96 protein-coding genes and 2 pseudogenes are annotated in these 111393 nt (G+C 74.3%); 29 read left to right on the top strand and 69 right to left on the bottom strand.

Annotated features, from left to right (window positions below; translation table 11 throughout):
- Positions 1-380 precede the first annotated feature (380 nt).
- Positions 381-1889, bottom strand: a complete 1509-nt coding sequence (locus tag JQN83_RS25410; protein ID WP_208569686.1) for a glutamate synthase subunit beta — start codon at positions 1887-1889, stop codon at positions 381-383.
- Positions 1882-6537, bottom strand: coding sequence for a glutamate synthase large subunit (gene gltB / locus JQN83_RS25415; RefSeq protein WP_208569687.1), 4656 nt, complete (start codon positions 6535-6537; stop codon positions 1882-1884). The genes JQN83_RS25410 and gltB overlap by 8 nt, the downstream gene beginning before the upstream one ends.
- Before the next feature lie 146 nt (positions 6538-6683).
- On the opposite strand from gltB, the gene JQN83_RS25420 reads away from it, so the two are divergent.
- On the top strand, positions 6684-7529 hold the full coding sequence (locus JQN83_RS25420) for a GNAT family N-acetyltransferase (protein WP_208569688.1): 846 nt from the start codon (positions 6684-6686) through the stop codon (positions 7527-7529).
- A gap of 182 nt (positions 7530-7711) precedes the next feature.
- Here JQN83_RS25420 and JQN83_RS25425 read toward each other — a convergent pair whose 3' ends face one another.
- From JQN83_RS25425 to trpC, 5 genes are all read right to left on the bottom strand, one after another.
- Positions 7712-8902: an FAD-dependent oxidoreductase gene (locus JQN83_RS25425; protein ID WP_208569689.1), complete on the bottom strand. Its 1191-nt coding sequence runs from the start codon at positions 8900-8902 to the stop codon at positions 7712-7714.
- An 11-nt stretch (positions 8903-8913) separates the two neighbouring features.
- The gene (gene lgt, locus JQN83_RS25430) at positions 8914-10173 is read right to left on the bottom strand and encodes a prolipoprotein diacylglyceryl transferase (protein ID WP_372444128.1); all 1260 of its coding nucleotides are present in this window, start codon (positions 10171-10173) and stop codon (positions 8914-8916) included.
- 235 nt (positions 10174-10408) lie between these two features.
- Positions 10409-11212, bottom strand: coding sequence for a tryptophan synthase subunit alpha (gene trpA, locus JQN83_RS25435; protein WP_208569690.1), 804 nt, complete (start codon positions 11210-11212; stop codon positions 10409-10411).
- A 4-nt stretch (positions 11213-11216) separates the two neighbouring features.
- Entirely contained in the window at positions 11217-12452 is a 1236-nt protein-coding gene (trpB, locus tag JQN83_RS25440; protein ID WP_208569691.1) for a tryptophan synthase subunit beta, read from the bottom strand.
- Positions 12453-12563: 111 nt separating this feature from the next.
- Positions 12564-13367 (bottom strand): indole-3-glycerol phosphate synthase TrpC, encoded by an 804-nt coding sequence (gene trpC / locus JQN83_RS25445; protein WP_176738808.1) that lies wholly within the window; start codon positions 13365-13367, stop codon positions 12564-12566.
- Positions 13368-13844: 477 nt separating this feature from the next.
- Between trpC and JQN83_RS25450 the strand changes: the two genes are divergently transcribed.
- Complete coding sequence (locus tag JQN83_RS25450) at positions 13845-14156, top strand: hypothetical protein (protein ID WP_208569692.1); 312 nt, start codon at positions 13845-13847, stop codon at positions 14154-14156.
- Here the strand turns inward: JQN83_RS25450 and JQN83_RS25455 are convergent.
- The 6 genes and pseudogenes from JQN83_RS25455 to JQN83_RS25485 all read right to left on the bottom strand — a co-directional run bounded on the left by JQN83_RS25455 (position 14149) and on the right by JQN83_RS25485 (position 19486).
- Positions 14149-14778, bottom strand: a complete 630-nt coding sequence (locus JQN83_RS25455) for a Trp biosynthesis-associated membrane protein (RefSeq protein WP_208569693.1) — start codon at positions 14776-14778, stop codon at positions 14149-14151. The two genes, JQN83_RS25450 and JQN83_RS25455, sit on opposite strands and share 8 nt — an antisense overlap.
- The gene (locus tag JQN83_RS25460) at positions 14775-16328 is read right to left on the bottom strand and encodes an anthranilate synthase component I (protein ID WP_208569694.1); all 1554 of its coding nucleotides are present in this window, start codon (positions 16326-16328) and stop codon (positions 14775-14777) included. The genes JQN83_RS25455 and JQN83_RS25460 overlap by 4 nt, the downstream gene beginning before the upstream one ends.
- On the bottom strand, positions 16325-16771 hold the full coding sequence (hisI, locus tag JQN83_RS25465) for a phosphoribosyl-AMP cyclohydrolase (RefSeq protein WP_372444132.1): 447 nt from the start codon (positions 16769-16771) through the stop codon (positions 16325-16327). Before hisI ends, JQN83_RS25460 begins: the two co-directional genes overlap by 4 nt.
- Before the next feature lie 147 nt (positions 16772-16918).
- Positions 16919-17866: pseudogene (locus tag JQN83_RS34230) on the bottom strand (hypothetical protein); the annotation flags it as partial.
- A 250-nt stretch (positions 17867-18116) separates the two neighbouring features.
- A complete protein-coding gene (locus tag JQN83_RS25480; protein WP_208569695.1) occupies positions 18117-19103 on the bottom strand; it encodes an aldo/keto reductase in 987 nt (328 codons plus the stop codon).
- Positions 19100-19486: a MerR family transcriptional regulator gene (locus JQN83_RS25485; protein WP_208569696.1), complete on the bottom strand. Its 387-nt coding sequence runs from the start codon at positions 19484-19486 to the stop codon at positions 19100-19102. Before JQN83_RS25485 ends, JQN83_RS25480 begins: the two co-directional genes overlap by 4 nt.
- A gap of 105 nt (positions 19487-19591) precedes the next feature.
- Here JQN83_RS25485 and JQN83_RS25490 point away from each other — a divergent pair, with 105 nt between their 5' ends.
- From JQN83_RS25490 to JQN83_RS25500, 3 genes are read left to right on the top strand one after another with little or no spacing between them, the layout of a single operon-like run.
- Positions 19592-20332 (top strand): ABC transporter ATP-binding protein, encoded by a 741-nt coding sequence (locus JQN83_RS25490; RefSeq protein WP_208569697.1) that lies wholly within the window; start codon positions 19592-19594, stop codon positions 20330-20332.
- Positions 20329-21084: an ABC transporter permease gene (locus JQN83_RS25495; protein WP_208569698.1), complete on the top strand. Its 756-nt coding sequence runs from the start codon at positions 20329-20331 to the stop codon at positions 21082-21084. Before JQN83_RS25490 ends, JQN83_RS25495 begins: the two co-directional genes overlap by 4 nt.
- Positions 21085-21089: 5 nt before the next feature.
- Complete coding sequence (locus tag JQN83_RS25500; RefSeq protein WP_208569699.1) at positions 21090-21683, top strand: TetR/AcrR family transcriptional regulator; 594 nt, start codon at positions 21090-21092, stop codon at positions 21681-21683.
- A 157-nt stretch (positions 21684-21840) separates the two neighbouring features.
- Here JQN83_RS25500 and JQN83_RS25505 read toward each other — a convergent pair whose 3' ends face one another.
- The 3 genes from JQN83_RS25505 to JQN83_RS25515 all read right to left on the bottom strand — a co-directional run bounded on the left by JQN83_RS25505 (position 21841) and on the right by JQN83_RS25515 (position 26658).
- Complete coding sequence (locus JQN83_RS25505) at positions 21841-22578, bottom strand: DUF2470 domain-containing protein (protein WP_208569700.1); 738 nt, start codon at positions 22576-22578, stop codon at positions 21841-21843.
- 243 nt (positions 22579-22821) lie between these two features.
- Positions 22822-24609 carry an ABC transporter ATP-binding protein gene (locus JQN83_RS25510; RefSeq protein ID WP_307799712.1) on the bottom strand — a complete coding sequence of 596 codons (1788 nt, stop codon included), beginning with the start codon at positions 24607-24609 and terminating at the stop codon, positions 22822-22824.
- Positions 24610-24783: 174 nt separating this feature from the next.
- Positions 24784-26658, bottom strand: a complete 1875-nt coding sequence (locus tag JQN83_RS25515; protein ID WP_208569701.1) for an ABC transporter ATP-binding protein — start codon at positions 26656-26658, stop codon at positions 24784-24786.
- A 217-nt stretch (positions 26659-26875) separates the two neighbouring features.
- Here JQN83_RS25515 and JQN83_RS25520 point away from each other — a divergent pair, with 217 nt between their 5' ends.
- The 3 genes from JQN83_RS25520 to JQN83_RS25530 all read left to right on the top strand — a co-directional run bounded on the left by JQN83_RS25520 (position 26876) and on the right by JQN83_RS25530 (position 30758).
- Positions 26876-27505 (top strand): TIGR03085 family metal-binding protein, encoded by a 630-nt coding sequence (locus JQN83_RS25520; RefSeq protein ID WP_208569702.1) that lies wholly within the window; start codon positions 26876-26878, stop codon positions 27503-27505.
- A 213-nt stretch (positions 27506-27718) separates the two neighbouring features.
- Positions 27719-28756 carry a terpene synthase family protein gene (locus tag JQN83_RS25525; RefSeq protein WP_208569703.1) on the top strand — a complete coding sequence of 346 codons (1038 nt, stop codon included), beginning with the start codon at positions 27719-27721 and terminating at the stop codon, positions 28754-28756.
- A 175-nt stretch (positions 28757-28931) separates the two neighbouring features.
- Positions 28932-30758: an AMP-dependent synthetase/ligase gene (locus JQN83_RS25530; protein ID WP_208569704.1), complete on the top strand. Its 1827-nt coding sequence runs from the start codon at positions 28932-28934 to the stop codon at positions 30756-30758.
- Positions 30759-30816: 58 nt separating this feature from the next.
- On the opposite strand, the gene JQN83_RS25535 is transcribed toward JQN83_RS25530, so the two are convergent.
- The gene (locus tag JQN83_RS25535) at positions 30817-32121 is read right to left on the bottom strand and encodes a low temperature requirement protein A (protein WP_208569705.1); all 1305 of its coding nucleotides are present in this window, start codon (positions 32119-32121) and stop codon (positions 30817-30819) included.
- Between the two features lie 81 nt (positions 32122-32202).
- The gene (yczR, locus tag JQN83_RS25540) at positions 32203-33660 is read right to left on the bottom strand and encodes a MocR-like transcription factor YczR (RefSeq protein WP_208569706.1); all 1458 of its coding nucleotides are present in this window, start codon (positions 33658-33660) and stop codon (positions 32203-32205) included.
- Positions 33661-33718: 58 nt separating this feature from the next.
- Between yczR and yczE the strand changes: the two are divergent.
- Both yczE and JQN83_RS25550 read left to right on the top strand, forming a co-directional pair.
- Positions 33719-34369 (top strand): annotated as a pseudogene (gene yczE / locus JQN83_RS25545) (membrane protein YczE); the annotation flags it as partial.
- A gap of 371 nt (positions 34370-34740) precedes the next feature.
- Positions 34741-35199, top strand: a complete 459-nt coding sequence (locus JQN83_RS25550) for a hypothetical protein (protein ID WP_208569707.1) — start codon at positions 34741-34743, stop codon at positions 35197-35199.
- Between the two features lie 201 nt (positions 35200-35400).
- Here the strand turns inward: JQN83_RS25550 and hisF are convergent, their stop codons facing one another.
- The 12 genes from hisF to hisD all read right to left on the bottom strand — a co-directional run bounded on the left by hisF (position 35401) and on the right by hisD (position 43851).
- Complete coding sequence (gene hisF / locus JQN83_RS25555; RefSeq protein ID WP_208569708.1) at positions 35401-36168, bottom strand: imidazole glycerol phosphate synthase subunit HisF; 768 nt, start codon at positions 36166-36168, stop codon at positions 35401-35403.
- A 193-nt stretch (positions 36169-36361) separates the two neighbouring features.
- On the bottom strand, positions 36362-37360 hold the full coding sequence (locus JQN83_RS25560) for an NADP-dependent oxidoreductase (RefSeq protein ID WP_208569709.1): 999 nt from the start codon (positions 37358-37360) through the stop codon (positions 36362-36364).
- Between the two features lie 46 nt (positions 37361-37406).
- Positions 37407-37838 (bottom strand): organic hydroperoxide resistance protein, encoded by a 432-nt coding sequence (locus JQN83_RS25565; protein ID WP_244253193.1) that lies wholly within the window; start codon positions 37836-37838, stop codon positions 37407-37409.
- A gap of 5 nt (positions 37839-37843) precedes the next feature.
- The gene (locus JQN83_RS25570; RefSeq protein ID WP_208569711.1) at positions 37844-38290 is read right to left on the bottom strand and encodes a MarR family winged helix-turn-helix transcriptional regulator; all 447 of its coding nucleotides are present in this window, start codon (positions 38288-38290) and stop codon (positions 37844-37846) included.
- 166 nt (positions 38291-38456) lie between these two features.
- Positions 38457-38873, bottom strand: coding sequence for a Rid family hydrolase (locus tag JQN83_RS25575; RefSeq protein ID WP_208569712.1), 417 nt, complete (start codon positions 38871-38873; stop codon positions 38457-38459).
- Entirely contained in the window at positions 38870-39598 is a 729-nt protein-coding gene (gene priA / locus JQN83_RS25580; protein ID WP_208569713.1) for a bifunctional 1-(5-phosphoribosyl)-5-((5-phosphoribosylamino)methylideneamino)imidazole-4-carboxamide isomerase/phosphoribosylanthranilate isomerase PriA, read from the bottom strand. Before priA ends, JQN83_RS25575 begins: the two co-directional genes overlap by 4 nt.
- Positions 39599-39614: 16 nt before the next feature.
- Entirely contained in the window at positions 39615-39938 is a 324-nt protein-coding gene (locus JQN83_RS25585; RefSeq protein WP_091237477.1) for a hypothetical protein, read from the bottom strand.
- Between the two features lie 30 nt (positions 39939-39968).
- On the bottom strand, positions 39969-40610 hold the full coding sequence (gene hisH, locus JQN83_RS25590; RefSeq protein ID WP_208569714.1) for an imidazole glycerol phosphate synthase subunit HisH: 642 nt from the start codon (positions 40608-40610) through the stop codon (positions 39969-39971).
- A complete protein-coding gene (locus tag JQN83_RS25595) occupies positions 40610-40780 on the bottom strand; it encodes a CG2302 family histidine operon protein (RefSeq protein ID WP_168222542.1) in 171 nt (56 codons plus the stop codon). Before JQN83_RS25595 ends, hisH begins: the two co-directional genes overlap by 1 nt.
- 70 nt (positions 40781-40850) lie before the next feature.
- Positions 40851-41462, bottom strand: a complete 612-nt coding sequence (hisB, locus tag JQN83_RS25600) for an imidazoleglycerol-phosphate dehydratase HisB (RefSeq protein ID WP_208569715.1) — start codon at positions 41460-41462, stop codon at positions 40851-40853.
- Positions 41459-42532 (bottom strand): histidinol-phosphate transaminase, encoded by a 1074-nt coding sequence (locus JQN83_RS25605; RefSeq protein ID WP_208569716.1) that lies wholly within the window; start codon positions 42530-42532, stop codon positions 41459-41461. The genes hisB and JQN83_RS25605 overlap by 4 nt, the downstream gene beginning before the upstream one ends.
- Positions 42529-43851 carry a histidinol dehydrogenase gene (gene hisD / locus JQN83_RS25610; RefSeq protein ID WP_208569717.1) on the bottom strand — a complete coding sequence of 441 codons (1323 nt, stop codon included), beginning with the start codon at positions 43849-43851 and terminating at the stop codon, positions 42529-42531. Before hisD ends, JQN83_RS25605 begins: the two co-directional genes overlap by 4 nt.
- Before the next feature lie 106 nt (positions 43852-43957).
- Here hisD and JQN83_RS25615 point away from each other — a divergent pair, with 106 nt between their 5' ends.
- Entirely contained in the window at positions 43958-44656 is a 699-nt protein-coding gene (locus JQN83_RS25615; RefSeq protein ID WP_208569718.1) for an LON peptidase substrate-binding domain-containing protein, read from the top strand.
- Here JQN83_RS25615 and JQN83_RS25620 read toward each other — a convergent pair.
- The 25 genes from JQN83_RS25620 to mraZ all read right to left on the bottom strand — a co-directional run bounded on the left by JQN83_RS25620 (position 44571) and on the right by mraZ (position 71617).
- Complete coding sequence (locus JQN83_RS25620) at positions 44571-45563, bottom strand: DUF2567 domain-containing protein (RefSeq protein WP_443674022.1); 993 nt, start codon at positions 45561-45563, stop codon at positions 44571-44573. The genes JQN83_RS25615 and JQN83_RS25620 overlap by 86 nt on opposite strands.
- A gap of 56 nt (positions 45564-45619) precedes the next feature.
- Positions 45620-47236 (bottom strand): AAA family ATPase, encoded by a 1617-nt coding sequence (locus JQN83_RS25625; protein ID WP_208569719.1) that lies wholly within the window; start codon positions 47234-47236, stop codon positions 45620-45622.
- 97 nt (positions 47237-47333) lie between these two features.
- The gene (locus JQN83_RS25630; RefSeq protein WP_208569720.1) at positions 47334-48266 is read right to left on the bottom strand and encodes a hypothetical protein; all 933 of its coding nucleotides are present in this window, start codon (positions 48264-48266) and stop codon (positions 47334-47336) included.
- 3 nt (positions 48267-48269) lie between these two features.
- On the bottom strand, positions 48270-49205 hold the full coding sequence (locus JQN83_RS25635) for an RluA family pseudouridine synthase (RefSeq protein WP_208569721.1): 936 nt from the start codon (positions 49203-49205) through the stop codon (positions 48270-48272).
- Positions 49202-49867 carry a signal peptidase II gene (gene lspA / locus JQN83_RS25640; protein WP_208569722.1) on the bottom strand — a complete coding sequence of 222 codons (666 nt, stop codon included), beginning with the start codon at positions 49865-49867 and terminating at the stop codon, positions 49202-49204. The genes JQN83_RS25635 and lspA overlap by 4 nt, the downstream gene beginning before the upstream one ends.
- 66 nt (positions 49868-49933) lie before the next feature.
- Positions 49934-50365, bottom strand: a complete 432-nt coding sequence (locus tag JQN83_RS25645) for a TraR/DksA family transcriptional regulator (protein WP_204959263.1) — start codon at positions 50363-50365, stop codon at positions 49934-49936.
- A 223-nt stretch (positions 50366-50588) separates the two neighbouring features.
- The gene (locus tag JQN83_RS25650; RefSeq protein WP_208569723.1) at positions 50589-52091 is read right to left on the bottom strand and encodes a potassium/proton antiporter; all 1503 of its coding nucleotides are present in this window, start codon (positions 52089-52091) and stop codon (positions 50589-50591) included.
- Between the two features lie 22 nt (positions 52092-52113).
- Positions 52114-52419 (bottom strand): DUF167 domain-containing protein, encoded by a 306-nt coding sequence (locus JQN83_RS25655; RefSeq protein WP_208569724.1) that lies wholly within the window; start codon positions 52417-52419, stop codon positions 52114-52116.
- A gap of 11 nt (positions 52420-52430) precedes the next feature.
- A complete protein-coding gene (locus tag JQN83_RS34385) occupies positions 52431-53096 on the bottom strand; it encodes a hypothetical protein (protein ID WP_443674023.1) in 666 nt (221 codons plus the stop codon).
- A 220-nt stretch (positions 53097-53316) separates the two neighbouring features.
- A complete protein-coding gene (locus JQN83_RS25665; RefSeq protein ID WP_088643047.1) occupies positions 53317-54117 on the bottom strand; it encodes a DivIVA domain-containing protein in 801 nt (266 codons plus the stop codon).
- A 43-nt stretch (positions 54118-54160) separates the two neighbouring features.
- On the bottom strand, positions 54161-54466 hold the full coding sequence (locus JQN83_RS25670; RefSeq protein ID WP_091237509.1) for a YggT family protein: 306 nt from the start codon (positions 54464-54466) through the stop codon (positions 54161-54163).
- Positions 54467-54495: 29 nt separating this feature from the next.
- The gene (locus JQN83_RS25675) at positions 54496-55206 is read right to left on the bottom strand and encodes a cell division protein SepF (protein WP_208569726.1); all 711 of its coding nucleotides are present in this window, start codon (positions 55204-55206) and stop codon (positions 54496-54498) included.
- A 193-nt stretch (positions 55207-55399) separates the two neighbouring features.
- The gene (locus JQN83_RS25680) at positions 55400-56146 is read right to left on the bottom strand and encodes a YggS family pyridoxal phosphate-dependent enzyme (protein ID WP_208569727.1); all 747 of its coding nucleotides are present in this window, start codon (positions 56144-56146) and stop codon (positions 55400-55402) included.
- Between the two features lie 106 nt (positions 56147-56252).
- Positions 56253-57365: a cell division protein FtsZ gene (ftsZ, locus tag JQN83_RS25685; protein ID WP_208569728.1), complete on the bottom strand. Its 1113-nt coding sequence runs from the start codon at positions 57363-57365 to the stop codon at positions 56253-56255.
- 240 nt (positions 57366-57605) lie between these two features.
- On the bottom strand, positions 57606-58424 hold the full coding sequence (locus JQN83_RS25690) for a cell division protein FtsQ/DivIB (RefSeq protein WP_208569729.1): 819 nt from the start codon (positions 58422-58424) through the stop codon (positions 57606-57608).
- Entirely contained in the window at positions 58421-59911 is a 1491-nt protein-coding gene (gene murC / locus JQN83_RS25695) for a UDP-N-acetylmuramate--L-alanine ligase (protein ID WP_244253195.1), read from the bottom strand. The genes JQN83_RS25690 and murC overlap by 4 nt, the downstream gene beginning before the upstream one ends.
- Positions 59912-59942: 31 nt before the next feature.
- Positions 59943-61049, bottom strand: a complete 1107-nt coding sequence (gene murG, locus JQN83_RS25700) for an undecaprenyldiphospho-muramoylpentapeptide beta-N-acetylglucosaminyltransferase (RefSeq protein ID WP_208569730.1) — start codon at positions 61047-61049, stop codon at positions 59943-59945.
- Complete coding sequence (locus tag JQN83_RS25705) at positions 61049-62455, bottom strand: FtsW/RodA/SpoVE family cell cycle protein (protein WP_208569766.1); 1407 nt, start codon at positions 62453-62455, stop codon at positions 61049-61051. The genes murG and JQN83_RS25705 overlap by 1 nt, the downstream gene beginning before the upstream one ends.
- A gap of 295 nt (positions 62456-62750) precedes the next feature.
- The gene (gene mraY / locus JQN83_RS25710; RefSeq protein ID WP_208569731.1) at positions 62751-63887 is read right to left on the bottom strand and encodes a phospho-N-acetylmuramoyl-pentapeptide-transferase; all 1137 of its coding nucleotides are present in this window, start codon (positions 63885-63887) and stop codon (positions 62751-62753) included.
- Entirely contained in the window at positions 63884-65296 is a 1413-nt protein-coding gene (locus tag JQN83_RS25715; RefSeq protein WP_208569732.1) for a UDP-N-acetylmuramoyl-tripeptide--D-alanyl-D-alanine ligase, read from the bottom strand. Before JQN83_RS25715 ends, mraY begins: the two co-directional genes overlap by 4 nt.
- Positions 65293-66855 (bottom strand): UDP-N-acetylmuramoyl-L-alanyl-D-glutamate--2,6-diaminopimelate ligase, encoded by a 1563-nt coding sequence (locus JQN83_RS25720; protein WP_208569733.1) that lies wholly within the window; start codon positions 66853-66855, stop codon positions 65293-65295. Before JQN83_RS25720 ends, JQN83_RS25715 begins: the two co-directional genes overlap by 4 nt.
- A 52-nt stretch (positions 66856-66907) precedes the next feature.
- Positions 66908-68899, bottom strand: a complete 1992-nt coding sequence (locus JQN83_RS25725; protein WP_372444133.1) for a peptidoglycan D,D-transpeptidase FtsI family protein — start codon at positions 68897-68899, stop codon at positions 66908-66910.
- A gap of 374 nt (positions 68900-69273) precedes the next feature.
- Positions 69274-69870, bottom strand: coding sequence for a cell division protein FtsL (gene ftsL, locus JQN83_RS25730; RefSeq protein ID WP_208569735.1), 597 nt, complete (start codon positions 69868-69870; stop codon positions 69274-69276).
- On the bottom strand, positions 69867-70976 hold the full coding sequence (gene rsmH, locus JQN83_RS25735) for a 16S rRNA (cytosine(1402)-N(4))-methyltransferase RsmH (RefSeq protein WP_208569767.1): 1110 nt from the start codon (positions 70974-70976) through the stop codon (positions 69867-69869). Before rsmH ends, ftsL begins: the two co-directional genes overlap by 4 nt.
- 209 nt (positions 70977-71185) lie before the next feature.
- Positions 71186-71617, bottom strand: coding sequence for a division/cell wall cluster transcriptional repressor MraZ (gene mraZ, locus JQN83_RS25740; protein ID WP_208569736.1), 432 nt, complete (start codon positions 71615-71617; stop codon positions 71186-71188).
- 354 nt (positions 71618-71971) lie between these two features.
- Here mraZ and JQN83_RS25745 point away from each other — a divergent pair, with 354 nt between their 5' ends.
- The 3 genes from JQN83_RS25745 to JQN83_RS25755 are packed head-to-tail and all read left to right on the top strand — an operon-like array spanning position 71972 to position 74632.
- Positions 71972-73219: a MurT ligase domain-containing protein gene (locus tag JQN83_RS25745; RefSeq protein WP_208569768.1), complete on the top strand. Its 1248-nt coding sequence runs from the start codon at positions 71972-71974 to the stop codon at positions 73217-73219.
- Entirely contained in the window at positions 73209-73931 is a 723-nt protein-coding gene (locus JQN83_RS25750; protein WP_208569737.1) for a type 1 glutamine amidotransferase, read from the top strand. Before JQN83_RS25745 ends, JQN83_RS25750 begins: the two co-directional genes overlap by 11 nt.
- Entirely contained in the window at positions 73928-74632 is a 705-nt protein-coding gene (locus JQN83_RS25755) for a TVP38/TMEM64 family protein (protein WP_208569738.1), read from the top strand. The genes JQN83_RS25750 and JQN83_RS25755 overlap by 4 nt, the downstream gene beginning before the upstream one ends.
- Positions 74633-74704: 72 nt before the next feature.
- Here the strand turns inward: JQN83_RS25755 and JQN83_RS25760 are convergent, their stop codons facing one another.
- Positions 74705-75391: a response regulator gene (locus tag JQN83_RS25760; protein ID WP_208569739.1), complete on the bottom strand. Its 687-nt coding sequence runs from the start codon at positions 75389-75391 to the stop codon at positions 74705-74707.
- On the bottom strand, positions 75388-76623 hold the full coding sequence (locus JQN83_RS25765; protein WP_208569740.1) for a sensor histidine kinase: 1236 nt from the start codon (positions 76621-76623) through the stop codon (positions 75388-75390). The genes JQN83_RS25760 and JQN83_RS25765 overlap by 4 nt, the downstream gene beginning before the upstream one ends.
- A 132-nt stretch (positions 76624-76755) precedes the next feature.
- Here JQN83_RS25765 and JQN83_RS25770 point away from each other — a divergent pair, with 132 nt between their 5' ends.
- On the top strand, positions 76756-77667 hold the full coding sequence (locus tag JQN83_RS25770; RefSeq protein WP_208569741.1) for an ABC transporter ATP-binding protein: 912 nt from the start codon (positions 76756-76758) through the stop codon (positions 77665-77667).
- On the top strand, positions 77664-78506 hold the full coding sequence (locus JQN83_RS25775) for a hypothetical protein (protein ID WP_208569742.1): 843 nt from the start codon (positions 77664-77666) through the stop codon (positions 78504-78506). The genes JQN83_RS25770 and JQN83_RS25775 overlap by 4 nt, the downstream gene beginning before the upstream one ends.
- A gap of 93 nt (positions 78507-78599) precedes the next feature.
- Here JQN83_RS25775 and leuS read toward each other — a convergent pair whose 3' ends face one another.
- Complete coding sequence (gene leuS / locus JQN83_RS25780) at positions 78600-81464, bottom strand: leucine--tRNA ligase (protein ID WP_208569743.1); 2865 nt, start codon at positions 81462-81464, stop codon at positions 78600-78602.
- A gap of 498 nt (positions 81465-81962) precedes the next feature.
- Here leuS and JQN83_RS25785 point away from each other — a divergent pair, with 498 nt between their 5' ends.
- From JQN83_RS25785 to JQN83_RS25795, 3 genes are read left to right on the top strand one after another with little or no spacing between them, the layout of a single operon-like run.
- Entirely contained in the window at positions 81963-83021 is a 1059-nt protein-coding gene (locus tag JQN83_RS25785; protein WP_208569744.1) for an AAA family ATPase, read from the top strand.
- Position 83022: 1 nt separating this feature from the next.
- On the top strand, positions 83023-84321 hold the full coding sequence (locus tag JQN83_RS25790) for a DUF58 domain-containing protein (RefSeq protein ID WP_208569745.1): 1299 nt from the start codon (positions 83023-83025) through the stop codon (positions 84319-84321).
- A gap of 28 nt (positions 84322-84349) precedes the next feature.
- Positions 84350-86824: a transglutaminase TgpA family protein gene (locus tag JQN83_RS25795; protein ID WP_208569746.1), complete on the top strand. Its 2475-nt coding sequence runs from the start codon at positions 84350-84352 to the stop codon at positions 86822-86824.
- Positions 86825-87077: 253 nt separating this feature from the next.
- Here the strand turns inward: JQN83_RS25795 and JQN83_RS25800 are convergent, their stop codons facing one another.
- From JQN83_RS25800 to JQN83_RS25840, 9 genes are all read right to left on the bottom strand, one after another.
- Entirely contained in the window at positions 87078-87473 is a 396-nt protein-coding gene (locus JQN83_RS25800; protein WP_067301847.1) for an SCO2097 family morphological protein, read from the bottom strand.
- Positions 87474-87588: 115 nt separating this feature from the next.
- Entirely contained in the window at positions 87589-88851 is a 1263-nt protein-coding gene (locus JQN83_RS25805; protein ID WP_208569747.1) for a DNA polymerase IV, read from the bottom strand.
- A 41-nt stretch (positions 88852-88892) separates the two neighbouring features.
- A complete protein-coding gene (locus JQN83_RS25810; RefSeq protein WP_208569748.1) occupies positions 88893-90122 on the bottom strand; it encodes an alkaline phosphatase family protein in 1230 nt (409 codons plus the stop codon).
- Positions 90119-90889, bottom strand: a complete 771-nt coding sequence (locus tag JQN83_RS25815) for a methyltransferase domain-containing protein (RefSeq protein WP_208569749.1) — start codon at positions 90887-90889, stop codon at positions 90119-90121. The genes JQN83_RS25810 and JQN83_RS25815 overlap by 4 nt, the downstream gene beginning before the upstream one ends.
- Before the next feature lie 42 nt (positions 90890-90931).
- Entirely contained in the window at positions 90932-91105 is a 174-nt protein-coding gene (locus JQN83_RS25820) for a hypothetical protein (RefSeq protein WP_244253196.1), read from the bottom strand.
- Positions 91106-91203: 98 nt separating this feature from the next.
- Positions 91204-94914, bottom strand: coding sequence for an error-prone DNA polymerase (locus JQN83_RS25825; protein WP_244253197.1), 3711 nt, complete (start codon positions 94912-94914; stop codon positions 91204-91206).
- 507 nt (positions 94915-95421) lie between these two features.
- Entirely contained in the window at positions 95422-97227 is a 1806-nt protein-coding gene (locus JQN83_RS25830) for a DNA polymerase Y family protein (protein ID WP_208569750.1), read from the bottom strand.
- On the bottom strand, positions 97224-97961 hold the full coding sequence (gene imuA', locus JQN83_RS25835; RefSeq protein WP_244253198.1) for a DnaE2-dependent mutagenesis accessory factor ImuA': 738 nt from the start codon (positions 97959-97961) through the stop codon (positions 97224-97226). Before imuA' ends, JQN83_RS25830 begins: the two co-directional genes overlap by 4 nt.
- Before the next feature lie 145 nt (positions 97962-98106).
- Positions 98107-98556, bottom strand: coding sequence for an SAV_6107 family HEPN domain-containing protein (locus JQN83_RS25840; RefSeq protein WP_208569751.1), 450 nt, complete (start codon positions 98554-98556; stop codon positions 98107-98109).
- 501 nt (positions 98557-99057) lie between these two features.
- Here JQN83_RS25840 and JQN83_RS25845 point away from each other — a divergent pair.
- The 9 genes from JQN83_RS25845 (at position 99058) to JQN83_RS25885 (ending at position 107322) form a co-directional block, all read left to right on the top strand.
- Entirely contained in the window at positions 99058-100455 is a 1398-nt protein-coding gene (locus JQN83_RS25845) for a ferredoxin reductase family protein (RefSeq protein WP_208569752.1), read from the top strand.
- A 19-nt stretch (positions 100456-100474) separates the two neighbouring features.
- A complete protein-coding gene (locus JQN83_RS25850; RefSeq protein ID WP_208569753.1) occupies positions 100475-101011 on the top strand; it encodes an FMN-binding protein in 537 nt (178 codons plus the stop codon).
- Positions 101008-101832 (top strand): FAD:protein FMN transferase, encoded by an 825-nt coding sequence (locus JQN83_RS25855; RefSeq protein WP_208569754.1) that lies wholly within the window; start codon positions 101008-101010, stop codon positions 101830-101832. Before JQN83_RS25850 ends, JQN83_RS25855 begins: the two co-directional genes overlap by 4 nt.
- A 59-nt stretch (positions 101833-101891) precedes the next feature.
- Positions 101892-102380, top strand: a complete 489-nt coding sequence (locus JQN83_RS25860) for a YbaK/EbsC family protein (protein WP_208569755.1) — start codon at positions 101892-101894, stop codon at positions 102378-102380.
- Positions 102377-103096 (top strand): monooxygenase, encoded by a 720-nt coding sequence (locus JQN83_RS25865; RefSeq protein WP_208569756.1) that lies wholly within the window; start codon positions 102377-102379, stop codon positions 103094-103096. The genes JQN83_RS25860 and JQN83_RS25865 overlap by 4 nt, the downstream gene beginning before the upstream one ends.
- 10 nt (positions 103097-103106) lie before the next feature.
- The gene (locus JQN83_RS25870; protein WP_208569757.1) at positions 103107-103676 is read left to right on the top strand and encodes a GNAT family N-acetyltransferase; all 570 of its coding nucleotides are present in this window, start codon (positions 103107-103109) and stop codon (positions 103674-103676) included.
- Entirely contained in the window at positions 103673-104599 is a 927-nt protein-coding gene (locus JQN83_RS25875; RefSeq protein WP_208569758.1) for a carotenoid biosynthesis protein, read from the top strand. Before JQN83_RS25870 ends, JQN83_RS25875 begins: the two co-directional genes overlap by 4 nt.
- Before the next feature lie 100 nt (positions 104600-104699).
- The gene (locus JQN83_RS25880) at positions 104700-105824 is read left to right on the top strand and encodes a glycosyltransferase family 2 protein (RefSeq protein WP_208569771.1); all 1125 of its coding nucleotides are present in this window, start codon (positions 104700-104702) and stop codon (positions 105822-105824) included.
- Positions 105825-105834: 10 nt separating this feature from the next.
- The gene (locus tag JQN83_RS25885; RefSeq protein ID WP_208569759.1) at positions 105835-107322 is read left to right on the top strand and encodes a phytoene desaturase family protein; all 1488 of its coding nucleotides are present in this window, start codon (positions 105835-105837) and stop codon (positions 107320-107322) included.
- Positions 107323-107358: 36 nt separating this feature from the next.
- Here the strand turns inward: JQN83_RS25885 and JQN83_RS25890 are convergent, their stop codons facing one another.
- Together JQN83_RS25890 and metF are read right to left on the bottom strand one after the other, a co-directional pair.
- Entirely contained in the window at positions 107359-108048 is a 690-nt protein-coding gene (locus JQN83_RS25890; RefSeq protein WP_208569760.1) for a CDP-alcohol phosphatidyltransferase family protein, read from the bottom strand.
- A 44-nt stretch (positions 108049-108092) separates the two neighbouring features.
- The gene (metF, locus tag JQN83_RS25895) at positions 108093-109010 is read right to left on the bottom strand and encodes a methylenetetrahydrofolate reductase [NAD(P)H] (RefSeq protein WP_208569761.1); all 918 of its coding nucleotides are present in this window, start codon (positions 109008-109010) and stop codon (positions 108093-108095) included.
- Between the two features lie 1071 nt (positions 109011-110081).
- Between metF and JQN83_RS25905 the strand changes: the two genes are divergently transcribed.
- Positions 110082-111164 carry a polyprenyl synthetase family protein gene (locus JQN83_RS25905; protein ID WP_208569763.1) on the top strand — a complete coding sequence of 361 codons (1083 nt, stop codon included), beginning with the start codon at positions 110082-110084 and terminating at the stop codon, positions 111162-111164.
- Positions 111165-111393 lie beyond the last annotated feature (229 nt).

Consider the following 111393-nt stretch of genomic DNA (forward strand, 5'->3'; position numbering starts at 1 on the left):
CTATCCGGTCATCCGCAAAAACGCCGTCCACAAGGGCAAATGACAGCCCTCCACCACACCACCACGAACACACCCACACCACACCGCCAGACCACCCTGCCCACAGAACGGTCAAAACACGAGATATGCCTGGCTGGCATAAATATGCCAGCCAGGCATGACCCTCCTGCGGACACATGTGCTCCCGGAGGACCCGCACCCTCCCCCTGGCACCGCACCGGAGCCGGACCAGATCTCACCGCCGAAGCAGCCCCCATCAGCCGCCGGCCGAAGCAGCCACCAGCCCAGGGCAGGGCAGCCACCAGCCCAGGGCAGCCGGCGAGCAAGGGCAGCCGACCGCCGAGGGCAACCGTTAGCCGAGGGCAGCCGGCCGCCCGGGGTCAGCGGGCGGCGAGGGGCTGGCGGGCCGGGTCGACCGGGGCCGGCAGGTCACCCACCCCACCCAGGTAGGAGTGGATCGCCGCGGCGGCGGCCCGCCCCTCGGCGATCGCCCAGACGATCAGCGACGCCCCCCGGTGCATGTCCCCGGCGACGAACACGCCGTCGGCGTCGGTCTGCCAGTCGGGGCGGGCGTCGACCGCGCCCCGGGCGTTGCGGACCACCCCGAACTGGGCCAGCAGCGGCTGCTCCTCGGTGCCTTCGAAGCCGATGGCCAGCAGCACCAGGTCCGCCGGGAGTTCCCGCTCGGAGCCGGGCAACGCGGTGACGACCCGTCGACCGTCGCGCCGCTCCACCGTCACCTCGGCGATCCGGACGCCCTTGACCTGACCGGTGCCGTCGTCCACGAACTCCTGCACGGCCACCGCGAAGACCCGCTCCCCGCCCTCCTCGTGCGCCGGGTAGTTGCGCAGCACCCACGGCCAGGTCGGCCACGGGTCCCGTTCGGCGTCGCGGCCGTGCGGCGGCTCCGGGTAGAGGTCGAGCTGGTGGACGCCGGCCGCGCCCTGCCGGTGGGCCACGCCCAGGCAGTCGGCGGCGGTGTCGCCACCACCGATGATCACCACGTGCTTGCCGGCCGCGTCGATCGGCGTGCCGTCGGGCAGCACCGCCGGGGCGGGCCGGCCGTCCCCGGCCGCCGCCACCACCCGGTTCGCCGCCACCAGGTGGGTCATCGCCTGGTGGACGCCGCGCAGCGGCCGACCGGGCGTCTCCGGGGTGTCCCGGCCCTGGAGCGCGCCACAGGCCAGCAGCACCGCGTCGTGCCGGGCCCGCAGCTCCTCGGCGGTCACGTCGACCCCGACGTTCACCCCGGTGCGGAACTGCACGCCCTCGGCGGCGAGCTGGGCCAGCCGCCGGTCGATGTGCTGCTTCTCCAGCTTGAAATCGGGGATGCCGTAACGCAGCAGACCGCCGATCGCGTCGTCCCGCTCGTACACCGTGACGGCGTGACCGGCGCGGGCCAGTTGCTGGGCGGCGGCGAGCCCGGCGGGCCCGGAACCGACCACGGCGACCGACCGCCCGGTCGACGCCGGCACCGGGCGGGGGTTCAGCCCGCCCCGGGCCACCGCCGCGTCGGCGATCTCCACCTCCACCTGCTTGATGGTGACCGGCTGCTGGCCGCCCAGACCCAGCACACAGGCCGCCTCGCAGGGCGCCGGGCAGAGCCGGCCGGTGAACTCGGGGAAGTTGTTGGTGGCGTGCAGCGACTCCACCGCGGCGTCCCAGGTGCCGGTGCGGACCAGGTCGTTCCAGTCCGGGATGCGGTTGCCCAGCGGGCAGCCGTCGTGGCAGAACGGGATGCCGCAGTCCATGCACCGGGTGGCCTGCTCCCGGATCAGCTCGGCCCCGGCGGGCGGGTACACCTCGCGCCAGTCGGTGATCCGCACCGCCACCGGGCGACGGGCCGGCAACTGCCGCTCGTAACGCAGGAAACCATTCGGGTCAGGCACGAGCCACCTCCTGGGCGACCACCCGCGCGGCGGGCGGCACCGACGCGGTCAGCGCAGACATGACCGCGTCGTCGACGTCGCGGCCGGCGGCTTCGGCGGCCTTCATGATCTCCATAACCCGGCGGTAGTCCCGGGGGACCACGGCGGTGAACTCCTCCACCGCCTCCGGCCAGTTCTTGAGCAACTCCGCGCCGACCGCCGAGTCGGTCTCCGCGACGTGCCGCTGCACCAGGTCGTGCAGCAACTCCCGCTCGGCGTCGCGCAGCGGGGACAGGTCGACCAGTTCCGCGTTGACCCGGCCGGTGTCCAACCGGTGCACGTACGCCGTCCCACCGGACATGCCGGCGGCGAAGTTACGGCCCGTCTCGCCGAGCACCACCACCGTGCCACCGGTCATGTACTCGCAACCGTGGTCGCCGACGCCCTCGACGACGGCCACCGCACCGGAGTTACGCACCGCGAAGCGCTCCCCCACCCGGCCACGCAGGAACAGCTCACCGCCGGTGGCACCGTACAGGATGGTGTTGCCGGCGATGATCTGGTCCTCGGCGCGCTGCCCGGCGGTGGCCTCAGGGTCGACGAACGGCGCGGCGGCGTCCGGGCGGATCACGATCCGGCCGCCGGAGAGCCCCTTGCCGACGTAGTCGTTGGCGTCGCCGTGCAGCCGCAGGGTCACCCCGCGCGGCAGGAACGCGCCGAAGGACTGCCCGGCGGTGCCGCGCAGCACGAACTCGACGGTGTCGTCCGGCAGGCCGGCGCCGCCGTGCCGGCGGGTCACCTCGCCGCCGAGCATCGCGCCGACGCTACGGTGCTCGTTGCGCACCGCCACCTCCACCCGGACCGGGCTGCCGTCGCGCAGCGCCGGTTGGGCCAGCGCGATCAGCTCGTTGTCCAGGGCCAGCTCCAGGCCGTGGTCCTGGGCGCGGACACCGCGCCGGGCGGCACCCTCGGGCAGCTGCGGGGTGTGCAGCACCCGGGCCAGGTCGAGGCCGTGGCCCTTCCAGTGGTCGATCGCCGGTACGATGTCGAGCACCTCGGTCTGCCCGATCGCCTCTTCGATGCTGCGGAAGCCCAGCTCGGCCAGGTAGCCGCGGACCTCCTCGGCGAGGAAGAGGAAGAAGTTCTCCACGAACTCCGGCCGGCCGGTGAAGCGTTCCCGCAGCACCGGGTTCTGGGTGGCGATGCCGACCGGGCAGGTGTCGAGGTGGCAGACCCGCATCATCACGCAGCCCTCGACGATCAGCGGGGCGGTGGCGAAACCGAACTCCTCCGCGCCGAGCAGCATCGCCACCACCACGTCCCGGCCGGTCTTGAGCTGGCCGTCGACCTGCACGGTGACCCGGTCACGCAGCTTGTTGAGCAGCAGCGTCTGCTGCGCCTCGGCCAGGCCCAGCTCCCAGGGGGTGCCGGCGTGCTTGAGCGAGTTGAGCGGGGACGCGCCGGTGCCGCCGTCGTGCCCGGAGATCAGGATGACGTCGGCCTTGAGCTTGGCGACCCCGGCCGCGACGGTGCCCACACCGACCTCGCTGACCAGCTTGACGTGCACCCGGGCGGCCGGGTTGACGCACTTGAGGTCGTGCACGAGCTGGGCGAGGTCCTCGATGGAGTAGATGTCATGGTGCGGCGGCGGGGAGATCAGGCCGACGCCGGGGGTGGCGTGCCGGGTGCGGGCGATCCACGGCCACACCTTGTTGCCGGGCAGCTGCCCACCCTCGCCGGGTTTCGCGCCCTGCGCCATCTTGATCTGGAGGTCGTCGGCGTTGACCAGGTATTCGCTGGTCACCCCGAAGCGTCCGCTGGCGATCTGCTTGACCGCCGAGCGGCGGGCCGGGTCGTGCAGCCGGTCGACGTCCTCGCCGCCCTCGCCGGTGTTGGACTTGCCGCCGAGCCGGTTCATCGCGATGGCCAGCGTCTCGTGCGCCTCCGCCGAGATCGACCCGTACGACATGGCGCCGGTGGCGAACCGCTTGACGATCTCGGTGGCCGGCTCGACCTCCTCGATCGGCACCGCCGGACGCAGCCCGGTCCGCAGGGTGAACAGCCCGCGCAGCGAACCGGCCTGGGCGGCCAGCTCGTCGACCTTGGCGGTGTACTGGCGGAAGACGTCGTACTGGCGGCTGCGGGTGGCGTGCTGGAGCAGGAAGACCGTCTCCGGGTTGAACAGGTGCAGCTCGCCCTCGCGCCGCCACTGGTACTCGCCGCCCACCTCCAGCCGGGTGGAGCCGACGGTGCCGGGCGTCGGCCAGGCCTGCCCGTGCCGGGCGGCGACCTCGGTGTGGATCCCGGCCAGCCCGATCCCGCCGATGGTGCTGGGGGTGCCCCGGAAGTAGCGGTCGACCAGCCGGGTGTCCAGGCCGACGGCCTCGAAGACCTGCGCGCCGCAGTACGACGACACCGTCGAGATGCCCATCTTGGACATGATCTTGAGGACGCCCTTGCCGAGCGCCTTGACGTAGTTGCGGACCGCCTTCGCCGGCTCCACCCCGACCAGGGCCCCGGTGGCGATCATGTCCTCCACCGACTCGAAGGCCAGGTAGGGGTTGACCGCCGCCGCGCCGTACCCGATGAGCACCGCCGCATGGTGCACCTCGCGGCAGTCACCGGACTCCACGATCAGCGCCACCTGGGTCCGGGTCTGCTCCCGCACCAGGTGCTGGTGCACCGCCGCGGTCAGCAGCAGCGACGGGATCGGCGCCAGGTCGGCGTTGGAGTCCCGGTCGGACAGCACCAGGATGCGTACGCCGTCCTCGATCGCCTCGGAGACGTGCCGGCAGATCTCGGTCAGCCGGGCCTTGATGCCGGCCCCGCCGTCGCGGATGCGGTAGAGCCCGGACACCCGGACCGCCTTGAAGCCGGGCAGGTCGCCGTCCTCGTCGACGTCGAGCAGCTTCGCCAGCTCGTCGTTGTCGATCACCGGGTAGGGCAGCACGATCTGCCGGCAGCTCGCCGCCCCCGGGTCCAGCAGGTTGCCCTCCGGGCCGATGGTCGACGCCAGGCTGGTCACCAACTCCTCCCGGATCGCGTCCAACGGCGGGTTGGTGACCTGCGCGAAGAGCTGGTGGAAGTAGTCGTAGAGCAGCCGGGGCCGGGTCGACAGCGGCGCGATCGGGGTGTCGGTGCCCATCGAGCCCAGCGGCTCCGCCCCGGTACGGGCCATCGGGGCGAGCAGGATCTTCAGCTCCTCCTCGGTGTAACCGAAGGTCTGCTGCCGCCGGCGCACCGAGTCGTGGGTGTAGACCACGTGCTCCCGGGCGGGCAGGTCACCGAGGTCGATCAGGCCGGCGTGCAGCCACTCGTCGTACGGCTGGGCGGCGGCCAACTCGGTCTTGATCTCGTCGTCCGAGACGATCCGGCCGTTGACCGTGTCCACCAGGAACATCCGGCCCGGCTGGAGGCGGCCCTTGGCGACCACCGTGGCCGGGTCGAGGTCGAGCACGCCCGCCTCGCTGCCCAGCACCACCAGCCCGTCGGCGGTCCGCCACCAGCGCCCCGGCCGCAGGCCGTTGCGGTCCAGCACCGCCCCGACGATCTCACCGTCGGTGAAGGCGACCGACGCCGGCCCGTCCCACGGCTCCATCAGGCTGGCATGGAACCGGTAGAACGCGCGCTTGTCCGGGCGCATCGCCGGGTCGTTCTCCCACGCCTCCGGGATCATCATCAGCACCGCGTGCGGCAGGCTCCGGCCGGCCAGGTGCAGCAACTCCAGCACCTCGTCGAAGTTGGCCGAGTCGGAAGCGGCCGGAGTGCACACCGGGAACACCCGGCGGATGTTGCCGGGCAGGTGCGGGCTGCGCAGCAGCGCCTCGCGGGCCTGCATCCAGTTCCGGTTGCCGCGGATCGTGTTGATCTCGCCGTTGTGCGCGATGAACCGGTACGGGTGGGCCAACGGCCAGGACGGGAAGGTGTTGGTGGAGAACCGGGAGTGCACCAACGCGATCGCGCTGTCGACCCGCTCGTCGGTCAGCTCCGGGAAATACTCCGGCAGCTGGTCGGGGGTGAGCATGCCCTTCCAGGTCATCGTCCGCGCCGACAACGACGGGAAGTAGGCGGTCACCCCCCGCTCGGCGGTCTCCCGCTCGGCCTGCTTACGCACGCAGAACGCCACCCGGTCCAGGTCGATGCCGGACAGCGGGGAACCGGCCGGACCCGCCGGGGTGTCGGTGAGCCGGTGCGCGGCCAGGAAGAGCTGCCGGATCCGGGGCATCGCCGCCAACGCCGTCTCACCGAGCCCGCTCGGGTCGGTCGGCACGTCGCGCCAGCCGAGCACCTCGGCCCCCTCGACGAGGGCGTACTTCTCCACCACCTGACGGGCGCGGGCCTCACCGCCGTCGTCGTCGGGGAGAAAGACCAGACCGGTGGCGTACTGGCCGGCGGGGGGCAGGGGGAAGTCCACCACCGCGCGCAGGAACGCGTCCGGCACCTGGATCATGATGCCCGCGCCGTCGCCGGTGTTCTGCTCGGCGCCCCGGGCGCCACGATGGTCGAGCCGGCAGAGCGCACCGAGGCCGTTCGCCACCACCGCATGGGAGCGCCGCCCGTGGAGGTCGGCCACGAAGGCCACCCCGCACGCGTCGTGCTCGTGCGCCGGGTCGTACAGACCGGTCGCGGAAGGGACCGGCTGCGGGCTGTGCGGGTACGGAAGGGCCACCGGGTCTCCTGTCGTCACTCAGGTTGTTTCATGGTCGGGACGACGTCGGCCCTGGGCGGTCTGTTGAGTCTACGTTAGGGCGACCCGGGCAGGGCCAGTGCGGATTGATCACACCTTCCAGACTCTGGGACGTGTAGTCTCGCGCGGTGGATCCTGCGCATCGCGACCTGTTCGACCGGTTGGAACGCTTCTATGACGCGGTGCCCCGGGACGCCGCCCGCGCCGAGGAACACGGCGGCCTGGTGCTGTTCGCCCGGAACGGGGTCGGTTGGCCGTTCTACGCCCGCCCCCGCCTCGACGCCACCGCGCCACCGTCGCTGGCCGACCTGCACACCGTCCGGGAACGGCAGCGTGAGCTGGGCCTGCCCGAGGCGTTCGAGTGGGTGCACGAGACCACCCCGGACCTGCTCACCACCGCCCGGGCCGCCGGCCTGAGCGTGCTGGAGGCCCCGCTGATGGTGCTCGACCCGCAGGTGACCCCGCCCGACCCGGCGACGCTCACCGACGTACCGGTACGGGTGCTGGACCCGGACGCGCCCGGCTTCGCGCTCGACGTGGCGGCCCGCCGCGCGGTCGCCGCGGTCGGTTTCTCCGCCGCCGGCACCGCCACCGGCGCCGCCGGCCCGGCCGAACGGGACGCCGCGATGACCGAGCTGGACGTGGCCGCCCTCGACGAGGAGCGGGCCGCGATCGCCGCCGGCCGGCGACTGTCGGCGGTCGCCTGGACGCCTGACGACGGCGCGTTGGCCAGCGGGATGGCGATGCGGGTCGACGACGTCGCCGAGATCGCCGGGGTCGCCACCCTGCCGGCCGCCCGCCGCCGGGGGCTCGCCGCCGCGGTCACCGCCACCCTGGCCCGCACCCTGCGCGCCGCCGGCACCGACCTGGTCTTCCTCTCCGCCGGCAGCGAGGACGTCGCCCGCATCTACCTGCGCGTCGGCTTCCGCCGCATCGGCACCGCCTGCATAGCCGAACCCACCGCCCTCCTCTAACCCCCACCCCTGTCCCTCCCCCGCCCCGCCCCGGCTCGCCCCGCCCCGGCTCGCCCCGGCTCGGCTCGGCTCGGTGATCAAGAGGTTTGCGTCATGAAATGGGCCGCGCATGACGCAAACCTCTTGATCACCGGCCCGGGGACGGCCGTGCGGGGCGGGTTGGGGGTGGGGGTGGGGGTGGGTCAGGGGGTGGGTGGGGGGCGCCAGGCGGCGGCTGCGGCGGCGGCACCGGAGAGCAGGCGGGGGCTGATCGTGCCGAGGGCCGCGTCGCGGGCGCGCAGGGCCAGCCGGCCCCGGGTCTGGAGCACCGCCGACATCCGGCGGGTCTGCCGGACCACGGTGGCCGCCCGGGGACGGCGCAACCGGTCGTACGCCAGCACGGCGTCGGGCAACCGGGACTCGCGCAGCAGCGACGACAGGGTGGCCGCGTCCTCGAAGGCCAGGCAGGCGCCCTGTCCCAGGTGCGGTGGCATGGCGTGGGCGGCGTCGCCGAGCAGCACCACCCCGCCCGGCCCGGCGGGGAAGCCGTACGCCCGGGGCAGCGGACGCAATTCACGCACCTCCTGCTGCACCAGGTCGTCGGGTTCGGTGGCCGCCAGGAGGTCACCGATCGGGGCGGGCCAGCCCGCGTACCACCGCTTGAGCAGGGCGAGCTGGGTCTGCGGGGACTCCGGGCGGGGCGCACCGGCGGCGGTGGCCACCCAGTAGACGCCACCTCGACGGGACGCGCCGGAGGACCCCCGCTCGCCGAGCGAGGCCGCCACGAACCGGTAACCGGCGCCCAGCACCTCGCCACCGACCGGCTGGTCGGCCGGCACCGGCACCCGGTACCAGGGGATCACCGCCCGCCAGGCGGCGCAGCCGGAACTGACCACGCTGGCCTCGGGGGCGAGCTGACGGCGCAGCACGCTGTCCGTGCCGTCGGCGGCGACCACCAGGTCCGCCTCGACGAACTGCCCGTTCAGCCCGACCCCGGGCCGCTCGTCGGGGTTGGCCCGGACGCTGTCCACCACGACCCCGGTCCGCAGCTCGACCCGGTCCCCGAGGCCGGCGATCAGGGCGTCGTGCAGATCCTCCCGGTGCACCACCACCGGCATCCGGTCGGCCGGGGTGGGCCGGGGCTGCGCCAGCCAGTGACCGTCGGGGCGGCGGATACCGCCGTCGGGCAGCGGGGTGGCGATGGCGTCCAGGCCGGCGCCGAGGCCGAGTACCCGCAACGCGCGTACCCCGTTGGGCCAGAGCACCACGGCGGTGGGTTCCGGGCGGACCCGGTCGGCCCGTTCCAGCAGGGTGACCTGCCAGCCGGAGCGGGCCAGCGCGCCGGCCACCGACAGTCCGCCGAGCCCGGCGCCGACCACCACCGCGCTGCGCATGCCGGGCCCGCTCAGTTGTCCCGGTCGGCGGGCCGGCCACCCGCGCCGCCGGCCCCCGCTGACGCGTCGATGTCGTCGCCCACGCCGGTCCCGGCGGCCCGGTCGCCGCCGGCTCGGTCGCCGCCGGCCCCGGCCTCCGCACCGCCGCTGAGCCGGTCGGGCTCCGCCGGCTGATCGTCGTGGCCCGCAGGCTGGTCGTCGTGGCCTTCAGGCTGGTCGTCGGTCGCCGTCGCGTCGTCGGCGGCGGGTCCGTCGGGCCGTACCCCGGTCTCCCGGTACGCGGTGAACTGTTCCTCGTCGACCACCTGGTAGCCCACCGGCGCGACCGTCGCGGCGGACCCCTTGCCGGTCTGGGACAGGTCGACCTGGGAGACGTCGCCGCCGGTCACCGGAGCCGGCGCGGGGGCGTCGATCGGGATCAGGTAACCCCGGGGGCCCCGCACCCGCAGGAAGTAGATCAGCGCGCCGAGGAAGACCAGCCCGGCGGTCCACACGTTGAGCCGGACCCCGAGGATCCGGTTCGCCTCGTCGCTGCGCATCAGCTCGATCCAGAACCGGCCGGCGGTGTAACCCATCACGTAGAGCGCGAAGGCCCGGCCGCGCCCCAGCTTGAACCGCCGGTCCAGGGCGAACACCAGGCCGGCGACGCCGAGGTTCCACAGCGCCTCGTAGGCGAACGTCGGATGGTAGAGGCCGGGCTCCAGGATGGGCTGGTTGGCGTCGTCGCGCAGCGCGTGCCCGGGATTGTCCGGGTCCATCCGGTGGATCTCCAGGCCCCACGGCAGGCTGGTCCGCCCGCCGTACAGCTCGTTGTTGAACCAGTTGCCGAGCCGGCCCACCGCCTGGGCCAGCGGCAGGCCCGGGGCGAGGGCGTCGGCCACCACCGTCAGCGGGATGCCCAGCTGCCGGGCGGCGATCCAGGCACCGACCGCGCCACCGGCGACGGCCCCCCAGATGCCGAGACCGCCCTCCCAGATGGCGAACGCCTTCCAGGGGTCACCGCCGGTGCCGAAGTATTTCTCGGGTGAGGTGATCACGTGGTAGATCCGGGCGCCGATGATGCCGGTCGGGACCGCCCAGACCGCGATGTCGAGCACCGCGCCGGGGGCGACGCCACGCTGGCGCAGCCGATGCTCCGTCACCAGACAGGCGATCACGATGCCGGCGACGATGCAGAGGGCGTACGCCCGCAGCGGGACCGGCCCGAGCTGCCAGACGGCGGTCGTGGGGCTGGGCAGCGCCGCCAGGGGTGTCATCGAGACGTGGGTCACGGGTGCACAGGCTACCGCTGCGCAGCCGCGCCGTGGCACCCCGGTCCGGTCAGACCTGCCACCCGACCCTGCAACCCCGTCGGCCGGCCGCCCGACGGACGCCACCCGTGGGGCGAAATAGCAGCATTCCGCCGCAGCGGACACCGCCGTCGCGCCCCCACTGAGTTGATCAACCCGAGCCGTCCCGCACCTCGGCGACGGACGGCAGGGTGGGACGGGCCGGCCGGGTGCGGGCTCAGCGGGTCGGGTTGCGGACGCCCTCGGCCAGCTCGGCGGAGAGGGTACGCAGGGCGGCCAACCCCGCGTCGAGGTCCGGGGCGTCCAGCAGCCGGCGGATCAGCGCGCTACCCACGATCACCCCGTCGGCGTACCCGGCGACGGTGGCCGCCTGCGCGCCGGTGCCGACGCCGAGACCCACCCCGACGGGCAGCTCGGTGACCTCCCGCAGCCGGGAGACCAGCACCGGGGCGGCGTCCGAGGTCTGGGACCGGGCCCCGGTCACCCCCATGATGGCGGTGGCGTAGACGAAGCCCCGGCAGTGCTCGACGGTCATCCGCAGCCGGGCGTCCGTGGACGACGGGGAGACCAGGAACGTCCGGTCCAGCCCGTACGCGTCCGAGGCGGCCAGCCACTCGCCGGCCTCGTCGGGAATGAGGTCGGGGGTGATCAGGCCGGTGCCCCCGGCGGCGGCCAGGTCCCGGGCGAACGCGTCCACCCCGTACTGCTCGATCGGGTTCCAGTAGGTCATGGTGACCACGGGTGCCCCGGTGGCCGCGACCGCCTCGATGATGCGCAGCGTGTCGGCGGTACGGACGCCACCGGCCAGGGCGATGTCGCTGGCCTTCTGGATCACCGGCCCGTCCATCACCGGGTCGGAGTAGGGGATCTCCACCTCGATGACGTCCACCCCGGCCTCGACCATCGCGGTCATCGCGGCGATGCTGCCCTCGACGGTGGGGAACCCGGCCGGCATGCAGCCGACCAGGACGGCCCGCCCGTCGGCCCGGGCCTTGTCGAAGGCCACCCCGATCCGGCTCACGGTCTCACTGCTCCTTGTCGAGGATGCCGAAGTATTCACCGGCGGTGTGCACGTCCTTGTCGCCCCGGCCGGAGAGGTTGACCACGAGGAGCGGTTCCCGCCCCAGCTCGGCGGCGAGCTGCGGGGCGATCTGCACCGCGCCGGCGAGGGCGTGCGCGCTCTCGATCGCCGGGATGATCCCCTCGGTGCGGCAGAGCAGCTCGAACGCGGCCATCGCCTCCCGGTCGGTCACCGGCTGGTAGCGGGCCCGGCCGCTGTCGTGCAGCCACGCGTGCTCCGGGCCGACCCCGGGGTAGTCCAGGCCGGCGGAGATCGAGTGCGACTCGACGGTCTGGCCGTCGGCGTTCTGCAGCACGTACGTGCGGGCGCCGTGCAGCACCCCGGGGGTGCCGCCGGTGATGCTGGCGGCGTGCCGGTCGGTGTCCACGCCGTCGCCACCGGCCTCGAAGCCGTACAGCCGCACGTCGGTGTCGGGCACGAAGGCGTGGAAGATGCCCAGCGCGTTGGAGCCGCCGCCGACGCAGGCGAGCACGGCGTCCGGCAGCCCACCGGTCAGGTCGAGGCACTGCTGACGGGCCTCGTCACCGATGCCGCGCACGAAGTCCCGGACCATCTCCGGGAAGGGGTGCGGACCGGCGGCGGTGCCGATCAGGTAGTGGGTGTCGTCGACGTTGGCGACCCAGTCCCGCATCGCCTCGTTCATCGCGTCCTTGAGGGTGCGCGAACCGGTGGTCACCGGGATCACGGTGGCCCCCAGCATCCGCATCCGGGCCACGTTGAGCGCCTGCCGCTCGGTGTCCACCTCGCCCATGTAGACCACACAGTCGAGGTCGAACAGCGCGGCGGCGGTGGCGGTGGCCACCCCGTGCTGGCCGGCGCCGGTCTCGGCGATCACCCGCCGCTTGCCCATCCGCCGGGTGAGCAGCGCCTGGCCCAGCACGTTGCGCACCTTGTGCGCGCCGGTGTGGTTGAGGTCCTCCCGCTTGAGCAGGACCCGGGCACCGATCTTGGCGGAGAACCGCCCGGCGGGGTAGAGCAGCGAGGGGGTGCCGGCGTAGTCGCGCAGCAGGGCCGCGAACTCGGCGAGGAACTCCTCGTCGGTCATCGCCTTGCGGTACGCGGCGTCCAGCTCGTCGAGCGCCGCGACCAGCGCCTCGGGGACGAACCGGCCGCCGAACCGGCCGAAGTGACCGGCGGAGTCGGGAAACTGGCCGGCCGGGGTCGTCACGTCGGCGCTCATGCCGTCGCTCCCCGGCCGTCCGCGCGCCGACGCCCCGTCGCGTCGCCGGTGACGAATCGCTCGCGCTCGCTCATCGCGATGTCCTCTCGCTGCGCAGATCTGCCCGTCGGGTCAGCGCGCCGGGCGGGGCGTGGCCGGGTGGTTCCCGGCGTTGACCAGCTCGGCGACCGCCTCACGGGGGCTCTTCTGGGTGACCAGCCCCTCGCCCACCAGGACGGCGTCGGCGCCGGCCGAGGCGTACCGGATCAGGTCGTGCGGACCGCGCACGCCGGACTCGGCGATCTTGACGACGCTGCTCGGCAGGCCGGGGGCGATCCGTTCGAACACCGACCGGTCGACCTCCAGGGTACGCAGGTCACGGGCGTTGACCCCGATCACCTGCGCGCCGGCCTCCAGGGCCCGGTCGGCCTCCTCCTCGGTGTGCACCTCGACCAGCGCGCACATGCCGAGCGACTCGATCCGCTCCAGCAACCCGACCAGGGCGTTCTGCTCCAGCGCGGCGACGATCAGCAGCACCAGGTCGGCACCGTGCGCCCGGGCCTCGTGCACCTGGTAGCTGGAGACCACGAAGTCCTTACGCAGGACCGGCACCTGCACCGCCGCCCGCACCGCAGCCAGGTCGTCGAGTGAGCCACCGAACCAGCGCCCCTCGGTCAGCACACTGATCGCCCGGGCACCACCCGAGGCGTACTCGCCGGCCAGCTCGGCCGGGTCGGCGATCTCGGCCAGTCGGCCCCGGCTCGGTGAGGAACGCTTCACCTCGGCGATCACGGCCACGCCGGGCTTACGCAGGGCCGCGTACGCGTCCAGCGGCGGCGGCGCGGCGGCGGCCAGTTCGCGCAACCGCTCCAGCGGAAGCTGCTCCTGCCGTCGCGCCACATCCTCGCGGACGCCGGCCAGGATCTCGTCGAGCACGCTTGCGGACGCCGCCGAACCGGCCCCGTCCCCCTCTGCGTGCGCATGCTCAGCAGTCACCAACGGACTCCCCTCTCCGGGTGTCATGGGCCGATGCTAGGGGGCGCCACCTGGCGACAAGTGCCGGGGGTATGGCGCTCCTCACGAGATGGGCTGTGGCATGATGCCGGACCTCCGGTGAACGGAATGTCACACAGCGCCACCGTACCCGTCGGCGGGTGTCATCGACATCCGTCGTCCGGAGCCGCCCGGACCATCGATAGACGCCCATATGCGTTATGAGATCACGTTCCGGCGCACCGCGCAGCTCGGCCCGGTCGGGGCGGCTGTGACGAAACTCAAGGATCTCCGCCCGGTGCAGGTGGGGGCCGTTGACCGGCCCGTCACCAGGGCGAAACGTGAACCGGGCAGCATCGGTTTCGGGCAGACTCGACCATGCGCCTGCCCACCATCGGATCTCATCGTGCGGGGTGATCTATGAGCACTGCGGGGCCGAACGCCGGCATCGGACTCACCACCATCTCCCGAACCGTCGCCTCGCTGGCCGTCGAGGTGGTGCACACCCTGGAACGGGTCGTCGCGGGCGAGGGGCGGGTACGCACCGCCCGGGGCAACGCCTGGGAGGCGGTCTGCGCCGACCGGGCGCGCGCCGACCAGCGCGCCGAGCTGGACCGCCTGGTCGCCGAGCTGGCCGCCACCCGGGCCGCGGCCCGGGACCGGCACCCGGGTCAGGACCGGCGGGCCGTTCGGGACCAGCGCGCCACCCGCGCGCCGCAGCCGGTCAGCTGACCGTCGGGTCCTCACCCCGGTCGAGCGCGTCCCACGCCGCCCGGTTGCCCCCCTCGGCGATCGGCCGACCGTCGGGCCGGTCCGGCCCGGTGGCGCGCGCCGTCCGCTCGTAGCGGGCACCCATCGTCGGCCAACCCGCGCCGCGCAGCGCGGTGAGCAACCCGCCTCCGGCCGCCACCAGGCCACCGAGCAGGCAGAGCGCCGGCCACTGCCGGTGCGCCTCAGCCCCCGGGTCGGCGGCCAGCCCGTAACCGCCACCGGCCGCCACGGCCAGGCCGAGCAGGGCGACGAAACCACCCAGCAGCCGCCGCAGCCGCCCCCGGGTGGCCAGCACCGCACCGCCACCGGCCAACGCGACCAGCGCCAACGCGGACAGCCAGGGCAGCAGGTCCGCCCCGGAGCGGTCCTGCCGGGCCGGCGGCAACGCCCCCCGGGCGAGCACCTCCACCGACCAGGTGCGGGTCGCCGTCCAGGTGGCCAGGCCCGCCCCCGCCAGGCAGAGCAGCACGGCGTACGTCAGCTCACGCCGCCCGGAGGCCGCCGAACCACCGGAGGCCGCCGGACCACCGGAGGCCGCCGGACCGTCCGGGACAGCCGGGCCGTCGGAGGCGGTGCCGCTCACCGGGCCGGTCGCAGGGTCTCGGCGGCGGCGATGGCAGCCAGCACGGCGGCGGCCTTGTTCCGGGTCTCCTGGTCCTCGGCGGCCGGATCGGAATCGGCCACCACCCCCGCCCCGGCCTGCACGTACGCCCGGCCGTCGCGGATCAGCGCGGTCCGGATCGCGATCGCCATGTCGAGGTCGCCGCCGAACCCGAAGTAGCCCACGGTGCCGCCGTAGAGCCCTCGGCGCACCGGCTCCAACCCTTCGATGATCTCCATGGCGCGGACCTTCGGGGCCCCGGACAGGGTGCCGGCCGGGAAGGTCGCGGCCAGCGCGTCGAAGGCCGTCCGGTCCTCGCGCAGGGTGCCCACCACCGTGGAGACGATGTGCATCACGTGGCTGTACCGCTCGATGGTGGCGAACTCCGGCACCTGCACGGTGCCCGGCTGGCAGACCCGGCCCAGGTCGTTGCGGCCCAGGTCGACAAGCATCACGTGCTCGGCGCGTTCCTTCGGGTCGGCCAGCAGCTCGGTGGCGAGCCGGGCGTCGGCGACCGGGGTGGACCCGCGCGGCCGGGTGCCGGCGATCGGGTGCAACATCGCCCGCCGCTGCCCCTCGGCGTCGGCGTTGACCTTGAGGTGCGCCTCCGGGGACGAGCCGACGATGTCGAACCCGTCGAAGCGCAGCAGGTACATGTACGGGCTCGGGTTGGTCGTCCGCAGCACCCGGTAGACGTCCAGCGGGTCGGCGTCGGTGGCCCGCTCGAAGCGTTGGGCCAGCACGATCTGGAAGCACTCGCCGGCCCGGATCGCCTCCTTGGCCGCCTCGACCGCCTTCGGGTAGCCGCCGTCCGGGGTGCGGCTGACCACGTCGCCGGCCGGTGGCCGACCCACCGTCGAGATCATGGGCGGAATCGGTCGGGACAACGCGGTGGTCATCGCGTCGAGCCGCCCCACCGCGTGGTGGTAGGCGGCGGTGACCCGGTCGGCCCGGTCCGGGTCGGTAAGCGGTGGCAGCACCGCGTTGGCGACCAGGATCGCCGACCCGTCGTAGTGGTCCAGCACCACCAGGTCGGTGGCGAGCATCATGCCCAACTCCGGCACCCCGAGGTCGTCCTCGGTCAGCTCGGGCAACCGCTCGAACCGGCGGATCAGGTCGTACCCCAGGTAGCCGACCATGCCACCGGTCAGCGGTGGCAGGCCGGCCGCCGGGTCCGGGGTGCCACCGGCGAGCGCCTCGACGGTCTCCCGCAGCACGTGCACCGGGTCGCCGGAGACCGGCACGCCGGCCGGCGGGGTGCCGGTCCACTGCGCGACGCCGTCCCGTTCGACCAGGGTGGCGCTGCTGCGCACCCCGATGAACGAGTACCGCGACCAGGCCATGCCGGCCGAACCGACACCCTGCTCGGCGGACTCCAGCAGGAACGTGCCCGGCCCGCCGGCCAGCTTGCGGTAGACCCCCACCGGGGTCTCCGCGTCGGCCAGCAGCCGACGGGTCACCGGCACCACCCGCCACCGGGCCGCCGCCGCCACGAACCCCGCGAGATCCGGGCTGAGCGCACCGTCGGTCATCGCTGGACCCCCTGACCGGTGACCGGGAGTTCGGTGAAGAAGCAGGTGTGTTCGCCGGTGTGGCAGGCGGCGCCGACCTGGTCCACGCCGACCAGCAGCGCGTCGCCGTCGCAGTCCAACGCCACCGAACGGACGTACTGGTGGTGGCCGGAGGTGGCGCCCTTGACCCAGTACTCCTGCCGGCTGCGCGACCAGTAGGTGGCCCGGCCGGTGGTGAGGGTGCGGTGCAGCGCCTCGTCGTCCATCCAGGCGACCATCAGCACCTCGCCGGTGTCGTGCTGGCGCACGACTGCGGCCACCAGGCCGTCCGGGGTGCGGCGCAGCCGGGCGGCGATGGCCGGGTCGAGACGGGACGGGCGGGCCGCGGCGGCGGGTCCGCCGTCGTTGGGGGCAGAGTCAGGTACGGGCACAGTTCCCGATTGTCCCGCACGCGGTGCGGGCACCTGCGCCCCGTCCCCGACCGCCCGGGACAACTGGGCGACGTAGCGGTCCAGCCGGCCATCGTGCAGCGCCAGGGCGAGGTCCGGGCCGGCCGTCTCGGCGATCCGGTCGGCGTACGGGCGGACCAGCGGGAGCACCCCGGCCACCAGGCGGGCCGCGGCGACGCCGACCTCGGCGACGGCAGCGGGGCGTACCCCCAGGCAGCGCAGCATGTCATCGCGGTAGCCCGGCGGCGCGACCGGCAGGTCCAGGGCGGCGGCGAAGGCGGCCCGGCGGGACACCACCCGCACCCCCGGGTTGGCCGGGCGCAGCACGCACGGGCAGAGCCGGGCCAGGTCGGCGGCGGCCAGCCGGACACCGAGCGGGTCGTCGGCGGCCAGCGCCCCGGCCACCTTGCCGAGGGTGGCGACCAGCTCCTCCAGCCGGGGCTGGTCGGCGGGCTGGCAGAGCACGGGCAGGTCGATCCGGCGACGCCAGGTCGGGTCGGCCCAGAGCAACCGGGTGGGGGTGGTCACCGGCAGCCCGAACGCCCAGTCGGCGGGTTCGCCCAGCCGGTCGACCCAGGTGCGGACGTCCCGCGCGGCCACCGAGACGTGCACGATCCGCCCGTCGACCTCGGTCAGGTAGGCGCGACGGGTGTCGTACGGCGTCTCGGCCGGCCGGCCCGTGCCACCCGGACCGGCGCGGTCGGCGTCGACCGGGGTCGTCTGCCGGGCCGGACCGGTCGGGCCCGGTGCGGCCGGCGGACCGGCCCGACGCGGGACCGGCGCGGGACCGACCCGCTCCGGCGGCCCCGGCGCAGCGGCTCGGCGCGACAGGGCCCCCGCACCGGGCGGGGACGCCGGGTCCGCCAGCGGTGCCGGGTCCGACGGCAGTGACAGGTCCGACAGCGGTGCCGGGTCCGACGGATCCGCCGGGACGGGCCGGCCGGTCGCGGTGACCAGGACGTCGAGGTCGACGTCACTGTAGGCGGTGGCGGCTGACCGGGCATGGCTGCCGCGCAGCAGAATCCCGACCACCGGACGCTCGGCGGAGGCCCGTAACCGGTCGGTCCAGTCGGCCAGGAAGGCGGCCTCCGGCAACGGAGCGTGATCCACCGCGCCATCGTGCCGTACGTCCGATCAGGTCCGCAATGCCCGAAGGCGGACATCCTGTCCGGTCAGAAGGCTAGCGCCCGGTCCGAAGGCTGAAGCCCGGGTCGGGGCTAAAGACCGGTAATAAGGCTAGCGCCCGATCCGATGGTAGGGCCGCAGGTGCTGACGGTCGCCTGAGCGCGCGGCCCGATCCGGACACCGGCCGAGGTGACCGGATCGGGCCGTTCGCGGCGAGAGAGGCGACCGGCGCAGGTCAGTGGCCGACCGTCCGCATCCCGGCTGCCGCATACCGCTCGCCGGCCACCGCGTCGGCGGGGACCGCCTCCCGCAACCGGGCCTGTTGGGCGGCGGTGAGCCGCAGGTCGGCGGCGGCGGTGTTCTCCTCCAGGTAGCGGACCCGCTTGGTGCCCGGGATCGGGAGCACGTCCGGGCCCTGGGCGAGCAGCCAGGCCAGGGCGGCCTGGGCCGGCGTGCAGCCGATCTCGTCGGCCACCGCCCGGACGGCGGCCACCAGGCGCAGGTTGGCGTCGAGGCTCTCCGCCGCGAAGCGGGGAGCCGCCGCCCGCCAGTCACCCTCGGCGAGCTGGTCCCGCCCGGTGATCGCCCCGGTGAGCAGCCCTCGCCCGACGGGTGAGTACGCCACCAGGGCCACCCCCAACTCCCGGCAGGTGTCCAGCATCTCCCCCTCGACGTCCCGGGTGAACAGGGAGTACTCCATCTGCACGGCCGAGATCGGGTGCACCGCGTGGGCCGTGCGCAGGGTCGCCGGGCTGACCTCGGACAGGCCGAGCCGGCGCACCTTGCCCGCCTCGACCAGCTCGGCCATCGCCGTGACGGTCTCCTCGATCGGGGTACCCGGGTCACGGCGGTGCAGGTAGTACAGGTCGATGGTGTCGACCCCGAGCCGCCCGAGGGAGGCGTCACAGGCCTCCCGGGCCCAGGCCGCGCTGCTGTCGACGCGGACCCCGGAGCCGTCGGGGGTGCGTCGGTTGCCGAACTTGGTGGCCAGGAAGACCTCGTCGCGGCGGGCCCGCACCACCGGGGCGAGCAGCCGCTCGTTGGCGCCGAAGCCGTACATGTCGGCGGTGTCGAGGTGGTTCACCCCCAGGTCGAGGGCGCGGTGCAGGGTGCGCGTCGACTCCGCGTCGTCCGGCCCGCCGTAGGCGAAGCTCATCCCCATGCAGCCCAGGCCGATCGCGGAGACCTCCGGACCGTCGGCCCCCAGCTGTCGACGGATCATCGCCCCTCCTCCGCGCAACGGTAGATTTCGATCTTGTAGTTGAGCACCTTGAGGTCCTCCTCCAGTTCGGCCATCCGGGTCAGTACCCGGACCCGGTGGGCTTCGAACAGCGCCCGTCGGGCGGCCCGCGTCCGGTCGCCCTGGCGGGCCAGCTCGGCGTACCGGCGCATGTCACGCACGGGCATCCCGGTGCGGCGCAGCCGGGTGAGCAGCATCAGCCAGTTCAGGTCGGCCTCGGTGTAGCGGCGGCGGCCGGCCGAGTCGCGGCCGACCGGGGCGACCAGCCCTTCCTGTTCGTACCAGCGCAGTGTGTAGGTGGTCAGGCCGACCCGGGCCGCCGCCTCGCCGACCGACAGGACTCTCTCCCGCGTGCTGATGTCCACGTGCCCCAGGTTCTCAGTTCGAGCGTGCTCGAAGTCAACCGTTGCGCCACACCGGGTAATTCATCTAGCGTTGATTTCAACATACGATGAGTTTTGGGAGGCGCGATGGACGACGCCATCGCCGTCCGCGACCTGGTCGTCGACCGGGGTCGACGACGGGTGCTGGACGGCATCGGCTGCACGGTGCCGCGCGGCGCGGTCACCGGGCTGCTCGGCCCGAGCGGCAGCGGCAAGACCACCCTGATGCGGGCCGTGGTCGGGGTGCAGACGATCAACTCGGGCACGGTCACCGTGCTGGGTCGACCGGCCGGTGCGGCCGAGCTGCGCCGCCGGGTCGGCTACCTGACCCAGGCCCCCAGCGTCTACGTCGACCTGACGGTCCGGGAGAACGCCCGCTACTTCGCCGCCCTCCAGGGGCGTACCGTCGCCGACGCCGACGCGGCGGTCACCGACGTCGGCCTGGCCGCCGCCGCCGGCCAACTGGTCGGCACCCTCTCCGGCGGGCAACGCAGCCGGGCCTCACTGGCCTGCGCGCTGGTCGGCGAACCGGAACTGGTCGTCCTCGACGAGCCCACCGTCGGGCAGGACCCGGTGCTACGGGCCGACCTGTGGGCCCGGTTCCACGCCCTGGCCGCCGCCGGGACCACCCTGCTGGTGTCCAGCCACGTGATGGACGAGGCGGCCCGCTGCGACCGGCTGCTGCTGATCCGCCACGGCCGGCTGATCGCCGACGACACCCCCGACGCCGTCCGCGCCGCGACCGGGGTGGACGACCTGGAAGAGGCGTTCCTGCGCCTCATCCGGGCCGGCGAGGCCGGCCCGGCGGACATCGGGGAGGCGGCGTGAACCCGACGATCCTGGCCGCCACCACCGGGCGCATCCTGCGTCAACTGCGGCACGACCGGCGTACGGTGGCGCTGCTGGTGGTGGTGCCGACGGTGCTGCTCACCCTGGTCTACTACATGTACGCCGACCAGCCCGCCCCGCCCGGGCGACCGTCGCCCTTCGACCGGGTGGCCCTGGTGATGCTGGGCTTCTTCCCGTTCATCATCATGTTCCTGGTGACCAGCATCGCGATGCTCCGGGAACGCACCAGCGGGACGCTGGAACGGCTGCTCACCACCCCGCTGGGCAAGCTCGACCTGCTCTTCGGCTACGGCATCGCGTTCGGGCTGGCCGGGGTGGTCCAGTCGACCGTCGCCGCCGCCGCGGCGTACCGGCTGCTCGGGCTGACCACCGCCGGGTCCGCCGCGCTGGTCGTGCTGATCGCCGCGGTCAACGCGGTGCTGGCCGTCGCGCTGGGGCTGCTGTGCAGCGCCTTCGCCCGCACCGAGTTCCAGGCGGTGCAGTTCATGCCGGTCGTGGTCGCCCCGCAACTGCTGCTGTGCGGGCTGTTCGTGCCGCGCGACCAGATGGCCGGCTGGCTCCAGACGGTCAGCGACGCGCTGCCCCTGTCGTACGCGGTGGAGGCGCTCCAGGAGGTCGGCGCGCACTCCACACCGACCGGCCTGATGTGGCGCGACGTGTCGATCGTGGCCGGCGCGGCGGTGGTGGCCCTGGTGCTGGCGGCGGCGACCCTGCGCCGGCGCAGCGGGTGAGCCCGGTGACCCGACGCACCGGCCGCCGCCCCGGCAACCAGGACACCCGGGAGGCGATCCTCACCGCCGCCCGGTCGGCGTTCGCCGAACGCGGTTTCGACGCGGCCTCGATCCGGCAGGTCGCCACCGCCGCCGGGGTCGATCCGGCCCTGGTCCACCACTACTTCGGCAGCAAGGAGGAGCTGTTCCGGGCCACCGTCGACATCCCGGTCGACCCGGCCGCGCTGCTGCCCGCCGTGCTGGCCGGCGACCCGGACGGGATCGGGGAACGGCTGGTCCGCACGTTCCTCGGGGTGTGGGACTCGCCGGCCGGCGGGGCGGCGGTGGCGCTGCTCCGCTCGGCGAGCAACAACGAGTGGACGGCCCGGCTGATGCGCGAGTTCCTGACCACCCAGGTGCTGCGCCGGGTGCTCGACCAGCTCGACCTCGACCCGGCGGAACGGCCGCTGCGCGGCGCCCTGGTCGCCACCCAGATGATCGGCCTGGCCATGATGCGCTACGTCATCCGCCTCGAACCGGTCGCCTCCGCCACCCCCGACACCCTGGCCGCAACCCTCGGCCCCACCATCCACCGCTACCTCACCGCCCCTCTCCCCTAACCCCGCCCCGGCGCCCCGCCCCGGTGATGCCCCGCCCCGGTGATGCCCCGCCCCGGTGATCAAGAGGTTTATGTCACGAAAGCCGCCCGGCATGACGCAAACCTCTTGATCACCGGGGCAGCGGGCGGGGGCCGGGGGGCGGGGGCAGAGGGGGGGGTCAGGGGTGGGGGTGGGCGGGGGTGGGGAGGTGGAGCAGGGGGTGCAGGAGGTGGGGCAGGTCCGCCGGGTCGGTGACCGGGTGGGGGAACGGCAGGCGGGTGCGGCGGCGGTCGCCGGGTCGGCCGTACGCCACGACCAGGCCGTAGCGGTCCAGGCGTACCACCCGGGGTTCGTCGCCGGTCAGCCGGAGCCGACCGCGCAGGTACGCGACCGTCTCCGGCCCGTGGTGGTTGGCGAGATCGGCCAGCAGCGCGGCCTCGTCGGCGTGCAGCGGGTCCGGCTCGGCGGCGGCGTACTCGCCGGGATCGACCCGGTGCACCACACCGGCGGTCTCCAGCCGGGCCTCGACCACCTCGAAGCGGTGCAGCCGGAAGCGGCTCCCCACGTCGAGCAGGTCGCCGGTCGGGTCCACGGCGGCGAAGTCGACGGCGGCGCGACGGGCCGACTCGCCGTCCAGTGGCACCGCCCAGCCGGAGACCCAGGCCCGGCCGGCCGAGGGTGCTCCGGCGGCCGGAGGCAGATCGAGCACGTCGAGCACCACGGCGACGTCCCGGGCGACCCCCGGGTCCAGCTCGGCGGCCAGGTCGCTGAAGACCGGGACGAGCAGCAGCACCCGCCCTTCCACGTCGGTGGCGTGCCGGACGTGGAACGGCCCGGGGCGGTGGGCGAGATGCACCAGGCCGGGCAGCCGACCGGCCACCAGGGTACGGATCAGCTCAGCAGGGGTCGGGGCCACCGGGCACCTCCGATAAAGGTTAGCCTTACCTAACCCGCAGCGTAGAGCACCCGGGCGACCACGTCCACCGACCGCCGGTTCCGCAGGGACACGCTGCTCAGCGACACGGACCCGGCGGCCGGTCGCCCGTCACCGGCGCCGCGCCGGACGTCAACGGGCCTGGCCAACCAGCCAGCCAGCCAGCCAGCCAGCCAGCCGAAGCGTCCACAGCAGGTGGGCAGGGCGGTGTCTGGTGCCGGCCGGTCAGCGGGTCTGTTCCAACCAGGAGGCGTAGAGCAGGCCGTAGACCGAGTCGGGGTCACGGAGCAGTTCCTCGTGCGGGCCGCGCTGCACGATCCGACCCCGGTCCACCACCACCACCTCGTCGGCGGCCTGCGCGGTGGAGAGGCGATGCGCGATGGCCAGCGTGGTACGACCCCGGGTCACCGCGTCCAGGGTGCGTTGCAGGCGTACCTCGGTGGCCGGGTCGACGGCGCTCGTCGCCTCGTCCAGCACCAGCAGATCCGGATCCGCCACGTACGCCCGGGCCAGCGCCACCAGCTGCCGCTCCCCGACGCTCAACGCCTCCCCCCGCTCCCCCACCGCAGTGGCCAGACCCGCCGGCAGACCGTCCAACCAGTCGGCCAGCCCCAGCTCGGTGAACGCGGCGGTGAGCTGCGCGTCGGTCAGCTCGGGGCGGGCGAAGCGGACGTTCTCCCCGACCGTGGCGTCGAACAGGAACCCGTCCTGCGGCACCATCACCACCCGGGACCGCAACGAGTCGAACCGCACCTCGTCCAGCGGCACCCCGGACAGCAGCACCCGCCCCTGCGTCGGGTCCATCAGCCGGGTGAGCAGCTTGGCGAAGGTGGTCTTGCCGCTGCCGGTCTCGCCGACCACCGCCACCCGGCTCTTCGCCGCGATGTCCAGGGTGACGCCGTGCAGCACCGGCGGCCCGCCCGGATAGGCGAACGTCACCCCGGCGAAGCGGATGTCCAACGGCCCGGCCGGCAGCTCCCGGCCCTGCTCGCCCGGGTCGGCCACGTCCGGCGCGATGTCGAGCACGTCGAGCACCCGCCGCCAGCCGGCAATGGCGTTCTGCGCCTCGTTGAGCACCTCGGTGGCGATCTGCACCGGCTGGATGAAGAGGGTGACCAGGAACAGGAAGGCGGTGAGCTGGCCGACGGACAGCGTCCGGTCCACTCCGAGCGACACCCCGACCACCACCACCCCGGCCAGTGCCACCCCGGCCGCCAACTCCCCCACCGAGCTGCCCATGATGCTGATCCGGATCGCCCGCTGCTGGGCCACCCGCTGCCCGTCGATCGCCTCGTCCAGCCGGCGGGCCGTCCGCCCGGACACCCCGTACGCCCGGATCACCGGCGCACCCACCACGCTCTCGGCGATCGTGCCGAGCAGGGTGCCCATCCGCTGCCGGACCACCCCGTACGCCCCGGCCAACCGGCGCTGCAGCAGCCGGATCATCAGCACCGCCGGGGTGAACGCGACGAGCACCACCAGCGTCAACTGCCAGGAGTACGCGAGCATCACCGCCGTGGTGACCGCGAGCTGGCCCAGGTTGACCAGGAGGATGACCCCGCCCCACTGGAGGAAATGGGTGATCTGGTCGACGTCGCTGGTCACCCGGGAGACCAGCGAACCGCGCCGCTCGGACTGCTGGTGCAGCATCGACAGGTCGTGCACGTGCCGGAACGCCCTGGTCCGGACGTTGGCCAGCGCGGTCTCGCTGACCGTGAACAGCCGCCGCATCATCAGGTACCCGCAGGCGGTGGTGACCACCAGCACCGCCGTGGTGGCGGTGACCACCGTGACGATCACCCCAAGGTCCGGACCACCGGGTACGGCGATCCCCTGGTCGATGCCGCGTTGCACGGCGACCGGGACCGCCACCCGGCCGACCATGTAGACCAACGCCAGGGCGATCGTGCCGGCCAGTCCGGTACGCAGCTCGGGCGAGAGCGCCAGCCCCCGGCGCAACGTCTGCCAGGTCCCCTCGACCCGCTCGTCCCCGCCACCCACATTCGCGCTCACCGGCGTCGACCCTTCGTTCGCGACTGCGGGGCTCCGCTGCGCTGCACTCCTCGCGCTCACCGAACCAACCCTTCGTTCGCGACTGCGGGGCTCCGCTGCGCTGCACTCCTCGCGCTCACCGAACCAACCCTTCGTTCGCGACTGCGGGGCTCCGCTGCGCTGCACTCCTCGCGCTCACCGGTCCACCTCGATTTCCAGGCCCGACGGCAGCGGGGCGACCTCGTCGTACGTCCGGTTCTGTTCGCGTTCCTGCTCGGCCTGCTCGTAGGCGGTGACCAGGTCGACGTAGCCGGGCACGCTGGCCAGCAGCTCGGTGTGGGTGCCCCGGGCCAGCACCCGGCCCTGCTCCAGGTAGATCACCTCGTCGGCGAGCGCGATGGTGGCCCGCCGGTAGGCCACCACCAGGATCGACGCGGCGGCCGGCTGGCCGGGTGCCGGGGCGCGCAGCCCGGCCAGGATGGCCGCCTCGACCCGCGGGTCGACCGCGCTGGTGGCGTCGTCGAGCACCAGCAGCCGGGGCCGGCCGGCCAGCGCGCGGGCCAGGGTGAGGCGTTGTCGTTGGCCGCCGGAGAGCGAGGTGCCCCGCTCCCCGACCATGGTGTCCAGCCCGTCGGGGAGGGCGGCGACGAAACCGTCGGCCTCGGCCAGCCGCAGCGCCGCCCAGACGTCCTCGTCGTCGATGCCCGGCCGGTCCAGGCTGATGTTGGCCCGGACGGTGTCGTCGAAGACGAACGGCACCTGGGCGACCAGGGCGACGGTCGAGGCGAGTGACGCGGCGGTGAGCCGGCGCACGTCCACCCCGTCGAGGGTGACCGTGCCGGCGTCCGGGTCGACCAGTCGGACCGCCAGCGAGGCGATGGTGGACTTGCCGGCGCCGGTCGGCCCGACCAGCGCCACCGTCCGCCCGGCGGGCACGGTGAAGGCGACCTCGCCGAGCACAGACGTCCCGGGCAGGTGCGCCTCGGCGGGCTCGTAGCCGAAGTGGACGCCGTCGAAGGCGAGGGTGGCGGGCGTGGCGTCGTCGGCGAGGGTGCCGTCCCCGTAGGGCATCTCGCCGGTGGCGTCGAGCACCCGGCGGACCCGGTCCCACCCGGCCACGCTGCGGGGCAGCTCGGCCAGCACCCAGCCGATGGCCCGCACCGGGAAGGCCAGCACGGTGAAGAGGAAGGCGACGCTGACCAGTTCGGTGACGGTGATCGCACCCTGCCGCAGCCGGATCGTGCCGACCACGAGCACGGCCAGGGTGCCGAGGCTGGGCAGCGTCTCCAGCAGCGGATCGAAGACCCCCCGCAGCCGGCCGACGGAGATCAGCGAGTCGCGTAGCTCGTGGGCCCGGCCGGCGAACCGGGCGGTCTCCTGGGCCTCCCGGCCCATGGTCTTGACCACCAGCGCGCCGTCGAAGCTCTCGTGGGCGATCCCGCTGACCTCGGCCCGCAGCCGTTGCGCCCGGGCCTGGCGGGGGGCCATCCGGCGGGAGTAGACCACGTTGAGCGCGAACAGGGCGGGGAACACGGCCAGCCCGACCAGGGCGAGCGCCCAGTCGGTGACGAAGAGTGAGCCGACCGCGCCGACCAGCATCACCAGCGTGCCCACCGCGAACGGCAGCGGCGCGATCGGATACCAGGCGGCCTCGACGTCGGAGTTGGCGTTGGACAGCAACGTGCCGGTGGAGTTGCGGTGGTGCCAGGACAGCGGCAGCTCCAGGTAACGGCGCGTCACCCGGCGGCGGTAGGCGGCCTGGAGGCGGAACTGCATGTAACCGGCGCCGAGCCGACGGCCGAAGATGCCCACCACCCGCAGCACGCTGATCCCGAACAACGCCACGGCGGCCAGGGCCAGCGTGCTCGTGCCGACCTCACCGGACTCGATCGCCGGCACCACCACGTCGCCGACGACCGCGCCGACCACGTACGCGCTGACGATCACCAGCCCGCCGAAGAGCACGCTACCGGCGACCGCCACCGCGAAGATCCGCGGTTGTTCCCGGATCGCCCGGCCGAGGACCCACAACCCCCGGTGGATCACGTCCCGACTCGTCCCGCTCGCCACGCTCTCCCCCGCCGTAAGCCGCAATTATCTCCCTTATCCTTACCGCTCGCCGCCACCTACGCCGCCCGGCGCGGTATGTCCACCATCACGTCGCGGACCGCGCCACCACACCGCACCCGGGGCCGCCGGCCCGCCGCACGGCGCTGCCGGACCGCGCGGGCAGGTGGGAAGGGTCGCTCGCCGCGCCGACTGCGGCCGACCGTCCTACGATCGCTGCATGCCGCGGTACGCCCGAGCGGAGCGCGAGGCGCTCGCCGACCTGATGCTGGAAGTGGGCCCGGACGCCCCGACGATCAACGAGGGGTGGACCGCCCGGGACCTCGCCGCCCACCTGGTGGTGCGGGAGCGCCGCCCCGACGCCGCCGGTGGCATCCTGCTGCCACCTCTGCACGGGTACGCCGAGCGGGTGCGGCTGCGCACGGCCGCCCGGCCCTGGCCGGAGCTGGTCGACCAGGTGCGCCGGCCGCCGGTGTGGAGCCCGGTCAGCAACCCGCTCACCGACGAGTTGGCCAACACGATGGAGTTCTTCATCCACCACGAGGACGTCCGGCGGGCACGGTCGGGGTGGCACCCCCGGGACCTCCCGGCGGGGCTGGCCGCCCGGTTGTGGAAGCCGGTCGCTCTGCTCACCCGGACCCGGGCCCGCCGGTTCCCGGCCAGTCTGCTGGTGCAGGCGCCCGGGCACGGCGAGGTGGCCACCGGCCGGGGTGGTGACCGGGTACGCCTGGTCGGCTCCCCCGGTGAGCTGGTGCTGTTCCTCTCGGGCCGGCAACGGGTGGCCCGGGTCCAGCTCGACGGCCCGCCCGCGTTGACCGAGCGGCTGCGTACCGCCCAGCTGGGGATGTAGGCGCCCCGGCCCGCACCCGCGTGCCGTCCGGGCACCGGACCGCGCGGTCGGCGAGCACCCGCGCGCCAGCAGGTCACCCGTTGTGCCGTTCCCGTCACCGCTTGTCGGGGCGGTCGATTCGACCGCCCCGACCGTCACCGGCAATGATCTGTGTCGATTCCCCAGGCGTACTCTCCGGCAACGCCACCGGTGGGGTGGCCGACTGGGGAAACCATGCGAAGCTTCGACGTCTCGGCGCTGCTCGAACCACCCTTCGTCAGCCGACGGCACCCCGCCACCGACGCGGTGGCGGCGGCGAGCCTGGAGTGGGCCCACCGGCAGGGCCTGGTCGGGGCGGGTCGTTCGGCGGGCCGGCTGCACCGGGCCGGGGCCGCCGAGCTGGCCGGCCGCGCCTGCCCGCAGGCGTCGGTGGCGCACCTGCGGCTGCTCACCGACCTGTTCTCCTGGCTGTTCGTGATGGACGACGTCTGCGACGACGACGGGCTGGGCAGCACGCCGGCCACCCTCGCGCCGACCGTCGCCGCACTGCTGGACGTCCTCGACCGGCACGGGGCCCCGACCAGCCGGGGCACACCCACCGGCCGGTACGCACCCACCGGCCAGGGCACACCGACCGGCCAGGGCACACCGACCGGCCAGGACGCACCGACCGGCCGGGGCGCTCCGGGTGGGGCGCTCGGTGCCGCCCTGGCCGACCTGTGCCGCCGGGTTCGCGACCAGCGCCGCCCCGCGCTGCTGCTGCGGCTGGTCGGCCAGTTGCGGGCGTACCTGCTCGCGCTGCTGTGGGAGGCGGCGAACCGGGAGCACCGGCGGGTGCCGGGGGTGGCGGAGTACCGCCAGATGCGCCGGCACACCGGTGCCGTACGCCCCAGCCTGGCCCTCACCGATCTGGCGTACGGTCGACCGCCCGGTGCCCGGAGACGGGTCGATCCCGCGTTGGTCGCGTTGGACGACCTCGCCGTCGACCTGGTCTGCTGGTGCAACGACCTGTTCTCCTACCGCAAGGAGCAGGGTCCGGTGGCCGACCCGCACAACCTGGTGACCGTCCTCGCCGCGCAGACCGGGCGGGGTGAGGCGGACGCCTTCCGCCTGGCCGCCGGGTGGTTCAACGACGGGCTGGCCGGCTACCTGGTCCGCGAGGCGGCGTTGGTCGCGCACGGCGGACCGGCGTTGACGCCCTACCTGGCGGCCCGCCGCTCGTGGCTGCGCGCCACCTACGACTGGTCGGCACGGGCGGACCGGTACGCCTGACCCGGCCGCCGCACCCGCGGGGCCCGCGGGAGCGGTCACCGGCCACCCCTGCAGGGATTCAGCCGCCTCACAGGTACGGGGGCTAGCCGATGCCCCGGCGCAGGCAATACCCTTCGGTAACCGCAGCGCGACGTGACCCCCGTCACGTCACCCACCCCTGAAGGCGGCTTCCACGATGGCTCTCGATATCCCGTACCGCTCCATTCCCGACATGTTCCGTAAGCGGGTGGCCGCGACCCCCGACCAGCACGCCTTCGCCCATCCGGCACCCGACGACTCCGGCCCGGTCTGGTTGACCTGGGCCCAGGTGGGCCGGCGGGCCGACGCGGTCGCTGCGGGCCTGCACGGGCTCGGGGTCGGGCTGGAGGATCCGGTGGCGATCCTGGCGAACACCCGACTGGAGTGGATCATCGCCGATTTCGGCATCATGTGCGCGGGCGGGGCGACCACCACCGTCTACCCCACCACCGAGCCGCAGGACGCGGCGTACATCATCGCCGACTCCGGTTCCCGGGTGCTGTTCGCGGAGAACCCGGCCCAGGCGGCGAAGGTCGCGGGCACGCAACTGCCCGCGCTGACCCACGTGGTGCTCTTCGACGGCACCCCCGACCCGGCCGCCGCCGTGCCCCAGTTGACCCTGGCCGAGCTGGAGGAGCAGGGCGCGCAGGCGCTCGCCGCCGACCCGGGCCTGGTCGACCGGCTGATCGCCCCGGTCGGCCCCGATCACCTGGCGACGCTGATCTACACCTCGGGCACCACCGGCCGGCCCAAGGGCGTCGAGCTGCTGCACGGCGGCTGGTGCTGGGAGGGGGTGGTGCAGGCCGAGACGGGTCTGCTGCGCGACGACGACGTGCAGTACCTCTGGCTGCCGCTGTCGCACTCGTTCGGCAAGACGCTGCTCTGCGGCTCGACACACGTCGGACTGCCGACCTACGTCGACGGGCGGGTGGACAAGCTGGTCGAGTTGCTGTCGGTGATCCGGCCGACGCTGATGTGCGGGGCGCCCCGGGTCTACGAGAAGGTCTACAACAAGGCGGTCACCACCGCGCAGGACGCCGGCGGCGCGAAGGCGAAGATCTTCGCCTGGGCCGTCGCGGTCGGCAAGGAGAAGATCGCCCTGGAGCAGGCCGGCCGACCGGTGCCGGGTGGCCTGAAGCTCAGGTACGCGGTGGCCGAGAAGCTGGTGTTCAGTAAGCTCCAGGCCCGGCTCGGCGGCCGGATCCGGGTGCTCGTCTCCGGGGCGGCCCCGCTGAGCGCGGAGATCGCCACCTTCTTCGCCGCGGCGAACCTGCCCATCTCCGAGGGGTACGGCCTGACCGAGACCAGCGCCGGCAACTTCGTCAACCCGCCCGACGGGTTGCGGATCGGCACGGTCGGCCGGGCGATGGGCGACCTGGAGTGCCGGATCGACACCGACGGGGAGATCCTGGTCCGGGGCCGGCCGGTGATGCGCGGCTACCACAACCTGCCCGAGGAGACGGCCGCCGCGTTCACCGAGGACGGCTTCTTCCGTACCGGCGACATCGGCAGCCTCGACGACGACGGTTACCTGCGCATCACCGACCGCAAGAAGGACCTGGTCAAGACCTCCGGCGGCAAGTACGTCGCGCCGTCGCACATTGAGGGCATGTTCAAGGCGATCTGCCCGTACACCTCGCAGGCGATCGTGATCGGTCAGGCCCGCAACTACTGCACCATGCTGGTCAGCCTGGACCCGGATGCGATCCGGGGTTGGGCGGCGGGCGGCCCGCTCGACGGGCGCGACTACGCCGAGATCGTCGCCTCGCCCGAGGCCCGGGCCATGGTCGAGGAGCACGTCGCCCAGCTCAACACCAAGCTCAACCGCTGGGAGACGATCAAGAAGGTGACCGTCCTGCCCCGCGACCTGACCATCGAGGACGGTGAGATGACCCCGTCGTTGAAGATCAAACGACGCGGGGTGGAGAGCAACTTCGCCGCCGAGATCGACCGGATGTACGCGGGCAGCCTGGCCGAGATCTGAGCGGTCCGGGCCGGTCGACGTCCGTGTCCCCCCGTCCCGGGACACGGCCGTCGACCGGTCACAGGTGCTCGCGACGCCACCGGCTCTGCTCGGCCTCGGCGGCTTCCTGTTCCGCCAGGGCCAACTGGCGTACCCGGTGCCGACGCCGGCCCTGCCCCCGGGTCTCCACCACCACCAGGGCGACGCAGACCAGCGCCAGCAGGGCCAACGCGCCCACCTCGGACACCCGGGCCCCCACCGGGGCGAGCGCGGCCAGCGCCAGCACCGCCAGCACCGGCGGCCAGCGCAGCACCCGCAGCGCCCGCAGCCCGCAGGCGACGAGGCTGAGCAGGTAGAGACTCACCCCGCCGTAGAGCACCAGCACCCAGTAACCACCCAGCGGCACCCCCCAGTCCGGGTTGTCCGGGTCGGCCACCTCGGTCAGCAGGTCCTTGAGCCCGAGGGCGAAGAAGATGACCCCGGCGACGATCGGCAGGTGCAGGTAGGTGTAGGCGTCCCGGGCCAACCGGGCCCGGTGTGCCGGGTCCCGGCTGCGGTGCAGGGCCTGTTCCAGGGCGAGCGCCAGGGTGTCGAAGTAGGCCCACCAGAGCACCGACGCCACGGCGATGCCGAGCACCGCGGCGATCACCACCGGCCAGGTCAGCGGCAGGCCGGTGACGAACTTCGGGCCGACCCCCAGCGCGATGATCGACTCGCCGAGCGCGATCAGCACCATCAGGGCGTGCCGTTCCGCCCAGTGCCCGGCGGAGACCACCACCCAGTACGTCCCGCCCAGCCGCACCCCGGCCGCGTACTCCAGCAGCAGCGCGGCCGTCCACAGGGTGAGTTGCAGGGCGGTGGCGGCCCCGTCCCCGGAGATCCGGTTCGGCAGCAGCGCGGAGGCGACCAGCAGGGCCGCGGCGACCACCGGCAGCACCGCGAGCCGCCGCCACTGCCGCCACCGGGCCGCCTCGCCCCGGGCGAGCAGCCCGAAGACGGCCAACTGGCAGGCCCGGACCAGGAGGTAGCAGCCGACGAAGACCAACGGGCCGTTCAGCCCACCGGGCCGGTCGTTGAACGCCCCCGGCATGCTCAACGCCAGCAGGAAGGTGGCGGCGATGGTGACGAAGCCGACCACCGGCAACAGCCCCTGGTCGGCGCGGACCACGTTGCCGACGCCCGCGAACCCGGTCCAGCACCACCAGAGCAGCCCCAGCACCAGCAGGCAGCGCAGCAGGTTGGTGCCGGTGGGCTGCTGGGAGGTCAGCGCGGTGACGTTGAAGAAGGCGAAGACGAAGACCAGGTCGTAGAAGAGTTCCAGCCGGGTGGTCCGGGAGCCGGGCGCACCGAGCCGGACCCCGCGCGACCACTGCGGGCTGCCCACCCCGGCAGTCTCCCAGCCGACGCCCGCCGATCAGGCCGGTTCGTCCCGACCGGGACCACCGTCGGTCCCCGGGGCGGGCCGTCAGGCGATCACTGCCGGTTCCCGCCAGCGCGCCCGGCCGGCACCCCGGTCGAGGTCGTAGCGGATCGCGGCCAGCCGCCCGACCGCCTCCACCAGGTCGGCGGCGGGCAGGGTGAAGGGCAGTCGCAGGAAGCGCTCCAGGGTGCCGTCCAGGCCGAACCGGGGACCGGGGGCCAGCCGTACGCCGACCTCCTCGGCTGCCCGGGCCAGGGCGCTGGAGATCGGGCCGTCCAGCTCCACCCAGAGCGTGACGCCCCCCCGGGGCACCCCGACCCGCCAGTCCGGCAGCCGCTCGGCCAGCACGTCGAGCAGGGCGTCCCGCTGGGTGACGAGCTGCGCACGGCGGGCCGCGACGATCGCCGGTGCCTGGGCGAGCAGGTGCACCGCCACCAACTGGTCGAGCACCGGGCTGGCCATGTCCACCCCGACCCGGGCGGCGGCCAGCCGCTGCACCTGCGGCGCGGAGGCGCGTACCCAGCCGATCCGCAGACCGCCCCAGTAGGGCTTGCTCATCCCCCCGATGGAGATCACCCGGGAGTGCCGGTCGAAGACGGCGACCGGCGGGGGCAGCGGTGTGCCGTCCAACGGCAGGTCCACGAAGGACTCGTCGACGACCAGGTCGGTGCCGGCGGCGTGGGCGGTGGCGACCAGCCGCTCCCGCAGCTCGGCGGGCATCAGGTGGCCGGTGGGGTTCTGGAACTCGGGGATCAGGTAGGCCAGTTTGGGCCGGGTCTGCCGGACGCTGCCCAGCAGCAGGTCGGCGTCCCAGCCGGCGTCGACGGCGAGGCCGTGGGTGCTGATCCGGGCCCGCCGGGCCGCCAACGCGGCGAGCGCGTTCGGGTAGGTGGGCGATTCGACCAGCACGTTCCCGCCGGGCGCGAGGGCCAGCCGCAGCACCAGGTCCAGCGCGTGCTGGGTGCCGCTGGTCACCATGATCTGCTCGGCGCTGGTCGGCAACCCCCGCTCGGTGTACGCCCGGGCGACCGCCTCGCGCAGCTCGATGATGCCGGTCGGGTGGTAGCCCGCGCCGGACAGGTAACGCGGCAGGTCCTCCAGGGCGGCTCGGGCGGCCGGCACCAGCTCGGGTGGGGCGGCCAACGCGGCCACCCCGAGATCGATCATGTCGCGGTCGTCCAGCGGGGTCCACAGGCCGGTGCTGGCGACCCGGTGGGTGCCGGGCAGCATGGTCCAGCTCCCCGCGCCGCGCCGGCTGGCCAGGTGGCCGGTCTCCCGCAACTGCCGGTACGCGGCGGTGACCGTGGTACGGCTGATCCGCAGCGCCTCGGCCAGCTCCCGCTCGGCCGGCAGGCGTACCCCCAGGGGGAGCCGGCCGTCGGCGAGCAGGCCCCGGACGGCGGCGGCGAGCGCGGCGTAGTCGGGGCTGCGGCGACGGCCCGGCAGCGCGTGCCACTGTCCGAGCAACCGGGCCAATTGGACCCCTCGCACCTGGCTGGTCACGGCCACCCCTTCGGAATTGGCTCTTCTGTGGGTGATATTGGACTCTAGAGTGGCATGCATGGCTCTGATTGGCAATCTCCGGCACCGCCCCGCCCGGCGGCTCACCCAGCTCTATGCCGGGCTGGTCCTCTACGGGGTCAGCATGGCCATGATGATCCGCTCCGGGCTCGGGCTGGACCCGTGGGACGTCTTCCACCAGGGGCTGGCCCGGCAGACCGGCCTGTCGTTCGGCACCGTGACCATCGCCGTCGGCGCGGTGGTGCTGCTGCTCTGGATCCCGCTGCGGCAACGGCCGGGCCTCGGCACGATCAGCAACGTACTGGTGATCGGACTGGTGGTGGACGCCACGGTGGCCCTGCTGCCGGCCGGGTGGCCGCTGCCCGCCCGGATCGGCCTGCTGCTCGGCGGCATCGTCGCCAACGGCGCCGCCACCGGCCTCTACCTCGGCGCCCGGCTCGGCCCCGGCCCCCGCGACGGCCTGATGACCGGGTACGTCGCCCGCCGGCCGGGCCGCTCCGTCCGGCTGGTCCGCACCGTCATCGAGATCACCGTGCTGGCCCTGGGCTGGCTGCTCGGCGGCACCGTCGGCGTCGGCACCGTCGCGTACGCGCTGGGCATCGGCCCGTTGGCCCAGTTCTTCATCCCCCGCTTCGCCGTCCCCGCCGAACCGGTCCACCCGGAACCGGTCCACCCGGAACCGGACCCCGGGCCGCAGATCCCCGGGCCGCAGATCCCCAGGCCGCAGCTCTCCGGACGGCAGGTCTCCGGACGGCAGGTCTCCGGGCCGCCGCCTGCGGTGCCCGGCCGCCGGGCTCATCCGGAGCCGGCCCTCGGGCCACCCGTGTCGGCTTCCCCGCCGCCCCCGAGCCTGGCCCCCGGGTCACCGGCCACCGGGTCACCGGTGTCCGCCGTTCCGGCGTCCCCGGGAGTCCACCCGGAGGCACCGGTTTCCGGCCCCGGACAACGGTTCCCGGCGAAACCGCCTGCCGAGGGTCCGGGGGTGACCACGCTGAGCTGCGCTGACAGAACAGGGGGGAAGTAGGTGTTTCCTCAGCGGACACCTACAGGCATCATTCGTGCATGGGGGAGAATGCGTGGCGCTGGACGGACGCCTGGATCTTCGTGTCACTGGTGATCGCCAGCGGCGCCGGACGGCACCGCCGCGCGGCGGATTCGCGCCGCCCGGAAGGGGTCCGGCTCACTGACGTGCTGTCCACCGCCGACCACCTCAACCAGGCGATACCCGAACGACACGACGTGGAGACAGCGGTCCAGCGGCTGGTCGGCGCGGGGCTGGTCACCGTCTCCGACGGCTGGTTCCGGATCACCCCCGACGGCGAGCAACTCTGGCGTACCCGGCCCCGGGCCGGAGTGGGCGGCACCGTCGACAGCATGCAGGGGGTGCTCACCCGGCGACACGCCCCGGGCAGCGCGCAGTGGCACCTGCCCGAGGAGGACCACGCCGCCGCCGTGCAGGAGTACGTGGTCCGCTCGATCCCGGCCCCCCGCCGCTCCCCGGAGGGCCAGACCGGCCGCTGAGCCACCCGACCCGCAGGGAGCAGCCGCGCCGACCGGTGCGCGGGGCGACCCGGCGACGGTGCGCTCAGCGGACAGGGTGCCCGGCGACGGTGCGCTCAGCGCTCGGGGTCGGCGGCGACGGTGCGCTCAGCGGACAAAGTGCCCCGGCGCTGCGTTCAGCGGACGGGGTACCCGGCGGACAGGGTGGCCGGCGCGCTGCGTTCAGCGGACGGGGTGCCCGGCGGTGCGCAGGGCGTCCTTGACCTCGCCGACGGTCAGCTCGCCGAAGTGGAAGACGCTGGCGGCGAGCACCGCGTCGGCCCCCGCGCCGATCGCGGGCGGGAAGTGCGCCACCCGGCCGGCGCCGCCGCTGGCGATCACCGGCACGTCGACCACCGCGCGGACCGCCTCGATCAGGGTGAGGTCGAAGCCGGCCTTGGTGCCGTCGGCGTCCATCGAGTTGAGCAGGATCTCCCCCGCGCCCAGCTCGGCCCCGCGCGCCGCCCACTCGACCGCGTCGAGCCCGGTGCCGCGGCGGCCACCGTGGGTGGTCACCTCGAAACCGCTGGGGGTGGTGCCGGCTGGTGCCCGCCGGACGTCCAACGAGAGCACCAGCACCTGCCGGCCGAAGCGGTCGGCGATCTCGGCGATCAGCTCGGGGCGGGCGATGGCGGCGGTGTTCACCCCGACCTTGTCGGCCCCGGCGCGCAGCAGGGTGTCCACGTCGGCGACCTGCCGGACCCCACCGCCGACGGTGAGCGGGATGAAGACCGACTCGGCGGTCCGGCGCACCACGTCGAGCATGGTGCCCCGGTCGCTCGAGGACGCGGTGACGTCCAGGAAGGTCAACTCGTCCGCACCGGCCCGGTCGTACGCCGCCGCCAGCTCCACCGGGTCACCGGCGTCGCGCAGGTCGAGGAAGTTGACCCCCTTGACCACCCGACCGGCGTCCACGTCCAGACACGGAATCACCCGTACCGCCACCGTCATGCGCCGAGCCTATCCAACGCCCCCGCCCCACCCCCCTGCCCCGCCCACCCAACCCCACCAACCCCGCCACCTCCCCGGTGATCAAGAGGTTTACGTCAGTTCGATCTCCAAAGGTGACGCAAACCTCTTGATCACCGATGCCGGGGAGGCGGGGGAGGCGGGCGGGGGCGGGGAGGGGAAGGGGGAGGGAGGGTTAGAGGCGGACGAGCATTTTGCCGAGGTTTTCGCCGCGGAGGAGGCCGAGGAACGCGTCGGGGGCGTTGTCGAGGCCGTCGACGATCGTCTCGTCGTAGGAGAGGCGGCCCTCGCGCAGCCAGCCGGCGACCTCGGTGACGAACTGCTCGCGCAGGTCGCCGTGGTCGCCGACCAGGAAGCCGCGCAGGGTGAGCCGCTTGCCGATGACCAGCGCCAGGTTGCGGGGCGCGGCCGGCGGCTCGGCCGAGTTGTACTGCGCGATCATGCCGCAGATCGCGGCCCGACCGTGCAGGTTCATCGCCCCGATGGCGGCCTCCAGGTGCTCGCCGCCGACGTTGTCGAAGTAGACGTCGACCCCGTCCGGAGCGGCGGCCTTCAGCGCGTCGCGGACCGGACCGTCGTGGTAGTCGAAGGCGGCGTCGAAGCCGAGCTCCGTCAACCGGGCCACCTTGGCCGGCGAGCCGGCGCTGCCGACCACCCGGCCGGCGCCCCGCAGCTTGGCGATCTGGCCGACCATGCTGCCCACCGCGCCGGCCGCGCCGGAGACGAACACGGTCTCCCCCGGCCGCATCGCCGCCACGTCCAGCAGCCCGGCGTACGCGGTCAGCCCGGTCATCCCGAGCACGCTCAGGTAGGCGCTGACCGGGCCGACGTCCGGATCGACCCGGCGGGCGGACCGGCCGTCTAGCAGCGCGTACTCCCGCCAGCCCAGCCCGTGCAGCACGGTGTCGCCGACGCTGATCCCGTCGGCCCCGCCGGCCACCACCTCGCCGACCGCCCCACCGTCGAGGGGCTCATCCAGGGCGAACGGCGGCACGTAGGACTTGACGTCGTTCATCCGGCCACGCATGTACGGGTCGACCGACATGAACTGGTTACGGACCACGATCTGCCCCGGGCCCGGGGTGGGCACCTCGGTCTCGACGAGGCGGAAGTTGTCGGCCGTCGGCCACCCCTGGGGGCGGGAGGCCAGGTGGATCTCACGGTTGCTGGTCATCCGGTGTCGTCCTCTCGTACGCGATGGTGGTGGTCTGCTGCAGCGCTCAGGCCGCAGCGGCCTCGCGCACGGTGAGCGCCACCTCGATGTTGCCCCGGGTGGCGTTCGAGTAGGGGCAGACCTGGTGGGCGGCCTCGACCAGCTGCTGGGCGGCGGCGCGCTCGACGGCCGGCAGGTCCACCACCAGGGTGACGGCAAGACCGAAGCCGCCGCTGCCGTTCGCTCCGATGCCGACCTCGGCCTCGACGACCGAGCCGGTCACGTCGGCCTTGGCCCGGCGGGCCACCACGCGCAGCGCGGAGTGGAAGCAGGCCGCGTAGCCGGCGGCGAAGAGCTGCTCGGGGTTGGCCGCGCCACCTGCGCCGCCCATCTCCTTCGGAATCGCCAGGTCGAGGTCGAGGGTGGAGTCGGAGGTCCGGACGTGGCCGTCCCGGCCGTCGCCGGTGGCGGTCGCGGACGCGGTGTAGAGCACCTGCATGGAAATCACTGCTCCTTCTGTCGGTGGATCGTCTCGGTGACCCGGGTGAGGGTGTCGCGCAACGCGACCAGCTCGGCCTCGTCGAGCCCGGTGGAACAGGCCACCCGCAACGGCACGTCGGTCATCCGTTGGCGCAGGGCCACGCCGTCGGCGGTCAGCCCCACCTCCACCCGTCGCTCGTCGAGCGCGGAGCGGGTGCGGACCACCAGACCCGCCGCCGCCAGCCGTTTGAGCAGCGGGGAGAGGGTGCCGGAGTCGAGCCGCAGCGCGGTCCCCAGCTCGGAGACCGTGGGTGGATCGTCGCCGCGCTCCCACAGCACCAGCAGCACCAGGTACTGCGGGTAGGTGAGCCCGAACTCGTCGAGGATGGGCCGGTAGACGTCGGTGAGCGCGCGGGAGGCCGCATAGAGCGCGAAGCAGACCTGATCACGCAACACCAGATGGTCACTCACCGGGAAAACGTAGCTCGCAATTCAATTGCGCACAACTTATCTGGTCGGAAGTGACCCGGGTCTCCCCCGGGCGGCGGGCCGGGACGCCCCGGGCCAGGACGCCCCGGACCAGGACGCCCCGGACCAGGACGCCCGGCGGGACTCCCGGATCAGGAGAACACCCGGGTCAGGACGGCGGAAGGTAGGCCTCCAGCTCGACCTCCACCAGATGGTCCGGATCGACCAGCCCGGCGACGACGACAAGCGTCGCAGCCGGCCGGACCGGGCCGAAAACGGCATTGTGGGCCCGGCCGACCTCGTCGAGGAAGAGCCGGTCGGTCACGTACAGCCGGGTCCGCACCACGTCGGCGGCCCCCGCACCCACCTCGGCCAGGGCAGCCAGGGCGATCCGCAGCGCCTGGGCGGTCTGCGCGGCGGCATCGCCGACGTGCGTCACCACCCCGTCGACGGTCGACGTGCAGCCGGCCGTCCAGGCCGACCGACCGGCCCGGACCACCCGGGAGTAGCCGTACACCGTCTCCCACGGGCCGCCCGAGCCGAGCCGGGTGACGGTCGCGTCGTCCGGCCCGGCCACGTCGGTCATCCGGCCGCCCGCAACGTGGCAAGCGCCTCGGCCACCGTGAACGCACCGGCGTAGAGCGCCTTGCCGGCGATCACGCCCTCCACACCCGCCGGCTCCAGGGTCGCCAGGGCCCGCAGGTCGTCCAGGGTCGACACGCCACCCGAGGCGATCACCGGGGCGTCGGTACGGGCGCAGACCTCACGCAGCAGGTCCAGGTTCGGCCCGCGCATCGTGCCGTCCTTGGTGATGTCGGTCACCACATACCGGGACGCACCGGCCGCGTCCAGCCGGGCCAGCACCTCCCACAGGTCACCGCCGTCGCGGGTCCAGCCCCGCGCCGAGAGGGTACGACCCCGCACGTCCAGGCCGATCGCCACCCGGTCGCCGTACTCGGCGCAGATCCGGTCACACCACTGCGGGTCCTCCAGCGCGGCGGTGCCGATGTTCACCCGGGCCGCCCCGGTGCCGAGCGCCGCGCGCAGCGACGCGTCGTCGCGGATGCCACCGGACAACTCCACCCGCACGTCCAGCTTGCCGACCACCTCGGCCAGCAGGGCGGCGTTGGAGCCCCGGCCGAAGGCCGCGTCCAGATCGACCAGGTGGATCCACTCCGCCCCGTCGTTCTGCCAGGCCAGCGCCGCGTCGAGCGGGTCGCCGTAGGCGGTCTCGCTGCCGGCGGCGCCCTGCACGAGCCGGACGGCCTGGCCGTCGGCGACGTCCACAGCGGGCAACAGGGTCAGGCTCACGTTTCCTACTCCTCGGTCAGATCCGACGGTCCAGGGCGATCACCACGATCGCCGGCAGGACCAGCAGCAACAGCACGACCAGCGCCACCCGCAGCGCGAGATCGTCGACGAACACCCAGATCAGCACCAACGCCGCGCCGGTCAACCCGACGATGGCGGCCCGCTCCCCCCGGCTGCGCCGGGCCAACCGGCCCGTCCGGCCCCGCCGCCACTGCGGGGTGACCCGACGGACCAGGGCGCGGCGACGCTGCCGACGGGCCAACTTGCGCTGGCGTACGACACGGTCGCGGGCCGCCTCCGCCTCCCGGACGGCCCGCCGACGGGCCCGCTCCTTACTCACCGCGCACCCGACCCGGTGCGGCCGCCCGTCTCAGTCAACCGTGGCCAGCCAGTTGCGCAGCAGCACGGCACCCGTCTCGGCCGACTTCTCCGGGTGGAACTGGGCCGCCGACAGCGGGCCCCACTCCACCGCGGCGACGAACTCCGTGCCGTGGTGGGCGGTGGTGACCCGGACGCCCGCCTCGCGCAACGACGCCTGGTCGAGCACCCCGTAGGAGTGCACGAAATAGAACCGGCTGTCGGCGGGCAACCCGGCGAAGAGCACCGACCCGTCCGGCGGGGTCACCGTGTTCCAGCCCATGTGGGGCAACCGGTCGGCGGGCAGCCGGGTCACCCCACCGGGTAGCAGCCCCAGCCCCTTGGTCACCACCCCGTGCTCGTCGCCGTGTGCGAAGAGCACCTGCATGCCGACGCAGATGCCGAGCACCGGGCGGCCGGCGGCGACCCGTTCGGCGATCACCGGGCCGGCACCCGACGCCTCGATCCCGGCCATGCAGGCCGCGTACGCGCCGACGCCCGGCACGACCAGGCCGTCGGCATCGGCGGCGGCGGTCAGGTCGGCGGTGACGGTCACGTCCGCCCCGGCATGGGCCAGCGCCCGCTCGGCCGACCGCAGGTTGCCCGAGCCGTAGTCGAGCACCACGATCCGCTTTCCGGTGCCGTGCGCGCCCATCAGCCCTCCCCGGGTAGCAGCCAGAGCACCCCGCCGACGGTGGCCAGCACGGCGAGCAGCCCGGTGACCACGATCGCACCGCGTGGCGCGTCCTGCCGGTACAACGACCAGGCCCCACCGACGAGGATGCCGGCGAGGATCAGCAGCAGGGTCGGCAGCACCGGGCCCATCAGCGCCACCCCCCTGGTCGGCCGACCCGCGACGGGCAGTGCCGGGCGGAACCGGACGCGACCGCGCCGGTCACAGCGCGCCCTTGGTGCTGGGCACCACACCGGCGTTGCGCGGGTCGAGCGCGGTGGCCTCCCGCAGCGCCCGGGAGACCGCCTTGAACTGGGCCTCCACCACGTGGTGGGCGTCCGGGTGGCCGCCCGGCCGGGCCGCCCGCAGCACGTCCACGTGCAGGGTGACCCGGGCCGACTGGCCGAAGGACTCCCAGATGTGCCGGGTCATGCTGGTCGGATAGACCGGCCCGATGTACGGCGACAGCGCCGGCTCGTCGTGCACCACGTACGGGCGGCCGGACAGGTCGACGGCGGCCCGGACGAGCACCTCGTCCATCGGGATGGTCGCCGAGCCGTACCGCCGGATGCCGGCCTTGTCGCCCAGCGCCTGGTCGAACGCGGCGCCCAGGGCCAGCGCGGTGTCCTCCATCGTGTGGTGGGCGTCGATCTCCAGGTCACCGACGGTGCGGACGGTCAGGTCGAAGCCGCCGTGCCGGGCGATCTGGTGGAGCATGTGGTCGTAGAAGCCGACCCCGGTGCTGATCTCGGCCTGGCCGGTGCCGTCGAGGTCGATCTCGACGAGGACCTTGGTCTCCTTGGTGATCCGCTCCACCCGGGCGGTGCGACTCATGACAGTTTCTCCATCGCGGTGAGGAAGGCATCGGTCTCGGCGGGGGTGCCGGCGGTGACCCGCAACCAGCCGGGCAGGCCCACGTCCCGGACGAGCACCCCGGCGTCGAGCAGGGTCCGCCACGCGGTGGCCTGGTCGCCGCCGACGGCGAAGAGCACGAAGTTGGCGTCGCTGTCGGCCACCCGGAAACCCCGGCCCCGCAGCGTGTCGACGATCCGGTCCCGTTGCACCTTGATCGCCTCGACGGTGCCGAGCAGGGCGTCACGGTGGGCCAGCGCCGCGCGGGCGGCGGCCTGGGTGAGCGACGAGAGGTGGTACGGCAGCCGGACCAGCTGCACCGCCGACACCACCGCCGGGTCGGCGACCAGGTAGCCCAACCGGCCACCGGCGAAGCCGAACGCCTTACTCATGGTCCGGGTCACCACCAGCCGGGGGTGGCCGGGCAGCAGCGCCAGGGCGTCGCTCGTGCCCGGTCGGGCGAACTCGGCGTACGCCTCGTCGACGACCACCATGCCGGGCGCGGCGTCGAGCACGGCGGTGACCACCGCCGGGTCCAGCGCGGTGCCGGTCGGGTTGTTCGGCGAGCAGAGGAAGACCACGTCGGGGCGGTGCTCGCGGACCTCGGCGACCGCCTCGTCGGCGGTCAGCCCGAAGTCGACCCCCCGCTGGGCCGGCACCCACCGGGTGCCGGTGCCCAGGGCCAGCAGCGGGTGCATCGAGTACGCCGGCACGAAGCCCAGCGCGGACCGCCCCGGCCCGCCGAACGCCTGGAGCAGCTGCTGCTGGATCTCGTTGGAGCCGTTGGCCGCCCAGACCTGCTCGGCGGTGATCCCGTGCCCGAGGTAGCCGGCCAGGTCGGCGCGCAGCGCCACCGCCTCGCGGTCCGGGTAGCGGTTGAGGTCACGCAGCTCGGCGGCGAGCGCCTTGCCGATCGCCTCCACCACCGGCTCGGGCACCGCGTAGGAGTTCTCGTTGGTGTTCAGCCGGACCGCCACGTCGAGCTGCGGCGCCCCGTACGGCGAACGGCCCCGCAGGTCGTCGCGGATCGGCAGGTCGTCGAGGGTGGTCACGACGCCTCCCCGGCGAACCGCACCGCGACCGCCTGCCCGTGCGCCGGCAGGTCCTCCACGGTGGCCAGGGTCACCACGTGCGGCGCGACGTCACGCAGCGCCTCCCGGGTGTATTCCACCAGGTGCACCCCGCGCAGGAAGGACTGCACGGACAGCCCCGAGGAGTGCCGGGCGCAGCCGCCGGTGGGCAGCACGTGGTTGGAGCCGGCGCAGTAGTCGCCGAGCGACACCGGCGCCCACGGGCCCACGAAGATCGCCCCGGCGTTGCGTACCCGCAGCGCCCAGTCGCGGGCGTCCCGGGTCTGGATCTCCAGGTGCTCGGCGGCGTACGCGTCGACCACCCGCAACCCGTCGGCCAGGTCGTCGACCAGCACGATGCCGCTCTGCTGCCCGCCCAGCGCGGTGCCGACCCGCTCGGCGTGCTTGGTCGCCGGCACCTGCCGGGCCAGCTCCCGGTCGACCGCGTCGGCCAGCTCGACCGACGGGGTGACCAGCACGCTGGCCGCCAACGGGTCGTGCTCGGCCTGGCTGATCAGGTCGGCGGCGACGTGCGCCGGGTCGGCGGTGTCGTCGGCCAGCACGGCGATCTCGGTCGGGCCGGCCTCGGCGTCGATGCCGACCACCCCGCGCAGCAACCGCTTGGCGGCGGTGACCCAGATGTTGCCCGGCCCGGTGATCATGTCGACCGGCGCGCAGTGCAGGGTGCCCCCCGCGTCGACCGCCGACCCGTACGCCAGCATGGCGACCGCCTGGGCGCCGCCGACGGCGTACACCTCGTCGACGCCGAGCAGCGCGCAGGCGGCGAGGACCCGGGCGTCCGGGAGCCCCCCGTTGTCCAGCTGCGGCGGGCTGACCACCACCAGCGAGCGGACCCCGGCCACCTGGGCCGGCACCACGTTCATCACCACGGTCGACGGGTACATCGCCAGCCCGCCGGGGACGTAGAGGCCGACCCGGTCGACCGGCACCCAGCGCTCGGTGACCGTGCCACCCGGCACCACCTGGGTGGTGTGGTCGGTGCGCCGCTGGTCGGCGTGCACCCGACGGGCCCGACTGATCGACTCCAGCAGGGCGGCCCGCACGTCGGGGTCGAGCGTCCCCTCCGCCTCGGTGATCGCCTCGGCCGGGACCCGCAGCACCGGCGGGCAGACACCGTCGAACCGCTCGCTGGCCTCCCGGATCGCCGGGTACCCATGGTCGCGGACGGCCTCGACGAGCGGGCGGATCCGCTCGACGGCCACGGACACGTCGAGCTGGGCACGGGGCAGCAGTCGGCGCGGGTCACGGACCCCGCCGCGCAGGTCGATCCGATTCAACACGCTCCCGAGTCTAGGCGGCGCCCCGGAGGGCGACCCGCGCCGCCCGTACCGCGAGACGGTGAGCCGGGACACGCCGACGTCGCGGGATCGGGCTACGCTCGGACGCGTGACCGCACGGCTGCCGGTGTTCCCCCTCGCCACGGTGCTCTTTCCAGGTCTGGTGCTGCCGTTGCACATCTTCGAGGAGCGTTACCGCCACCTGGTGCGGGACCTGGTCGGGCAGCCCGAGGGGGCGCCCCGCGAGTTCGGTGTGCTGGCGATCCGCTCCGGCTGGGAGGTCGCCCCGGGCGCGGGTCGGGCCACCCCGGGCGGCGGCGAGGTGACCCTGCACGAGGTGGGCTGCACCGCCGAGCTACGCCAGGTCAACGAGCTGGACGACGGCGGCTTCGACATCGTCACGGTGGGCCGGCGACGGTTCCGGGTCACCGGGATCGACCGGGAGTCCGCCCCCTACCTGACCGCCGACGTCGAGTGGCTGCCCGAGCCGACCGGCCCGGACGAGGCCGCCGAGGTGCTGGCGGCCCGGGTGATCGCGGTCTTCCGGCAATACCTGGGCCTGATCCGGGCCGACCCGCAGGAGCTGTCCGAGCAGCTCCCGGAGGACCCGACGGTGCTGTCGCACCTGGTGGCGGCCACCGCCGTGCTGACCGTGGCCGACCGGCAGCGGCTGCTCGCCATCGACGACACCACCGCCCGGCTGCGCGCCGAGCTGCGGCTGCTCAATCGCGAGTCGGCCCTGCTGCGTCAGGTGCGGGCGGTTCCGGTGCCGCTGTCGGAGCTGGCGTCCCCGCCGGCCCCCAACTGACCCCGGCCCCCGGCCCACCCCCGGATTGGTCGGGGGCGGCGTGCACCCCGGGTCCGGCCACCCCGTCGTCCCCCGGCTGGCCGGGGGCCGCGGGTATCCCGGGTCCGGGCGGCGGGCCGGTGACGCCGGAGCCCGACCACCCGGTGGCACCGGGGTCGACCGGCCATCCGGGCCCGCCGGGCTCCGGCTCCGGGCGCAGCGAGGGCCAGCGGGACCAGCCGGCCAGCAGGGTGTACGTGACGGCGGCGGCGAACGCCGGCAGCAGCAGGTTGCCGTACGGCAGCGGCAGCACACCGAGGACCCGTTCGATGCCCCCGGCCCGCAGGTCGGCCGGTTTGTCGAACGGCGTACCGGCGGGGGCGGTGGCGAGCAGCCGCTGGTAGCCGTCCAGCCCGATCCGGCGGCCCAGCTGCCAGGCGACCAGGGCGGTGCCGAGCGCCCCCACGGTCAGCGCGACGAGGTTCACCGGCCCGCGTCGGCGGCGCAGCAGCGTCCACACCGCGATCGCGGCGAGCACCCCGAACCCGAGGCCGAGCAGGCTGAACCAGCCGTCGGCGGCGATCGGCTGCTCCGGTTGGGGTTGGGCGTAGACGGCACCCTCGGCGGTCTTGAGCACCGGGGTGTCCGGGGCCAGCGCCGCCCAGAGCAGCCCCAACGGCGCCCCGAGCAGGGTCAGGCCCAGCACGAGGCCGAACGCCACCGCGCGGGTGTGCCGGGGGCGTTGCTCCCCCGGCTGCGTCGGCCCGCCCGACGGCGGCGGCCACGGCAGGTACGACCCGCCCGGGTCGTATCCGGGCACGGTCGGTGGCCCGTCGGCCGGTGCCCCGGTGGGGACGGTGTGCGGGGTGGGCGCGACACCCGCCGGGGCGTCGGCGGGGCGGTGCGGATCGGGGGTGTCCGGGCTCACCCGATGATCCTCTCAGGCGGGGCGGTACGGCGGGGCGGCGGAGCCCGTACCGTCCCTCAGCGGGCGAACGGCTCCACCATCACCGAGGCGGCCCGCAGCCACGCGGCCCGGGTCTCGGCCTGGAGCTGGTGGTACTCGATCGACGACCCGGTCTCCAGCACCGGGTCGTACGGCACCACCGCGACGGCCCGGGTCCGGGTGGCGAAGTGCCGCTCCAGGTCGTCCTGGAGCGTCGACCGGCCCGGGGTGGGGCAGGAGATCAGGGTGACCGCGTTGTCGGCCAGCTCACCCATGCCCTCCTCGTGCAGCAGGTCGAGCATCCAGTCGGCGCTGAACGCGGCGTCCTCCCGGGGCACGGTGGTCACCACGAGCTGGTCGGCGGCGTGCATGACGGTGCGCCAGTTGGGGCTCTCCACGTTGTTGCCGGTGTCCACGCAGACCACGTCGTGGGTGCGCCGCAGCAGTTCCAGCACCCGTTTGACGGTGAACTGGTCGAGGCGCTGGGCGAACCGGGGGCTCTCCTCCCCGGCCAGCACGTCGTACGAGCCGTCGGAGGCGTGCCGCAGGTAGTCGTCGAGGGACTCCAGCAGCTCCGCGCCGTCGCGGATCTCGATGTGCGCCAGGTCGCTGATCAGGTGCCGGATCGTCCGGGCGTGCCGGGCGCTGCCGGCGCGCAGGCCGAGGGTGCCGCGCAGCTCGTTGTCGTCCCAGGCGAGCACGCCCCGGCCCCGGACGCTGCCGACGGTGGCGGCGGCGAGCACCGTGGCGGTGGTCTTGTGCACCCCGCCCTTGGGGTTGGCGAACGCCAGCACCCGGGGGGTGCCCAGGTCACGGCGGAGGATGCCGGCGGCCCGTTCCTGCTCGTCCTGGGGGCCCTGCTGACGCCACTCGATGCGGGCCGGCTCGATCCGGGCCGGGTAGCTCCGGTCGGCGGTCACCGCCGGCGGGTAGGCCGGCGGCTCCGGCTGGTAGGTGGGCGCGGCCGGGTAGCCGGGCTCCGGGTAGGCCGGCTCCGGGTAGGCGGGTTGCGGCGGCTGGTACGTCGGCTCCGGCGGCGCGTAGCCGGGCGCGCGGTATCCGTTGTCCAGCAGGGCGTACCGGGACTCGGGGGGTGGCGGTTCGGACCGGTAGCCGTTGTCCAGCAGGGCGTACCGGGACGGGACGACAGGCGGCTCCGGCGGCCGGGCCGGCTCCGGCGGGTAGCCGGGAGCGGCTGCGTAGCCGGCGTCGGCCGGATAACCGGGGGCGGCTGCGTAGCCGGCGTCGGCCGGGTACCCGGCCGGATAGCCGGGATCGGCCGGGTAGGCCGGGTCGGCGCGGTAGCCCGGATCGGCGCGGTAGCCGGAAGCGGGCTCGACCGGATAGTCCGGCGCGGCGCGGCGCGGCGGGTCGACCCGGTAGCCGGCCCCGGCGCGGTAGCCCGGGTCCGGTTCGTAGCCGGGCTGCGCACCGTAGCCCGGGTCGGCGGGTGGTGGCACGGAAGCCGATCCCCGCCCGGACCAGCCGCCGGCGGGCCCCCGGCCGGGCAACGGGTCCCGGACCGGCGGCTCGTCGCGGCGGTCCGGCTCCGCCTGGTCGGCGGCGCGTCCGCCGAGGCGGGCACGCTCGAAGAGCGCCCGCCATCGCGGTGCCGGTTCGGCCGACCGACCCCAGCCGGTCTCGCTGCCGTCCAAGGCTCGCCCTCCCGCGCCGTCGATCTCCGCCTGACAGGCTACGAACGAAACCCTATTCGGACCACACCGGTCTGCACACATCCCCCGGGAACAATACTTACGGCGACCGGTCGGACGACCCACCGCTACGGGAGTCCGGGGAGGTGGGGACGGGGGTCGCGGCGGACCCCGGCCCGGCCCCGCTCGACGACGGTGCCGGAGCGATCACAGCGGGCGCCCCTTCCGACGAATCGCCCATCGCCCCACCCGGCGTCGGGACCGGGCCGGTGGACGTCGGGTGCGCCGGTGTCGCGGCGGTGTCGGCGGGCGGCCGGGCCACGTCCCGCTGTTCCGGCAGCGGCGGCAGGAACACCGTCCGGTCCAGCCGGGCCACCTCGGGGGCGGGATCGAGCGCCCGGACCCCGTCCCGTCCGGCCACGGCACGCAGCGCGGTCGGGTCGGCCCGGATCACCGCCGCGTAGACGCAGGCGCAGGCCGCCCGGTAGCCGGCCGCCTCCCGCCCGGCGACCTGCGCCCCGGTCTCGTACCCCTGACGGGTCGTGGGGTCGGTGGTGTCGGCGGCCCGCCGCCGCTGGTCGGCGGCCTCCCGGTCCTTGCGGTCCGCGAGGCCGGCCATGCCGGCGGTGACGTCCTGCGGCAGCAGTTGCGCCGGCAGCCGGACCACCTCGGTCTGCCGACCGGGCAGCGGCACCCGCACCACCACCGCGGCGACCTCGACGTCGGCGAGCAGCGCCGGCAACCGGTCCGGCGCGAGGTAGCGGTCGAAGCTGACCAGCGCGTACGCCCCGGCGGTCAGCCCGGCGAGTTCGGCCCGGGCCGCGGCGGCGTACCCGGGCAGCGAGTCACCCGGCAGCACCCCGACCCGGGTCACCTGCCCGACCGTGCGGTCACCCACCGGCGCGGGTCGGCGGGCCACCCAGCCGACGGTGAGCAGCACCGCGCCGACGGCCAGCACCGCTGCGGTGACCAGCCCCCGGCGCGGCCGGGACGCGACGGCGGTTGGCCCGACGCCCGGGCGACTACCCGGCACCGGTCAGTCGCGCAGGATCGTCAGCGCGCGGGCCAGATCGTCCGGGTACTCGCTGACGAAGGTGACGTCGTCACCGGTACGCGGATGGGCGAAGGTCAACGACCGGGCGTGCAGCCACTGCCGGCGCAGTTCGAGCCGCGCCGACAGGGTCGGGTCGGCCCCGTAGGTGAGGTCGCCGACGCACGGGTGCCGCAGGGACGAGAAGTGCACCCGGATCTGGTGGGTACGCCCCGTCTCCAGCCGGACGTCGAGCAGGCTCGCCGCCGGGAACGCCTCGATGGTGTCGTAGTGGGTGATGCTCGGCTTGCCGTCGGAGACCACCGCCCAGCGGTAGTCGTGGTGCGGGTGCCTGTCGATCGGGGCGTCGATGGTGCCGCGCGACGGGTCGGGGTGACCCTGGACGACCGCGTGGTAGCGCTTCTCCACCTCGCGGTACTTGAACGCCCGTTTGAGCGCGGTGTACGCCTGCTCGCTCTTGGCCACCGCCATGATCCCGGTGGTGCCCACGTCGAGGCGGTGCACCACACCCTGCCGTTCGGCGGCCCCGCTGGTGGAGATCCGGTGGCCGATCGCGGCGAGGCCTCCGATGACGGTCGGGCCGGTCCAGCCGGGGCTGGGGTGCGCGGCCACCCCGACCGGCTTGTCCACCACCACGATGTCGTCGTCGGCGTAGACCACGGTCAACCCGGGGACCGCCTGCGGCACCACGGTCGGCGGCGCGACCGGCGCGGGCAGCGTCACCTCCAGCCAGGAACCGGCCTTGACCTTGTGCGAGTTCTGCCGGATCACGCCGTCGACAAGCGCGTCCCCGGCGTCGACGAGCGCGGCGGCGGCGGTGCGGGAGAGCCCGAAGAGGCGTGCCACCGCCTGGTCCAGCCGCATGCCGTCGAGGCCGTCCGGCACGGGCAGGGAACGGTGGTCGCCACCGGCGGCGGTCATGCCCGCTCCCGCGGCTCGGCGTCGGCCGCCGTCGGCGCGGCGGCGGCCGGTCCGGTGGGGGCGGCGGTCCGGGTCGCGTCGGTGGGGGCGGTGTCGGTGTCGCCCTTGGCACCGACCCGTCGCCCGTCGCGCTGGCGGCCGGTCAACTCCAGCAGCACGGCCAGCAGCACCCCGGAGACCAGGCAGCTGTCGGCCAGGTTGAACACCGGCCACACCTGGCCGTACGGGTCGAAGAGGCTGACCATGTCGACCACGTGACCGACGAAGTGACCGGGGGCCCGGAAGATCCGGTCGGCGAGGTTGCCGAGCGCCCCGCCCAGCACCAACCCCAGGGAGACCGCCCACGGCAACGACCGCAGCCGGACCGCCATCCAGCTGATCCAGCCGACCACCCCGATGGTGATCAGCGGGAACACCCAGGTGTGGTCGGCGCCGATGCTCCACGCCGCACCGCTATTTCGGGTCAGGGTGAGATAGACGGCCCCGCCGAGCAGGCGCACCGGCGCCCGGTCGTCGAGCAGTTGCAGGGCGAGATGCTTGGTGAGCAGATCCGTCAGCAACGCGAGCGTCGCGATGCCGACGAGGACCACGACCGCCCTGCGTCGGGGGGTGCGGCCGGCCGGCCCGGTGGTGCCGGGTCCGGCGGTCGGTGCTGTGGTCATCGACTCCCCATCGACTGTCCCGACGACGCGGGTCCGCCGTCTCTCGAGGTCACCGGGGAGTGGACGTCAGCGCCGCTCCTCCAGCTGCTTGCAGGTCACGCAGAGGGTCGCCGACGGGAAGGCGGCGAGCCGCTCCACCGGGATCGGGTTCCCGCACCGCTCGCACCATCCGTAGCCACCCTCGTCGAGCCGCTCCAGCGCGCGCTCGACCTGGGTGATCCGTTCCCGGATGCTGTTGGCGAGGGAGATCTCCTGCTCGCGCTCGAACGTCTTGGTGCCGGTGTCGGCCTGGTCGTCCCCGGCCGAATCGGTCAACCGGTCGCGCTGCAGCTCGGTGATCTCGCTCAGGGTCTGATCGTACTCGGCGCGCAGCTCGTCCCGTCGGGCCGCCAGGGCCGCCCGGATCTTCTCGGTCTCCGCCGCGCTGCGGGTGGCCTGCGCGGTGGCCTTCGCCGCCGGTTTGCGACCGGCGGTCCTGGTGTCGGCTGGCTTCGCCATCGTCAGCTCCCTCAGCCGCGGGACGCGGCGGTCGGCGGTGCCCGGACAGGGTGCGCCGACATGGCGTCCCCAGGTAACAAAACGGGCGCACGGCAACGGTGGCCGCGCACTCCGGAGGTTGGCAAGAATACGGAACGTACAGGTTTCCGACAACGTGCCGGACCGTTGCGCCGCTATTCAGCCACTAATAACCCCTAATTGGGGCAAAAAGAAGACTAGCAGATCATCCGTCCCGATCCTCGCCGTACTCGCCGAACCACCTCGCCAGGCGACCCCGCCGGCTGACCGCCCGCAGCCGGCGCTCCGCCTCGTCCCGCACCCCGGCGGTCGCCACGATCAACAGGCTGTCCCCGGTCTTGAGCCGGGTGTCCGCCCCCGGCACGAAGCCCACCCCGTCGCGCAGCACCAGGGTCACCGACGCGCCCACCGGCAGCCGCAACTCGTCGACGTGCACCCCGGCCAGCCGGGACCCTGCCGGCACCTCCAACTGGAGCAGATCCGCCCGCATCCGCTCCAACGGCGCGGTCTCCACCCGGATCTCCGCCGGCTCGGCCGGGGCGGTCACCCGCAACCGGCGGGCCGCCGGCGCGAGCGTGCCCGCCTGGAGCACCGTGAAGATCACCACCAGCACGAAGACCGCGTCGAACAACCGGTCCGCCCCGGGCACCCGGGCCGACAGCGGAATGGTGGCCAGCACGATCGGCACCGCACCCCGCAGCCCCGCCCAGGACAGGAAGAGCTGCTCACGCAGGCTCACCCGGAACGGCAGCGCCGACACCAGCACCGACAGCGGCCGGGCCAGCAGCAGCAGGGCCAGCCCGGTGACCACCGCCGGCAACAGCGCGGTGTGCAGCCGCTGCGGCGTGGCCAGCAGCCCGAGCAGCACGAACAACCCGATCTGGGCCAGCCAGGCCAGCCCGTCGGCGAATCCCAGGATGGCCTGCCGGTGCGGCAGCCGGGCGTTGCCGAGCAGCACCCCGGCGACGTAGACGGCGAGGAAGCCGGAGGCGTGCAGCACCGCCCCGGCGGCGTACGCCAGCACGGTGAAGCCGACGGCGGCGATCGGGTACAACCCGGAGGAGGGCAGCGCCGCCCGCCGCAGCGCGAACCGGCCGGCCAGCCCGGCGGCCAACCCGACCGCCGCGCCCACCCCGAGCTCGTAGCCGACCAGGAGGACCTCGAACCACCACGGGTGCTCCACCGGCCCGGTGCGCGACAGCAGCACCACCAGGATCACCACCGGGGCGTCGTTCATGCCCGACTCGGCCTCCAGCGCGGCCACCAGCCGGGGCGGCAGCCGCAACCGGCGTAGTGTGGCGAAGACCGCCGCCGCGTCGGTGGAGGAGAGCACCGCGCCGTAGAGCAGGGCCAACCGCCAGTCCAGCCCGAGCAGCAGGTGCACCACCAGGCCCACGACGACGATGCTGACCAGCACCCCGACGGTGGACAACGCGCCGGCCAGCCCGAGCACCGGGCGCAGGGTGCTCCACCGGGCGGTGAGCCCACCCTCCGCGATGATCACGATCAGCGCGCAGAAACCCAACATCCGGGTCAGCTCGGCGTCGTCGAACCGGATGCCCAGCCCGGCCTCACCGATCGCCACCCCGAGCGCCAGATAGACGAGCAGACTCGGCACGCCCAACCGGGTGGAGAACCGCACCGCACCGATCGCCACCAGCAACACGGCCGCCCCGAGGAGCAGGGCCAGATCCAGTCCCGGCGTCACGGGCGCCCCACCCGGGGCGCCGTCACCCGGCCGATCCGTCGCGCAGCCGCCGCAGCAACCCGCTCAGACCGGGCACCGGTCGGTCGACCAGGAAGAGCTTGTCCCGGCTGGCCGCCCCGGTGCGCAGCGCCACCGCCGACGGGCGGACGCCCAGGGCACCGGCCAGCGCCCGCCGGGCCGCCTCGGTGGCCCGGCCGTCCACCGCCGGGGCGGTCACGGCGATCACCAGGGCGGGTCCGTGCGGGCCGGCGAAGCAGCCACCGACGCGGGCCCGGGACGCGCCGGGTTTCACCCGCACCGCGACGGTCAGCGTGTCGTCCGTGGGCATCGACGCCAGCCTCAGCGGGGGTAGGTGTCGGCGAGCAGGGCGGTGTCCGGGTTGCAGAGACCGCACGGGGTGAACCCGAGGGAGATCGCCTCGTCCACCGGCAGCGGCTCGTGTTCCCGTTCGATCAGGTGGGCGCAGGACGGCAGGTGGTAGCGGGGATGCCCGTCGACCACCAGCACCTCGGCGTCGAGTCGGGCCACCCGGGCCGCGTCGGCGGGTGGGACCCGCTGGGCCGGCGGATCCCACGGCGACGCGTCGTCCTCCGGCGGATCCCAGGGTGGCCCGGGGTCGTCCCCGGCCGCCCAGGCCGGGTCGTCCGCCGGGCCCCGGCGGGGGTCGTCCGGGTCGGGTCGGGCGGGGTCGGTGGGGGCACGGTCGGCCGGCGGGGAGGCGTGGTCCGGCCCCGAGGCGGAGGGCACGACGACGGGGTCCCACGGGGCCTCCGCGTCGGGCTCCCAGGCACCGGCGTCGGGGCGGGTGGCCGCGCCGACGGGGTCGCCGGCCACCGGCTGGCCGGGTGGTTGCCGCCACCCGGCGCCACCGGTGCCGAACGTCGTCGGGGGGTACGTCGTCGGTTCGTCCGACGGCGCGGTCGTGGGCGGCGGGGCGGTCGGACGGGACTCCGTCGCGCTCCGACCGCGCGCCTCGGCCCGTTCCGCCGCCCTCGCCCTGGTCACGGCTGCCTGGCGGGCACCGGCCACCAGGGCGACGGCAGCCAGCAGACTGGCCGCGATGGAGCTGGTCAACAGGGTGCTGGAGCCGTCGACGAGACCGAACACCAGCAGGACCACGGCGACGAAGATGAGCAGGAGACTGGCGACTAGCACGGGCTCACCCCCGCAGCGTCGTGGGTCGTGGTGGGTCGGCGACCGTCGGGGGACGGTCGCCGACCGGGGATCAGCGGCCCGCTTCGAGGGCGCCGGAGCGACCGCCACCGTACGAGCCGGCGAGGCCCGCTGCGGCCAGACCGTTGCCACCGACGGCACGGGTGCCCTCGGCGCGGGTCATCTCGGCTTCGAGGCCCTGGCCCCGACCGTCGAGGTCCCGCAGCTGGCTCTCCAGGTAGGCCTTGAGCCGGGTGCGGTACTCGCGCTCGAACTGCTTGAGCTCCTCGATGTGCTTCTGCAACGCGGTCCGCTTGGCGTCCAGGCCCCCCATGGCCTCCTGGTGCCGCTGACGGGCGTCGCGCTCCAGCGCGTCGGCCTTGGCCCGCGCCTCGCGGGTGACCTCCTCGGCCTTGGAGCGGGCCTCGGAGAGCAGCTGGTCGGCTTCCCGACGGGCGTCGGAGACGTGGTCGTCGGCGGTGCGCTGGGCCATCATCAGCACCCGCAGCGCCTGCTGCTCGCCGTCGCCGCCGACGGCCGGACCGCCGGTCGTGCGGACCTGCTCCAGCTCCGCCTGCATCGCGCGGGCGGCCTGCTCGGCGGCGGCCTTGTCGCGCTGCACCCGGTCGAGCTGGGCCTTGACGTCGTTGAGCTCCGCCGCGAGCCGGGCGTCGCCACCGGGGCCGGCAGGGGCCCCGCCACGACCGCCGCGCTCCACCTGCGCGCGCAGCTCGTTGTTCTCCTCGATCAGACGGGCCAGCTCACGCTCGACCTCGTCCAGGAAGGCGTCGACCTCCTCCTCGTCGTACCCCCGCTTGCCGATCGGCGGCTTTTTAAAGGCGACGTTGTGCACGTCGGCCGGTGTCAGCGGCATCGAAACTCCTCGGGTCAGTTGCGGCCGCGAAAGCGCGCGCTGGTCAGGAGAAGTTCCTGATCAGCGGATCTAACACAAACCTCATCAGCACGAACAGGATAACCAGGAGCACAAGGGAGGCCAGGTCGATGCTCACGGTACCAATTCGCAGTGGGGGGATCACCCGCCTCAACGCCTTGAGAGGCGGATCAGTGACGCTCCACACGGACTCAAGTCCGGCGGACGCGCCACGCCCCGGTTGCCACCGACGACCGTACTGGAGGACTGCACCGAGAACGAATCGGGCCAACAGCACAATAAGAAAGAGGTACACAATCAGGTACAAGAGTTGGAACATGATCGACAACACAGCAGACGACGTCCCTCGGTCGGGTGGACTTAGCTCAGGGAGAAGAAGCCACCCTCAGCGATCTTGGCCTTGTCCTCCGCGGTGACCTGGACGTTGGCCGGTGAGAGCAGGAACACCCGGTTGGTCACGCGCTCGATCGTACCGCGCAGCCCGAACGCCAGCCCGGCGGCGAAGTCCACCAGCCGGCGGGCGTCGGCCTCGTCCATCTCGGTGAGATTGATGATCACCGGGACGCCGTCGCGGAAGTGCTCGCCGATGGTCCGCGCCTCGCGGTACGTCGTCGGGTGCAGGGTGGTGATCTGGTAGCGCTGCTCCTCCTCGGCCACCACCGGCCGCTCCCGCGGCGACGCCTGCGGCGCCAGGGCGAGATTGTCCCGGGTGTGGTAGCTCAGCGCGCCCGAGGACTCCGACCCACCCGACCTGGTGATCGACCGGACGCTCGCCCGTTCCGACCGTTCGGCCCGCTCCGACCGTTCGGCCCGCTCGTCGTCGGCGCGGTCGGCCTCGGCCAGTCGGCTGGACCGGTCCGTCAGCCGACCCCGGTCACCGAGGCGCGGACGCGGTGCCGGCGGCTCCTCCGCGTCGTCCTCGTCGTCGTCGTCGGCGAACTCCTCGGCGTACCGGCTCGACCGGTACCGCGACTCGCGGTAGCCGGGCTTGTCGTAGCCCTCGTCGTAGCCCCGCTCGTCATCCTCCTCGACGAGACCGAGCCAGACCCCCGCCTTGCGCAGTGCACCCATCCCGCGCCCTTCCGTCCGCCGTGCGGCACGCACCCCCGTGCCGTGTCGCCATGATCGCGAATGGACTTCCATGCCCACCGGATCGAAGTGGCAATCCCTCGACGCGCGATTCGCGGCTCGCCCGTCGTGGCCCCCGACCTGGGGACGCCGCTCCTGAACAACACTGATGTAATTTGCTTCTATCGCGGTCAGGCTACCGCAGCGTGGTACGCATTCCGAGCAACGCGCTGCCGACGCGGACATGTGTCGCGCCGTGTCCGATGGCCACCTCCAGGTCACCGCTCATCCCGGCGGAGAGCGCCGTCGCCCCCGGATGGTCGGTCCGGAACCCCGCCGCCACCTCGGCCAACCGGGCGAACGCCCGCTCCGGTTCCCAGCCCAGCGGCGCCACCGCCATCAGCCCGGCCAGTCGCAGCGCCCCCGCCCCGGCCAACGCCCCGGCCACCGCACCGAGCCCCCGGTCGGCGTCCATGGCACCCGGCAGGGCACCCCCTCGGGCCGGATCGCCGTCGATGCTGACCTGGACCAACGTCTCCAACGGACGGTCCCGGCCGGACTCCGCGGCGGTGGCCAGCGCGCGGGCCAACCGGACACTGTCCACGGAGTGGACCACATCGGCGTACCGGACCACCGAACGGGCCTTGTTGCGTTGCAGTTGGCCGATGAAGTGCCACCGGGCGGCCACCCCCGCCGCCGCCACCTCGGCCGCCTTCGGTGCCGCCTCCTGGTCCCGGTTCTCCCCCAGGTCGGTGACCCCAAGCCCGGCCAGCGCGACCGCGTCGGCGGCCGGGTACGTCTTGGTCACCGCGATCATGGTCACCCCGGCCGGGTCCCGGCCGGCGGCGGCGCAGGCGTCGGCGATCCGGGCCCGCACCACGGCCAAGCCGGCCGCGAGCGCGGCCCGGCGGTCCGCACCCACCGGATCGGACGCGGCGGTCATCGGCCGGACCGCCCGGTCACCGGCGGGGTGGCCCGGCCGCCCCGGGACCCGTCCGGCGTCGTCGGGGTGGCGTGCCCGCCTGCGGGACTGCCCGTCATCAACGGGCTCAGGAACCGTTCTTGAGGAAGTCGGGCACGTCGACGTCGTCGAAGAGCACCCGGCGCGGCGACTGCTGCGGCGGCATGGTGGCCGGCGCGGTGACCACCGGGGCCTGTGGCGTCGGCTGGTTCTGGTTGCTCTTGCGCGGCGACTCGGACGCCTTGTACGCCGGCGTACCACCGTCGAAACCGGCGGCGATCACGGTGACCCGCACCTCGTCGCCGAGCGCGTCGTCGATGACCGCACCGAAGATGATGTTGGCGTCCGGGTGGGCCGCGTCGGTGACCAGCTGCGCGGCGTCGTTGATCTCGAACAGGCCCAGGTCGGAGCCACCGGCGATGGACAACAGCACGCCCCGCGCACCGTCCATGCTCTGCTCCAGCAGCGGGCTGGAGATGGCCGCCTCGGCCGCCTCCACCGCCCGGTTCTCCCCCCGGGCGCTGCCGATGCCCATCAGCGCGCTGCCCGCCCCGCTCATCACGCTCTTGACGTCGGCGAAGTCCAGGTTGATCAGGCCCGGGGTGGTGATCAGGTCGGTGATGCCCTGGACACCGGAGAGCAGCACCTGGTCGGCGGTGCGGAAGGCGTCCATCATGCTGATGCCCCGGTCGCCCAGGGCCAGCAGCCGGTCGTTGGGGATGACGATCAGCGTGTCGCACTGGTTGCGCAGTTCGTCTATTCCCGCCTCGGCCTGCACCTGGCGGCGCTTGCCCTCGAAGGAGAACGGCCGGGTCACCACGCCGATCGTCAACGCGCCGAGCTTGCGGGCGATGTTGGCCACCACCGGCGCCCCGCCGGTGCCGGTGCCGCCGCCCTCACCGCAGGTGACGAAGACCATGTCGGCGCCCTTGAGCACCTCCTCGATCTCGTCGCGGTGATCCTCGGCGGCGTTCTTGCCGACGTCCGGGTTGGCGCCCGCGCCGAGTCCCCGGGTCAGCTCCCGGCCGACGTCGAGCTTGACGTCGGCGTCACTCATCAGCAGCGCCTGCGCGTCGGTGTTGATCGCGATGAACTCGACGCCCTTGAGCCCAACCTCGATCATCCGGTTGACGGCGTTGACGCCGCCGCCGCCGATGCCGACGACCTTGATGACCGCCAGGTAGTTGTGCGGAGGTGTCATCTCCGGTCCTTTCCGTTCGAGATTGGCTCGCACCGCCCCGGTACGGCGTGGCTCAGACCGGTGGTCGGCGAGCTGTCACCAGCGAGGATCAGAGGTGAACTCTAACCCTCTACTAGAGGGTTAGAGTTATGTCAACCACTGATCCTCTTCGGGGCAACGTAAGCGCCCCCACGCCGAGAGCCAAGGACCCCACCGGCGTGTCGCCGTCGCGAGAGTAACGACTCACGTTCGACACGGGCCTCACCGGAAGGTCACCACGTCAGGAGCGCTCACGTCGATCGTGTCGGCCTTACGACCCAGCAACGCCGTCGCCACCCGCGCCTTCTCCTCGCCCCGGGTCGCGTCGCCCCAGACCACCGTCCGCTCGTCACGCAGGGTCAGCCCGATCCGGGCCAACCCCTCGACGGTCACCTCGACCAGAGCGGCCCGCAACGCCGGGGTGAGCACGGTCAGCACCTGCAACGCCGCCCGGGTGCCCGGATCGTCCGGCCCCGGATCGGCCAGCCGCACCAGCGGCAACCCCGCCGGGGGCCGGGGCACCGTCCGGAACACCACCCCGCTGCGGTCCAGCACCACGAACTGGTCGTCCCGGGGCACCACCGCCACCCCGGTCCGCTCCACCACCGTCACCACCAGGGTGTCCGGCCAGTCCCGGCGTACGGTGGCCCGCTCGACGGGGGCCAACCCGCCGATCCGCCGGGCCGTCGCGGCCAGGTCCACCCGGGCCAGCGGCGCCCCGTCCGGCACCGCCGCCGCGTCGCGCACCTCGACCGGGGTGACCAGCCGGGCCCCCTCCACCCGGACCTCGCGCACCCCGAACAGGCCGGAGCCGAGCATCGCCCAGGCCACCAGGCCGGCCAGCACCAGCACCCCGGCGACCACCGCCCAGGGCAGGGCGGCCCGCATCCGCCGCTGCCGGGCCCGCGCCATGAACCGCCGGGTGGACGGCGGGACCGCATCGCTACCGGCCCGCACGAGCTGCCAACGCCGTGCCGGACCACGCCGGGAACCACCACCGTCCGCGCCCGCGGGACGGCCCCGCGCCGGCCCCGGACTCATCCGGTGGTGGAGACCGTGCCGTCCGGGCCGACGACCGGGCCCGGGGCGACCGGTTCGGCGACCCCGCCGGCCCGGACGGTCAACGCGTCGAGCAGCTGGTCGCCCAGCAGGGAGATCGGCGGGGCACCCATCGTCACCACCACGTCACCGGGGCGGGCCCGCCGGGCCACCTCCACCGGCGCGTCGTCGAACGAGTCCACGAAGACCTTGTGCGCGGCGTCCAACGGCACCGCCGCCAGCAACGCCGCCGACCCCTCGCCCGGCTGCCGCAGCTCACCGGGGCCGAAGACCTCCAGCAGCACCAGCTCGTCGGCGATGCCCAGGGCGGCGGCGATCTCCGCCTGGAGGTCCCGGGTGCGGTAGAGCCGGTACGGCTGGAACACCACGATCAGCCGGCCGTCACCGGCGACCTCGCGCAGCGTCTGCAGGGCCAGGGTCATCGAGGTCGGGTGGTAGGCGTACTCGTCGTAGACCAGCACACCGTCGGCGACGCCCTTGCGTTCGAAACGGCGGCGTACCCCCGGGAACGCGGCCAGCGCCGCCTCCGCCGCCGCCACCGGCAGGCCGAGCAGGTGGGCGGCGAGCACCGCCGCAGCACTGTTGAGCCCCATGTGCCGCCCCGGCACCGGCAGCCGGATCTCGCCCAACGACCGGCCGTCGAGCGCGGCCAGGTACCGCACCCCCTGGGCGGACGAGGCCATCTCGGACAACCGCAGGTCGGCGTCGGCCGCCTCGCCGTACGTCCAGACCCGCCGCCCCTCGGCGCGCAGCGTCTCGGCCAACCGCCGGCCGCCCGGGTCGTCGGCGCAGGTGATGACGAACCCGGCCGGGTCGGTGAGCCGGGCGAACTCGGCGAACGCCGCCTCCAGGGTGGCCAGGTCGCCGTAGGTGTTCAGGTGGTCGGCCTCGACGTTGGTGATGATCGACACGTACGGGCGGTAGATCAGGAACGACCTGTCGCTCTCGTCCGCCTCGACCACGAAGTGCTCGCCGGTGCCGTGGTGCGCGCCCGAGCCGACCTCGGAGATCTCCCCGCCGATGACGAAGGACGGGTCGACGCCGGCCTGCTGGAGCACCATGGTCACCATCGAGGTGGTGGTGGTCTTGCCGTGGGTGCCGGCCACCGCGACGGTACGCCGGCCGGTCATCGCCGCCGCCAGCGCCTCGGAGCGGTGCAGCACCCGCAGCCCGCGCCGCCGCGCCTCGACCATCTCCAGGTGGTCCTGCGGAATCGCCGAGGAGTAGACCACGGTGTCCACCCCGTCGAGGTTGGCCGCCTCGTGGCTCATGTGGATGGTGCCGCCCAGCGCCCGCATCCCGGCCAGCGACGGCCACTCGCGCAGTTCGCTGCCGGAGACCGGCAGGCCCCGGGTGAGGAAGAGCCGGGCCAGGCCGCTCATGCCGACCCCACCCACCCCGATCAGGTGGATCCGGCCCAGGTCCTCCGCGGTGAGCGTGCCGGCCGGGGTGAACTGCGCGGTGTTCATGCCAGGTACCTTCCCGTCGCGGTGGACCGGCTCACCGGGCCACCGCCTCGTAGACGAAGTTGAGCAGGGCCACGTCGCCGTCGCGGCGGCCGTACGCGGCGGCGGCGTGGCTCATCGCGGACAGCCGCTGCGGGTCGCGCAGCAGGGGCAGCACGGTGCGCTCCAGCCAGTCCGGGGTCAGCTCGGCGTCGTCGACGAGCAGCCCACCGCCGGCCTCCACCACGGGCAGCGCGTTGCGCTTCTGCTCCTGGTTGGAGTGCGGGTACGGCACGTAGATGGTGGGCAGCCCGATGGCGGCCACCTCGGCGCAGGTCATCGCCCCGCCCCGGGCCAGCATCAGGTCGGCGGCGGCGTAGCCCAGCTCCATCTCGGACAGGTAGGGCAGCGCCACGTACGGCACCGGCAGGTCGGTGGGGACCGGCACCGGTTCGTTGCGGGCACCCATCACGTGCAGCACCTGCACCCCGTTGCGGGACAGTTCCTTGGCCGCGCCGGAGACCGCCAGGTTGATCGACCGGGCACCCTGGGAGCCGCCGGCGACGAAGAGCACCGGCAGGTCGGGGCGGAGTCCGAAGTGGGCGCGGGCGGCGGCCCGCATGGCGAAGCGGTCCAGCCCGGCGATGCCCCGGCGCAGCGGCACCCCGACCACCCGGGCGTCGCGCAGCGCCTCCGCCTGGGCCGGCTGGTGCGGGAATCCGACGGCGATGTTCTTGGTGAACTTCATGCCGAGCCGGTTGGCCACCCCCGGCGGGACGTTCACCTCGTGGATGACGATCGGCATCTCGCGCCGCCACGCGGCCAGGTAGCCGGGGACGGAGACGTACCCGCCGAAGCCGACGACCACGTCGGCGGCGACCTCGTCGATCACCTTGCCGGCGGCGCGGGCCGCCTTCCACATCCGGTCCGGGGTGCGCACCAGCCCCATGTTGACCGAGCGGGGCAGCTGGTAGGCGGGGATCTGCCGCAGGTCGTAGCCGGCCGGCGGGATCAGCTCGTTCTCCAGGCCCTTGGGGGTGCCGAGGCAGGTGATCCGGACGCCCGGGTCGTGTCGGCGCAGGCAGTCGGCGAAGGCGAGCAGCGGGTAGATGTGCCCACCGGTGCCCCCTCCACAGAGCACCACCGAACGCAGCGGACCCATCAGCGTCTCCTCTCGCTCGCCGGCCCGCCGCGGGTCCGGTCCTGCCGGACGCCGCGCGGTACGGCCTGATCGTCGGGTCGCCGCCCGCGCGCCCGGGGTACGGACCCCGGGGCAGCCGGTGGCGACGCCGGTCGGCTCCGCGCACCGGGAAGCGGCGGCAACGGGGCCCAGACTAGTCGGACCCATCGGGCGGGCGGACGGGCGTGCAGGGCTCGGGCGGCGTCGGGTTCGGCGCGGGCGAAGGAGGCGAGCATGCCGACCGCGGCCAGGGTGACGACCAGGGCGCTGCCGCCGTCGGAGATGAACGGCAGCGGCACCCCGGTCAGCGGCAGCAGCTTGGTCACCCCACCGATGTTGATCACGGCCTGGCCGGTCAGCCAGGCGGTGACGGCGGTGGCGGCGAGCCGGCGGAACGGGTCGGCGACCCGGCGGGCGATCCGCAGCCCGGTGTAGGCCAGCACGGCGAAGAGCACCAGGATGACGGTGCAGCCGACCACGCCCAGCTCCTCGGCGATGACGGCGAAGATGAAGTCGTTGTGGGCGGCCGGCAGCCAGCCGAACTTGAGGCTGCTCTTGCCCAGCCCGACGCCGAACCAGCCGCCGTGTTCGATGGCGTTGCGGGCCTGGACCATCTGCCAGCAGGCGTCCTCGACGCACTTGGCCGGGTCGGGCGTGTCGAGGAACGAGGTGAGCCGGGCCAGCCGGTAGTTCTCCTGGCCACGCGCCCCGGAGCCGGCGCCGAGGGAGGCCACCGCGACGAGCAGGCCGACGCCGGCCAGGCCGACGGCGGAGAGGGCGGCGAAGACCCGCAGCCGCACCCCGGCCGCCCAGAGCAGCCCGACCACGATGGCCAGCAGGCAGAGCATGCTGCCCAGGTCGTTGTAGCCGACCAGCACGAAGAGCAGGCCGACGACGGGGAACAGCGGGGTGGCCAACTCCTTCCACCAGCCCAGCGCGGCGCCCTTGCGGGCCACCACGTGCGCGCCCCACAGCACCAGCGCCAGTTTGGCCAGCTCGGCGGGCTGCACCTGGATCGGCCCGAGATAGAGCCAGAGCAGGTTGGCCTGCAGCGGCCCCAGCGACTTCAGCCCGAACAGCGCGTTGAGCGCCACCAGCAGGTTGAGCACCAGCAGCAGCACCACGGCCCCGCCGAGCAGCGGCCGGCCCAGCGAGCGGAAGGTGCTGGCCGGCAGCCGCTGGCAGGCCCAGAACGCGACGATGCCGATCACCGCGAAGATGGCCTGTTTGGTCACCGAGGCGGCGGCGTCGCCGGCCTCGGCGTAGTCGCGCACGCTTGTCGCCGAGAAGACCATGGTCAGGCCGATCAGCAGCAGCAGGCCGGCGCTGGACAGCAGCAGGTAGTAGGAGGCCAGCGGGCGGGCCAGCAGGCCGCGCAGCGCCGCCAGGCCGCCGGCCGGTCCCAGCCCGGACAGCACCGGGGGCGGATCGGCGGTACGCCCCGCGCCCGCGACCCGCCGTGGCTGGGTCTGCGCCGTCGTGCCGGTGCTGGTGCCTCGGTCCTCCCCCACCCGCCCATCATCGCCGCTGCGGGCGGCCGGTTCCGGCCGTTCCCCCCGGTCGGCGTGTCGAAATGCGCGACGGGGGCCCCTCCGGTAGGAGGAACCCCCGTCCGCCGGTGGTCCGGCGGCGGCCCGGCGCGGACGGAACCGGCGCGCGGGCCGGTACCGGCCCGGAACGCGATCAGCCCATGCTGGCGAGGAAGTCGCTGTAGAACAGGCCCAGCGCGATGGCCACCCCGATGCCCGCGATGATCCAGAACCGGACCACGATGTTGACCTCGCTCCAGCCGGCCAACTCGAAGTGGTGCTGCAGCGGGGACATCCGGAACACCCGCTTGCCGGTGGTGCGGAACGAGATGATCTGGATCACCACGGACATCGTGATGATCACGAACAGCCCGCCGAGGATCGGCAGCAGCAGCACGGTACGGGTGGACATCGCCATCCCGGCGATCAGCCCGCCCAGGCCCAGCGCGCCGGTGTCGCCCATGAAGATCCGGGCCGGCGAGGTGTTCCACCACAGGAAGCCCACGCACGCCCCGGCCGCCGCCCCGGCGATCAGCGCGATCTCCAACGGGTCCCGGACGGCATAGCAGTAGTTGTCCGGGTTGGCGGTGTACGTCGGGTCGGCGCACCAGTGCCGGTACTGCCAGAACGCGATCAGCGCGTACGCGGCCAGCACCATCACCGAGGCGCCGGTGGCCAGCCCGTCCAGCCCATCGGTGAGGTTGACCCCGTTGGTCGCCGCCATCACCACCATGATGATCACGATCACCGAGGCGACCTTGCCGATCTCCAGGGCCGGGATGTCCCGGATGAAGCTCAGCGTGGTGCTGCCCACGGTCTCGGTGTTGGTCGTCGCGCCGCTGGCGTCGGTCATGCTGCTCGGGAAGTACAGCGCGACCACCCCGAAGACCGCGCCGACCAGGATCTGCCCGAACAGCTTGCCGCGCTTGTTGAGCCCGCCGCTGTGCCGCTTGCGCACCTTGAGGAAGTCGTCGATGAAGCCGACCGCGCCGGAGAAGACCATCAGCCCCAGCAGCACCAGGGCGGTGATGGTCGGCTCGACCTGGGCGATCTGCGCGTCCGGCAGGGTGGTCAGGGCGAGGTGGCCGGCGACGTACGCGATGACCGTGGCCAGGATGAACACCACGCCGCCCATCGTCGGCGTGCCCTTCTTGCCCTCGTTGCTGGCCAGCCCGAGGTTCGATCGGATCGGCTGGCCGGCCTTGAGCCGGGCGAACACCTTGATCGCCAGCGGGGTGGCCAGCAGCGACACCAGGAACGCCACGCCGATGGCGACGATGACCGCCCTCACGCGGCACCCCCCGCGCCGGGCCCGTCAACCTGGGCGTCGGCCCGCAGGGCGTCGACGACCTCCCAGGTGCGGTACCGGGAGCCCTTCACCAGGACGACGTCGCCCGGTCGTAGCTCGCTGCGCAGCACCTCGACGGCCGCCGCCTGATCGGTGAGCAGCACCGACTCTCCTCCCCAGTCACTTACCGCTGTCGCGCCCTCGTGGATCGGCGCGGCCGGCTCACCCACCACGAGCAGCCGGTCGACACCGAGTTCGGCCGCGAGCCGGCCGACCTCCCGGTGCCCCTCGTCCTCGTACGCGCCCAGCTCGGCCATGTAGCCCAGCGCGGCGAACGTCCGCCCGCCCCGGTGCATCCCGGCCAGCGCCCGCAGCGCCACCGCCATCGAGGCCGGGTTGGCGTTGTACGAGTCGTCGATCACGGTCACCCCGTCGGGACGGGTGAAGACGTCCATCCGGCGGCTGGAGACCAACCCCAGGTCGCCCAGGGCCGCCGCCAGCTCGGCCAGCGGCATGCCCAGCTCCCGGGCCACCGCCGCCGCGGCGAGCGAGTTGGAGACCTGGTGCCGGCCGGTCAGGCCGAGCCGCACCGGGGCCGTCCCCTCCGGGGTGACCAGGGTGTACGCCGGCCGGCCCCGCTCGTCCAGGGTGACGTCGACCGCGCGGACGTCGGCGTCGGCGGACTCGCCGTAGCGGACCACCCGGGCGGCGGTGCGGGACGCCATCGCGGCGACCAGCGGGTCGTCGGCGTTGAGCACGGCCAGCCCGTCGGCCGGCAGCGCCTCCACCAGCTCCCCCTTGGCCAGGGCGATGTTCTCCACCGAACCGAACTCGCCCAGGTGCGCCACCCCGACGTTGAGCACCACCGAGACCTGCGGCGGCACCACGTCACAGAGGTAGCGGACGTGTCCCACGCCCCGGGCGCCCTTCTCCATCACCAGGTACCGGGTCTGCGCGGTGGCCTGCAACGCGGTGTACGGGTGCCCCAGCTCGTTGTTGAACGACCCGGGCGGGGCGACCGTCGGGCCGAGCCGCACGGCGAGCTGCGCGATCAGGTCCTTGGTGGTGGTCTTGCCCGAGGAACCGGTCAACCCGATCACGGTGAGCCCGGGCAGCCGGTCCACCACCGTGCGGGCCAGCCGGCCCAGCGCGGCCAGCGCGTCGTCCACCAGCACCATCGGCACCCCGGGCAGCTCCCGGGTGCCGAGCACCGCCACCGCACCGGCGGCGACCGCACCGGCGGCGTAGTCGTGCCCGTCGACCCGCTCACCGGGGAAGGCGACGAAGAGCGCCCCGGCGGCGACCTTGCGGGAGTCGAACTCGACCGGACCGGTGACCACGGTGGCCGGGTCGGCGGCGTGCAGCCGGCCACCGACCGCCGTGGCGACCTCGGCCAGGCTCAGCGGGATCACCGGCGACCCGCCAGGTCGCCGAAGCGGACGCGCAGCGCCTCCGCCAGCTCGGTGCGGTCGTCGAACGGGTGCACCTCGCCGGCGATCTCCTGACCGCGTTCGTGTCCCTTGCCGAGCAGCGCCACCACGTCGCCCGGTTCGGCCAGCCGCACCGCCTCGGCGATCGCCTCCCGCCGGCCCGGCACCTCGACGATCCGGGCGGCGGCGTCGGCGGCGTACGCCCCGGCCAGCACCTCGGCCCGGATCGTCGCCGGGTCCTCGGTGCGCGGGTTGTCGTCGGTCACCAGCACCACGTCGGCACCGCGGGCGGCGGCGGCACCCATCACCGGCCGCTTGCCCCGGTCCCGGTCACCACCGGCGCCGATGACGCAGATCAACCGGCCGGTGCCGGTGTCGCGCAACGCGACCAGGGCCGCCACCACGGCGTCGGTCTTGTGCGCGTAGTCGACCACGCCGCGCACCGGCGCGTCCCCGCTGACCAGTTCCAGCCGGCCGGGCACCCCGCCGCAGGCGGCCACCCCGGCGACGGCGGTCGCCGGGTCGACTCCGGCGGCGACCAGGCAGGCGACGGCGAGCAGCGCGTTGGCCACGTTGTGCCGGCCGGGCAGCGCCACCCCGGCGGGCAGGGCCAGGTCGTCCGGGCCGTGGGCGGTGAACCGCTGGGCGTAGCCCTCGCCGCCGACCCGGTCGGCCCACCAGGTGGCGGTCGGGTCGCCGGCCGCCGAGTAGCTGACCGTGGCCGGGCGGAACAGCGGACGCAGGGCCGGGTCGTCGTGGTTGAGCACCTCGACCCGGCAGCGCCCGTCGAACAGTTTCGCCTTGGCGGCGAAGTAGTCGGCCGAGTCGGCGTGGAAGTCGAGGTGGTCGGAGCCGAAGTTGGTGTAGCCGCCGACGGTGAACCGGACCCCGCCGACCCGGCCCATCGCCAGCGCGTGACTGGACACCTCCATGACCACCGCGGTCACCCCACGCTCCCGCGCGGCGGCGAGCAGCGCGTGCAGGTCGGTGGCCTCCGGGGTGGTCCGGACGCTGTCGATCACCAGGTCACCCAACCGGGTCTCCACCGTGCCGATCAGGCCGGTGACGTGACCGGCGGCGCGCAGCCCCGACTCGATCAGGTAGGCGGTGGAGGTCTTGCCGGCGGTGCCGGTCACCCCGATCACGGTCAGCCCGTCGGTCGGGTCGCCGTAGACCGCGGCGGCCAGCTCACCCAGCACCGCCCGGGGGTCGGGCGTCACCAGCACGGGCAGCCCGGTCGCGCCGGCCGCCGCCGCACCGGACGGGTCGGTCAGCACGGCCACCGCGCCGGCCGTGGCGGCGGCGGCGGCGAACTCCGCGCCGTGCCGACGGGCACCGGGCAGCGCGGCGTACAGGTCGCCGGGGCGGACCTCCTGGCTGGCGTGGGTCACCCCGGTCACGACCAGCGCGGCGGCGTCGGCCGGCGGCGTCACGGCGAGCCGGTCGGCGAGGTCGCCGAGCCGGACTCCGGGCACGGTACGGGGGCGTGGATTGCCGGGCACGGCGTCAGACCCTACCCGGTCGTCCGGTTCCGGCCGCACAGCCGCCCCGGTGGTTCGTCGGCACTCACCGATGATGTCCCGCCGTTCCCGGTCAGCGCGGAAAGACCTCGAAGTTAGGAGATTTCCCGCGCGACGGCGGGACCCGGTAGTGACGCAGCGTGAAGCCCATCATCTCGCGGAACGCCGGGGCGACGACCGCGCCGCCACCGCCCTCGGGGTTCCACACGAAGACCGCCACCACGTACCGGGGTGCTTCGGCGGGGGCCATCCCGATGAACGAGCCGACCTCGCCGGGTTGCTGCTTGCCGTTGACGTAGCGCAGCCCGGTGCCGGTCTTGCCGGCGATCCGGTAGCCGGGCACGGCGGCGGCCAGGCCGGTCGCGCCGTCGACGGTGGTGACCGCCTCCAGCAGGGTACGCAGCGCGGCGGCGTTGCTCGGGCTGAGCACCGAACGGGTGACCGGGGCGGCGGCCGGGGTGCGTTTGCCGTCCGCCCCGACCACCTCCTTGATCAGGTGCGGCTGGACGTAGGTGCCGTCGTTGGCGATCGTGGCGTACGCGGCGGCCATCTGCAGCGGGGTGGCGTCGACGCTGTGCCCGATCGGCACCGAGCCGTAGGACGAGCCGCTCCACTGGTCGGCCGGGAGCAGCCGCCCGGACGCCTCGCCGGGCATCCCCTCGCCGGTGGGCTGCCCCAACCCGAACCGCTTCTGGTAGTCGATCAGCCGGTCCGGGCCGAGCCGGTCGCCGATCTCGATGGTGCCGACGTTTGACGAGTAGGCAAGCATCCCGGCCACGCTCAACTTCTTGCCCTCGGCCGGGTGGGTGTCGCGGAAGGTCACCCCGCCCCGGGTGACGGTGTTGGCGACCGGCCAGGCGCTGTCCGGGGTGATGACGCCCTCCTGCAACGCCGCGCCGTAGGTGATCGCCTTGTGCACCGAACCCGGGTCGACCACGAAACTGGTGGCCGCGTCCTCCCGGTCGGTGGGCCGGCTCTGCTCCGGTGACGCCGCGTTGTAGGTCGGGTTGCTCGCCTGGGCCAGCACCTCACTGGTCTTGACGTCGAGCACCACGGCCGCGCCGATCGCGCCCCGGGTCTGCGCCATCTGCCGGCTGAGGATCTGCTGCACCTGGAACTGGAGGTCCCGGTCGGTGGTGAGCACCAGCGAGCTGCCCGGCCTGGGGGCGGTGGTCTGGCTGTAGCCGCCGGGGATGGGCGCGTCCAGGTCGCCCGCGCCGGCCTCGTAGACCCACCGGCCGTCCTGCCCGCGCAGCACGTCGTCGTAGCGGGCCTCCAGCCCCTCCAGGCCGTCCATGTCCGGGCTGGTGAAGCCGACCAGGTTGGCGGCCAGGTCACCGCCGGGCACCTCGCGGCGCTCGTCACGGTGGGTGCCGATGCCGGCCAGTTCGAGCGCCTCGATCTGCTTGGCCTGGGCGATGTCGACGCCCCGGGCCAGATAACGGAACTGGAGCCCGCCCTGGCGCTTCATCTTCTCGGCCAGCTCGGAGACGGGAATGCCGAGCAGCGGGGAGAGCAGCTTCGCGGTCTCCGTGCGGTCCTTGACCAGGGTGGGGTCGACGAAGACGTACCGCGCCTCGACGCTGCGGGCCAGCGGGGCGCCGTTGCGGTCCTCGATCGACCCGCGCGGAGCCGGCAGTTCGACCCGGCTGAGCCGGTTGCCGACGCCACCGCCGGCGTACGCCGGGGTGTCCACGGCCTGCAGGACGACCAGCCGGATGCCGATCACGGCGAAGACCGCCAGCACGAGCGCGGTGCCCAGCCGCAGCCGGCGTCGCGGTTCGGCCAGCTTCGGCGGGCGACGCGGCTTGCGCACCGGTCGCCGGCCGGCGGGCCGGTCGGTGCGCCGGGGTGCCTCGGTCCGGCGGGGGGCACCCCGGCCGGGTGTGTCGGTGCGGCGCGGGGTGGTGCGGCCGGGGCGGCGGCGTGGCGCGGGCGGATCGGCGAACTCGTCGTCGTCGGGGGCGGCCGTGGCCGGCACGGTCCGGATGACCCCGGTGCGCCCGGTCGGGGCGGCCTCCCGGCGGCCGGCCCGGTTGGCGGCGGCCCGGCCGCCGTCGAGCACCTGGAGGGCGGGCCGGAACGGGTCGCCGGAGCGGCCGGCCCGGGGGGTACGCCGTTGCCCGCCCCGTTCGTCGCTGCTCTCCCGGATGGTCCGCCCCCGGGGGGTGTACGCCCGCGCGTCGGAGATCCCCCCGCCGTCCCCGGCGCGGGGCTGCCCGGTGCGGGCGTCCCCGGACCGGCCCTGTCCCCGGGGTTCACCGGCCCGGGGTCCGGTGGCCGGGGGTTCGCCGGTGCGCGACTGCGGGGTCCGTGGTTCTGGTGTGCGGGGCTCCGGCGGGCGTGGCTCGCCGCCCCGGGCGGCCCCACCACGAACCGATCCGCGCCGGGAGCCCGTGGCGTCCCGGCGCGGTTCGTCGGATCTGGGTGGCACGGGTGTTACCCCCCGTTGCCCTGCTGGCTGGTGATCGCCGGCTGTCCGTCGGCCGGCTGCGGCACCCCGATCAGCCGACCGTCCGGCAGCCGGATGTACGCCGGTTCGCCGGCCTCCACCAGGCCCAGCTTGCGGGCCTCGGCGGTCAGGTTGCCCGGCTCCTTGGCCTCCTCGATCTGCTTCTCCAGCTGCTGCTGGTCGACGTCGAGGCGGGCCTGCTGCTGCTGGAGCTGCTGGAGCCGGAACGCGTTCTCGTTGATCTTGGTGTTGACGGCGAGGATGCCCAGCACCCCACCGACCACCAGCACCACGATCAGTGCCGCGAACGGCGCCCGGGGCACCCGGACCGGCGGCGGCGGCGCCACCCGCAGCCGGGGTGAACCGGTGCCGGTGGCCCGGGTGGCCGGCTGCTCGGCCGGCCGCAGCGCGGCGCTGCCCTGGGTGGGGAACTCGCGCGCCCCCCGGCGAGCCTCCCCCGCTCGACCGGCGAGGTCCGCCGGCATCGTGGTACGGGTCGTGCGCTGCGCCGTGGTCCGGCCCCCCGACCGCGGTGCGCGCTGCCCGACGACCGCGTCGCGGTCGTCACGCTTGTTGACGTTCATGTCCCCTCCCCCTGTTCGTCCGTCCTGCCGTCCCCCGGCGTCGCCCCGTCATCCACTGTGGAACCCGGCGTCGACCCCGTGCCCGGTTGGTGCATCGCCCTGACCCGTCGGCGGGACCGTTCGCGGTCGGTCCGCCCCTGCTGCCCGGTGGTCGGGTCGAGTCGCTCCGCCGCCCGCAACCGCACGGATGCGGCCCGCGGGTTCGCGGTGACCTCGGCCTCCCCGGCGAGTTCGGCACCCCGGCTGAGCAGCCGGAACGTCGGACCCGACCCGGGTAGTTCCACCGGGAGGTCGACCGGGCCCTTACTGCGGACCCGGTCGGCGAGCGCCTGCTTGGTGAGCCGGTCCTCCAACGAGTGGTAGGACAGGACCACCATGCGGCCGCCCACGTTGAGCGTGTCGAGGGCAGCCGGCAGCGCCGTCTCCAGCACCACCAGTTCCCTGTTTACCTCGATCCGTAAAGCCTGAAACGTTCTCTTGGCCGGGTGTCCCCCGGTTCGTCGCGCTGGTGCCGGAATGCTCTCCCTGACCAGCTCGGCCAACCGGGCCGACGAGGTGATCCGGCCCCGCTCCCGCTCCCGCAGGATCGCCGAGGCGATCCGGCCGGCGAACTTCTCCTCGCCGTAGACCCGCAACACCCGGGCCAGGTCCGGGTGGGAGTAGCTGTTGACCACCTCCTCGGCGGTCACCCCCCCGGTCTGGTCCATCCGCATGTCCAGGGGCGCGTCCTGGGCGTAGGCGAACCCGCGGTCGGGCGCGTCGAGTTGCAGTGAGGAGACGCCCAGGTCGAACAGCACCGAGTCGATGCCCGGATAGCCCAACCGCGCCACCACCTCGGGCAGCTCGTCATAGACGGCGTGCTCCAGGTGGATCCGGTCGGCGAACCGGGCCAGCCGGACCCGGGCGTGCGCCAGGGCCTCGGTGTCCCGGTCCAGGCCGATCAGCACCGTGTGCGGGTGCCGTTGCAGCACCGCCTCGGCGTGCCCGGCCAGACCCAGCGTGGCATCGACGTGGACCGTACGGCCGCCCCGGTCCAGCGCGGGGGCCAGCAGCTCGAGGCACCGCTCGAGCAGCACCGGCACGTGCGTGCCGCGCAGCTCCCCCATGTCGACCCCCACTGTGGAATAAGTCTCGTCGTGTCGCGCTCTGCTCGTCGGACGACGCCGTACCGTCGTACCGCCAGATCCCCATCCGCTCCCGCTCCGGCTCCGGGTCACCGACCCGGGGTGGAGATCGTGCCCCTGGCACCGGGGAAGGGGCGCCAGGAACTCGAAAGCGGCTGGAGATCTCGCAGTACGTCGGGCGTCGCCACGCCCTACAGACCGCCGGGCAGCACCCCCTCCTCGATGTCGGCGAAGTCGTCTTCGCTGTCGGCGAGGTAGCTCTCCCAGGCCGCCCGGTCCCAGATCTCCACCCGGGTGGACGCCCCGATCACCACCAGATCCCGGTCGAGCGCGGCATAGGACCGCAGGTGGGCCGGGATGGTGACCCGGCCCTGCTTGTCGGGGACCTCGTCGTGCGCGCTGGCGAAGAAGACCCGGCTGTAGGCCCGGGCCGCCTTGTTCGTCATCGGCTGCGCGCGCAACTGCTCGGCGATCCGCTGGAACTCGGGCGTGGGGAAGACGTAGAGACAGCGATCCTGTCCTTTGGTGATCACGACACCCCCCGCCAGTTCGTCCCGGAACTTGGCCGGAAGGATCAACCGACCCTTTTCGTCCAGGCGCGGAGTGTGGGTGCCGAGGAACATCGGCCCAACCCCCTCGCCCTGAGCGGCGTTCGCGGCGCCGCTGACCCCCTGGGCCGGTGGGCCCTCCCGGCCTCACCAATGCGCCCCACTCTACTCCACTTCCCTCCACCTGCAACCAGAATCGCCCGCCCGGCGCGTCGCCGGCGGGGCTAAAACCGCACGTCAGAGCCGGTGGAGCGAAGTGGAGGGCCGAGCCGCCCCCGCGCCGCGTCCGCTACCCGACATTGATCGACTCCGTCCGGTGGAGCGCTCCCCGACCGGACGCCCGGCCCACCCCGACCGAACGGTTCGCCGTCGGCGGCGATCTGGCGGGCGCGGAGGTCCGGTAACCTCGCTCGCGTGACAGACGCGAAGATGCCCCTGCGGGCGAAGGTGGCCAGCTCCGTGTCGAGGACCGCCGCGGCGCTGTCGCGCGCCGCCGGCCGGGGCGACGGCTCGGTGATCGGCGGGTGGATCGGGCTGAAGATCGACCCGGACCTGCTGGCCCACCTCTCGGCCGGTCGCGCCATCGCGCTGATCTCCGGCACCAACGGCAAGACCACCACCACCCGACTCAGCGCCGCCGCCGTCGGCGTGCTCGGCCGGGTCGCCACCAACTCCTTCGGCGCCAACATGCCCACCGGGCACACCTCGGCGCTGGCCAAGGCCGGCAGCACCCCGTACGCGGTGCTGGAGGTCGACGAGCACTACCTCGCGCAGGTGCTGGAGGCCACCGAGCCGCACGTGGTGGCCCTGCTCAACCTCTCCCGCGACCAGCTCGACCGGGCCAAGGAGGTGGCCATGATGGCGCAGCTCTGGCGGGCCGCCCTGATCCGGCACACCGACGTGCGGGTGGTGGCCAACGCCGACGACCCGATGGTGGTCTGGGCGGCGACCCCGCCGGCCGACCCCGCCCGGGGCGTCCGCCCGCCGCACGTCACCTGGTTCAGCGCGGGCCAGCGCTGGCACGACGACTCCTGGGTCTGCCCGGAGTGCGGCTCCACCATCCAGCGCTCCGGCGAGCAGTGGTGGTGCACCGGCTGCCCGCTGCGCCGCCCGGACGCCCAGTGGACGGTGGAGGACGACGGTGTGCTCGACCCCACCGGGGCCTGGCACAAGGTGACCCTCCAACTCCCCGGCAAGGTCAACCTCGGCAACGCGGCCACCGCCCTCGCCGTCGCCGCCGAGTTCGGGGTACGCCCCGTCGACGCGGTCTCCCGGCTGCACACGGTCAGCTCGGTCGCCGGCCGGTACGCCCAGGTCGACCGGGACGGCCGCAACATCCGGCTGCTGCTGGCGAAGAACCCGGCCAGCTGGCTGGAGGCGTTCGACATGGCCGACGAGGCACCGACCCTGCTGTCCATCAACGCCCGCGACCCCGACGGGCTGGACACCTCCTGGCTGTTCGACGTCGACTTCGCCCCGCTGCGCGGCCGGCAGGTCCTCATCACCGGTGACCGGGCGTACGACCTGGCGGTCCGGCTCGACGTCAACGGGGTGCCGTTCCAGCACGTCCGGGCGTTCGGCGAGGCGGTCCGGGCGGTGCCGCCGGGCCGGCTGGAGGTCATCGCGAACTACACCGCCTTCCAGGACATCCGAGCGGAGTTGGACCGTGTCAACTGAGAGCCTGCGTATCGTCTGGATCTACCCCGACCTGCTCTCCACCTACGGCGACCGGGGCAACCTGCTGATCCTGGCCCGCCGGGCGCAGCAGCGCGGGATGCCGGTCGAGGTGCTGGAGGTCCGCTCCGACCAGCGGTTGCCCGCCACCGCCGACATCTACCTGATCGGCGGCGGCGAGGACGGCCCGCAGGCACTCGGCGCGCAGCGCCTGCTCGCCGACGGTGGCCTGCACCGGGCCGTCGCCCAGGGATCGGTGGTCTTCGGCGTCTGCGCCGGCTACCAACTGCTCGGCACCTCCTTCTTCGCCAAGGGCACCAAGTGCGCCGGGCTGGAGCTGCTCGACCTCTCCTCCGACCGGGGTCCCACCCGGGCGGTCGGCGAGCTGGCCGGCGAGATCGACCCGAGGCTGGGGGTGCCGGCGCTGTCCGGGTTCGAGAACCACGGCGGCCGGACCCACCTCGGCCCCGGTGTGTCGCCACTGGCCCGGGTCAGCGCCGGGGTCGGCAACGACGGCGTCACCGAGGGGGCCTGGCGGGGCAGCCTGCTGGGCACCTACTCGCACGGGCCGGCACTGGCCCGTAACCCGGCCCTGGCCGACCTGCTGCTGCGCTGGGCCACCGGCGCGCACCAGCTCCCCCCGCTGGACGACACCTGGGCCGACCGGCTCCGCTCCGAACGCCGCGCCGCGGTGGCCTCCGCCGCCCGGACATGACCCACCGTCGGGCGGCCGCGGTCGCCGCCGCCCGGCGGTCGCTCGGTCAGCCGTCCGCCCGGCGGTTCGCCCTGCTGCTGGTCATGCTCGTCGGGTTCGCGGCGGTGCTGCTGGTGGCACCCCGGCCGGACGTCGGCGAGCTGCCCCGGCTGGCCGACACCCTCGGCGGGTACGCCCCGGTCGTCGGGATCGTCGTCGGGGCGTTGCTGCTGGTGGCGCTCGTCCCCCGGACGTTCGTCACGCTCGTGGCGGGGGCCGTCTTCGGTGCCTTGGAGGGGGCGGCGTACGCGCTCGGCGCGGCGCTGCTGGCCGCCGCGCTCGGCTTCGCCGTCGGCCGGGTGCTGGGGCGGGAGTTCGTCGCCGAGCGGGTACGCGGCCGGCTGGCCCGGCTCGACGGCTGGTTCGCCCGGCAGAGCGTGCTGGGCGTGATCACCGTACGGATGCTGCCGATCGCCGGGTTCGGCCTGGTCAGCTACGGCTACGGCACCACCGGGGCGCGGGTGCTGCCGTTCCTGGTCGGCAGCGTGCTGGCCTCCGCCCCGACCGCCTTCGGCTACGCCGCCATCGGCGCGGCGGCCAGCTCCCCCGGCAGCATCAACTGGTACGCCGCCGCCCCGGCCAGCCTCGGGCTGATCGCCAGCGCGGTGCTGGCGTACCAGTGGTGGCGGGCGGAGCGCCGCCGTCGGCTCGACCCGGGCTGACCCCCGACCGGCGTCGGGGACCGGCGCTGACGCCGGACGGGCCGGCCGGTGGCGTGCCGTCGCCCCGGCGGGTCAGGGACCCCGTTGCGCGTCACGGTCGTCCCGGTGCGCGGGGTTGACCAGCCCGGCCTCGTAGGCGGCGATGACCAGGTGCACCCGGTCCCGTGCGCCGAGCTTGGTGAACAGCCGGGCCACGTGGGCCTTGGCGGTGGCCGCGCTGATGAACAGGTGCGCGGCGATCTCCGTGTTGGACAGCCCCCGACCGACCAGGGTCAGCACCTCGCGTTCCCGCTCGGTCACCCCGGGCAGGGCGCGCGGGTGGGCGGCCCGGTCGGGGCGGCGGGCGAATTCGGCGATCAGCCGGCGGGTCACCGCCGGTGCGATGAGGGCGTCACCGGCGGCGACCACCCGGACCGCGCCGAGGATGTCGTCCAGGGCCATGTCCTTGACCAGGAATCCGCTCGCCCCGGCACGCAGTGCGCCGTGCACGTGCGCGTCGTCGTCGAACGTGGTCAGCACCAGCACCCGGGGCGGGCCGCCGGCCGCGGTGATCGCCCGGGTGGCGGTGATGCCGTCGGTCCCGGGCATCCGCAGGTCCATCAGCACCACGTCGGGCACCACGTCCCGGGCCAGCCGGACCGCCTCCGCGCCGGTGCCGGCCTCACCGACCACCTCGATGTCGGGTGCGTCGGCGATCAGCACCCGCAGACCGGCGCGGACCAGCGGCTGGTCGTCGACGAGCAGGACCCGGATGCTCACCCGTCGGCCCCGGCGGGCATCTCGACGCTGGCCCGTCCGTCGTCGGCCGGCAGGCGGGCGGCGACCCGGAAACCGCCCTCCGGGCGCGACCCGGCGGCGAACCGGCCCCCGAGCAGCGTCACCCGTTCCCGCATGCCGACGATCCCGTGCCCCGCACCCGCACCGCCGGGCGGAGCGCCCCGGCCCGCGTCGACCACCTCGACGCGGAGCCCGTCCGGCAGGTAGCCGAGGGTGACCTGACACCGGTCGACGTCGGCGTGCCGGACGACGTTCGTCAGCGCCTCCTGCACGATCCGGTAGGCGGCGAGGTCGACCTCCCCGGGCAGCTGTCGGGGCGGGCCCTCCCGGCGTACCGCCACCCGGACCCCCGCGTCGGCGGCGACGTCGACCAGCCGGTCCAGGTCCGCCAGACCGGGCGGCGGGTCGAGCGACGCCGCCGCCTGCTGCGGGTGACGCAGCGCGCCGACGGTACGCCGCAGCCCGGTCAGCGTGTCCCGGCTGGTCTGCTCGATGGCGGCGAGTGCGGCCCGGGCCTGTCCCGGCTGGGTCTCGATGACCCGGGCTCCGACACCCGCCTGGATGGCGATGACGCCGATGCTGTGCGCCACCATGTCGTGCACCTCCCGGGCGATCCGCAGCCGCTCCGCGGTGACCGCCTCGACGGCGGCGTGCGCACGTGACTCCTCGGCGTGCCGGCGGCGGGCCCGCGCCGCGCCGCCGGCCACCACGGCGGCGACCACCAGCAGCACCGAACTGGTGGCCCGGTCGACCGGGCCGGTGGCCGAGTTGGCGAAACCCGCAGTGACCTGCAGCACGAGCACCACGGCGGCGGCGGGGACCGCGATCCGGCCCGGGAAGCGTGCCGCGACCAGCCCCACCATCGCATCGACGACGAGGAACTGCAGGTACCAGACGGCGGACAGGTAGCCGTTCTCCCACGCGTTCGTCGCCACGGTCACCGTGCAGGCCCCGACGAGGGCCAGCCCCAGCGCGAGCAGCGGACGACGTCCCAGCAGCGCGGCGGGCAGCAGCACCACCAGCGCCGGCGCGAGATAACGCAGCGGAATCCCCGGCACGCTCCCGTCGGGGGTGGGGACCGGCAGGAGCGGACCGCCCGTGCCGACGGTCGACGCGAGCAGCACCACGACCGGGAGCAGGCCCACCCCGGCCCAGACGAGGACCGTCCGCACCCGGCGGGCGACGGGGTCCGGACGGGCGGTGACGGCACGCATGGGCACACCGTAGCCAGCGGGCGGCCGGGTGGTCATCAGCCGGCGGGCGTACGCCCCGGGGCCTAGCCCGCGGGGCCCGAAGTGGCCGGCGGTACGACGCCCGGTCGGCCACCGTCCGGCAGCGTCGAACCCGTGATCGAGATACGTGACCTCACCAAGCGGTACGGCCGGACCACTGCCGTGGACCGGCTGACCCTCACCGTCCGACCCGGACACGTGACCGGGTTCCTCGGGCCGAACGGCGCCGGCAAGTCCACCACCCTCCGGTTGCTGCTCGGCCTGCACCGCCCGACCAGCGGCAGCACCCTGATCGACGGGCAGCGGTTCGCCGCACGCCGGCGCGGGTTGCGGCACGTCGGCGCGCTGCTCGACGCGGGCGACGTGCACGGCGGGCGCAGCGCCCGCTCGCACCTGCGGGCGCTGGCCGCCAGCAACGCCATCGGCCGGTCGCGGGTCGACGAGGTGCTGGGCGAGGTGGGCCTGACCGGCGTCGCCGGACGCCGGATCGGTGGTTTCTCGCTCGGCATGAAGCAGCGGCTCGGTATCGCCGCCGCGCTGCTGGGCGATCCGCCGACGCTGCTGTTCGACGAGCCGTTCAACGGGCTCGACCCGGCGGGGGTGCGCTGGGTGCGTGAACTGTTCCGGCGGCTCGCCGCCGAGGGCCGGACCGTCCTCGTCTCCAGCCATCTGATGAGCGAGATGGAACAGACCGCCCAGCACCTGGTGGTGATCGGCCGGGGCGAGTTGATCGCCGACGAGAGCCTGGCCGAGTTCGCCGCCCGCAGCGTCCAGACGCAGGTCGTGGTCCGTACGCCCGATCCGGCGGCACTGACCGTCGCGGTGCGCGAGGTGGGCGCGGACGTCGGGACGACCCCCGAGGGGGCGCTCATGGTGACCGGCCTGAGCCCGACGGCGCTCGGCGACCTGGCCTTCACCCGGGGCATCCCGGTGCACGAATTGATCACCCGGTCCACCTCATTGGAGGAGGCGTTCATGAACCTCACCGCCGACCGCGTCGACTACCGGGCGGGAGAACACCGGTGACCGCCTCGACCGAGGCCGCCCGGGGCGCCGGCCGCCGGGCCGTCGAGCCCGCCGCCCGCTTCCGTGACCTGCTCGCCTCCGAATGGCTCAAGCTGTGGTCGCTGCGTTCCACCTACGGGTCGATGGCGCTGATCGCGGTGTCGGCCATGCTGTTCAGCGTGCGGGCGGCCCTGGCCGACCACCACAACTGGCCGGGCTACTCGGCGGAGCGGCAGGCCGCGTTCGACCCGATCCACGACGCCTTCCCCGAGGAGGGTTGGTTGTTCGTCATCCTCGCCGCCGGGGCGGTCGGCGCGGTGGCGATCGCCGGTGAGTACGCCAGCGGCCAGATCCGTACGACGTTCGCCGCCGTACCGGCCCGGTCCGCCGTGGCCGCCGCCAAGGTGCTGGTGTTGGCGACGGTCATGCTGGTCGTCGGGGTGCTGACCGCAGGTGTGTCGTTCGGGTTGTCGCAGGCCATCCTCGCCGACCGGGGGGCCGGCGCGTCGCTCGGCGACCCCGGGGCGTTGCGGGCGGTCGTCGCCTCGGCGCTGCTGCTGCCGGTCTGCGCGCTCATCGGCCTGGGCTTCGGCGCGTTGCTACGGCACACCGCCCCGGCGATCGTCGCGACCACGGGGCTACTGCTCCTGCTGCCGCTGGCCTTCGACCTGGAGAACCGGTGGACGGCCGCGATCCACAACGCCCTGCCGGTGCCGGCCTGGGAACGGCTCGTCGCGAACCCGTACATCCAGTTCAACGAGCACCTTGCCACGGTCCCGGGTTCCTGGGTGGCCCTCGCCGCCTGGCCGGTCGTCGCCACCCTGGTGGCCGCGCTGGTCGTGCACCGCCGCGAACCCTGACCGGCCCCACGGTCCGCAGCGGCACGCCGGGCGGGCCGGTGGGAAGGGCCCCTCGCGCCGCCTGAAGCGTCGACGAGGGGCCCTTCCGACAGGTCAGGCGACGACCGAGACCAGCCGGCCCGGCACCACGATGACCTTGCGGGGTTCCTTGCCGGCCAGCGCGGACGCGACCGCCTCCAGGGCCGCCGCCCGGACGGCCTCCTGCGGCGCGTCGGCGGGCACCTCGACCCGGCCCCGGACCTTGCCGTTGACCTGCACCGGGTAGGTGACCGTGTCGGCGACCAGCAGCGCCGGGTCGGCGGTCGGGAAGTCCGCGTACGCCAGGGAGGTGTCGTGGCCCAGCATCCGCCACAGCTCCTCGGCCACGTGCGGGGCGAACGGGGCCAGCATCAGCACCAGCGGCTCGGCCACCTCACGGGGGGTCTGTTCGAGCCGGGTCACCGCGTTGGTCAGCTCGATCAGCTTGGCGATCGCGGTGTTGAACCGGATGCCCTCCATGTCGGTCCGGACCCCGTCGACCACCCGGTGCAGCAGCCGGCGGGTCTCGGTGTCGGCCGGCGCGTCGGTGACCCGCAGCGTGCCGGTCTGCTCGTCGACCACGGCCCGCCACACCCGTTGCAGGAACCGGTACGACCCGACCACCGCCCGGGTCTCCCACGGGCGGGACACCTCCAGCGGGCCCATCGACATCTCGTACACCCGGAAGGTGTCCGCGCCGTAGGCCGCGCACATGTCGTCCGGGGTGACCACGTTGCGCAGCGACTTGCCCATCTTGCCGTACTCGCGGGTCACCTCCTGCTCGCCGTGCATCCAGCGGCCGTCGACCTCGACGACCTCCTCGGCCGGCACCGGGGTGCCCCGGGAGTCGCGGAAGGCGTACGCCTGGATCATGCCCTGGTTGAACAGCTTGCGGAACGGCTCGAACGACGACACGTGCCCCAGGTCGTACAGCACCTTGTGCCAGAACCGGGCGTACAGCAGGTGCAGCACGGCGTGCTCGGCACCCCCGACGTACAGGTCGGTGCCCCCGCAGTCACCCTCGGCGCGCGGGCCCATCCAGTACGCCTCGTTCTCCGGGTCGACGAAGTGTGCGGCGTTGGTCGGGTCCAGGTAGCGCAGCTCGTACCAGCAGGAGCCGGCCCACTGCGGCATCACGTTGGTCTCCCGGGTGTACCGCTGGGGCCCGTCGCCCAGGTCCAGCTCCACCTCGACCCAGTCGCGCCGCCGCGACAGCGGGGTCTCCGGGTTGCTGTCGGCGTCGTCCGGGTCGAACGTCTTCGGCGAGAAGTCGTCCACCTCGGGCAGCTCGACCGGCAGCATCTCCTCGGGCAGGGCGATGGCCGCGCCGGTGGCGTCGTAGACGATCGGGAACGGCTCGCCCCAGTAGCGCTGCCGGGAGAACAGCCAGTCCCGCAGCCGCCAGGTGACCGCGCCGACGCCGTGGCCGTTGGCCTCCAGCCAGGCGATGGTCGCCGCCTTGGCGTCGGCCACCCCCAGCCCGTCCAGGTCCAGGCCGCGCTCGGGCGCGGCGCTGTTGATCGCCGGCCCGTCCCCGGTGTACGCCTTCCCGTCGAACCCGTCGGCCGGCTGCACGGTCCGCACGATCGGCAGCTCGAAGACCTCGGCGAAGGCCCAGTCCCGCTCGTCCTGGGCGGGCACCGCCATGATCGCGCCGGTGCCGTAGCCGGCCAGCACGTAGTCGGCGATGAAGATCGGGATCTGCCCACCGGTGACCGGGTGGGTGGCGTACGCGCCGACGAAGACGCCGGTCTTCTCCTTGGTGTCGGCCTGCCGCTCCACGTCGGTCTTGGCCGCCGCCGCCTTCCGGTACGCCTCGACGGCCTCCCGGGGGCCGGCGTGCCCACCGGTCCAGGCGTCCCGGGTCCCGGCCGGCCAGACGGCCGGCGTCAGCGCGTCGACCAGCTCGTGCTCGGGGGCCAGCACCAGGTAGGTGGCCCCGAAGATGGTGTCCGGCCGGGTGGTGAAGACCCTGATGCGGGCTCCGCCCGCGACACCGGAATCAGTGGTCCCGGTCGGGAAGTCGATGTGCGCACCTGTCGAACGGCCGATCCAGTTGCGCTGCTGCAGCTTGATCGACTCGGGCCAGTCCAGCGTGTCCAGGTCGTCCAGCAGCCGGTCACCGTACGCGGTGATCCGCATCATCCACTGCTTCAGGTTGCGCTTGAAGACGGGGAAGTTGCCCCGGTCGGAACGGCCGTCGGCGGTGACCTCCTCGTTGGCCAGCACGGTGCCCAGCCCCGGGCACCAGTTCACCGGCGCCTGCGAGACGTACGCCAGCCGGTGGTCGTCGACGATCCGCCGCTGCTCGGCCGGGCTCAGCTCGGCCCAGGCCCGACCGTCGGGGGTGGGCCGGTCACCGGCGGCGAACTCGGCGGTCAGCTCGGCGATCGGCCGGGCCTTGCGGGCGTCGGCGTCGTACCAGGAGTTGAAGACCTGCAGGAAGATCCACTGGGTCCACCGGTAGAAGTCGGTGTCGATGGTGGCCACCGAACGCCGCTCGTCGTGGGCCAGCCCCAGCCGGCGCAGCTGCGCCTTGTACCGCTCGATGTTGGCCACGGTGGTCGTGCGGGGGTGGGTGCCGGTCTGCACCGCGTACTGCTCGGCGGGCAGGCCGAACGCGTCGAAGCCCATCGCGTGCAGCACGTTGCGCCCGGCCATCCGCTGGTAGCGGGCGAAGCAGTCGGTGCCGATGTAGCCCAGCGGGTGGCCGACGTGCAGCCCCGCCCCGGACGGGTACGGGAACATGTCCAGCACGTACAGCTTCTCCGCGCCCGCCCGCGGGTGACCGGGGTCGGCCAGCGGACCGGTCGGGTTCGGGGCGTGGAAGGTGCCCTCCCGCTCCCAGGTGTCCTGCCACCGACGCTCGATCTCGTCGGCCATGGCCGCGGTGTACCGGAACGGGGGGATGTCGCCCGCCGGTGCGGCTGCCTCACTCATACCTAACTCCTTGGCGCGGTCATCGCGGTCGTGTCGCACTGACGCGATCATCGGGGACCGGTGCCCTCGGGCGGGACCGGCGCGGTCGTGTCGGATCTGGGGAGCGTCGGGCCCGCAGGACCCTGCCGCGGGCACGAAAAAGCCCCTCGCACAGGAGGGGCCGCCGTGCTGTCGCGCGTCAGCGCATCAGCACGGCCCGGTAAGAAGCAGGGAGACTGCGCTCATGTCCCGCAGTCTACCCCCTGGCAGCCGTCGGCCGGGGACCGCACCCGCCCCGACGGTCACCTTCCGTGAGCACCCGGCCGCGTCGGGTCCCCCGACCTGACGAATATCCGCTGTGTGACCGGCCGACTTCCGGCAGGGTTCGGCGTTCACCGTAAACATGGTTAGCCTGAGAGACCAGTGCGATTCCTGCGGCAGACGAGGCTTCCCGTTGCGAACCGAACGACGGGTCCAGGTGCTCTTTACCGAGCTGCCGTCGCGACGAGGAGAAGGCCCGTGACACAACAGACCTGGGACGAGGTGGGCGGCGTGCTGCCGCACGACGAGTTCCGCGCCGCCAGTGAGGCCGTCGTGGCCAACATCGAGCAGGTCATCGAGGGCAAGACAGCCACCGTGCGGCTCGCCCTGGCCGTCCTGCTCGCCGAGGGTCACCTGCTGATCGAGGACGTCCCAGGAGTCGGCAAGACCAAGCTGGCCAAGGCGCTCGCCCGGTCCATCGACTGCTCGGTGCGGCGCATCCAGTTCACCCCCGACCTGCTGCCCAGCGACGTCACCGGGGTCAGCGTCTACAACCAGGAGACGCACGACTTCGAGTTCCGCCCCGGTGCGGTCTTCGCCAACCTGGTGGTCGGCGACGAGATCAACCGGGCCTCCCCCAAGACGCAGTCCGCCCTGCTGGAGTGCATGGAGGAGCGTCAGGTCACCGTCGACGGGGTGACCTACCAGCTCCAGACCCCGTTCATGGTGATCGCCACCCAGAACCCGATCGAGATGGAGGGGACGTACCCCCTCCCCGAGGCGCAGCGGGACCGGTTCACCGCCCGCATCGCGATGGGCTACCCGGGCCCGGAGGCCGAGCTGGCCATGCTGGACGGGCACGGCGCGGCCGACCCGCTCCAGGAGCTGCGGCCCGTCTCCGACGCCGACACGGTACGCCGCCTGATCGCCACCGTGCGTAACGTGCACGTCGCCGACGCCGTCAAGCAGTACGCCGTCGACCTGGTCACCGCCACCCGGGAGGCCCCCGACCTGCGGCTGGGCGCGTCCCCCCGGGCCACCCTGCAACTGTTGCGCACCGCCCGCGCGGTGGCCGCCCTGGAGGGCCGCGACTACGTGCTGCCCGACGACCTCCAGGCGCTCGCGGTGCCGGTGCTGGCCCACCGGATCATCCCCACCGCCGACGCCCAGCTGGCCCGCCGCACCACCGACGCGATCGTCGCCGAGCTGGTGCACCGGCTGGCCCTGCCGCCGGACCGCAAGCGTCCCACCGGGTACGACACCCCCCGCCCCGCCGCCGGCAACGGCCGCCCGCCGTTCGAGCCGCGGAGGCCGTGACGTGCGTGCCGGGCTGCGTGGCCTGACCACCCGGGGCCGGTCGTTCCTGGCGGCGGCGATCGCCGCGGCGATCTCCGCCGGCATCCTCGGCGAACGGGACCTGCTCCGGGTGGCGGTGCTGCTCGCCGTCCTGCCGCTACTCGCCGCGCTGTACGTCGGCCGGACCCGCTACAAACTGGCCTGCAACCGCTCGCTGGACCCGCACCGGGTGCCCGTCGGGGCCAGCTCCCGGGTGGTGCTGCGGTTGCAGAACATGTCCCGGCTGCCCACCGGCACCCTGCTGCTGGAGGACCGGCTGCCCTACGCGCTGGGCAGCCGTCCCCGGGTGGTGCTGGAACGACTCGGCGCGCACCAGGCCAGCTCGGTGGCGTACACGGTCCGCGCCGACGTACGCGGCCGCTACGAGGTGGGCCCGCTGGTGGTCCGGATGACCGACCCGTTCGGGCTGTGCGAGCTGAGCCGGGCCTTCCCCAGCACCGAGCAGCTGACCGTGATCCCGCAGGTCACCCCGCTGCCCTCGGTACGCCTACCCGGCGAGTACGCCGGCAGCGGCGACAGCCGGGCCCGGTCGGTGGCGGTGCACGGCGAGGACGACGCCGCCACCCGGGAGTACCGCAGGGGCGACGATCTGCGCCGGGTGCACTGGAAGTCGACGGCCCGCACCGGTGAGCTGATGGTGCGCCGGGAGGAACAGCCCTGGGAGAGCCGGGCCACGGTGCTGCTGGACACCCGGGCGCACGGTCACCGGGGCGACGGTCCCACGGCCAGTTTCGAGTGGTCGGTCTCCGCCGCCGCCAGCATCGCCTCGCACCTGCGGCAGGCCGGTTACAAGCTGCGCCTGGTCACCGGGGACGGGGTGGACGTGGACGCCACCGAGACCACCGGGGACGGCCTGCTCCTCGACCAGCTCGCCGACGTCCGGCTCGACCAGCGTGGTGACGTGGCGACCCTGGTGCAGCGGGTCCGGCAACGCGCCGACGGGGGCCTGATCATCGCCTTGTTCGGCTCACTGACCACCAGTGAGGCGGAGTTGCTGAGCGGGCTGCGCGGCAGCGGCGCGACGTGCGTCGGCTTCGTGCTCAACAGCTCCACCTGGCTCAGCCTGCCGGAACGGGCCCGGTTCGAGGCCGAGCAGACCCACGCCGCCGCCGCGTTGGCCCTGTTGCAGGGCGGCTGGCGGGTCATCGGGGTCAACCACGACGGCCAACTGCCGGTGCTCTGGCCGCAGGCCGGGCGCGGTTCGCAGGGCTTCGCGCTGCGTGCCGCCCTCGCCGAGACGGTCGCCGGGGCCGTCCGGTGAGCCGTCCGACGACAGGGAGGGTGACGTCGTGATCGCGTCCCGGAACATCGGCTTCGTGGCCGCGGCGGCGACCCTGCTCGCCGCGGCACCACTGTCGTCGATCTTCCAACAGTGGACCTGGCTGATCCAGTCCGCCATCGCGGTCGCCGTGGTGGCCGGCGCGGCGGCGCTCACCCGACTGGTCCGGGCCCCCCTGTGGGGTCAGGTGCTGGGCATGCTCGCCGGTCTACTGCTCGCCCTGACCTGGCTCTTCCCCGGTGGCGGCGAGCTGATCGCCTTCCTGCCCACGCCGGCGACGCTGGCCCACTTCGGCGAGCTGGCGCAGGGCTCCTTGCAGGACATGCGCTCCTACGGGGTGAAGGTGCCCGACACCACCCCGCTGCTGTTCATCAGCGTGCTCGGGGTGGGCTCGGTCGCGGTGGTGGTCGACGTCCTCGCCGTCGGGCTGCGGCGACCGGCCCTGGCCGGACTGCCGATGCTGGCCATCTACTCGGTGCCGGTCGCGGTCTACGTCGACAGCGTCCCCGCGCTGCCGTTCGTGGTCGGCGCCGCCGGCTACCTCTGGCTGCTGGTGACCGACAACGTCGACCGGGTCCGCCGGTTCGGCCGCCGGTTCACCGGTGAGGGCCGCGACGTGGACGTCTGGGAGTCCTCCCCGCTGGCCGCCGCCGGTCGCCGGCTGGCGGTGGTCGGGGTGGCGCTGGCCGTGGTGCTGCCGTTGGCCGTGCCGGGGATGACCGGTGGGCTGCTGGACCAGTTCAACACCGCCGGCAACGGCACCGGCAACGGCACCGGCCGCCCCGGGCAGGGTGGCGGGCCAGGCCGGATCGACCTCTTCGCGTCGCTCAGCGGGCAGCTCAACCAGTCCGAGGTGGCCGACATGGTCAAGGTCACCACCACCGAGCAGAACCCGTTCTACCTGCGTTTCGGGGTCGCCGACGAGCTGCGCCCGGACGGTTTCCGGGTACGCCCGCCCAACGGCCGCCCGGTGAACCGGGAGCTGCCCGACCCGTCGGGTCGCACCGGGCCGGGGGTGGAGCAGCGGACCTACCGGGCGACGGTGGAGATCAACCGCACGCTGAGCATGCCCTTCGTGCCGCTCTACACCGACCCGGTCAGCTTCGACGGGCTCAACGGCAACTGGTCGTACGACCAGAACCTCGGGGTGGTCTTCTCCAACCGGGACAACTCCCGGAGCAAGCGCTACTCGTTCGAGTACGTGCGCTCGACGTTCACCCCGGCGGCGCTGCGTCGGGCCCGCCCGTTGCCGGCCGAGCACCCGATCCGGCTGCAACAGACCCGCACCCCGGAGGTCCGTGAGGTCAGCCTGCTGGTCAGCCGGCTGGTGGAGGGGAAGTCCACCGACTACGACCGGGTCCGGGCGATCTACGACTACTTCTCCCGGGAGAACGGCTTCAGCTACTCGCTGAGCACCAAGGGCGGCACCAGCGGTCAGGAGATCGTCGACTTCCTCACCAACAAGGTCGGCTACTGCCAGCAGTACGCGGCGGCGCTGGCCTGGCTGGTACGCGAGGCCGGCATCCCGGCCCGGGTGGCGTTCGGCTTCACCAACGGCAGCAGCACCAACGGGGACACCTACACGTTGACCAACCGGAACCTGCACGCCTGGACGGAGGTCTACTTCGACCAGTTCGGTTGGGTCCCGTTCGACGCCACCCCGGCGTACGGCGTCCAGGGGGCGAACCGGTCGGCGTGGGCGCCGGACTCCGACGCCCCGGACCCGGAGCCGTCGGACACCGCCGCGCCGGCCGCCCCGCAGGACCCGGGGGCCACCACGGGGCCGCAGCGGGACGAGGCCGCCGACAAGGACACCGACGCCGGTTTCGACCCGACCACCGGCGCTCCCGTCGAACGTGCCCCGACCTGGCCCTGGTGGACGGTCGGCGCGCTGCTCGCGGTGGCGGCGCTGTTGGCCGTCCCGGCGCTGCGGCGGCGGGCGCTGCGCCGGCAACGGCACCACCTGCCGACCCCGGTGGCGGCCGGGCCCGCCCCCGACGACGGGGCGGGCGGGAGCATCCCGATGACGGTGCTGGGCGTGGACGCCGAACGGGCCCGGGCGGACGCCCACGCGGCCTGGGACGAGTTGCTCGACACCCTGGTCGACTACCGGGTGCGGATCGACCGGACGGAGACGCCCCGGGCGACCGCCGAGCGGCTGGCCCGGGAGGCGGTCGGTGAGGACGCCGGATCCGCCACGGCGGTACGGCTGCTCGGTCGCGCCGAGGAACGTGCCCGGTACGCCCGGGACCCGCTCACCGGCGAACCGCTGCACCCGGCGTTGCGGACGGTACGCGACAGTCTCGCCGCGCGGGCGGACCGGCGTACCCGGTTCCTCGCCGCCGTGCTGCCCCCCTCGGTGCTGCTGCGCTGGCGTACCTCGCTCGGCGACACGTCGGCGCGTCTGGTGACGGCTTCCGGCCGGCTCCGCCGCCTGCTGCTGCGCTGGAACCCGCGCCGCCTGCTCGCCACCCGCCGCGCCTGACCACGCCCCGGCCGCCTCGCCCGGCCGCTCGTGGGGTGATACAGCGGTGTCAGCCGTGCTGGACACCGCCACGTCGCCGCACGGGAGTGGGCCAGGGGTGGTGACGGGCGGCGTGGGGGCACCGACGGGCCCGGGCGGGCAGCCTGGCTGGCAGCAGAGCGCGGGCATGGCGATATGACGGAGGTGGCCGGACCACAGGTCCGGCACCTACCGTCGTCGGCGACGCCCGTCCACCCTCAGGGGTGGGCCGGGTTCAGCGATGTCCCTCCGGACGTTGCCGCCACCGATCCTCCATGCGGTCCAGCAGCGACGGCCGACGGCCGCCCCGGCCACGCGGACGACGACGACTCGTCGTGCCGCCCACCACGTGCAGGTCCGGTGACTGCGCCCGCCGGTGCGACTGCACCGCATAGCCCAACGCGGCCAGCATGACGACGAAGCCCGCCACTGCCAGTGGCGGTGTCTTGATCACCGCGCCGTAGACCAACAGGGCCAGGCCGACGACCACCACGCCGGCAGCGACGAGCAGGCGACGCCGCGTATGGAAACGCGGGTCGCTGGCGCGCACGGCCGAGGCGAATTTGGGGTCCTCGGCAAGCGACCGCTCGATCTGCTCGAACAGCCGCTGCTCGTGCTCCGAGAGCGGCACGGCACTCCTCCCCGGTCACGTTGGTCGGCCCGGTCGGGCCGACAGACCGTGGCAGCCATCCGGCTGCTTGCCGCCAAGTCTACGAGGGGGGTCGCGCGTCGGAAAGCGGGACGACCTATGGCCGACTGCTATTTTCCCCGCGCCGGGGATCACGTTTACCGAGCAGACTGGCCGGACCTATGACGGACCGCCCGAAACGGGCAGCCGCCGCGTCGGCGGCGGTCTCCGCTTCCCGCCATCCCCGCTCCGGTGCGCCCAGCGTGAGTTGTCGCGGTGTGTCGACCGCTCCCGCCAGTCCCTCCACCCGGACGCCGACCAGGCGGACCGGCTCACCCGGGTCGAGAACCGTCCAGAGGCCCCAGGACGTGTCAAATATCTCCCGGGCCACGTCGGTCGCCCCGTCGAGGGTGCGGGACCGGCTGACGGTGCGGAAATCGGACATTCGGATCTTGATCGAGATGGTCCGGCCGACCTGGCCGGCCGCCCGGAGCCGACTGCCCACCTTTTCGCTGAGGGCGAGCAGCGCGCGCCGGATCTCCTGCGGGTCGACGACGTCGACGTCGAAGGTCACCTCGGCCCCGATCGACTTCTCCACCTGGTCCGGGCTGACCGGGCGCGCGTCGCGCCCCCGGGCCAACTCGTGCAGGTGGGTCGCGGACGCCACACCGAGCGCCTTGCGGAGCATCCCGGCGGGTGCCTCGGCCAGGTCACCGACGGTGCGTAGGCCGAGCCGCCGCAGCGTCTCGGCGGACCGCTCCCCCACCCCCCACAACGCGTCGACCGGCAGCGGGTGGAGGAACTCCAACACCCGATCGGCCGGCACCACCAGCAGGCCGTCCGGCTTGGCCCGGGTGGAGCCGAGCTTGGCCACGAACTTACTCGGACCCACCCCGACCGAGCAGGTCAACGCCTGCTCGGCGGCGACCCGGGCCCGGATCCGCCGGGCGATGGCGGCGGGCCGGCCGAACAGCCGGCGGGCACCCGTCACGTCGAGGAACGCCTCGTCGAGGGAGAGCGGCTCGACCAGCGGGGTGACGTCCCGGAAGATCCGCATCACCGCGTCGGAGGCCGCCCGGTAGCGGGCGAAGTCGGGGGGCAGGTAGACCGCGCCGGGGCAGAGCGCGCGGGCCCGCGCGGTGGGCATGGCGCTGCGCACGCCGAAGCGGCGGGCCTCGTAGCTGGCGGAACTGACCACACCCCGCGGCCCGACCCCGCCGACCACCACCGGACGGCCGGCCAACTCGGGCCGGTGACGCACCTCGACGGAGGCGAAGAAGGCATCCATGTCGACGTGCAGGATCGGGCTGGCCGAGTCGTCGGCGTCGGGCCCGAAACGCGGGTCACCAGCACCACGCGGCAACGACTGGCTCCGGCCCATCACCGCAGGCTAGCCGCCCGGTACGACAACCGGCCCGGCGGTCAGCCCCGGACCACCAGCAGCGGCACGGTCATCTCCGCCGCGCTGTCCGCCCCGTGGTACGCCACCAGCCGGGACGCCGCCGGCGGCTCCGACCGGGTGGCCAGCACCGCGTACGTGTCGCGGCAGGTCACCACCACGTCACCGACCCGGGACAGGTGTTCCTCGGCGACCGGGCCGAACCAGCCCTCGGCCACCAGCTCCTCCCGGGTGCACACCCGGGCGGCCGGCCCGAGCACCGCCGACCAGGTGGCCACCACGTCGTCCACCGCCCCCGGCTCGACGTGCAGGTACCGCACCCGGGGCTCACCGGCGACCACCCGGATGCCGGCCCGCAGCCGCAGATCGGTGTCCAGGTCGAAACGGTGGGCCGCCGGCACGTCGAGCTGGCCGTGGTCGGCGGTGACCAGCAGCGCGGCGTCGGCCGGCAACCCGTCGACGAGCCGGGCGAGCAGGCCGTCCACCTCGGCGGCGGCGATCCGCCAGGGCGCCGAGTCGACCCCGCTGAGGTGCCCGTGCCGGTCCAGGTCGGGGTGGTAACCGGAGACCAGGGTGGGGCCGGCCCCGGCGGACAGCGCCGCCAGCATCGTCCGGCCCAGGGCGTCCACCCCGGCGGCGCCCCGGTAGTCGCCACCCCGGTTGGCGGCCAGGGTGAGCCCGCTGCCGGCGTACTCGGGACGACTCACCACGCTCACCGCGACCCCGGCGGCACGGGCCCGCTGCCACTGGGTGCGTACCGGCTGCCAGTGCAGCGGGTCCGGGTCGCCGTGCCAGTCGATGTGGTTGAGCACCCGGTCGGTGCCGGGCACCCGGACGGTGAAGCCGAGCACGCCGTGCGCGCCGGGGGCCGCGCCCGCGCCCAGGGTCACCAGGCTGGTCGGGGTGGTGGAGGGGAAGCCGGAGGTGAGCGGGCGGCCCACCGTCGCGGCCAGCCCGGTCAGGGTCGGGGCGTACCGGGCGGCGGTGGGTAGCTGGTACCAGCCGAGACCGTCGACGAGCAGCACGGCGACCCGGCGTACCCCGGCCAGGCCGGGGGCGAGCCCGAGCAGGTCGACCGCGCCCGGCACACCGAGCACGGCCAGCGCGCTGGGCAGCACGTCGGCCAGGCTGCCCCCGCCGTAGCGCGGCGACACCACCGCGAGCGGGTCCGCCGCAGGCACCGGCCCCGCCGCCCGGTCCACCGGCACCGCGGCCGGGGGCGGGGTCGTCCCGTCCGGGGGCAGGTCGGTCATGCCGGGCGGCGGGCGAACAGGTGCAGTTGGGCGGCGAGATCCCGGTAGGGCGGACGCCCGGCCAGCGCCTTCTCCAACTCGACCAGGGCACCCGGCTGACCGTCGGCGACGGCGGCGGGCAGCAGGTCGGCGAGGACGCGTACCCCGTGGATCTCCTCGACGGTGAGGCCGGCGGCGCGCAACAGGGCGGTGGCCTGCTCGGCGTCGAAGCGGCGGCGCAGCGTGTCCCGGGGGCCGGCGGCGCCGTCGGTGGCGGCGGCCAGCGCGGCGGCGACGTCCAGGTGACCGTTCATCGCCCGACCCAGCACGGCGGCGGCCCGCCCGGCGACCAGCACACTCGCCGCCCCACCGGGGCGCAGCGCGGCGGCCAGCGCGGTCGTCACCGGCAGCGGGTCGTCGACCACCTCCAGCACCGCATGGCACAGCACCAGGTCGACGGAGGCCGGTTCGACCAGGCCGGTCAACGCGTCGCCGTCGCCCTGCACGGCGCGGACCCGGTCGGCCACCCCGGCCTCGGCGGCCCGGCGGGTGAGGGCGGCGAGGGCGTCGGGGCTGGCGTCGACCACGGTCACCCGGTGGCCGGCCTGGGCGAGCGGCACGGCGAAGCCGCCGGTGCCGCCGCCCACGTCGAGCACGGTCAGCGTGTCGTCGGCCCGCCGGTCCAGCTCGGCGGCGAGCACCGACCAGATGACGGCGGTACGGGGGGTCAACGGCGGCTCGACGAACCGGCCTCGGGTGCTCTGCTCCACCCGGTGGAGCCTAGTCACCCGCCTCACCCGACCCCCGCTGGCGGTGCCGACGTCGACGGCTCAGATCTCGCCGCCGCCGGCCGGGTCCTCCTCGGCGCGGGACCGGCGGTCGTTCGCCACCGGGCCCTCGGTCACCTGGTACTCCCGCGGCTCGGCGTCCTGGGCGGGCGTCCAACCGGCGCCCAGCCGGGTACGCCGGGCGTTCGCCAGTCCACCGGTGTACGTGCTGTCCATCGTCACTGGTCATCCCCCTTGCCGCGCGCGTGCCACTCTGCCCGCGCGTGCCGGAAGTCTCCCGTCTCCCGGCCCGGAAAACCGTAATGTGGATCACTTCACCGGAAGTCGCGGGAGGCGGATTCCACCGGCGGCGTGATCGGGTCCAGCCGGTCGGCGGTGAGGTTGGTGACCCCCTCGTGCCGCTGCAACCGACCACGGACCACGAGGGCGCTGCTGGTGCGGGCGATTCGACGGTAGCGCTGCCACAGCCCCGGGGAGCAAGTGACATTCAGCATTCCCGTCTCGTCCTCCAGGTTGAGGAAGGTGACCCCACCGGCGGTCGCCGGCCGTTGCCGGTGGGTGACGATCCCGCCGACCCGGACCCGCCGACCCGACTCCACCCGCCCCAGCCGGGCGATCGGCACCGCGCCCAGCGCGTCGAGCCGGTCCCGGACGAACCGGGCCGGGTGGGTCTCCGGGGACAGCCCGGTGGCCCAGACGTCGGCGACGAGCCGGTCCACCGCCTCCATCCCCGGCAGGGTCGGGGCCGCCGCGCCGGTCACCGTGCCGGGCAGTCGGCCCGGCCGGTCCTGGGCCGCCGCCCCGGCCGCCCAGAGCGCCTCCCGCCGGGTCAGCCCGAAACAGGCGAAGGCGTCCGCGGTGGCCAGCGCCTCCAGCTGACCCGCGGTGAGACCGACCCGCCGGGCCAGATCAGGCATGTCCCGGTACGCCCCGTGCGCCGTCCGCTCCGCCACGATCCGCCCGGCCAGGTCGTCGCCGAGGGTACGCACACCGCCCAGCCCGAGCCGGACCGCCGGACCGCCCAGCCCCCAGGCGTGCGGCGGTTCCCCCGGCACGCTCCCCCACCGGGTCTGCGGGGTGGATTCCAGCACCGCCCCGGCCCCACTGGCGTTGACGTCCGGCCGGCGGACCTCGACCCCGTGCCGCCGGGCGTCGTCGACCAGGGTCTGCGGCGCGTAGAACCCCATCGGCTGGGCGTTGAGCAGGGCGGCCAGGAACGCCGCCGGATGGTGCCGCTTGAGCCACGAGCTGGCGTACACCAGATAGGCGAAGCTCATCGCGTGGCTCTCCGGGAAGCCGTAGCTGGCGAACGCGGTGAGCTTGCGGTAGACGTCGTCGGCCAGCTCGCCGGTGATGCCCCGCTCGGCCATCCCGGCGTAGAGCCGGTCGGCGAGCTGCGCCATCCGCTGCGCCGACCGTTTCGCCCCCATCGCCCGACGTAGTTCGTCGGCCCCGGCCGCGTCGAAGCCGGCCAGGTCGATGGCGAGTTGCATCAGCTGCTCCTGGAACAGCGGCACACCGAGGGTCTTCTCCAGCGCGTTGCGCATCAGCGGATGCGGGTACGTCACCGGCTCCTGGCCGTTCTTGCGCCGGATGTACGGGTGCACCGAGCCGCCCTGGATCGGGCCGGGCCGGATCAGCGCCACCTCCACCACCAGGTCGTAGAACTCGCGGGGTTTCAGCCGGGGCAGGGTGGCCATCTGGGCGCGGCTCTCCACCTGGAACACCCCGACCGAGTCGGCCCGGCAGAGCATGTCGTAGACCTCGGGGTCGTCCAACGTCATGTCACCCAGGTCCAGGCTCATCCCGATCAGGTCGTAGCCGTAGTGCAGGGCCGACAGCATGCCCAGCCCGAGCAGGTCGAACTTGACCAGCCCGACGGCCGCGCAGTCGTCCTTGTCCCACTGGAGCACGCTGCGGCCGGGCATCCGCCCCCACTCCACCGGGCACACCTCGATCACCGGCCGGTCGCAGATCACCATCCCACCGGAGTGGATGCCGAGGTGCCGGGGGAACGTCTGCAACTCGTTGGCGTACGCCACCACCTGCTCGGGAATGCCTTCGACGTCGACCGCCGCGACGGAACCCCAGCGGTCGATCTGCTTGCTCCAGGCGTCCTGCTGGCCGGGCGAGTAGCCGAACGCCTTCGCCACGTCCCGCACCGCCGACCGGGGCCGGTAGGAGATGACGTTGGCGACCTGGGCGGTGTGCTCCCGGCCGTAGCGGGCGTAGACGTGCTGGATCACCTCCTCCCGCCGGTCGGACTCGATGTCCACGTCGATGTCGGGTGGCCCGTCGCGTTCCGGGGCGAGGAACCGTTCGAACAGCAGCCGGTGCCGTACCGCGTCCACGTTGGTGATCCGCAGCGCGTAGCAGACCGCCGAGTTGGCCGCCGAACCCCGGCCCTGGCAGTAGATGTCCTGCGCGCGGCAGAACGCCACGATGTCGTAGACCACCAGGAAGTAGCCGGGGAAGCCCAGCTCGTCGATCATCCGCAGCTCGTGTTCCAGCTGCGCGTACGCCTCCGGGTGCGCCCCGGGCGGCCCGTAGCGCTCGTGCGCCCCGGCCAGCGTCAGGTGGCGCAGCCAGCTCATCTCGGTGTGCCCCGCCGGCACCGGGTACGCCGGCAGCCGGGGCGCGACCAGGTGCAGGTCGAAGGCGAGTTCCGCGCCGAACTCGGCGGCCCGGGACACCGCACCCGGGTACCCGGCGAAGCGGGCCGTCATCTCCGCACCGCTGCGCAGGTGAGCCGTGGCGGCAGCCGGCAGCCAACCGTCGATCTCGTCCAGGCTGCGGCGGGCCCGGACAGCGGCCAGGGTGGTCGCCAACCGTCGTCGCCCCGGGCTGGCGTAGTGCACGTTGTTGCTGGCCACGGTGGCCAGCCCGGCGGTGGCGGCCAGCTCGGCGAGCGCGTCGTTGCGGTCGGCGTCGACCGGGTGCCCGTGGTCGGTCAGCTCCACCGCCACCGTCTCCGCGCCGAACAGCGCGGTGAGCCGGTCCAGCTCCCGGGCCGCCGCGTCGACCCCCGCGGTGAGCAGCGCCGCCGGCACGTGCCCCTTGCGGCAACCGGTCAGCACCAGCACGTGGTCGCGCAGCTCGGCGGCGACCTCCTCCAGCTCGCCGTAGACCGGCCGGCCCTTCTCCCCGCCGCGCAGTTGGGCCCGGGAGATGACCGACGCGAGCCGGGCGTACCCCTCGTGGCCATGGGCGAGCACCAGCAGGTGCCGGCCCAGCGGGTCGGGCTCGCCCTGCTGCGGGCCGGGCAGCCCCAGCGAAAGCTCCGCGCCGAAGACCGTGGGCAGGCACAGCGTACGGGCCGCCTCGGCGAACCGGACCACCCCGTAGAACCCGTCGTGGTCGGTCACGGCGAGCGCGGTCAGCCCCAACCGGGCGGCCTCCTCGGCCAGCTCCTCCGGGTGGCTCGCCCCGTCGAGGAAACTGAAGTTGGTGTGCGCGTGCAGCTCGGCGTAGGGCACCGGGTCGTCCGGGCGGGTCAGCTCGGGGGGCGCGTACCGCTCACGGTGCCGGGTCCAGGCCGGTGAGTCGCCGCCGTCGGCCTCGGCGAGCGGGTCCACCACGTGCAGGTGCCGTTCCCCGCGCCGCCGCCCGTCCCGCCCTCCGCCGTCCCGGCCCCCGCTGTCCTGAGCCTCGCCGTCCTGAGCCCTGCCGTCCCGAACCCCGCCGCCCCGAACCCCGCCGCCCCGGGCCCTGCCGTCCCGAACCCCGCCGCCCCGAACCCCGCCGCCCCGGGCCCTGCCGTCCTGGGCCCCGCCGTCCCGAACCCCGTCGCCCCGGGCCCTGCCGTCCTGAGACCCGCCGTCCTGAGACCCGCCGTCACGGAGGCGGTCGTCACGGGAGCGGTGGTCCGCGCCGCCGTCGGTGGTGGTGGACCGTCCGGACAGCACCCGTTCCAGCTCCGACCAGGGCAGTTTCGGATTGTGGAAGCTCATCCGGCCGCCCCGGTAGCGCGGGTCGGCCTTGTGCGGGCGGCGGTGGGACCGGGCGTGGCCACTAAGGGCAGCCATGGTCCTCCCGATGAGTGATATGCCACTGAGGCATATTTATGCCGCTGAGGCATACCACTCACCCCCGAAACATCGTCGGGACGCGGGGTGACCCCGGACGGAACACCGCACCGGTCGGCAGCGCAAGCGCCACCGACCGGCATACAACCGGCTGACACGCGGTCAGCCGGCAATGCCCGAACCGGCAGCGCTCCGGCAGACCCGGAACCAGCGCGCACCCGACCGACCGGCATACCACCGGCCGACACACGGCCGACCTGCGCGCAGCCGGCCGATCCGGGTCCAGCCCGGAAGGTCCCACCGGCGCACACGAGACCAACGAGAAAGAGGCCAGCCCAGGCAAAACCAGCCCGGACCGGACCAGCCCGGACCGGGCCAGCGCGGTCCGAACCAGGCCGGGCCGGGCCAGGCCGGGCCGGGCCAGGCCGGGCCGGGCCAGGCCGGGCCGGGCCAGGCCGGGCCGGGCCAGGCCGGGCCGGGCCAGGCCGGACCAGCCCGCACCACCGGTCAGTCATAGATCGCCTCCACCAGCCACCGGCCCGCCTCGACGGCCAGCAGCAGGGCGGCGCCGTCGGCCAGGCAGACCTGGAACCGGGCCCGGCGACGGGCCTCGGCGGGGGCCCACCACCGCTCGTCCACCGGCCACGGGCCGGTCCAGCCGACGATCTCCGTCGGCGCGGTGCCGCCGACGGCCAGCCGGGCGGGCGCCGCGCTGACCACCAGCCGGGCGCTGACCAGCACCGGTTCCCCGGTGGCGTCGTGCACGGTCGCGGTGAGCGGGGCGGGCAGCACCACGGCCGGCGCGGGTGGCGGCAGTCGCCCCGGCCAGGGCGGTACGGGACCCGGCCGCCGTGGCCCGCCCCGCCCGGCACCCCCGGCCGCCGTCACCGCCCGCCCGGCACCCCCGGCCCCCGTCACCGCCCGCCCGGCATCAGCAGACTGCGTCACCGCCCGCCCGACGCCACCGGTCACCGCGCGCCCAACGCCACCGGACTGCGCCCGTCCGACGCCACCGGACTGCGCCGCCGCCCGCCCGGCGGCACCAGGCTCCGCCTCGGTGACGCCCGGCAGTGGGGGCGGGCCGGGGCGGGCGGGGAGGCGTTCGTCGCCCCAGGGGACCAGGCGGGTCTGGTCGGCCGGGGACCGACCACCGCCCAGCACGGCGGTGACCACCGCCTCCGGACCGAGGATGCCCTGCACCCGGCTCAACGCCCGGTGTGCCCGGTCGCGTTCCTCGCCGACCTCCCCCCACAGGCCGGGTTGCAGCCCACCCCGGGACAGCAGCCCGTCGGGCACCAGCCGCAGCCGGATGATCCCGGCGGTCGGTCGGGCCGGTCGGGTACCGGCCCGACCGGTGCCGCCGGAGAGCCAACCGTCGAGCTGCCAACGCACCCGGTCGGCGATGGCGGCGGCAGTGAGCAGCCCGTCGTGCCGCCACACCCGGTGCAGTTCCTGGCCGTGCGCGGTGACCGCCTCGATGCCGAGCCGGGTGCAGGCCAGCCCGTGCCCGGCCAGCCGGTCGTGCAGCCGTTCGGCGAGCATCCGGGCGGCGAAGGCCGCCGCGTCGACCCGGTCGAGGGGTTCGTCGTGGTGGGCGGTGACGGTCAGGTCGACCGGGGGCTGCCGGACGGCGAGCGGCCGGTGGTCGTGCCCGGCGGCGAGCCGGTGGGCGAGGGCCCCGTCGAAGCCGAACCGGGCCAGCACGTCACCGGCGGGCAGCGCCGCGAAGTCGCCCAGCGTGCGTACGCCGAGCCGGCGCAGCAGGTCGGCCAGGGCCGGGCGGCCGATCGCCTCGACGGGCAGCCCCGCCAGGAACCCCGGCGTCCCGCCCGGCGGCACCACCTGACCGGTACGCGCGGCGAGGCCGGCGGCGAAGACCCCGTCGGCGATGCCGATCTGGCTCTCCACCGCGCAGGACTCGGCGACCTGTTCGACGATCCGCTCGGCGGCGGCCTCCTCACCGCCGAGGTAGCGGGCGGGCCCCCGGGCGGCGAGCGCGCAGACGCCGGGGCGGACCACCTCGACCCCGGCGGCGACCTCCTCCACGGCGGCGACGACCGGTTCGAAGGCGCGGGCGTCCCGACCGGGGTCGTGGTCGACGACGGTCAGCGTGGGGCAGCGCCCCTGCGCCTCCCGGCGGCGCAGGCCCCGGCGTACCCCGGCGGCGCGGGCCGGTGCGGAGCAGGACACCACCCGGTTGGCGTGCAGCACGGCCACCGGGCCGGTGGCGGGCACCCCGTCGACGATCTCGGCGGCGAGCACCGGCCAGTCCGGGCACCAGAGCAGCAGGGTGCGCACGGGCGTGCCGGTCACCCGGACCCGACCACGGTGAACCCGCCCGGCCGGGGCCCGGCGGTTGCGACGGGGACGGCCGACGCGGCGGGGGGCACGACCCGGGTGAGCGCGTCGCCGGGCAGCCACATCGTGATCTCCTTGGGACGGGCCGCCGCTCCGCGTCCGCGTGCCGACACGGTGACCTCGCGTCGGCGCAGCCGGCCCCGCCCCGCCCCGAGCCCCTCCCAGACCCCCCGGACCACCTGGAGCGTCACGTCCGCACCGGTCCACCGGCCGTACGGGACGAGCACGCAGCCGCGCTGCCGGGCCCGGGCGGCCAGCCGGTCGGCGACCGGGGCGGAGACGGTGTGCGGCACGGCGGTCACCACCACGTCGACCCCGTCGATCAGGGCGGCGACCACGGTGGGCCACTCCGGGCCGGGATGGGGCACCAGGGCCAGCCGGTCCAGGGCGATGCCGGCCTCGGCGGCGGCGCCGGCCCCGAACGTGGGCACCCCGACCACCGCGCACCACGACCCGGCCCGGGACGCCTCGGCGAGCAACGCCAGCACCAGGGAGGTGCCGCCACTGCGCCGGGGCTGGCCGACGGTGACGGCGACGGTGCTGCCCCGGCGCAGCCCCCGGTGCGGCAGCAGGCCGGTCAACTCGGGTGCCACCGGGAGCAGCCGGTGACCGACCGCCGGGTCCGGGGCGCTCGCCGGGCGTACCAGAGCGGCCAGTGCGGCGGAACCGCCCACCATGCGGCCCGCCATCGGACCAACCCCCCGTCGTGTCGTTGCGTGGATCAGGTGCACTGCGTGCTCGCCCCGGACGCGGTGGGACGCTGCGTCGAGGTGCTCAGCGGGGCCCGGTGCCGGCCGGATCAGGTGCCCGGCGGGGACCCGGGCACGCCCCGGGTCAGGCGGCGAGGCCGTCGAGGGCGGGCTGGTGGGTCACGCCGAGCGCCTGCTCCACCACCGTCACGAACTGTTCGGCGGCCCGGAGCAGGTCGTCGGCCTCCCGGGCGTTCACCACCCGGGGTATGCCGGCCTCGGCGGCGGCCCGCTTGCCGGCGGCGGCGGCGAAGTAGCGGGACCACTCGTCCAGTTCGGGGGCGACCCCGGCGAGCAGCACCCAGACGCTGGTGATCCGGCGGCGGCGGGCGGGCGCGGGCCGGGCCCGGGCGGCCAGCAGGGCGGCGGCGGCGCGGAGCGCGGCCAGGTGGGCGGCGGCGTAGCGCAGCCCGTCGGGGCGGGTCTGGGCGGCCTCGGCCAGCCCTTGTCGGGCCACCGTGAGGAGTTGGGTCGGGGTGCGGTGCGGCAGCACGTGCGCGGGCACCGTCGGCGCCTGGGCCGGGTTGGTCGGCATGACTGTCTCCTCCGCGTGACCGGATCGGGCGGGACGCCCGGTGGAGGAGGTCCACCGGCACGATGCCCGGGGCGGGTGGTGCGGAGGAAGACGCACCGCTGGGGGCCGGCCGGGTGCGGATGCTTCCCCACACCACACCCGGCCGGCGAACCGGCGGGTTCGTCGCCCGCCGCCCGGGGGTCGTGGGCGGCGGGCGACGACCTGCCTTGACGGGACCGGGCTCGCGACTGCCCGGAACCCGGTGCGGTCCGCGAAACCGCACCTGCCCGGGTCGACGCCGCGAAACACCGCCCGGGGGCGTTGGAACGGGTGTGCGAGTGAATCGAACATCCGTTCTAACTGCTCTGACAGTACACCCTGCCCCCGACGAAAACGCAACGTCTGGCGTACGGCGTGCCAGCGGCGATTCCCAGCCGGCGCACAGCGACGGCAAAGCCTGGCCCGAGGTCACCGCCGCAGGGTGGACCACATGAGTGAAGGACCCGCCGGAACGACCCACGGATGAGCGCCACCGTCCTGGACCGGGGTACCCCGCGCCGACCGTTGCCCACCGCCCCCGGCTGGTGGGCCGACCTGGCCGGCAGCGCGGCGGTGCTCAGCCTGCTGGTCGTCGTCGCGCTCTGGACCGCCGACCGGGGGGTGCAGGAACTGCTCTCCGGGGTGGCCACCGGCCTCACCTCCGCCGGCCGGCTCACCGGCCTGCTCAGCGCCGACCTGATGCTCGTCCAGGTGGTGCTGATGGCCCGGGTGCCGCTCGTCGAACGGCGCTTCGGCCAGGACCGGATCGCCCGCTGGCACCGGCTGGCCGGCTTCACCTCGTTCCACCTGCTGCTGGCCCACGTGCTGCTGACCACCCTGGGGTACGCCGGCACCGCCCGGGCGAACCCCGTGACGCAGCTCTGGCTGCTGGTCACCGGGTACCCGGGGATGCTGCTGGCCACCGCCGCGCTGGCACTGCTGGTGCTGGTGGTGGTCACCTCCGTCCGGGCGGCCCGCCGTCGGCTGCGCTACGAGTCCTGGCACCTGCTGCACCTGTACGCGTACCTGGGGATCGGGTTGGCGCTGCCGCACCAGTTGTGGACCGGCGCGGACTTCGTCTCCTCGGCCGCCGCGCGGGCGTACTGGTGGACGGTGTACCTGGGGGCGCTGGGCAGTGTGCTGGTGTTCCGGCTCGGCCTGCCGGCGTACCGCTCGCTGCGGCACCGGGTCGAGGTGGCCGCGGTGGTCCCCGAGGCGCCCGGCGTCACCTCGGTCTGGTTGCGCGGGCGGGACCTGGACCGGCTGCCGGTCCGGGCCGGGCAGTTCTTCGGCTGGCGCTTCCTGACCGGCCCCGGCTGGTCCCGGGCGCACCCGTACTCGCTGTCCGCCCCGCCGACGGGCGACCTGATGCGGATCACCGTCAAGGACCTCGGCGACGACAGCTCCCGGGTGGCCACCCTGCGACCGGGCACCCGGGTGCTGCTGGAGGGCCCGTACGGGCGGCTGACCGGACAGCACTGGCGCGGCGGCGGGATCACCCTGCTCGCCTGCGGGATCGGCGTCACCCCGCTGCTGGCCCTGCTCCGGGAGCTGCCGTACGCACCCGGGCAGGCGGTGCTGCTCTACCGCGTGCGTACCCCGCAGGAGCTGGCCTTCCGGGCGGAGCTGGAGCAGCTCGCGGTCGACCGCGGGGTGTCGGTCCACTACCTGGTCGGTCCGCGCGGCCGGCAACCCTCCTGGCTACCCGGTTACGCGGCCGGGCTCCCGGACGCCGAGGCGCTGCGCCGGCTCTCCCCCGGCATCGCCGACCACGACGTCTACCTGTGCGGCCCGGACGGTTGGGTCGACGCGGTGCAGGCCGCGACCCGGGCCGCCGGGGTGCCCGAGCGGCACGTCCATCACGAACGCTTCGCCTGGTGACGGGCGGGAAGGGGGAACCGTGCGACGGATCACCATCTGGCTGCTCTCCACGGTGACCGCCCTGGTGCTGCTGTTCAGCTACCGGACCAGCACCATGGGCGTCGGCGGGGGGACCAGCGCCGTCGCCGTCGACCGCGGCGGCACCACCCCCGGCTCCGGGGACACGCCCACCGGCACCGGCCCGGGCTCGGGCGTGCCGGGCGGAGACACCGGCGAGGGCGCAAACACCGGCCAGGGTGGAAACACCGGCGACAGCGCAAGCACCGGCGACAGCGGCGGCGGAAGCTACGACGGGTCGGTGGCGCAGACCCGGTGGGGGCCGGTGCAGGTCCGGATCACCGTGGCGGGCGGGCGGATCACCGACGTCACAGCGCTCCAGGTGCCCGACGGCAACTTCCGGGACCAGCAGATCAACGACTACGCGGTACCGATCCTGCGGCAGGCGGCGCTCACCGCGCAGAGCGCCCGGATCGACACCGTGTCCGGGGCGACCGTCACCAGCGACGGTTACCGCGAGTCCCTCCAGGCCGCCATCGACGCGGCGCACCTGAGATGAGCACGCCGACGGGCCGGACGGTGGAGCTGGACCGGCGGGCCTGGGTGGTGCAGGTGATGGGGCTGCCGGTGAGCGTGCACCTGCGCGGCCCGGACGTGCACGACGACGCGGTCGCCGCCCGGGTGGAGCGGTTCTTCACCTGGCTGCGCGCGGCCGACGCGACGTTCAGCACCTACCGGCCGGAGAGCGAGATCGGACGGCTGGCCGGGCGGGAACCCGATCCGGCCACCGCGAGCCCGCTGGTGCGGGAGGTGGCGGAGCTGTGCGAGCTGGCCCGGACGCGCACCGGCGGCCGGTTCGACGCCCGGCGGCTGCCGCTGCCCACCGGCGGTGCCGGCTACGACCCGTCCGGGCTGGTCAAGGGGTGGGCGGTACAGCGGGCGGCCGGGTGGCTGGCCGATCTGGCCGGGCACGACCTCTGTCTCAACGCCGGTGGGGACGTGGTGCTGCACGCCGGGGCGGACCGGCCGGCCTGGCGGGTCGGCATCGAGGACCCGGACCGCCCCGGCCACCTGCTGGACGTGCTGGACCGGCGCGACGGCGCGGTCGCCACCTCGGGCACCGCCCGGCGCGGCGCGCACATCGTGGACCCGCGTACCGGCCGACCGGCGACCGCGCTGCGGTCGGTCACCGTGGTCGGGCCGGACCTGCTCTGGGCCGACGTGTACGCCACCGCGGCGATGACCCGCGACGCCGACGACGCGCTGACCTGGCTGACCGGCCTGGCCGACCACGAGGCGCTGCTGGTGACCGCCGACGGCCGGATCCGGGCCACCGGGCACTGGCCCGGCACCCGTCCCGGGTCGCCGCCCGCCCGCTGACCCGCCACGGTGGGCGGCCGGGTGCGGGGTGTCGGGGCGTACCGGGGAGAATGGGCCGCATGCAGTCACACCCGAACGTGCAGGCGGTGCAGCGGGCGCTCGACGAAGCGGGCGCGCGGGACGGTTCCGGTGCGGCCAGCCGGGTCCGTCTGCTACCTGAGGCGGCGCACACCGCCGCCGCGGCGGCCGACGCGCTCGGCGTCACCGTCGGCGCGATCGCCAACTCGCTGGTCTTCGAGGCCGACGGCACGCCGCTGCTGGTGCTCACCTCCGGCGCGCACCGGGTCGACACCGCCGGCCTGGCCGCCCAGCTCGGGGTGACCCACCTGCGCCGGGCCACCCCCGACTTCGTCCGGGAGCACACCGGCCAGGTGATCGGCGGGGTCGCCCCGGTCGGCCACCCCGGGCCGCTGCGCACCCTCGTCGACACCGCCCTGACCGGGCACCCGCAGGTGTGGGCCGCCGGTGGCGTACCGCAGGCGGTCTTCCCCACCACCTACCCGGAGCTGCTGCGGATCACCGGCGGCACCCCCGCCGAGGTGGCGTGAACACCACCCCGGAGCTGGTCACCCTGCACGTGTGGCGGGTGCCCCGGGCCGCCGTCGGTCGGGCGTTGGCCCGGATGGCCCGGCATCCGTGGCAGCTGCGACGCACCCCCGGCGTACGGTTCGGCAAGCTGCTCGGCACCGGGACCGGCACCGGCTTCGGCCCGGGGGACGCCGACCTGACCCGGTGGGCGGCGCTGGTGGTGTGGGAATCCCCCGCCGCGGCGGCCGGCTTCGACGCCTCCCCGGTCGGCCGTTCCTGGGCCCGGATCGCCCACGCGTCGGCCCGGCTGGAGCTGCGCCCGGTGACCAGCCGGGGCGAGTGGTCGGGCCGACGGCCGTTCGGCGATCCGGCGGGCGGCCGGGTCGACGGGCCGGTGCTGGCGCTGACCCGGGCCCGGCTGCGTCCCCGCCGGGCGCTCACCTTCTGGCGGGCCGTCCCGCCGGTCGCCGCCGCACTGCACGCCGCGCCGGGGCTGCTCGCCCGGTTCGGTGTCGGTGAGGCCCCGCTGGGTTGGCAGGGCACGGTCAGCGTGTGGCGCGACCCGACGGACCTCGTGGCCTTCGCGTACCGTCACCCGGAGCACCGCGCGGCGATCACCCGCACCCCCACCGAAGGGTGGTACGCGGAGGAGTTGTTCGCGCGCTTCGAGGTGCGCGCAGTGGTCGGGGACCGGTCGGTGCTGGGCTGGGTCGCCGACGGTGATCCGCAACCGTGAGAGGACGCGCATGAGGTTGGTGCGGTGGACGCCGGAGGATCTCGTCCGGCGGCTCGACGACGTGGTCGCGGTGTACGGGGAGGCGATGGGCTACCGCAGCGACCTGCTGGAGGCCCGACGCGGCTACATCGCCACCCACGCCCGCCGGCCCGGGTTCCGCGCCGTCGCCAGCCTCACCAGCGAGGGCCACCTGGCCGGCTTCGGGTACGGCTACCTCGGCGCGGGTGGACAGTGGTGGCACGACCAGGTCTACCGGGCGCTGGACCCGGACGCCCGGCAGCGCTGGCTGACCCACTGCTTCGAGGTGGTCGAGTTGCACGTCCGGCCGCCCGCGCAGGGGCACGGCCTGGGCGCCCGGCAGCTCACCGCCCTGCTCAGCATCGCCGAGGGCGGCACCACCCTGCTGTCCACCCCGGAGGCCGACGAGCAGGCGTCGCGGGCCTGGCGGCTCTACCGGCGGTTCGGCTTCGTCGACGTGCTGCGGCACTTCCGCTTCCCCGGCGACGAACGACCGTTCGGGGTGCTCGGCCGGGACCTGCCGCTGCCCCGACCCGACACGTCCGGCCCGGCCTCGTCGTGACCCGCCGGCACGTCCCGTGGCTGCTGCTGGCCCTGCTGGTGCTGATCCAGATCTGCTACCCGCTCACCACCGGGGTCACCCGGGCCCGGCTCACCGTCGCCACGGTCGTGCTGGGTTACCTGCTGTCGGTGGGGCACGCGCTGCTCACCCGGGGTGCCCGTACGGCGGCGGCGCTGGTCGCGGTGGCCACCGGCGGCGGGTTCGCCATCGAGGCGCTGGGGGTGGCGACGGGCTTCCCGTTCGGCAGCTACGACTACTCGGGGGAGTTGGGGCCGAAGCTGGCCGGGGTGCCGTTGATCATCCCGCTGGCCTGGACCTGGATGGCCTGGCCCGCCTGGCTGGCCGCCGTCCGGCTGACCACGCGCGCCGGCCGACTGACCACGTCCGCCGGCCGGATGCCCGGCACCGCGTCGACCACCGGCCGAATGCCCGGCACCGTGTCGACCGCCGGCCGGACGCCCGGCACCCTGACGCCGGCGGGGCACGTCGGGCGGGTGGCGTTGGCCACCGTCGGGCTGGCCGGCTGGGACCTCTTCCTCGACCCGCAGATGGTGGCCGAGGGCTACTGGGTGTGGCGCGACGCCACCCCGGCGCTGCCCGGACTGCCCGGCATCCCGGTCAGCAACTACCTGGGCTGGTTGCTGTTCGCGGTGCTGCTGATGAGCGCGCTGCGCCCGCTGGCCGGGCCGGCCGTCGCGGTCACCGACTCCCGCGACGACCCGATGTTCGCCCTCTACCTGTGGACGTACTTCTCCAGCGTGCTGGCGCACGCGGTCTTCCTCCGGCTGCCCGCCTCGGCGCTCTGGGGTGCGGTGGGCATGGCGGTGGTGGCGGTGCCGCTGGCGGTGACCCTGCTGCGCGCCCGCCGACGGCCCGCCGACCGGCCGGCACCGCGGCGGCGCGGCGTCGACACCCCGGCATGAGCGGCACCCGCCCCGGCCGACCCGCCCCGCCACCGCGCCGGCACCCGACGCCGGGACGACGACCGCACCCGGCCTGGTCGGTGGGGGCGCGGCGGTGACCGTGGTCGCGCTCGTGCTCGCCGTCGCGGTGACCGCGCTGACCGCGCACACCTGGGTCAACGCCCGGTACTGGCTGCGCCGGCCCGCCGACGGGCCGGTCGGGGTCAACGAGACGGTGGCGGTGCTGCTGCCGCTGCGCGACGAGGCCGATCGGGTCACCCCGTGCCTGCGCGCGCTGCTCGCCCAACAGGGGGTGTCCGACCTGCGGATCGTGGTGCTCGACGACGGTTCGACCGACGGCACCGCCGGGGTGGTCCGCGCGGTCGTCGGTGACGACCCCCGGGTCACCCTGCACACCGGGGTCACCCCGCCACCGGGCTGGCTGGGCAAGCCGTACGCCTGCCACCAGCTCGCCGGGCACGCCGGACCGGACGCCACCGTGTACGCCTTCGTCGACGCGGACGTGGTGCTCACCCCGTACGCGGTGGCGGCGGCGGTGACCGAGCTGCGGGCGGCGCGGGCGACGCTGCTGTCGGCGTACCCGAGGATTCTGGTGCGGACGGTGGGTGACCGGCTGGTGCAGCCGCTGTTGCAGTGGTTGTGGTTGACCTTCCTGCCGCTGCGCGCGATGGAACGCTCGCCGCGGCCGTCGCTGGCCGCCGCCGGTGGGCAGTTCCTGCTGGTGGACCGGGCCGGCTACGAGCGGGCCGGCGGGCACGCCGCAGTCGCCGACCGGGTGCTGGAGGACATCGAGCTGGCCCGCGCGGTGAAACGCGCGGGCGGCCGGATCGCGCTGGCCGACGGCTCCCGGCTGGCCGCCTGCCGGATGTACGAGACCTGGCCGCAGCTGCGCGACGGCTACACCAAGTCGCTCTGGGCCACCTTCGGCCACCCGGGGGCCGCCGCGACCGTGGTCGCCGCGCTGCTGCTGCTCTACACCGCGCCACCGCTGCTGGCGGTGACGGCGCTGGCGGCGGGTTCACCGCCGGCCGCCGGGCTGGCCCTGACCGGGTACGCGGTGGGAGTCGCCGGGCGGGTGGTCGCCGCCCGCGCCACCGGCGGCCGGGCCTGGCCCGACGCGCTGGCCCACCCCGGCTCGGTCGTGGTGCTCGGTTGGCTGACCCTACGGTCGTACCATCTGCGGAAGCGGCGTCGCCTGTCCTGGCGTGGCCGCCCGGTCAGCTAGGAGGCGCGGCATGGCGCGGATCGTGGTCATCGGCGCCGGCGTGGGCGGGCTGGCCACCGCCGCCCGGCTCGCCGTCAGCGGGCACGAGGTGACCGTCTTCGAACGGTCCGACACCGTCGGCGGCAAACTCGGCAGGTACGTCCACGACACCCCGGCCGGCAGCTTCCACTTCGACACCGGGCCGAGCCTGCTCACCCTGCCGCAGGTCTTCCACGACCTGTTCGAGGCCACCGGCGCGAAACTCGACGAGTACCTCGACCTGACCCCGCTGGACCCGATCGTGCGGCACGTCTTCCCCGGCGGCGGGCCGGCCCTCGACTCGTGCGCCGACCCGGACGAGTTCGCCGCCCGCATCGGCGTCGCCCTCGGCGACCGGGCCGCCGCCGACTGGCGGCGGCTGTGGCGGCGGGCCGCCCGGGTGTGGACCGCATCGCACCGGGACATCCTGCGGCGTACCGTCGACTCGCCGCGCGACCTGGCGGCGCTGGCCTGGCGGCTGGGTGACCTGGCCGCCATCGGGCCCGGCCGCACCCTGCGCGGGCTGGGCCGCAGCCACCTGTCCGACCCCCGGCTGCGGATGCTGCTCGACCGGTACGCCACCTACACCGGCGCGGACCCACGCCGGGCCCCGGCCGCGCTGGTCGCCGTCCCCTACGCCGAGCTGACCTTCGGCGGCTGGTACCTGCGCGGCGGGCTGGGCACCCTGGCCGACGCGCTGCTGTCCCGCTGCCTGGATCTGGGCGTGACGGTCCGCACCGGGGAGACCGTCACCCGGATCGACGCCGCCGGTGGCCGGGTGCACGGGGTACGCCTCGCCGGGGTCCACGCGCCCGTCCCCGCCGACGTGGTCGTCGCCAACGCCGACGCGCTCACCGTCTACCGGGACCTGCTGCCGCACCCGGGGCGGCTGGCCGCCCTCACCGACCGCAGCCTGGCCGGTTTCGTGCTGCTGCTCGGGGTACGCGGCGACTCCGGGCTGGCCCACCACAACGTCTTCTTCCCCACCGACTACCACGCCGAGTTCGACGCCGTCTTCGGTGACCCCGGGCGGGGGGTGCGGGCCCGACCGGCGACCGACCCGACAATCTTCGTCACCGTGGCCGACGACCCGACCGCCCGCCCGACCGGGCACGAGGCGTGGTTCGTGCTGGTCAACGCCGCACGCCACGGCACCGCCCCGGACGCCGTCAACTGGCGTCGGCCGGGGCTCGCCGACGCGTACGCCGACCGGATCCTCGACGTGCTCGCCGCGCGCGGGGTCGACGTCCGCGACCGGCTGGTGTTCCGCGAGACCCGTACCCCCGCCGACCTGGACGCCGCGACCGCCGCGCCCGGCGGGTCGATCTACGGCACGGCCGGTGGGCTGCTCCGCCCCGCCAACCGGGGGCCGGTGCACGGGTTGTGGCTGGTCGGCGGCTCCACCCACCCCGGCGGCGGCCTGCCCATGGTCACCCTGTCGGCGCAGATCGTCGCCGACGAGATCGGCCCCGCCTGGTAGGCCACCGCCCCTGCCCGGCCCGTCGGGGCGGGCGGGTCAGCCGGCGTCGAGCAGGGCGCGGCGGACGGTGGACAGCAGCTGCCCCAGGCCGAAGCCGGCCAGCAGCACCCAGACGGCGGTGGCCATGGTGATGGTGCCGGCGGTCAGGTCGAGGTCGATGAGCCCGGTCAACCCGGCCAGCAGCAGCCCGACCAGGGCGACGCAGACCCGGGTGGGCCGCTCCCCCACGGTGACCGCACCGATCTCCCGCATCCCGGCGGCGACCGCGCGGGCCCGCACGTACTCGTGCAGCCAGGACAACGCGCCGGCCGCGACCACCAGCGCACCGGGCGCTCCGATCAGCCAGAACGCCGCCAACCAGGCGATCTCACCGAGCCGGTCGGCGACCGAGTCGTAGACGTAGCCGAGCCGGGTGGTCCGGCCGGTGGCGACCGCGACCGCCCCGTCGACACTGTCGGCGACCGAGGCCAACAGCACGAACAGCGCGCCGACGATCGGGCCCTGCGCCGACCGGACGCTGAACAGCGGCACGCACAGGCAGAGCAGCACCCCGCCGACGGTCACCGCGGTCGGGGTCACCCGCAGCCGTCCCAGCACATAGCCGACGTGGTACGCGAAACGCAGCCAGGCCCGGACCACCGGCGCCGCGACCCGGGGGTCGAAGCCGCCGTGCAGCCGCGCCCACGCGGTCGCGTACTCGTCCCATTTCAGCTGTGTGCCCACCATCGGTCAACCGTCGCGGCCTGGTCGAGGTGTCGGGGTCGACGCGTTCACACCCGGGCGTCGGCCCGCAGGCTGCGCCACACCTCCCGGGTCGCGGGAGAACGGTTGAGGGTGATGAAGTGGATGCCGGGCACCCCCTCGTCGAGCAACCGGGCGCACATCTCGCTGGCCTGTTCGATGCCGAGCCGGCGGACCGCCTCCGGGTCGTCGGCGACCCGGGCGAACCGCTCGGCCAGCGCGGGCGGGAAGGGCGCTCCGGACAACTGCACCGAACGTTCGATGGTGCCGATCTGGGTCACCGGCATCACCCCGGCCAGGATCGGGGTGTCGCAGCCGGCCGCCGCGACCCGGTCGCGCAGCCGCAGGTAGTCGTCGGCGTCGAAGAACATCTGGGTGATGGCGAACTCCGCGCCGGCCCGACACTTACGCACGAAGTGCGCGGTGTCGCTGTCCACGTCGGCCGAGCGGGGATGCTTGTAGGGGAAGGCGGCCACCCCGACGCTGAAGTCGCCGGCCTCCCGGACCAGCCGGACCAGGTCCTCGGCGTAGTCGACGCCCTCCGGGTGCCGGATCCACTCCCCTCCCGGGTCACCGGGCGGGTCACCCCGGACGGCGAGCACGTTGCGCACCCCCACGCCGGCCAGCCGTCCGATCACGTTGCGCAGCTCGGCGACGGAGTGGTTGACGGCGGTCAGGTGCGCCATCGGCAGCAGCGTGGTCTCGGTGGCGATCCGTTCGGTCACCGCGACCGTGGTGTCCCGGGTCGAACCACCGGCCCCGTAGGTGATCGACACGAACGACGGGCGCAACGACTCCAGCTCCCGGATGGCCTGCCAGAGCAGCCGCTCGCCCTGCGCCGTCTTGGGCGGGAAGAACTCGAACGAGAACGTCGGCTGGCGGGCGCGGATCAGCTCCCCGATCGCCGGCTGGGGATTGGGAAGGACAGAGGGAAGACCGAGCGCCACGTGACGACTCTAGCGGGCGACGCGGCCCGACCCCACGCACTTCCCACCAGAGCATCGACACCCGCCGAAACCCGGCCGACCGACGCCGTCGCCACGCGGCGGCGCACGTCGTGACCCCGGGGTGGAAACGTCGTACGCCGGGGGTAGAACGGACGGGCGCGGGTGGCGTCGGTCGGTGCCGACGCCCGGGGTCACGCGCGGGGGTCGGCCACCGTGACCGGCGGCATCCCGGCCGTGCTGTGGGGCGGACGGGCACGGCCGCGTCGACACCCACCGGAGGACCGATGACCCCGTCCGACCCGAGCCTGCTCGGGCCGCTGATCGCCCAACTGCGGCTGGCCCGTGGGTGGAGCCAGCAGCGGCTCGCCGACGAGCTGTGCGCCACCGCCGGCACACCCACCCTGACCCGGCACGAGGTGTCCCGGTGGGAACGGGCGGTACGGGTGCCGGGCGACCGCTGGCGACGGCAGCTCGCCGTCGTCCTCGACGCTCCGATCGGGTCCCTGGCCGGCGGCCCGCCCCGCGACCGGAAGGCCGCTCCGACCCGGCGGGCCGACCCGACCCGGCGGGCCGACCCGACCCGGCGGGCCGACCCGACCCGGCGAGCCACTCCCACCCGGCAGACCGACCCCACCCGACCTGCCACTCCCACCCGGCAGGCCGCTCCGACCCGGCGAGCCACTCCGACCCGGCAGGCCGCTCCGAAGCCGACCCGGGCCGGCAACGCCGCCCCGGGTCGATGGATCGAGCCGGGTCCGGACGGGCCGACACCACAGCGGCGTCGGACCGGTCCGACGCCGGGCAAGGGACCGGGGTCGGGCGGCGGTCCCGTGTCGGGCGGCGGTCCTGTGTCGGGTGGCGGTCCTGTGTCGGGCGGCGGTCCCGTCTTGGGCAAGGGACCCGTGTCGGGTGGCGGTCCCGTGTCGGGCAAGGGACCGGGGTCGGGCAACGGTCCGTGCCGTCCGGCGGGACACCCCGGCCGCCCGGTCGGGCGGGGTCGGGGTGGCGACCGGGATGACGCGCCGAGCCGCTGGTGAGGCGGCGGCGGTGGGGACCGGCTAGCGTCGTGGCGTGACCCACGCTGCTCCCGTCTCCCCTGTCGACCGTGCCGGCCTGCGGCAGCGCGTCGACAAGGCGTTGACCGAGTTCCTGTCCGGCCGGCGCAGCTGGATGGCCGGCATCGACGAGGCACTGGCCCCGGTCGCCGAGGCCATCGAGGGGTTCGTGCTCGGTGGCGGCAAGCGGCTGCGTCCGGCCTTCGCGTACTGGGGGTTCCGGGGTGCCGGCGGGGTGGACGCCGACCCGGTGGTGACCGCCCTGGCGGCACTGGAGTTCTTCCAGGCCAGCGCGCTGATCCACGACGACCTGATGGACCGGTCGGACACCCGGCGCGGTGAGCCGGCGGTGCACCGACGGTTCGCCACCCGACACCGGGCGTCCGGCTGGCACGGTGATCCGGACAGCTTCGGCGACGCGGCGGCGATCCTGCTCGGTGACCTCTGCCTGGTCTGGTCCGACGAGCTGCTGCACTCCGCCGGACTGGCCCCGCACACGGTGGCCCGGGCCCGGCCGGTCTTCGACGAGATGCGCGGCGAGGTCACCGTCGGGCAGTACCTCGACGTGCTCACCCAGGCGACCGGGGAGGTCTCGCTGGAGCGGGCCGGCAAGGTGGCCCGGTACAAGTCGGCCAAGTACACCGTCGAGCGGCCGTTGCTGCTCGGCGCCGCGCTCGCCGACGCGTCGCCCGACGTGCGTACCGCCTACTCGGCGTACGGGTTGCCGCTCGGTGAGGCGTTCCAGCTCCGCGACGACGTGCTGGGAGTGTTCGGCGACCCGGCGCAGACCGGCAAGCCGGCCGGGGACGACCTGCGCGAGGGTAAGCGCACCTACCTGGTGGCGGCGGCGGTGGAGGTCGCCGACGAGGCCGGCCGGGACCTGCTGCTCAGCCGGCTCGGCGATCCGGAGCTGGACGAGGACGGGGTGGCCCGGCTCCGCGAGCTGATCAGCGCCACCGGCGCGTTGGCCCGCACCGAGCAGCGCATCGTCACCCTCACCGACACCGCCCTGGCCGCCCTGGCCGGCGTCGACCTCGATACCGAGGCCCGCCAGGCCCTGGTCGACCTGGCCATAGCCGCCACCCGCCGCGCCGACTAACCCCCTCCCCCTCCCCCTCCCCTGCCTCCCTCCCCGCCCCACCCCGACCGCCCGACCGCCCGCCCGCCCAATCACGTTGATCAAGAGGTTTCGGTCACGAATGGGCCGGCGGTTTCTAGGCTTCAGTGCAACTGATCTTGGGTTGGGTTGGAGGTCCTGGTGGCGAAGCCGGGTGTGTTGACGTTCGGGCATCGGCAGGTGTTGGAGCATCTGTGGGCTTCGGGTCGGA

This window comes from Micromonospora antibiotica, assembly GCF_017599305.1.
Taxonomy (GTDB): Bacteria; Actinomycetota; Actinomycetes; order Mycobacteriales; family Micromonosporaceae; genus Micromonospora; species Micromonospora antibiotica.

Coding starts and splice junctions, on each gene's coding strand:
- JQN83_RS25425 (WP_208569689.1), bottom strand. CDS start 8,902: ATGCGCAGCGCGGTGGTGGTCGGCGCCGGGCTCGGCGGACTGTCGGTG.
- trpB (WP_208569691.1), bottom strand. CDS start 12,452: ATGAGCGCCGACGTGACGACCCCGGCCGGCCAGTTTCCCGACTCCGCC.
- JQN83_RS25450 (WP_208569692.1), top strand. CDS start 13,845: ATGAGCACTGCGGGGCCGAACGCCGGCATCGGACTCACCACCATCTCC.
- JQN83_RS25460 (WP_208569694.1), bottom strand. CDS start 16,328: ATGACCGACGGTGCGCTCAGCCCGGATCTCGCGGGGTTCGTGGCGGCG.
- JQN83_RS25480 (WP_208569695.1), bottom strand. CDS start 19,103: ATGATCCGTCGACAGCTGGGGGCCGACGGTCCGGAGGTCTCCGCGATC.
- JQN83_RS25490 (WP_208569697.1), top strand. CDS start 19,592: ATGGACGACGCCATCGCCGTCCGCGACCTGGTCGTCGACCGGGGTCGA.
- JQN83_RS25520 (WP_208569702.1), top strand. CDS start 26,876: ATGCCGCGGTACGCCCGAGCGGAGCGCGAGGCGCTCGCCGACCTGATG.
- JQN83_RS25525 (WP_208569703.1), top strand. CDS start 27,719: ATGCGAAGCTTCGACGTCTCGGCGCTGCTCGAACCACCCTTCGTCAGC.
- JQN83_RS25530 (WP_208569704.1), top strand. CDS start 28,932: ATGGCTCTCGATATCCCGTACCGCTCCATTCCCGACATGTTCCGTAAG.
- JQN83_RS25550 (WP_208569707.1), top strand. CDS start 34,741: ATGGGGGAGAATGCGTGGCGCTGGACGGACGCCTGGATCTTCGTGTCA.
- hisF (WP_208569708.1), bottom strand. CDS start 36,168: ATGACGGTGGCGGTACGGGTGATTCCGTGTCTGGACGTGGACGCCGGT.
- JQN83_RS25560 (WP_208569709.1), bottom strand. CDS start 37,360: ATGACCAGCAACCGTGAGATCCACCTGGCCTCCCGCCCCCAGGGGTGG.
- JQN83_RS25565 (WP_244253193.1), bottom strand. CDS start 37,838: ATGCAGGTGCTCTACACCGCGTCCGCGACCGCCACCGGCGACGGCCGG.
- JQN83_RS25575 (WP_208569712.1), bottom strand. CDS start 38,873: ATGACCGACGTGGCCGGGCCGGACGACGCGACCGTCACCCGGCTCGGC.
- hisH (WP_208569714.1), bottom strand. CDS start 40,610: ATGGGCGCGCACGGCACCGGAAAGCGGATCGTGGTGCTCGACTACGGC.
- JQN83_RS25595 (WP_168222542.1), bottom strand. CDS start 40,780: ATGGGCCCGGTGCTGCCGACCCTGCTGCTGATCCTCGCCGGCATCCTC.
- hisB (WP_208569715.1), bottom strand. CDS start 41,462: ATGAGTCGCACCGCCCGGGTGGAGCGGATCACCAAGGAGACCAAGGTC.
- JQN83_RS25635 (WP_208569721.1), bottom strand. CDS start 49,205: ATGACCGCCGCCGGTGGCGACCACCGTTCCCTGCCCGTGCCGGACGGC.
- lspA (WP_208569722.1), bottom strand. CDS start 49,867: ATGACCACAGCACCGACCGCCGGACCCGGCACCACCGGGCCGGCCGGC.
- JQN83_RS25645 (WP_204959263.1), bottom strand. CDS start 50,365: ATGGCGAAGCCAGCCGACACCAGGACCGCCGGTCGCAAACCGGCGGCG.
- JQN83_RS25655 (WP_208569724.1), bottom strand. CDS start 52,419: ATGCCCACGGACGACACGCTGACCGTCGCGGTGCGGGTGAAACCCGGC.
- JQN83_RS25665 (WP_088643047.1), bottom strand. CDS start 54,117: ATGCCGCTGACACCGGCCGACGTGCACAACGTCGCCTTTAAAAAGCCG.
- JQN83_RS25675 (WP_208569726.1), bottom strand. CDS start 55,206: ATGGGTGCACTGCGCAAGGCGGGGGTCTGGCTCGGTCTCGTCGAGGAG.
- JQN83_RS25680 (WP_208569727.1), bottom strand. CDS start 56,146: ATGACCGCCGCGTCCGATCCGGTGGGTGCGGACCGCCGGGCCGCGCTC.
- ftsZ (WP_208569728.1), bottom strand. CDS start 57,365: ATGACACCTCCGCACAACTACCTGGCGGTCATCAAGGTCGTCGGCATC.
- JQN83_RS25690 (WP_208569729.1), bottom strand. CDS start 58,424: ATGAGTCCGGGGCCGGCGCGGGGCCGTCCCGCGGGCGCGGACGGTGGT.
- murC (WP_244253195.1), bottom strand. CDS start 59,911: ATGAACACCGCGCAGTTCACCCCGGCCGGCACGCTCACCGCGGAGGAC.
- murG (WP_208569730.1), bottom strand. CDS start 61,049: ATGGGTCCGCTGCGTTCGGTGGTGCTCTGTGGAGGGGGCACCGGTGGG.
- ftsL (WP_208569735.1), bottom strand. CDS start 69,870: ATGAACGTCAACAAGCGTGACGACCGCGACGCGGTCGTCGGGCAGCGC.
- rsmH (WP_208569767.1), bottom strand. CDS start 70,976: ATGGGGGAGCTGCGCGGCACGCACGTGCCGGTGCTGCTCGAGCGGTGC.
- mraZ (WP_208569736.1), bottom strand. CDS start 71,617: ATGTTCCTCGGCACCCACACTCCGCGCCTGGACGAAAAGGGTCGGTTG.
- JQN83_RS25745 (WP_208569768.1), top strand. CDS start 71,972: ATGCCCCTGCGGGCGAAGGTGGCCAGCTCCGTGTCGAGGACCGCCGCG.
- JQN83_RS25755 (WP_208569738.1), top strand. CDS start 73,928: ATGACCCACCGTCGGGCGGCCGCGGTCGCCGCCGCCCGGCGGTCGCTC.
- JQN83_RS25765 (WP_208569740.1), bottom strand. CDS start 76,623: ATGCGTGCCGTCACCGCCCGTCCGGACCCCGTCGCCCGCCGGGTGCGG.
- leuS (WP_208569743.1), bottom strand. CDS start 81,464: ATGAGTGAGGCAGCCGCACCGGCGGGCGACATCCCCCCGTTCCGGTAC.
- JQN83_RS25805 (WP_208569747.1), bottom strand. CDS start 88,851: ATGGGCCGGAGCCAGTCGTTGCCGCGTGGTGCTGGTGACCCGCGTTTC.
- JQN83_RS25810 (WP_208569748.1), bottom strand. CDS start 90,122: ATGACCGACCTGCCCCCGGACGGGACGACCCCGCCCCCGGCCGCGGTG.
- JQN83_RS25820 (WP_244253196.1), bottom strand. CDS start 91,105: ATGGACAGCACGTACACCGGTGGACTGGCGAACGCCCGGCGTACCCGG.
- JQN83_RS25825 (WP_244253197.1), bottom strand. CDS start 94,914: ATGGCTGCCCTTAGTGGCCACGCCCGGTCCCACCGCCGCCCGCACAAG.
- imuA' (WP_244253198.1), bottom strand. CDS start 97,961: ATGGCGGGCCGCATGGTGGGCGGTTCCGCCGCACTGGCCGCTCTGGTA.
- JQN83_RS25840 (WP_208569751.1), bottom strand. CDS start 98,556: ATGCCGACCAACCCGGCCCAGGCGCCGACGGTGCCCGCGCACGTGCTG.
- JQN83_RS25845 (WP_208569752.1), top strand. CDS start 99,058: ATGAGCGCCACCGTCCTGGACCGGGGTACCCCGCGCCGACCGTTGCCC.
- JQN83_RS25855 (WP_208569754.1), top strand. CDS start 101,008: ATGAGCACGCCGACGGGCCGGACGGTGGAGCTGGACCGGCGGGCCTGG.
- JQN83_RS25860 (WP_208569755.1), top strand. CDS start 101,892: ATGCAGTCACACCCGAACGTGCAGGCGGTGCAGCGGGCGCTCGACGAA.
- JQN83_RS25870 (WP_208569757.1), top strand. CDS start 103,107: ATGAGGTTGGTGCGGTGGACGCCGGAGGATCTCGTCCGGCGGCTCGAC.
- JQN83_RS25885 (WP_208569759.1), top strand. CDS start 105,835: ATGGCGCGGATCGTGGTCATCGGCGCCGGCGTGGGCGGGCTGGCCACC.
- JQN83_RS25890 (WP_208569760.1), bottom strand. CDS start 108,048: ATGGTGGGCACACAGCTGAAATGGGACGAGTACGCGACCGCGTGGGCG.